A 113,774-nucleotide genomic window follows, 5' to 3' on the forward strand; every position below is an offset into this window, starting at 1 on the left:
CGTGGCCCCGGGCGGGCCCGTGTCACATGTTGATCATGTGCCCGGCCAGACCGTGGACGGCCTCCTTGACCGCCTCGCCGAGCGTCGGGTGGGCGAGCGGGCGGCGCGCCCGCCCGCCCGCCCGGCACCAGGCCAATCACCTCCGATTGGCCATGGCGACCCGCCGGGGCCACCGCTATCGTCCCCGCCATGCGCATTCACGTGGTCGACGCCTTCACCGATCGTCCGTTCGCCGGCAATCCGGCCGGCGTGTGCCTGCTGCCCGCCGGGGAGTGGCCGGACGACACCTGGATGCGGCAGGTGGCCGCCGAGCTGAACCACTCCGAGACGGCGTTCGCCCTGCCGCTGCCCGGCGGCGCCGAAGCCGACTGGGCGATCCGGTGGTTCACCCCCACCGTCGAGGCCACCCTGTGCGGGCACGCCACCCTGGCCACGGCGCACACGCTCCGCACCGAGCGGGGGATCCTCGGCACGGTGCGGTTCCGCAGCCGCTACCACGGGGTCCTCGTCACCCGCACCGACGAGGCCGGCGGCGTCACCCTGGACTTCCCGGCCGCACCCGGCACCGAGGTCCCCGTCCCCGAGGGGCTGGCCGAGGCGCTGACCGTCGAGCCCGAGTCGGCCCGGCACACCGGCAGGCTCGGCGACCTGCTGGCCGTCCTGCCGGACGAGGCCGCCGTGCGCGACCTGACGCCCCGGCTGGACGCGCTGGCCGCCCTGACGCTCCGCGACGACCTGCGCGGCGTCATCGTCACCGCGCCCGCGGCCCGCGCCGACGCCGGGTACGACTTCGTCTCCCGCTTCTTCGCCCCGGCCCGAGGGATCCCGGAGGACCCGGTCACCGGCAGCGCCCACACCGCGCTCGCCCCGTACTGGACGGCCCGGCTGGGCCGTGACCAGCTCGCCGGCCTCCAGGTCTCCGCCCGCACCGGCCTGGTCCGGACGGCCCTCCACGGCGACCGCGTCCACCTCTCCGGCACCGCCGTCACCGTCCTCGACGGGACCCTCCACCTCCCGGGCGCGTAGCGGCCCCGGGCTTCGCCGGGGCGTCGCACCGGCGGAGAATGCCCGGGTGACAGACCTGACCCTCAACCTCTGGCGGCAGCCGCTCGGTGCGGTGCCGGAATCCGTCTGGGACCGCACCGACCTGACCGTCCTCATCCTGGCCGAGACCGGCCTGACCGAACTGCCGCCCGCCATCGGACGGTTGCGCCGACTCCGGACCCTCGACCTCGGGCACAACGCGCTCACCGCCGTGCCGGAGGAACTCGGTGAACTCACCGCACTGCGCGACTTCCTCTACCTGCACGACAACGCGCTCACCCGGCTGCCGGACGCCCTCGGCCGGCTCGGCGCCCTGCGCTACCTCAACGTCGGCGAGAACCGGATCGGCGAACTGCCGGACGCCCTCGGTGGGATGACCGCCCTCGTGGAGCTGCGGGCCCAGCACAACCGGCTCACCCGGCTGCCGGACACCCTCGGCCGCCTCGGCGCCCTGCGCGAACTGTGGCTGCGCGGCAACGCGTTGACCGCTCTGCCGCCGTCCGCCGCCGGACTCGCCGCGCTGCGCGAGCTCGACCTGCGGGACAACGCCCTCACCGAGATCCCTCCGGTGCTCGCCGGGCTCCCGCTGCTGCGCCGGGTGGACCTGCGGAGCAACCGCATCACCGAACTGCCGGACTGGCTGGCCGGATTGCCGGCCCTGGAGAAGCTCGACCTGCGGTGGAACGACGTCACACCGCCGCCCCGCCTGCTCGCCGCCCTCGGCGAGCGGGGCTGCGCGGTGCTGTACTGAGGACGCCCGCTCCCGATCGGCTCCGGGGCGCGGGCGAGCACCGGAAACGGATCGCCGGGAGCGCCGCCGCCCTGTTACCGTGGGAGGCGTGAAGCGCGCTGCAGCCGTCCTGACGACGACGCCGGAGAGAGTCCCGGTGCGCTGACTGCTGACCTAGTCCGAAGCCCCGGGGCCGAGTGCCCCGGGGCTTCGTCGTTCCCGCCCACTCGGCCCAGGAGCGCCGCCTGCGGAGAGCCCCCGCAGGTGCCACCCCGCAGACCCGAGTGGAGACCGCCACCATGCACGACCACCGCCGCCTCGGCCGTGAACTCGACCTCTTCGACACCGACCCGCTGATGGGCGCCGGCCTGCCGTACTGGCTGCCCGACGGCGCCGCCGTCCGGCACACCCTGGAGGAGTTCGTCCGGGGGTGCGAACAGCGGGCCGGTTACCGCCACGTGTACTCGCCGGTGCTCGGCAAACGCGAGCTGTACGAGATCTCCGGCCACTGGTCGCACTACCGCGACGACATGTTCCCGCCGATGGACCTGGGCGCCGAACAGGTCGTGCTGCGCCCCAGCCTCTGCCCGCACCACGCCCTCATCTACCGCTCCCGGGCACGCAGTTACCGCGAGCTCCCGCTGCGGATGGCCGAACTGGGCGGGATGTACCGGTCCGAACCGTCCGGCGTGCTGGGCGGCCTCACCCGGGTCCGGGCGATCCAGCTGAACGACGCCCACATCTTCTGCACCCCCGAGCAGGCGGCCGACGAGGCGGTGGCCGCGCTGGAGCTGATCCGCGAGGCGCACCGCGCGCTCGGGATCCGCCCCGTCCGCTACCGGCTCTCGCTGCCCGGTGAGGGCGGTAAGTACGTGGCCGACCCGGCGCTCTGGGGGCGGGCCACCGCGCTGCTGACCGAGGTGCTGGAGCGGTCCGGCGTGCCCTTCGAGGCGGCCGAGGGGGAGGCGGCGTTCTACGGACCGAAGGTCGACGTCCAGATCGCCGACGGCGCCGGTCGCGAATCCACCCTCTCCACCGTGCAGATCGACTTCCACCAGCCGGAGCGGTTCGGCCTGCACTACATCGGCGCCGACGGGGCCAGGCACCGCCCGGTGATGGTGCACCGCAGTGTCATCGGCAGCGTCGAGCGGGTCGTCGCCCATCTGATCGAGCTGTACGGCGGCGCGTTCCCGGCCTGGCTGGCGCCCACCCAGCTGGTCCTGCTGCCGGTCTCCGAGGGGGAGGCCGACCAGGCCGGGCGACTGCGGCAGCGCTGCCTCGACCAGGGGCTGCGGGCCGAGGTCGCCGGGCCCGAGCACGGGACCCTGGGCGCCCGGATCCGGGAGGCCCGGCTGGTGCCGTACCAGGCGGTGATCGGGCCGAGGGAGGCGGCCGACGGCCAGGTGGCCCTGCGCCTGCGCGACGGCCGCCGGCTCGCCCCGATCCCGGCCGACGAGGCCCTGGCCCGGATCCGGTCCCTGGTCGGGGCGGGCAGCCCCGACCTGTGGGAGTCCGCCCCGGCCGGGGAGTAGCCGGCCCGCCGGGGGCGGCGGTCAGGAGGACTGCAGCTCGATCAGGTGGCCGTCCGGGGCGCGGAGATGGGCGGTGCGCAGGGTCGGGCCCCACGCGGGGCGGTCGGTGGCTTCGGCCGCCACGCGGGCGCCGTGGCGGAGGCAGAGGGCGAGCGCCTCGTCCACGTCGGTGACGCGGACGGCCAGCATCGCGGAGTCCTGGGCGGCCGGCGGGCTTCCGGCCGCTTCCGCTCGCTCAGCCGAGCGGCAGCGGGCGCCGGGCGTCGGCGAACTCGGCCGCCCAGCGCGGGTCTTCGAAGACACCGGGCAGACGGGTGACCAGGGTGCCGGTGCGTTCGGCGTGGATCATCGCGCCGTCGCCCGCGTGGACGCCGACGTGGTGCAGCGGCGCGTCCGCGCGCGAGAAGAACAGCAGGTCGCCGGGGAGCAGGTCGGCCCGGGCGACCGGCTCGGAGCGGTGGTACTGCGCGACGGTGTAGTGCGCGAGGTCGACGGCGCCCCCGCTGGCCCGGTACCAGCTGTAGAGGGACAGCCCGCTGCAGTCGAAGCCGACGGTGTGCTCGCCGAGGCACTGGCCGTCGAGGTAGCCGTTCTCCTCGTCGCAGAACCCGATGCCCGCGCCCAGCCGGTCGCCGCCGCCCCAGGCGTACGGCACGCCGATCTGCGCGGCCGCCACCTCGGCGACCCGGCGGCCCAGGGCGGCCGGTGGCAGCGGCGCCGCGGCCGGTGCCGCCCGGGCCGCGACGGTCGCGAGGACGGGTACGGCGCTCGCGCCCAGGGCGAGCCCCAGGATCCGGCGGCGGCCGACACCGCGGCCGGGCAGTCGAAGCACCATCGCGGAACCCCTTCGTTCGGTGGGGCACCAGGATCGCCGTCCGGCGGGGCGACCCGCCATCACCCGCACCGGTGAACCGGGAGTGCGGGGGCGCGGCGGGAGGAGCGGGCGGCGGTTAATGGTTTGACCGGCGATCAGGAGGCTGCCGAGGATGGGGAGCAGACATCCGTTCGACCTTCGGAGCCCCCATGAGCGGTACGGTCCGGCTGATCCGCAACCACCGGCTCACCCAGGCGGTGGACTACGCCTACGCCGCCTCCGTGGACGCGCCGGTGCGCTCGCTCTGGCTGGCGGGCGCCTGCCCGCTCGACGCGGAGGGGCGGACGGTCGCGGTGGGCGACTTCGCGGCCCAGGCCCACCAGGTCATGCGCAACCTGATCACCGTGCTGGAGGACGAGGGCGCCGCCCTGACCGACCTCGTCCGGACCACCGTGTACGTGGCCTCCTCCCGGCAGGAGGACCTGGTGACGGCGTGGGAGGTCTACCGCTCCTACCTGGGGAGCCACGACGTGCCCAGCACCCTGCTCGGCGTCACCGTCCTGGGCTACACCGACCAGCTCGTCGAGGTCGAGGCCGTCGCCGTGCTGTCCTGAGCGACCGCCCCCGTGGCGGCGGCGAGCCGGGGTCAGCCGGCGGCGAGGAGCTCGTCGAGCTGGTCGTACCCCTCGATCACGCCGCGGTCCATCCCGCTCGCCATGATCGCGTCGCGGGTGGCCAGGCTGTCGACGAGGGAGAGTGAGCTGACCCGCGTGCGGCCTTCGCCGACCGGCTCGAAGAGCACGGTCTCCAGCGAGACGCCGTCCGGTACGCCCTCGAAGGTGAAGGTCTGGACGAGCCGGCTGTCCCGGCGGACTTCGTGGAACGACCCGTAGAAGGAGGCGATCACCTCACTCGCCGGCCCGTCCCCGGCCAGTGCGGAGTAGCGGTAGCTGCCGCCGGTGCGGGCGTCCCAGGTGTCGATCTTCATGACCCGATCCCTGGGGCCGAGCCACCGCGCCACCAGCTCGGGCTCGGTCCAGGCGCGGAACACCCGGGCCGGTGGGGCGTCGAACTCGCGGACGATGCGGATGACGGGGAGTGCCGGGTCCGCCTCGATCGTGGTCCGGCGGTCGTTGCTGGAGGTCATGACGCTGCTCCTTCGTGCTCTCCGTGCTCTTCGTGCTCTTCGGGGGATTCCGGGGCCGGGACGGCCGCTCCGGGCTCGTCGCCGTCCTCCATGGCGGCGAGAACGGCGTCCAGTCGACCGAACCGCTCCTCGGCCTGCCGGCGGTACCGCTCGATCCAGACCGTCATCAGATCGAGCACCTGGGGCTCCAGGTGGCACGGCCGGCGCTGGGCGTCGCGACTGCGGCTCACCAGCCCCGCCTCCTCCAGCACCTTGAGGTGCTTGGAGACGGCCTGCATCGACATGGCGTAGGACTCCGCGAGTTCGCCGACCCCGGCGTCGCGGACGGAGAGCCGGGCGACGATGTCGCGCCGGGTCGGGTCGGCCAGGGCGACGAACGCCCTGGACAGCGGATCGGTGGCCATCAGCGCACCTCTGCTTCTCTTTGCAACCGTTTGGTTGAGTACGAGGCTACTCCTCGCCGCGCGCGTGTTCAACCAATGGGTTGAGTACCGCGGCTCGCCCCGGAACGCGCCGAGGGCCTGTGGCGGTCTCCGCCACAGGCCCTCGGGTACACCGGGCCGGGTCACTCCTGCTTGATCGCCGAGATGTCGAACTCCAGCACCACCTTGTCGCCGACCAGGACGCCGCCGCCTTCGAGGGCGGCGTTCCAGGTGATGCCGTAGTCCTTGCGGCTGATGGCGACCGATCCCTCCAGGCCGACCCGGAGGTTGCCGTACGGATCCCGGGCGTTGCCGGTGTACTCGAAGTCGATGGTGATCGGGCGGGTGGTCTCCTTGATGGTCAGATCACCGCTGACCCGGTACTCGGCGCTGTTCAGCTGCTCGACGCCCGTCGAGGTGAAGGTGATCCTCGGGTGGTTCGGGGCGTCGAGGAAGTCGTTGGTGCGCAGGTGCCCGTCGCGCTGCTCGTTGCCGGTGTCGATGCTCTCGGCGCTGATCGACACCCGGGCGGTGGAGCGGCTCGGGTCGGTGCCGTCGAGGTGGGCGCTGCCTTCGAAGGTCTGGAACGCGCCGCGCACCTTCGTCACCATGGCGTGGCGTGCCACGAAGCCGATCCGGGTGTGCGCCGGGTCGAGGACGTAGTCGCCGGTGAGATCGGCCAGCGGGGTCGTCGTGGTCACGGGGATCTCCTGAGGGGAACGGGGGCGGAGCCGGAGGGTGGGAGCCCCGCGGCGCCGGTCGCGCCCGTCCGGGGAGGGCGGCGGGCCGGGCGGGGTGCCCCGGGCCACGCTAGGCGTTCCGCCCCGGTGCCGCATGCGCTGTTCACCCGGACGGGCGGACCGGCCCGGAGGGCCCGGCGGTGCCCGACGCCGAACTCCGGGCCCGTGCGGCGGCTCCCTACGGGTGGGCCCGGCGGTTCACTCCGAATCGGTCCGGCGGCTCCCGGAGGTCGCGCGGGGGAGCAGGGCGCCGTGCCCTGCCGTGCGCCGTCAGATTGGCCAGAACGCGTGTCCCGCACTGTGGTTGACGCGGGTAGCATCCCTGCACCGGCGCTGTCGACCGGTCCGTCCGGCCCCGTCGCCGGCCGGTGGCACCGGCGACGCCGTCCGGACGCGCAGCGAGTGGGGTGACCTCTTGGACGAGGCCGCGGAGCACCGCGCGGACCGCGCCGCGCCGTCCGTGCCGGGCGCCGCCGGGGCGGGTGCGTCGGACGGGCCGGATGCGCCGGACGTGCCGGACGCTGCCACGCCGGACATGCCGGGCGTGGTCCGCAACGAACTCTCCGTCGGGACGGCGGTGTCGATGGCGGTGGTCCAGGCCGGCCTCGTCACGGGCGGGGTCCACTACCACGTCACGTTCCCGGGCGGCCCCTCCACCGCGCCGCGACTGCCGCCGCCGCCCGACCCGTTCGCCCTGCCGGAAGGGCTGCTCACCGAGGAGCAGGCCCGGGAGGCCTACGAAGCCGCCTGCCTCCTGGAGTTGGAGTGGAGCGGCGGGGACGGGACGCAGAACCTGCCGAGGATCGAGCAGCTCCACCGGCTGGCCGCCGGGGCCGGGAACGCCGACGCGATGGCCCGGTTGGGGCTGATCGTCGAGGGCCGGATGCGGGCCAGGCTGCGCGGGGAGCTGCCGGAGGAGCCGTCGGCCGCCGACGCCGAGCTGGCCATGCACTGGTACCGGAGGTCAGCGCAGCTCGGCAGCGCGTTCGGCGCGCTCTTCCTGGGGACCCTCTACGAGGAGCGGCTCGGCAACCCGAGCGAAGCGCTGCGCTGGTACGAGAAGGCGGCCGACGCCGGTCACCAGATCGCCCGGTCCCGGTACGACGGCCTGCAGAAGCGACTCACGCTCGGGCTCGGCGCGCTGGCCGGCCGCAGGCGTTTCGACGACGGGGAGCGGCGGAGCACCGATCGACAGGACCGAGAGGGAGGGCAGCCGGTGAACAACGGGTCGGCTTTCGAGCAGTGGCTGGAGCGGGAGTGGCGGGGCAGCGAGGCGATGGCCGTCGCGGCCTGCCTGTCCGCGCTCGCGGACGCGTGCGGCGGCCCGCACGGTGAGTGGGGAACGCTGGACGAGCAGGAACACGGCGTCGTGCTGGCGCACTTCAGCACCCTGCAGCCCACCCGGGTCACCCTCCCGGCCGTCGCCCGTGAGTACCAGGGGAACATCGGGGACGGGAACCTGCGGGCACTGGCCACCCGCCTGCGCAGGAATCCGCGCTCGGCCCCGTCCGCCCGGGAGCTAGCCCCGGTCTGGTGTCAAAAGGTGCGTGAGAACCGGGTGGAGACAAGGGAGTTCACCTATCTCGTCGAGCTGGACTACCACGACTACGACCGGATGAAGGCGCTGCTCGACGGGCTCGCCGAGCGGCTGCGGGCGGCCCCGCCCGAGGGGGACCGGCTCGCCGAGTACCTGCTCGACCTCCGGATGATCTCGGACGAACTGGCCCAGGCTCGCAACCGTGCCGTCCCGGCCTACAGCGGGCCCGACCGATGGGAGTTCTCGGTCATCCTCACCCCGGAGTACCTGGAGGTGCTGAAGGCGCACTCCGCCCAGTACGCCGCCGACCGGGCGGCTTCCGCGGACTTCCGGGCCTTCTGGAAGCGGATCGACGACGCCCTGAACGCGGCTCCCGCCACGCCGTTCCCGTAACTCCGGCGGGATCCCGACGCCTCGCGGTGGGCCGGGAGCGCGCCGCCGTCCGATATACCGCACGGTCGGTTTTCTGTTCTCCGAAGCGACCGCCGGGCCGGAGAAAACCGCAGGTTCGGTACGGGAATTCCTGCCGGTTAAGATACGGGCTGTCTGGTTTTGTTCGATCGGTGCGGTGGGCGGGGTGGTCGTGTGGTGCGGCAGGAGCGGGCGGTGCGGACGCGCCGGCTGATTCTGGAGGCGGCGGCATCGGTCTTCGACGAGTGCGGGTACGAGGCGGCGACGATCGGTGAGGTGGTGGCTCGCGCCGGCGTCACCCGGGGAGCGGTCTACTTCCACTTCGCGTCCAAGCGGGACCTCGCCCAGGGGGTGGTGGAGGAGCAGTTCGCCCACGACTCCGTGCCCGAACGCGCTTGCAGACTGCAGGAGTTCGTCGACACCGGCATGGTGGTGGCCTATCTGCTGCCGCGTGACACGGTGCTGAGCGCGGGCGCTCGGCTGTCGCTGGGCCAGGACGGCCTCGGGGACCTGGGCGGGGGCGCCGTCCCCGGGTGGATCTCCCGGTTCGAGGCGCTGCTGACGGCGGCGGGGGAGCGCGGCGAACTGCTCCCGCACGTGGTGCCGGCCGACACCGCCTGGCTGGTGACGGCGGCCTGGGCGGGTGTGCAGGTCCAGTCGCAGAAGCTCGCCGGCCGCGCGGACCTGGAGCGACGCGTCGCGGGCCTCTTCCAGCACCTGCTGCCGAGCGTGGCCGTGCCCGGGGTGCTGGCCTCCCTGGAGATGGATGCCGACCGGGGCGCCAGGGTGGTCGCCGAGGTCGCCGCCGCCCGCGCGGCCGCGGCCTGCTGAAGACCCGTCCGCCGGGGCCCTGTCCGTGTCACGCCGAACCGTACAGCGCGTCCGGTTTGGCAGCTCACAAACCGCTCGTCCCGTTTCTTGCGGTCCGATGCGGGGTCGACGCCGGTCCGGCGCGGGGCCGGACGCGGGGCCGCCACGGCCGTGCCCACCCTCCGGCCGGTCGGCAGCCCGGCCGCCCGGGCAAACCAATGTGCCAAGGATGCGTCGACAGATCACCGGAGGGGTTACCCGGTGACCATCAGTCACGGCATCGTCGACGCGCGGGAGTTCGGGCGACCGGTGGCGGTCGGCCGGGGTGTCGCGGTGGGGCGGGGACGTCCCACCGGCGGCGCGACGACGGTCCGGCGCGGACCTGGCCGGCTCCCGCGGAACGGGTGACGGACGGCGGCGGTCGCCGGGTCGGTCCCGGCGTGGTGCGGGCGGGCGGAATGGAGGGCCGGTTGGTGCAGGAGAGATCGGAGCGGACGCGCGGGCGTCTGGTCGCGGCGGGAGCGGAGCTGTTCGACCGGTCCGGCTACGCGGGCGCGACGCTCGCGGACATCGCCTCGGCGGCGGGGGTGACGAAGGGCGCGCTCTACTTCCACTTCAGCTCGAAGGAGGAGCTGGCGCGGGCCGTGGTGGAGCACGCCGAGCGGGCGCTACGGGAGGCCTGCTGCGCGCTGCGGACGGAATCCACGTCCGTCCAGGCTCTGATCGACGCGGGCTACTGGCTGGTGGCCTCGCTGGAGTCGGATCCGGTGGTCCGGGCGGCGTTCCGGCTGGGCCGCGAGGACGGGGCCTGGCAGGGCGAGCACGGACCGGTCGCCGGGGTCCGCGGCTTCCAGGGTGTCTGGGCGGGCGCCGTCCGGGAGCTGCTGGCGGGCGCGCGCCGGGCGGGTGAGCTGCGCGAACGCGCGGGCGGGGTCGGTCCGGAGTCCCTGCTGGTGGCCGCCGCGTGCGGACTGGAGGTGCTGGGCGGCGCGGCGCGCGGCCGGGAGGAGCTGGCCGGCCGGCTGCAGGCGTTCTGGGACTGGCTGCTGCCCTGCCTCGTCCTCCCGGAGGCGGTCGACTCCTACCGGACCGCGGCGCCGCCGGCCGGCTGACCCCGGTCGCGGCGGACGCCGTCCCGGCCCCGGTCGCCGGGGCGGACCGGCCGAGGGTCCGTGGGCCGGTGGGGCGACCTGCCACCCCCGGCCGTCCGGAGACACCCGCGCCCGGCGGTCGAACGGCCCTGCGGTCGAATGTCAGTGCCGGGAGCCATGATGGCGGTATGAAGGACGCAGCCACCATGGCCTCTCCCGCTGCCCTGGCCTCCCCGGACGCCTACGCCGACGCCGTCTCCACGGCGGTGCGGGCCGCCGCGGCGTACTACGCCGACGGCGCCACCCCGCTCGGCGACGACGAGTACGACGCCCTGGTGCGCGCCATCGAGGCGTACGAGCGCGAGCACCCGCAGGAGGTGCTCCCCGACTCCCCGACCGGCAAGGTGGCCGGCGGCGCGGTCGTCGGGGACGTCCCGCACTCGGTGCCGATGCTCTCGCTCGACAACGTGTTCTCCGCCGAGGAGCTGGCGTCCTGGGCCGAGGGTCTGGAGCGCAGGCTGGGCCGGCCGGTGGCCGGCTGGTGCGTCGAGCCGAAGCTGGACGGCCTGGCGATCGCGGCCCGCTACCAGGCAGGCCGCCTCACCCAGGTGCTGACTCGCGGCGACGGCCTCGCGGGCGAGGACATCACCCACGCCGCCGACGCGGTGCTCGGCCTGCCCGCCCGGCTCGGCGAACCCCTGGACATCGAGCTGCGCGGCGAAGTCCTGCTCACCCAGGAGCAGTTCGACCACGCCAACGCCGTCCGCACCGAGCACGGCGCCACCCCGTTCGCGCACCCCCGCAGCGGCGCGGCCGGCACCCTGCGGGCCAAGGACCGCGCCTACCGCGTCGAACTCACCTTCTTCGCCTACGGCGCCATCGGGCTGCCCGACCTCGGGCACGGCGAGCTGCTGGAGCGCCTCGCCGCTCTCGGCGCCAACACCGCCGCCAGCACGGCGGCCCACCCGCAGCGCTGCGCCACGATCGAGGAGGTCGGGCAGCGCGTGGACGAGATCGCCGCGCTGCGCGCCGCCCTGCCGTTCGGCATCGACGGCGTCGTGGTCAAGGCGGACTCCGCCGCCGACCAGGAGCAGGCCGGCTCCGGCTCGCGCGCCCCGCGCTGGGCGGTGGCCCGCAAGCTGCAGGCCCAGCACAAGGTCACCCGGCTGCTGGGGGTGGAGTGGAACGTCGGCCGGACGGGCATCATCGCGCCGCGCGCCGTCCTGGAGCCGGTGGTCATCGACGGTGTCACCGTCACCTACGCCACCCTGCACAATCCGGCCGACATCGAGCGCCGGGGCCTGATGATCGGCGACCAGGTGTTCGTCTACCGGGCGGGCGACGTCATCCCGCGCGTCGAGGCCCCCCTGGTGGACCAGCGCACCGGAGCCGAGCAGCCGATCGCCTTCCCCGAGACCTGCCCGCGCTGCGGTGACGCCATCGACACCACCGAGCAGCGCTGGCGCTGCGTGCGCGGCCGGGCCTGCCAGGCCGTCGCCTCGATCATCTACGCCGCCGGGCGCGACCAGCTCGACGTGGAGGGCCTCGGCGGCACCCGCGCCGTCCAGCTCGTCGAGGCGGGGCTGGTCGCCGACCTCGCCGACCTCTTCACGCTCACCAAGGAGCAACTGCTCACCCTGGAGCGGATGGGCGACACCAGCGCCGACAACCTGCTCGCCGCCATCGAGGCCGCCCGTACCCAGCCGCTCAACCGGGTGTTCTGCGCGCTCGGGATCCGCGGCACGGGCCGGACGATGTCGCGCCGGATCGCCGCACACTTCGGCAGTATGGCGGCGATCCGCGCAGCCGACGCCGAGGCGCTGGCCGGGGTGGACGGCATCGGCGCCGAGAAGGCCGCCGTCATCGTCACCGAACTCGCCGGGGTGGCGCCGCTGTTGGACCGGCTGGCCGCCCTGGGGGTGGGTACCGCAGTCACCACCCCGACCGCGCCCGTCGCGTCCGCCGACGGCGCGGAGGGGGAGGCGGCGGTCGGTGCGGTGGCCGGTGGTGCGGTGGCCGGCCCGCTGACCGGTGAGAGCGTCGTCGTCACCGGAGCCATGACCGGTCCGCTGGCCGAGCTCTCGCGCAACGCGGTCAACGAGCTGATCGAGCGGGCCGGCGGCAAGGCCTCCTCGTCCGTCTCCAAGCGGACCACCCTGCTGGTCGCGGGGGAGAAGGCCGGTTCCAAGCGGGCGAAGGCGGAGGAGCTCGGCATCCGGATCCTCACCCCGGAGGAGTTCGCCACCCTGGTCGCCGACCACCTCGCCTGAGGCCCGGTCACCCCGCCGGACGCCCGAGGCCCGGGGCCCGAGGCCCGCGCCCCGGCCGACGGTCTACCGGCCAGGGGCGCGCGGGCCGTCGAACAGCGGGGCGAGCGCCCGGCGCAGGTCCTCGGGCTCGCGGTGGAGCAGCCCCGTCATCCCCAGCCCGGCGGCGCGTTCGAGGCGGGTCACCTCGTGCTGGTCGAAGAAGCGGAGCACGCCGTCGATGTCGCACAGCACGGCGTCGAACGGCGGCCTGTCGGGTGCGGCGGAGGACCGCATCGGACCTGGATGCCACCGGGTGAGGGCCCCTCGCCACGATGCCTTCCGGGTGCGGAGCGTGCGGTAGGGTGGCGGCGCCGAACAGAACCACGACCTCGGGAGGTGAGACCCATTACCGGTACGACGGAGCGGGTGCTCCCCGGGAACAGCCGTGAAGACGTGGCACCGAGCGCGTAGTGGCGCTCTGCCGGTTCGGCGGCGGTCCCTCTCGGGGAGTCCTGGCGGATTGATCTTTCGCCTGTGTCTTTGATGGGGTTCTTCTGTTGTCTGTCTTCTCTTCCGCACTGTTGCGTTCCTCGGTGACCTCCCGCCTCCGGGCGGCCGGCTGTGTCTTCGCCGAGGACGAGGCGCGCATCCTGCTCGACGCCGCCGCCACTCCCGCCGAACTCGCGGCGATGGTCCGCTCCCGCGCCCAGGGCCGCCCGCTGGAGCACGTGGTCGGCTGGGCGGAGTTCGGGGGTCTGCGGATCTCCGTCGACGCGGGCGTCTTCGTGCCCCGGCGCCGCAGCGAGTTCCTGGTCGAGACGGCGCTCGGGCTGACGCCCGCGCACACCCTGGTGGTGGACCTCTGCTGCGGGAGCGGCGCGCTGGCCGCCGCCCTCGCGGCGGCGGCCGCCCACCCGGTCGAGGTGTACGCGGCGGACGTCGACGCGGCCGCCGTCCGGTGCGCCCGCCGCAACCTGGCGGGCGCCGGCGGCCGGGTGTTCGAGGGCGACCTGTTCGATCCGCTGCCCGTCGAACTACGCGGCCGGGTCGACGTGTTGCTGGCGAACGTGCCCTACGTACCGACCGCCGACATCGCGCTGCTCCCCGCCGAGGCCCGGGTGCACGAGGCGCGCCCGGCCCTGGACGGCGGCGCGGACGGGCTGGACGTGCTGCGCCGGGTGGTGGGGGAGGCGCCGCACTGGCTGGCCCCGGGCGGGGCGCTGTTCTTCGAGACCAGTGAGCGCCAGGTGCCCGCGGCCCTCGCCGTGGTCGGCGCGGCCGGGCTGGACGGGGCGGTCGCCTCGTGCGAGGACCGCGACGCGACCGTGGTGACCGCGACCCGGCGCTGACCGAGGGCGGCCGGGGCACCCGGGGCGAGGAGGGCCGACCCCGGCCGTCCACCGTCCACCGGCCACCCGCCGGAATTCCGATTGCCCCGCAGCTCACCGGGATGATGGAGTGCCCGGATGACTACCGATCACGACACCTTGCTGGCCCTCGTCGACTCCCGGATGCGCCGAGGCATCTCGCGCGAGACCTCGGCCGCGCGCATCGTGCAGTCCCCGGGGATCGTGCGCCAGAGCGGTCCCGAGAGCGTCTGGAACGGCATCGTCTGGTCCGACCTCGACCCCACCGGCGCCGACGCCGTGATCGCCGAGCAGGTCCGTCACTACGCCGGTCTCGGCCAGGACTTCGAGTGGACCGTGTACGGCCACGACCGCCCGGCCGACCTCGGCGAGCGCCTCACCGCCGCCGGCTTCACCCCGGAGGAGCCGGAGACCCTGATGGTCGCCGAGCTCGGCGACCTCACCCGCCGGATGGCGGACACGGCGGAGCCGGCCGGCATCGAGCTGCGCGAGGTCACCGACGAGGCGGGCGTGGCCCAGGTGGTCGCCGTCCACGAGGAGGCCTTCGGCACCGACGGCACCCGGCTCGGCCGCCGCATCCTGGCCCAGCTCACCGAGAGCCCGGACACCTTGAAGGTGCACCTCGCGATCGCCCACCACGAGGGCCGGGAGGTTCCGGTGTGCGCGTCCCGGATGGAGCTGTACCCCGGAACGGGCTTCGCGGGGCTCTGGGGCGGCGGGACGCTGGCGGCCTGGCGCGGCCGCGGCGTCTACCGCGCGCTGGTGGCGCACCGGGCCCGGATCGCCGCCGGTCTCGGCTACGAGTACCTGCGGGTCGACGCCTCCGACCAGAGCCGCCCGATCCTGGAGCGGCTCGGCTTCGCCGTCCTGACCACCATGACGCCCTACCAGTACGAGCACCGGGCCCGGGGCTGACCGCCTCGGGGCCGGGCCACGGTGACGGGGCTGACCGCGCGCCTCGGGGCAGGGCCACGCCGACGGGGCCGTTCAGGGGACGCGCGGCGTGTGCCACCGGCCCGGTGCCGGGCGGGCCCGGATAGTGGGCAGGTCCGTTCGGCACGGGGCCGGGCGCAGGAGGGAGCGGACCCATGGCCGGAACGTCCGGGGAGCCGGACGGCGGGTACTCCCCGCAGCGGTGGACCGCGATGACCGGGATGTGCGTCGCGGCCGGCATGGTCTGGCTGTCGTTCGCCGACTTCGGGGTCGCCGTGCCGACGATCTCGGACGAACTGTCGGTCTCGCTGCCCGCCCTGCAGTGGGCCAACAACGCCTTCAGCCTCTCCACCGGTGCGCTGGTGCTCGCGGCCGGGAAGCTGGGCGACGTGTTCGGGCGCAAGCGCATGCTGGAGACCGGCCTGGTGCTGCTGGGCGTGATCTCCTTGCTGACGGCGTTCACGCCGGGGGTGACCGGGATGATCGCCGGGCGGGCCGCGATGGGCTTCGGCGCCGCGCTGATCCTGCCCGCGACGCTGGCGCTGATCCCGCCGATGTTCCCGGCGAGCGAGCAGCCCCGGGCGTTCGGGGCCTGGATGGCGGTGGCCTGGGTCGGCCAGGCCGCCGGGCCGGCCGTCGGCGGCGTGCTGACCGGCCTGGCCGGCTGGCGGTCGACCTTCTGGATCAACGCCCCGCTGGCGGTGATCGCCTGGTGGCTGGTGCGCCGGTCGGCCGTGGAGTCCACCGACCCGAACGCCACCCGGCACATCGACCTCACCGGCCTGGTGATCAGCGCCGCGGCCGCGTTCTGCCTGCTCTACGGGTGCACGGCCGGTCAGGAGGACGGCTTCACCGACCCGGTGATCATCGCTCTGCTGGTCGCGTCGGTACTGCTCGCGGCGCTGTTCGTGCTGGTGGAACGGCGGGTCCGGGATCCGCTGCTCGACCTGCGGCTGTTCGCCTCCCGGCCGTTCGACGGGGCGCTCGCGGCGAACTCCGTGATGAACATCGTCTTCGCCGGGGTGAGCTTCCTGCTCACGCTCTACCTCCAGGAGGTCCGCGGCTACGGTCCGGTCGCGGCCGGGCTGCTGTTGCTGCCGTCCACCGTGACCATCCTGCTGTTCAACCCGTTCGGCGGCCGGGTGGCGGCCCGGCGGGGGGCACGGCTCCCGGTGGTCGTCGGCCTGTTCCTGCTGGGCATCGGCACCCTGGTGACCGCCGTGATCGGCGACACCTACCACTACGCCGTCCTGGCCACCGGGCTGCTGGTGCTCGGCGCCGGTCTCGGCCTGATGTCCGTCCCGCTGTCCGACACCGCGGTCGCCGGGCCGCCGGAGGAGCTGGCCGGGACGGCCTCCGGGATGTTCAAGGTCACCAGCATGCTGGGCGGCGCCTTCGGGGTGGCCGTGACGGTCGCGGTCCAGCAGGCGGTGGAGACCGACCAGGCGATCAGCCGGGCGCGGGCGGCCGGGCTCTCGGAGGACGACGCCCAGCAACTGGGGAACGCGGTCACGGACTCCAAGCTCGCCGACCAGATCCTCTCCTCGGTCGACCAGGCCACGGCGGACGCCATCACCGCGGCCTTCCGCGACGTCCAGGCGATCGGCGCCGGCCGCGCGATCGGCCTGGCCGGCCTGCTCGCGGTGGTGGCGGCGCCGGCCCTGCCGCTGCTGTGGCGGCAGCGGGCGGGACGCCGGGAGCCCGCGACGGCGCGGAAGGAGCACGAGACGCGGTAGCCGGCGGACCGCACCGCGCAGGCGGCTCGCCGCCCCTCCGCCGTGGTGCGCCCCTGCGCCCCCTCGTGCTGTCTGGCCAAGTCCGTTGTGATGCCGGTGACTTGGACTCCAAGGACGGTTCTAGAATCATGTCGGCAACGGCAGGAGTCCAGCGAACACCGGGGAAGAGGCGACAGCCAGCGTGGATCCCGTACTGCGACCGTTCCGTGTCGAGGGGAAGGCCGTCCAGCTCGCCAAGTACCTCGCGGAGGAGGAGATCGGCGATCTGGTCGGCTGTTCCTGCATCGGCAACGACGTCACCATCGACCTGTCCGACATCCACTTCCTGATCAGCCTGGTCGATCTGGGCGGCGGGCTGCGGCTGAACTTCCACATGGCGCACGACGGCCCGGCCCGGGCCCGTTCCTGGAGCCGTCGGCTGCCGGCCGAGGCGGGTCCGCGCGACATCGCCCGGCGGATAGCGATGGATGTCGCCACGCTGGACCGCGAGATCGCTCCGCTGCGCAACAACCCGCCGAGGCCGCCGGCCGCGCGCTGAGCCCCGCCCGGCGCCGGCGGGGCTCAGCCGCTCGCGTTGCCGTGCAGCACCAGCGCCCAGCAGAGGCATCCGAGGGCCGCCGTGCAGAGCAGCGCCCGGGCTATGTTCCAGTGCACCCAGCGCGCCTCGAACCGCTCGCGCACCGCGGCGGGCTCCGGGATCCGCCCGGGCTCCCCGGCGGCGGCCAGCGCGTCGTTCAGCGGGACGTTGATCTTACGGGTCACCGCGAGCGCCGCCGTGTAGCAGACCAGGGCCGCGACGGCGGCCGGCAGGACGTCGTGACCGTCCGACGGCAGGTGCAGTGCCACCGCCACCGCCGTGCAGACCAGCGCACCGACGAACCCGACCAGGAACCAGCCGTTGAGGATGGCCACGTTGATGCGCTGCATCACGTCGATGAACGTACGGTCCTCCGTCGTGCGCAGCCCCGGCATCACCGAGCAGGCGTAGGCGTAGAACAGCCCCGCGCTCAGTCCGGTGGTGATCGTCGCGGCCACGAGGGCGATCACGCGTGCAGCTTCCATCGGGTTCGTCCCTCGTTCCGTCCGCCGGTGTCGCCGCCTCGGCCGACCGGCTGTCGGCCCGGGCCGGCCGCGGCGCTCCGTCCGCTCACGACTCGCTCGGGTGACGCACCGTCAGGCCGCTTCCACGCGCTCGCACTCCTTCCCCGTCGACACTCTCACGGGCGCACGCCGATCCGAACCGATTTTCACCGTGCCTCCCCGCAGGCCCGCCCCGCCCGCCGCGGGGGCGGGGCGGGCCTGCGGCGGATCAGGTGTGGATGCCCTGGCCGGGGGTGAGGATGCCGGCCGGGTCGTAGCGGCGCTTCGCCGCGACGGCGGCCGCCCAGCGGGAGCCGTAGTGACGGCGCCAGTCCGTCGGCGTCATGCCGGGGACGGCGCCGATCAGGTAGCGCTTGCCGCCCAGGGCGACGGCCCGGTCGTAGAGGCGACGGTTGCGGCGGAGCATGGCGGTGGTGTCGGCGCCGGGGGCGGGGAAGGAGAGCAGGTCGAAGTGCCAGCCGACCGGTGCGTCCGGCATCACGGCCATCGGGCGGGTCAGGGCGGCGGTGCGGTAGGGGTAGAGCAGGAGGAGCCCGGCGCCGAGGTCCGCGGGGGTGAGCGACGCGGTGGCCTCGCGGACGAAGGCGGCCGCGGTGGAGGCGGGCAGGAAGACGCTGAGCCAGGCCTTGGGCTGGGTCCAGAGGCCGGCGGCCTTGAGGTAGCCGGCGAAGCCGTCGACCCGGAAGGCGTAGTCGCGGGCGCTCTGGTCGACGACGGTGGTCTCGCCCGGGAGGCAGCGCAGCCCGCGCAGCAGGGCGTCCCGGTCCGGTGGCGTGGCGCCGTCGTAGTGGGCGACCGTCTCGATCTTGTACCGCCAGGTGCCGGCCGCGGCGTCGAGTACCGCCTCACCCGCCTGGAGGTCGAAGCGGCGCTCGGCCATCAGCCGCTCCTGGTCACCGAGGTAGGCGGCGAGGTCGTCGTAGAACAGGCTGAACACCAGGGCGCGCCGGCGGGCCGGGACGAGCCGCAGCGTGGCGCGGACGATGATCCCGGCCTGTCCGCCGCCGGCCAGGACGGCCTCGAACAGCTGACGGTTGGTGGTGGCGGAGGCGGTCAGCAGCCGGCCGGTACCGGTGACCACGTCGACCGACTCGACGGTGTCCACCTGTAGGCCGTGGCGCTGCACGGCGGAGCCGATCCCGCCCACGCTGAGCGTGCCGCCGACGGAGAGGTGCAGGTAGTCCGTCAGACAGGGCGGCATCCAGCCCTGGGCGAGGGCGGCGTCGGTGAGCTGCGCCCAGGTGACGCCGGCCTCCACCACGGCCCGGCCGGGGGTGAGGGAGAGGATCCGGTCCAGGCCCCGCGCGTCGACGGCGATGCCGCCGGGTGCGGTCGCCTGGCCGTAGCTGGAGTGCGACTCCAGCTCCGCGGGGTCGCCGCCGCCGCTCTGGCCGTTCATGGCGACCGGGATCCGGTGGCGGTGGGCGAAGCCGACGACCTCGGTGATGTCGCGCACCGAGCCCGGCCGAAGTACGGCCCGGGGCGCGGCGGTCACCAGGTGCCCGAAGTCACCGGTGAACCGGGTGAGCGTGGCGGGGTCGGTGACCAGGCTGCCGTCCAGCCGGGGCAGTGCGGCCACCGCGTCCGCCGTGGCCGGGCCGTCGGTGGGGGCGCCCTGGCCGGCGGCGACGGCCCAGCTGCGGCCGGCGGTGTTCCAGCCGATGACCGTGGCCGCCGCGCCGACGAGCAGACCGCGGCGGGGCAGAGCTGACTTGCTCATGGCAGATATCTCCGATCAATCGTCATATCAGCGCAGTTGTACCGCAGTCGCCCCGTCTCCGGGCAGTCCCCTGCGCCGTTGACGGCGTGAACGGGGCGCGGGCTGTCCGGACGGCGGGCTCAGGCCGGTCCGGCGCCGTCCTCGTCCACCTCGACGATCACCAGCGTGCCCCGGCTGCCCGGGGCCACGGCGTGCGGGACCCCGGCCGCCACCACGTACAGCTCTCCGGGGCCGAGCGGGACGGCCGTGCCGGCGACCAGCAGGTCCAGCCGGCCGTCCAGGACGAGCAGCGCCTCGGCGTGCGGGTGCCGCTCCTCGGCCAGCGGCAGCTCGTCCATCCGCAGCACCTTGACGGCGGCCGTGCCGATTCGGCCGAGGACGCGCGAGCGCCAGGCCCCGGGCAGTGCGGCGGCGGTCGCGGGGACGTCGATCCGGTTCATGGCACACCTCTTCCGGCGCGGTCCGGCCGCGCCCGTGATCACGGGGATGCCCGCACGCTATCCGGGACGCGGGGCGCGTTGGTCGACCGTTCGGCAAAATCTCCGGACCGCCGCCCCGCTGACACCCCGTCGGGAGGGAGGACTAGCCTGGACGCATGTTCGTTCTGGAGTTGACCTACACCGCGCCCCTGGACCGTATCGACGCCGTGCTCCCGCGGCACGTGGAGTGGCTGAAGGAGCACTACGAGGCCGGGACCTTCCTCGCCTCGGGCCGCAAGGAGCCCCGCGACGGCGGCGTGATCATCGCCGTGGCCCCGGACCGGTCGGTCGTCGAGGAGATCGTCCGGACCGACCCGTTCAGCCTGGCCGGTCTGGCGGAGTACACCGTCACGGAGTTCCTCGCCACCACCACCGCGCCCGCACTGGACGCCTACCGCCAGCAGCTGCCCGCCTGAGGACCCGCGGGGGCCGGGCGCCCCGGCTCCCGCGGTGGGCGCCGTGGCGTCGGTGGCCGGTGGGGTTGGTGACCGGCGGGCCGGGGGAGGAGAGCGGCAGACCATCGCGAACGGGAGCGCCGCCATGACGATCAGTCACCGCACCATCGGTACCGGCGAGCACAAGGTGCTCGTCCTGCACGACTGGTTCGGCACCAGCGCGGGTTGGGGCGCGTTCCTCGACCACCTGGACCCGGACGCCTTCGGCTACGCCTTCCTCGACTACCGGGGCTATGGCGAACGGCGCGACGTGGAGGGCGAGTTCACCCTGGCGGAGATCGCCTCGGACGCGCTGGCCCTGACCGACCAGCTGGGCTGGGACACCTTCTCCGTGGTCGGGCACTCGATGGGCGGCAAGGCGGCGCAGCGCGTCCTGGCCGAGGCGCCGGACCGGGTGCGCAAGCTGGTGGGGCTGGCCCCGGTGCCCGCGAGCGCCTATCCGCTGGAGGGTGACGCGTACGACCTGTTCCACCACGCCCCGCGGCAGCCCGCCAACCGGCGGGCCATCCTGGACCTGGTGACCGGGCACCGCGCCTGCGGCCGCTGGCTGGACGCGATGACGGCCCGCTCGGTGGCCGGCTCCAGCCCGGAGGCCGTCGCCGGCTACCTCGACGACTGGACCACCCAGGACTTCGCGGCGCGGATCGCCGGCAGCACCCTGCCGGTCAAGGTGTTCGTCGGTGAGCACGACCTCGCGCTGTCCGCGGAGTTGATGCGCGGCACCTGGCTGGCGCACTACCCGAACGCGGACCTGGAGGTCCTGGCCAACTCCGGGCACTACCCGATGCACGAGGTGCCGGTGGCGCTGGCGACCGCCCTGGAGGCCTTCCTGCGCGCCTGACGGGCGCTTGGGGGTCGGCTCCGGGGTCACGCCCAGGCACCGGGCCCCGGGGGCCCGACCCGGGGGGAAGGTCACGCCAGCGGCGGCACCTGCTCGGCCAGCCGCCGCACCAGCCGGTCCAGCCAGCCCCGGACGGTGGCCTCGTCGAAGAGGTCGGCGTCGTACTCGGCCAGGCCCGCCAGGCCGCTCCCCTCGGGGGTGAGCATCAGCAGCAGGTCCGAGCGGGCGCCGCTGCCCGGGACGTCCTCGACCACGACGTCCAGGCCGGTCAGCTCCAGGACCGGCGCCGGGGTGGTCTGCACGGCCAGCAGTACCTGGGGGAAGGACGGCGGGAGCGCCAGCCCGCGCGCCCGCAGCTCCTCCGTGACCAGGCCGAACGGGACGTCCGCCTGGTCGAGCGTGGTGGCCAGGGCCTCGCCGGCCCGGTCGACCAGCCCGGCGAACCCGCCCGGCGCGCGGCTCGGCAGCCGGACCGGCAGGTTGGTGGTGAGCAGCCCGACCAGCCGCTCGTGCTCGCGGCGCCGCCGGTTGGCGGTCGAGAGCATCACCAAGGTCTCGTCGGCGCCGGTGAGTTCGCCCAGCAGATCGCCCACGGCGGCCAGCACCACGGCCGCCGGGGTGGTGGAGCGGCGGGCCGCGCACCGGTTCAGCGCCGCGGTGAGCTCGGGGGTGAGCGTGAAGGGCAGCACGCCGCCGTGCCCGGACCGCCGTTCGGGCCGGGGCCGGTCGGTGGGCAGCGGCACCGTGAGCGGCAGCCCGGCCAGCCGCTCGGCGTACCGGGCGGTGGCCCGGCGCACCGCCTCCCGGGTCACCACCGTCCGTTCCCAGCAGGCGTGTCCGATCATCGATCCCGGCTCGGGCAGGTCGGCCCGGTGGTCCCCGTACAGCGTGCCGAGATCGGCCAGCAGGGTGGCCAGGGACCAGCCGTCCAGCACGATGTGATGGATCGTCAGCAGCAGGATGTGGTGCTCGGGGCCCAGCCGGAGCAACCGGGCCCGGAGCAGGGGCGGGGCGGCGAGGTCGAACGGGGTGGCGGCCTCCTCGCGGGTGGCGGCGGCCACCGCCTCCGCGCCGCCGCCCACCGCGGCGACCGGCAGCGGCAGGCTGTCGGGCGCGGGCAGGACCTGCTGGAGCAGCCCGAGGTCGGAGGGCGCGTACCGGGTGCGCACGCTGCGGTGGCGGGCGGTCAGCGCGGTCAGGGCCCGTTGCAGGCGGGCGGGGTCGAGCGGCCCGCGCAGGGTGATCCGCTGGGTGATGTTCCACAGGCTCGGGTCGGCCACCCGGCCGTGGCTGCGGTGCATCCGGGCCTGGGCGATGCCGGCCGGTGCGGCGGCCTCGGCGGCGCCGCCGCCGGTCAGGGTGGCGAGCAGCCGGGGCCGTTCGGCCTTCACGAGGGCGACGAGCGGGGCGTCCATCGCTCCGGGCGGGGCGAGGTAGTCGAGCCGGTCCCCCTCGGTGGAGAGGACGACCTCCCGCTCGTCCAACAGCCGGACGAGCCGCTGCCAGTCCTCGGTCGGCGCGGGCACGGCGGGCGCGGTCGGTCCGGTGGGCACGGCGGTCACAGCGTCCCTCGCTCGAAGGTCTCGGCCGGTGCGGCGGCGCGGGCGCGGTCGGCCATGCCGCGGATGGTGGGCCGGCGGAAGAAGTCGAGGATGCCGATCTCCAGGCCGGTCTCCTCGCGGACCAGGTTGAGCAGCCGGGTGGCGGCCAGCGAGTGCCCGCCCAGATCGAAGAACGAGGTCTCCACGCCCGGGGCGGGGACGTCCAGCTCCTTCGCCCAGAGCTGTTGGAGGCGCTGCTCCAGCTCGGTGGCGGGGGCGGTGTCCGCGTCGGCACCGATCGGCACGGCCGGGGGCAGTGCGGCGCGGTCCAGCTTGCCGTTGCGGGTCAGCGGCACGTGGGTGACGCGCGCCCAGAGCCGGGGCACCATGTGCTCGGGCAGCCGGTCGGCGAGCTCGTCGCGCACCCGGGCGAGGGCGGCGGCCGCGTCGGGAGCTGCCGGAGCTGCCGGAGCTGGCAGAGCGGCCGGAGCCTCGGGGTCTTCGGGGTCTTCGGGGTCTTCGGAGGCTTCGGCGGCGCCGGGGGCTTCGGGTGCGAGCACGACGTACGCGGCGAGCGCGGAGCCCTGCGGGCCGTGGTGCGCGGCGACGGCGGCCTGCCGCACCCCGGGGACGGCGCGCAGCACGTTCTCCACCTCCCCTGGTTCGATCCGGTAGCCGCGGATCTTCACCTGCTCGTCGATCCGGCCGAGGAGCTCCAGCGTGCCGTCGGGCCGCAGCCGGCCCAGGTCGCCGGTGCGGTAGCGCAGGCCCTGCGGGGTGCGGACGAAGGCGGCGGCGGTCTCCTCGGGGCGGTTCAGGTAGCCGAGGCCGACCTGGTCGCCGAGCACGTGGATCTCGCCGACCGCGCCCTCCGGCACCGGCCGGCCGTGCGGGTCGAGCAGCTGGACGCGGCTGCCGGGGACGGGGCGGCCGACCGGGGCGTGGTCGGGGCCGTCAGCGGAGAGTTCGACGCTGGTCATCGCATGGGTCTCGGTCGGCCCGTAGTGGTTGAACAGCCGGCACCGCGGGTTCTCCCGCAGGAAGGCGCGCAGCGCCGGGGTGAGCAGCAACTGCTCGCCGCCGGAGACGATTTCGCGCAGGTCGGGCACCGGGGCCTCGGCCAGGGCGCCGAGCAGGCCGGTCAGGGTGGTGTGCGGGAGGTGGATGCGTTCGGTGCGGGTGCGCCGGAGGTGGTCGGCCAGCGCCCGGGCGTCGTAGCGGGTCGCCTCGTCGACGAGGACGAGGGTGCCGCCGCCGGCGAGGGCGGTGAGGGTCTCCTGGACGCAGACGTCGAACCCGCAGGAGGCGTACTGCAGGGTGCGCAGCGGGCCGTGCTGGTCGGTGTTCCAGTCGACCAGGGACCGCAGGCCGCGGTAGGGCATCACGACGCCCTTGGGCCGGCCGGTGGTGCCGGAGGTGTAGAGGCAGTAGGCGGGTGACTCGGGATCGGGGTCGACGGCGGCGGGTGCCGGCGGCACCGCGCTCTCGTCGTCGGCCAGGACGGCGGGCAGGGCGATGCCGAGCCGGTCGGTGCCGGTGCGGGTGAGCAGGACGGGCGCGCCGCTGTCGGCGGCGATCAGCCGGCAGCGCTCGGCGCCGTGCACCGGGTCGACCGGTACGTGGACGGCGCCCAGGCGGACGACCGCGAGCAGCGCGGCGACCTGGTCGGCGGAGCGCGGCAGCAGGGTGGCGACGGGGGTGCCGGCGGTGACCCCGGCGGCGGCCAGCAGCGCCGCCAGCCGCTCGGCCCGGTCGGTGATCTCGCGGTAGGTGACCGGGGTGCCGTCCGGGGTGAGGACGGCGGTGCGGTCGGCGTGCGCGGCCGCCGTGCGGGCCAGCCGTTCGCGCAGCGACGGGGTGCCGGGCAGGGCCGGGGTGGCCACCTCGCGGCCGCCGGGCAGCAGCTCGGCCACCGGGCGGGCGGGGTCGGCGACGGCGGCGGCCAGCAGCTGCTCGAAGGCGGTCAGCAGGCGCTCGACGCTCTCCCGGTCGAAGAGCGCGGTGGCGTACTCGACGTGGCAGCGGATGCCCTCCGGCAGGTTGGTGAGGAACAGGGTGAGGTCGAAGCCGGACTTGTCGACGACGTCGTCCAGCGGCCGGGCCTCGATGCCGGGCAGGTCGAGCTCGAACAGCGCGTGGTTCTCGAACTCCACCATCACCTGGAAGAGCGGGTTGCGGCTGGTGTCGCGGGCCGGGTTCAGCTCCTGCACCAGGACTTCGAACGGGAGCCGCTGGTGCTCGTAGGCGTCCAGTGCGGTGGTCCGCACCCGGGCGAGCAGCCGTTCGAAGTCGGGCTCCCCGGACAGGTCGAGGCGCAGGGCGAGCGTGTTGACGAAGAAGCCGACCAGGTCTTCGGTGCCCTCCTCGCGGTTGGCGACGGGGGTGCCGAGCACGAGCTCGTCCTGGCCACTGAAGCGGTGCAGCACGCCGGCGAACGCGGTGAGCAGCACCATGAACAGGGTGGAGCGCCGGGAACGGGCCAGCTCCCTTACCCGGGCGGAGAGTTCGCCGTCGAGCAGGCGGACGAAGGCGCGGCCCCGGCCGTCCGGCAGGGCCGGGCGCGGCCGGTCGGTGGGCAGCGCCAGCACCGGCAGCTCGCCGCCGAGGACCTCGCGCCAGTGCGCCAGGCTCGCGGCGTGCGCGCCCTCGGCCACCAGGGCCCGCTCCTGGGCCGCGAACGCGGCGTAGTCGGTGGGCAGGTGCGGCAGTTCGGGGCGGCGGTCCGACCGCGCGGCCCGGTAGAGCTCGCCCAGCTCGCGGGTGATCACCACGGCGGAGAGGGTGTCGATGACGATGTGGTGCATGGCGAGGACGAGCACATGGCGTTCCTCGGCCAGCCGCAGCAGCCGGGTGCGCAGCAGCGGGCCGGTGGCCAGGTCGAAGCGGTGGGCGCCCTCCTCGGCGACCAGCGCGCGGACGGCCTCCTCCCGGTCCCGCCCCGGCGGGGCGTCCTCGACCGGGAGCGGCGCACCGGAGGCGGGCAGCACCACCTGGTACGGCTCGCCGTCCTGCTCGCGGAAGACGGTGCGCAGTGCCGGGTGCCGTTCGGCCAGGGCGTGCAGGGCGCCGGCCAGCGCGCGGTGGTCGAGCGGCCCGTCCAGCGCGATGGCCTTGACCTCGTTGTACCGGGAGCTGTCGGGCAGCATCCGGTGCAGGAACCACATCCGCTGCTGGGCGTACGACAGCGGCGCGCGCCGTTCGCGGGGCCGCTGGGCGGTGCGGCGCAGCTCGTCCAGGTACGGCAGGCCGGCGGCGACCAGCTCGGGCGAGAGGCCGAAGTCGACGAAGGCGGCGATCTCGTCGGCGCCGGCGGCGCGCAGCGAGTCCAGGACGGTCCGCACGCTCTCCGGGGTGCCGATCAGCGCGCGCGAGGCGCAGTACCGCTCGTAGGCGCGCTCCAGGACGAACTCCAGGTCCTCCTCCGGGGTGTTCTCGTAGTCCAGGGTGAGGCCGAGGCTGTTGGCGACCTGCCCGAAGAGCGAGAGCGAGGAGCGCAGGTAGCCGCAGAACGGGCGGTAGGCCTGCTCGCGGGCGGTGGCGAGGTCGGCGCCGAGGTAGCTGTGCACCAGCACCACCACGCGCCCGGCCTCGGGGTCCAGGCCGTGCTCCGCCCGGGTGCGCCGGTAGAGGGCGACGTTGGCGGCCAGCTCCTCGACGCTCTGGGTCATCAGGTTGGTGATCACGCCGAGGTCGTGGCGGGCGGCCTCGCGGAAGCTGTCCGGGTTGCCGACGATCGCCGTGTACATCGGCGGCAGCTCCTGGAGCGGGCGCGGGTGCAGGTGCACCTCGATCTCCTCGCCGTTGCCGTTGCGGCCCCGGTAGGGCTCGCCGCGCCACAGCGCCCGGATGGTGTCGACCTGTCGGTGCATCAGCTCCTTGTGGGTGCCGTAGCGGTCGGGGAAGAACAGGAAGTCGTTGGGGTGCCAGCCGCTGGCGCAGCCCAGGCCGACCCGCCCGCCGGACAGGTTGTCGACCACCGACCACTCCTCGGCGACCCGGACCGGGTGGTGCAGCGGCAGCACGGCGCAGCCCGCGTTCAGCCGGACGCGCTCGGTCTCCCGGGCCAGCGCGGCGGCCAGCACCGAGGGGTTGGGGAAGATGCCGCCGAAGGAGTGGAAGTGCCGCTCGGGCAGCCAGACGGCGTGGAAGCCGTTGCGGTCGGCGAACCGGGCGCTCTCCAGGACGATCCGGTAGCGGTCCTCGGGCCGGGTGTCGAGCGGGTAGTCGCCGAAGAAGGAGAGGCTGAAGTCGACCTCGCGGTCCGGGTCACCGGCCGGCGCGGGGGCTGGCGCGCGGACGGGGGTGGGGACGGGCGCGGGCGCGGGCAGTTCGAGGCGCGGGGCGGGTACGGACGGCACGGCCACCCCGCGCGTCGAGGGGAAGAAGCCGCCGCGCCGCATGTCCCGCAGGGAGGAGCGGACGGCGTCGGCCACGAACTCCACGTCGCCGTCGGAGTGCGCGGTGGAGAGGAAGAAGTTGCGCCACTCCCAGACGTAGACCCCCTTCACCAGCAGGTGGTGGAAGAGCAGCTCCATGTCGGCACGCGGCTCGAAGCGGAAGAGCGAGCCGAAGTGCGCCAGCCGGAGCGGGAACTCCTCCTCCTCGAAGAAGCCGTTGAGGGTGGTTGCCAGCTCCCCGGTCCGGGCGTTCAGCCGCTCCTGAAGGCCCGGCCCCTGCTCCTTGAAGTGCCGCAGCACGGCGCGGCAGGCGGCCATCGACAGCGGGTGCTGGATGTAGGTGCCGCCGAAGAAGGTGGTGTCGTTCGGCGGGTGACTGGCGTCCCCGTACTGCCAGAAGCCGCCGTCGATGCCGTCCATCACGGCCGCCCGCCCGGCGATGGCGCCGATCGGGAAGCCGCCGCCGAGGACCTTGCCGTACGTCGAGAGGTCGGGTTCCACGCCCCAGAACCCGCGGGCGCCGCGCAGGTGCGGCCGGAAGCCGGTGAGCATCTCGTCGAAGATCAGCACGATGCCGCGGCGGGCGGTCAGTTCGCGCAGCCCCCGGACGAACTCGGCGGGCTGGCGGGAGGGGTGGCGGCTCTGCACCGGTTCGACGAGCACGGCGGCGATCCGGTCGCCCAGCTCGTCGATGACCCGCAGGCTCTCCGGCTCCCCGTACGGCAGCACGACCAGGTCGGCGACCGCGCTGCCGGGGATGCCGATCGACACCGGGACCGTCTCGCGCTCGGCCCCGTGGCCCACCGGGCGGCCCAGCGTGTGGTCGAAGTGCCCGTGGTACGAGCCCTCGAACATCACGATGGTGTCCCGCCCGGTGTACGCCCGGGCCAGCCGGATCGCCCCCGCGTTGGCCTCCGTCCCGGAGTTGGCGAACGCGACCCGCTCGGTGCCGGTCAGCTCCGCGAGCAGTTCGGCGGCCTCGCCGGTCTCCGCGCCGCGCGGACCCAGCCGCAGACCGCCGGCCAGGTGCTCGCGGACGGCCTCCTGGACGAAGGCGGGCTCGTGGCCGAAGAGCAGCACGCCGAAACCCATCGTGATGTCGACGTAGGAGTTGCCGTCGACGTCCTCCAGCCGGGAGCCCTGCGCCCGGCGGGCGGCGAGCGGGTAGAGCATCTCCTTGGTGGCCGAACGGAAACCGACCACGGCCCGGCTGTCCGCGAGCACCCGCCGGTGGCGTTGGGTGAGCGCCTTGGAGGCGGCGGTGCGGGCGGTGAAGCGTTCGACCAACTCGTCGAGGTGGCGGCGCTGTTCGCCGGTCAGGCCGCCGCCGGCCATCCCGGAGTCCCGGGCGACCGTGACGCGCGGGCCGTGCACCTGTGCTTGCGATTGGGTGGCCGGCCGGGCCGGTGTGGCGGGGAGTTCCGGTGCGACCGTGACGGCGGCGGCTGCGGCGGTGGGCAAAGCGGGCGCGGTCGGCGTGGCGGACGTGGCGGACGTGGCGGGCGTGGCGGGCGTGGCGGGGGTGCCGGCGAGCAGGGCGAGCTGGTCGGCCATCAGCTGGGAGAACTGGCCCATCAGGGCGAGCTGGCGTTCGATCACCGCGCCGGCCCCGTCGGGAGTGGCGGCCGCCAGCGGGGTGACGGGAGCCGCAGCGACGGGGGCCGGGGTGGCGGGGGCCGGGGTGGGCGCCGGCTGTCCGGGCGTCGGCGCGGGCGCGGCCGGTGCCACCGCCAGGGGCTCCCGTACCGGCGCGGGCACCGCTTCCGGAGCCGCCGCCGTCGGCGCGGGCACCAGGCCGGCCAGCGCCTCGGCGCTCATCCGCCCGGCGATCAGCCCGGCCAGCCGCGCCGGGGTGTCCGCGTCCTCGAACAGCTCGCGCATCGGGACCCGCACCCCGAAGGCGCGCTCCAGGTCCCGGATCATGTTGATCATCGACAGCGAGTCGGCCCCGAGGTCGAAGAAGGGGTCCTCGGCGCCCACCGCCTCCTCCGCCACGCCGAGCTGACGCGCGGTCTGCGCGACGACCCGGCCCAGGACCAGGGCGGCCGCCTGCTCCAGCGGGTCCGGCGCGGGGGTGTCGGTCATGACGGGCTCCTCCAGGACGGTGCGTTCGGCTACGGGCGGGGCCGCCGGCCCGGGACGGGCCCCGGCCACGGTCAGCGGTACGGAACCCGACAGCGGCGCGGGCCCCGGCGGCGGTACGGGCCGGGTCGCGGTCGCGGGCGGCGATGCGGTCGAGGCGTCGGCCGTGTCTTCGGCGCCGGGCGCGGTGAACCAGTGGTAGGTACGGTGGAACGGCCGGCCCGGCAGCGGGACGCGCCGCGCGGGCCCGTCCGGCCACCGCCGGGCGGCGGCGGCCGCCGCCCAGTCCACCGGCACCCCGTGGGTCCACAGCGTGCCCAGTGCGGCGAGCAGTTGGCGCTCCGGGCGGCGACCGCGGCGTCCGCTCGGCACGAACACCGCCCCCGCGAGTTCGCGCCGGCCCAGCCCGCTCAGGGTGTGGTGCGGACCGACCTCCAGGAAGAGCCCGTGGCCGAGCCCGTCGAGCGTCGCGAGCACCCGGTCGAAGCGCGCGGTCTCCCGGGTCTGGCGGACGAAGTGGTCGGGGCCGGGCACCGTGCCCGGTGCCAGCGGCACGCCGTCCAGATTGCTCACCAGCGGGACCCGCAGCGGCCGGAGGGTGATCTGCTCCAGCCGGCGCCGGAACGCCTCCAGCATCGGCTCCATCAGCCGGGAGTGGAACGCCCGGTCGGCGGCGAGCCGTTCCGTCCCGACACCCTCCAGGGCGAGCACCGCCTCCGCTCCCGCGATGTCCCCGGGCCGCCCGGCCAGGACGCACTGCCCGGCGCCGTTCACCACGGCCAGGTCCACCCCGGGCAGCCACTCGGCGAGCGCGCCGAGCCGTTCGGCGGACGCGGTGGCCACCGTCATCGCCCCCGGCTCCGTCGAACGGTGCATCAGCCGCCCGCGCACCCCGGCCAGGAAGAGGCCGTCGGCCAGCGAGAAGGCCCCGGCCGCGTAGGCCGCCGCGTACTCGCCCGCGCTGTGCCCCGCCACCGCCGCCGGCCGCAGCCCGAACTCCTCCCAGAGCGCGGTGTACGCGGCCTGCACCGCGAACAGCGCGGGCTGCGCGGCCTCCGTGGTCCACGGCTGCTCCCCGCCGTCGGGGCCGGGCTCCAGGAGCGGGGGTAGCAGGGACTCCCCCCAGGTCTCGCGGTGCAGCCGGTCACAGGTGTCCAGCACCTCCCGGAACACCGGGTACGCCCGGTACAGCCCGGCGGCCATGCCCCGGTACTGCGCGCCCTGTCCGGTGTAGAGCAGGACGGGGGCCGGTGTGCCGCGCCCGGCGTCCCGCGCCGAGTGCGCCGGGCCGGAGGTCCGCCCGGCGACGAACCCGGCGAGCGCGTCGGCGAGTTCGGCGGGCCCGGTGCCGGTGACGGCGAGCCGGTGGCGCAGCGGGCGCCGGCCCGCGCCGAGGGTGAGCAGCAGGTCGGCCGGGCGGGGCGGGTGTTCGCCGCGCAGCCGGTCGAGCACGGTGGCCGCGAGGTCGGTGAGCGCCTGCGGGCTGCGGGCCGACAGCGGCAGCAGGGCGACCGGCGGTTCGCCGTCGGGGGCGGCGGGGGCGTCCGCGGGGGCGCCGGCCGGCGCCTCCTCCAGGATCAGGTGGGCGTTGGTGCCGCCGACGCCCAGCGCGCTGACCCCGGCCCGGCGCGGGGCATCCCCGGTGGGCCAGTGCGATGCCTCGGTCGGGAGCGTGAAGGGGCTGCCGGCCAGGCCGAGGGCCGGATTGGGCCTGGTCAGGTGGGTCACCGGCGGGATCTCCCGGTGGCGCAGCGCGAGGACGGCCTTGATCAGACCCGCCATCCCGGCGCAGGTGTCCAGGTGGCCGATGTTCGGCTTGACCGAGCCGAGGGCGCAGAAGCCGACCGCCGCGGTACGGGCCCGGTAGGCACGGGTGAGCGCCTGGACCTCGATCGGGTCGCCGAGCGGCGTGCCGGTGCCGTGCGCCTCGACGTAGCCGATGCTGTCGGCCGGCACACCCGCCACGTCCAGTGCCCGGCCGACCACGGCGGCCTGGCCGTCCAGGCCGGGCGCGGTGTAACCGACCTTGCCCGCACCGTCGTTGTTGACGGCGGAGCCGAGGATCACCGCGTGCACGGTGTCGCCGTCGGCCAGCGCCCGGTCGAGGCGCTTGAGCAGGACGGCGGCGACGCCGTTGCCGCCCACCGTTCCGGCGGCCCGCTCGTCGAAGGCCCGGCAGACGCCGTCGGGCGCCAGGATCGAGCCCTCCTGGTAGCGGTAGCCGGCGGCCTGCGGGACGTGCAGGGCGGCGGCGCCCGCGAGGGCGAGGTCGCTGTCACCGGTCAGCAGCGACTGGACGGCCAGGTGGACGGCGACCAGCGAGGTGGAGCAGGCGGTCTGCACGCCGACGGCGGGCCCGGTGAGGCCGAGCCGGTAGGCGACCCGGGTGGCGGCGAAGTCGGCCTGGTTGCCGATCGCGACCTGCAGCGCCTCGACCGGCCGGGCCGGGTCGGCGGCCGTGCCGATGGCGTGCTGGAGGTAGCCGCGCAGCGAGTACAGCGTCATGCCGGTGCCGGCGAAGACCCCGACCCGGGTGTCCGGCGCGGTGTCGCCGTAGCCGCCGTCGTCCAGGGCCCGGGCACAGGTCTCCAGCAGCAGCCGCTGCTGGGGGTCCATCAGGGCGGCCTCGGCGGCGCTGATGCCGAAGGCCTCGGCGTCGAAGTGGCCGATGTCGGCGATCGGCGCGGTGACCGGGACGAAGTCGGGGTGGCTGTACTCCTCGGCCCGGATGCCGGCGGCGGCGAGCTGCTCGGGGGTGTACCGGGTGGTGCTGACCACGCCGTCGACGATGTTGCGCCAGTACTCCTCGGGGGTGTCCGCGCCGGGCAGCCGCAGTGCCAGGCCGATCACCGCCACCCGCCGGTCGGCGGGCACCTCCGGCGCGGGCGCGGTGGAGGTCGGTGCCGGCTCCGGCGCACCGCCGGCCAGCCGGGCCGCCAGCGCGTCCACGGTGGGGTGCCGGAACAGCGCGGTCGGCTCCAGCCCGGGCGCCGGGCCCGCCGCCAGTGCGGCCTGGACCCGCATCAACTGCACCGACTCGAGGCCGAGTTCGTGGAAGGGCCGGCCGGGGTCGACCGGTTCGCCGAGGACGGCCTCGAAGGTGTCCAGCACGGCGCGGCGCAGCTCGGCCGGGGCGGGCGCCGCCACCACCGGGCGCGCCGGTCCGGCGGCGGGCGGCTGCGGGGCGTCGGCGACCAGCCGCGGCTCGCCCGCCAGCAGCCGGCGCCGGGCGGCGGGGCGGGTGCCGTCGGGACCGGCGTAGTAGTGACCGGGCGGGGCCGCGAGCAGCGCGGTGGCCAGCCGCCGGCCCTCGGCGGCGTCGAGCACGGCGATCCCGCGCTCGGCGGCGGCCGCGTGGTGGGAGGCCTCCCGGTTCATCCCGACACCCCGCCACAGGCCCCAGGAGACCGTCCAGGCCGCGACCCGGTGCTCCCGGCGCAGCCGCTCGACCGCCGCCTCCAGGGAGCGGTTGGCCGCCGCGTACCCCGCCGAGCCGACCGCCTCCTGGAACCCGATCATCGAGGAGTAGCCGACGAACTGGGCACCGGGGCGGGCCGCCACCAGCTCGGCCAGCGCGTCGGTGCCCGCGGCCTTGGCCCGGAGGGCCTCCTGCCACCGCTCGGGTCCGAGCTCCTCCAGCAGGCCGATCCGGTACTCGCCGGCGAGGTGCAGGACACCCTCCAGCGGCGCGCCCCAGGCCTGTTCGGCCTCGGCGACGGCCGCCGCCAGGGCCCGGCGGTCCGTCACGTCGGCCGTCCGGTACTCGACCCGGCCGCCGGCCCGCTCCAGGCGCTCCAGCGCGGCGCGTCGCGCGGCCGCCGCCGGGCCGCCCGCGGCCGGGTCGGTGCGCCCGACCAGCAGCAGGTGCGGGCCGTACCGGCGGAGCAGTTCCGGGAGCAGTTCCCCGGCGAGGCCGCCCAGCCCGCCGGTCACCAGCCAGCGGGCCCCGGGGGAGAGCAGCGTGCAGGCCGGTGCGGCGGCGGCCTCCGGCGCGGTGAGCGGGGCGAGCGGGCCGAGCCGGGGCACGTAGGGGCGCCCGTCGCGCCAGGCGGCCTCGGGCTCGCGCCGCGGGTCGGCGAGGAAGGCCAGCACGGCCCGCGGGTCCGCCGGGGCGTCGGCGGGCAGGTCGAGGTGGCGGGCCCCGGCGAGCAACCGCTCGGCCCGGGCCCCGGCGGTCAGGGCCGCGGTCGGCGCGGCGACCGGCCGCGGCAGCTCGCCGTCGGCGAGCGCGTGCAACCCGGCGCTGACAGTGACGAGTTCGACCCCGTCCGGACCGCCGCCGTACCGGTGGGCCAGCGCCCGGGTCAGTCCGAGCAGGGCCTCGCCGCACAGCACCTCGTCCGGCTCGGCAACCTGCGCCCACAGGTGCAGCACCCGGTGCGGGCGCCGGCCGGCCGCCTCCAGCTCGTCCAGCAGTCGCGGCCAGCTCCCGGCCCGCCGCTGGTCGAGCGCGTAGCCGTCGCCCAGCCGGGCGAAGGACTCGGCCTGGGACGCCTGGACGGTGTCCGGCAGCACGGCGGCGAGTGCGTCCGACAGGGTGCCCGGTCCGACCGGCCCGAGCAGCAGGACGGTCCCCGGCGGTGGCACCGGCGCGGCGTCCGGCGCGGGCCGGGGCTCCCAGGCCGCACGGCGGACGACGTCCGGCACGGTGCGGGCGTTGCCCTCGGCGAGGTCGAGGCGGGTGATCAGCGCGTCCAGGCCGCCGTCCAGCAGCCGGGCACGGATCGCGGTGCGCTGGATCTTGCCGCTGGTGGTGCGGGGGAAGTCGGCGGCCGGGACGGGGAGCACCAGCGCGGCCGACAGCCCGAACCGCTCGGCCAGCGCGGCCCGTACGGCGCCCGCCGTCCGGTGCGGCTCGCCCGCCTCCGGGGAGGCCACGAAGAAGACCGCCAACCGCTCGCTGCCGCTGCGCTCGTCGGGCACCCCGCACGCGGCGACGTGACCGGAGAGCACCCCGTCGACGGCGGACACCACGTCCTCCAGGTCGTGGCAGAAGTGGTGGACGCCGTTGATGATGATGATCTCCTTGCGCCGACCGGTGAGGATCACCTCCCCGTCGCGCAGGTAGGCGAGGTCGCCGGTGTCGAACCAGCCGTCGGCGGTGGCGGATTCGCGGTCCGCCCGCGGGTTGTTCAGGTAGCCGGGAGTGACCCGGCCGGAGGAGACCTGGAGCCGTCCGATCCGCAGCTCGGGCAGGACGGCGCCCCGGTCGTCGGCGACCCGCAGCCGCGCGCCGGCGGCCGGGCGGCCCATCGAGAGGAAACGGGTGGCCGCCTCGTCCGAGCCCTCCGGCAGTGGCCGCAGCGCTCCGGTCAGCGAGTCGGTGGCCAGGACCTGGACGGCGCCGGGCTCGCCGTAGCGCTTGTAGGTGATGACGGTGCAGGTCTCGGCCATGCCCCAGGCGAGCAGCAGGTGCTCGGGCCGCAGCCCGGAGGGGGCCAGCCGGGCCAGGAACTCCTCGGCGACGCCCTCGGTGCACTGCTCGCCCGCGTTGATCAGGGACTTGACGGCCGAGAGGTCCCAGCGCCGCTCGGGGGCGGCCCGCAGCGCCTCGGCGACCAGGCGGTAGCCGAAGTTCGGTGACCAGGAGTGCGCGGCGCGCCGGCGCTCCAGCGTGTCCAGCCACAACAGCGGGTCGGCGAGGACGAGTTCGGTGGGGATGTGGGTCTGGTCGCAGGCCGCCACGACGTCCCGCAGGTGGAACATCAGCAGGCCCGCGACATGGTCGAGCGGCAGCCAGTTGACGGTCGGGTCGCCGGGCGCGAAGCCCTGCTCGCAGGCGCCCGCCACGTACTCCAGGATGCCGCGGTGGCTGATCCGGATCGCCTTGGAGCGCCCGGTGGAGCCGGAGGACAGCTGGAGGATCGCGACGTCGCCGCCGGCGCCGTGCGGCGCGGCGGGCGGCTGCGCGGCGGAGCGGTCGACCGGGATCACCCGCAGACCGGCGGCCCGCGGGTCGAGCCGGCCGATGCCCGCGAGCCCGGCGACGGCCTCACCGGCGGCCAGCACCGGCGGGTGCTCCAGCGTCTCCCAGGCGTTGACCAGCTTCTCCAGGACGGGGCCCGGGCGGTCGTAGCCCGGCGGGCGGGCCACCGTGACGGGCAGGACGCCGCCCAGCAGGCAGGCCCAGAGCGCGGGGAAGTAGTGCTCCAGGTCGGGGACTTGGAGGATCGCGCGGTCGCCCGGGCCGAGGCCCGCGGCGGTGAGGGTGCCGAGCACGCGCAGCGCCCGGTTCAGCAGCTCGGGGTAGCGCAGGGTGGTGGCGCCGCCGTCGGCGCGCACCAGGTGCAGGCCGCGTTCGGGGTGCAGCCGGGCGGCGCGCAGCAGCGCGTCGGGCAGGTCGGCGGGGCCGTCGGGCAGCGCCGGCAGGGCGGGTCCGACGGCGACGGCGGGCTCGCCGGCCGCGGGCTCTGGCTCCGCCGACGGCTCCGGTGCGGCCGGCGCGGCGGCGCCGAACGGGCGCCAGCGGCCGGTGAGTTCGCTCAGGTGCCGGCGGGCGGGGCGGGGGTGCTCGCGCGGGTCGCGGGCGGCCGCCAGGGCGGCGGTGTCGGCCGCCCCTTCGGCGGTCCGGGGGATGCCGTCCACCAGGCGGATCTCCGCGTCGGGCGCGTCCTCCAGCAGGTGGGCGGCGGCCCAGCGGCGCAGTCCGGCGTGGTCCCGGTCGTCGGCCGGCACCAGGTAGACGATCAACCCGGCGCCGCCCGGGGAACCGCCGGCGACGAGGGCGCAGTCGGCCAGGCCGGCGTGGCGCAGCAGCCGGCCCTCCACCACGTCGGCTCTGGGGCGGTCGGGGCCGGGGACGCTCATGCGGGTCGTACCTTCCTGGGCTCTGCGACAAGGGCGGGCGGGGCGCGGTACGGCGGGGTGACGGCGGGCGGCGGCCGGGGCGGCCGGTACGGCGGTCGGGCGGGTACGGCGGGCGGTCGCCCGGGGCTCGGCCGCCCGGTGGGGGAGGGCCGGTACGCGGCTAGTGGTCGGCGGGGACGGGCCGCGCGGCGGGCGCGCGCCGCCGACGGGCGCCGACCCCGACCATCAGCAGGAACCCAGCGGCCAGCGCGATCGGCACGGCGTGCGAGAAGCCGACCACCGTGAGCGGGCTGAACCGCTCCATCAGCCCGGCGCTGAGCAGCATCCCGACGCCCATGCCGAGGCTCTCGGCGCTCGCCACCAGCCCGAACGCCTGGCCGCGCCGGTCGTCGTCGACGGCCTGGATCCGGGTGGTGTAGGAGATCTCGGTGAAGCCGTCGGCGAGCCCGGCGCCGAGCGCGACGACGAGGAAGAGCGGGGTCGGCAGCCCGGTGAAGGCGAGGATGAAGCAGGTGGACATCAGCGCGGTGCCGACCGCGAAGGCCCGCTCGCCCGGCTCCCGGCCGCGTTTGACGAGCAGTCGGGAGACCAGCTGGTGGGCGCCCAGGCTGCCGACCGCCCAGGTGGCCCAGAACAGGCCCAGCACGGCAGCCGGGTTCTCCGGGGACGTCCGGGTCGCGAACACCGGCAGGCCGATGTTGTGCGCGGCCGAGCCGAAGGCGTCGACCAGCCGGATGGCGACCATCGCGCCGATCACCGGCAGGGTGCGCAGCAGCACCAGCCCGGCGAACCGCCCGCCCGGCTCGGCCGCCGGGCGGGCCGTCGCTCCGTCGCGCTCGGCCCGGGTGCGCAGCGGCAGTCGCAGCACGACCGTGCCGAACACGACGAAGCTGGCGGCGTCGGTGAGCAGCGCGGCCTGGAACCCGGCCCAGGCCACCAGCACGCCGGCCGAGGCGAACCCGAGCACCATCGCCGTCGAACGCCCGGTCACCAGCACCCCGTTGGCGCGGGCCCGGTGCTCCGGGCCGACCATCTCGGGCACGCTGCTGCGCAACGCGACGGCGCTGAGCGTGCCGGCCGCGCCGAAGAGCAGGGCCAGCGGGTAGAGCACCGGGATCCGCAGGTGGTCGGGGACGATCGCGAGCGCCACCAGGCCGGTGGCCTGGGTGAAGGCGCAGCCGACCATCAGCAGCCGGCGGTCGAGGCGTGCGACGACGCGCCCGGCGAGCACGCCGGCGCCGAAGCCGCCGAGCAGGCGCAGCGTCAGGTACCCCGCGGTGCCGAGGGCGTTGCCCGCGGCCTCGTAGGCGAAGAGGCTGAGCGCGACCATGTTGAGCTGGCTGCCGTAGCTGGAGACGGCGTCTCCGACGGCGAGCCGGTAGAACGGCCTGGGCAGGGCGCTCGTGGCGGTACCCCGGCTCGGAACGGTGTGATCCCCCACGACGGCTCCATTGCCATGTGACATTTCATCCGGATCCTAGGGTGGAGCCGTCAGCTGGATCAAGGGGTTCGACCGCTCACGGCGCTAAGACCATACGACGGTACGCCGTCAATTCGGACCGGAACATTCACTTCCGGCCACCCGGCGCCCGAGCATGGCCGACCGAGGCGCCCTGGCGACGGCCGGCCGCTGTCGCCGGGCGGTTCGCAGGCGTACGGTGGCCACACGGTGGTGCGCAGTGCGGTCGCGCGCCCGTCGGGGCGCGGGACGGCGGCGCCACCGCCCCGCGATGGCACGCCCCGCCGGAGGCCGCGATGGCTGATCCCCTGGCCGACCGCATGGCCTTCTTCACCACGCCCCGGCACCCCCGTGAGCGCCGGGACCCGCAGGAGCGGCTGGGGGACTGGCGCGAGGTCTACCGGGAGGGCGCGACGCTGCCGGTCGCCGGTGACCAGGCCGCCCGCTGCATGGACTGCGGTCTGCCCTTCTGCCACCACGCCTGCCCGCTCGGCAACCTCGTCCCCGACTGGAACACCCTGGTCGCGCACGACGACTGGCGCGCGGCCGCCGCGCGTCTGCTGGCCACCAACAACTTCCCCGAGTTCACCGGCCGGCTCTGCCCCGCCCCGTGCGAGAGCGCCTGCGTACTGGCGATCGACGCGGAGGCCGTGACGATCAAGAACATCGAGCTGGCGATCGCCGACCGGGCGCTGGAGAGCGGCTACGACCTGCCGCAGCCGCCCGAGCGGCTGACCGGCCTGCGGGTGGCCGTGGTCGGGTCGGGCCCCGCCGGGCTGGCCGCCGCCCAACAGCTGACCCGGGCCGGCCACACCACGACCGTCTACGAACGCGCCGACCGGATCGGCGGCCTGCTGCGCTACGGCATTCCGGCGTTCCGGCTGGAGAAGCACCGGTTGGACCGGCGGATCGACCAGATGCGGGCCGAGGGCACGGTCTTCCGCACCGGCGTCGCGGTCGGCCACGACCTGCCCGCCGACGAACTGCGCGCCCGCAGCGACGCCCTGGTGGTCGCGGTCGGCGCGACCCGCTGCCGCGACCTCCCGGTTCCCGGCCGCGAGCTGGCCGGTGTGCACCAGGCCATCAGCTACCTGACCCTCGCCAACCGGGTCGACGAGGGCGACTACCCCGTCTCGCCGGTCTCCGCCGAGGGCCGCCACGTGGTGATCGTCGGCGGCGGCGACACCGCCGCCGACTGCCTGGGCACCGCGCTGCGCCAGCGGGCCGCGACGGTCACCCAGTTCGACATCAACCCCCGCCCGCCCGGACGCCGGGCCTCCGGCCAGCCCTGGCCCGTGCACCCCAAGGTCTACCGGGTGACCACCTCGCACGAGGAGGCCGGCGGCCCGGCGGCCGAGCCCCGGGTGTTCGCGGCGGCCACGGTGGGGTTCGAGGCGGGCCCGGACGGCCGGCTGGCGGCCGTCCGCTTCGCCGAGGCGCGGCGGGGCGACCGCAGCCCCCGGCCCGGGACCGAACGCACCCTCCCGGCGGACCTCGCCCTGCTGGCCCTCGGCTTCGCCGGCCCGGGCTTCCCCGGCGCCGGCTTCTCCGGGCCCGGCCGGGACGGCGGGCTGGTCGGCCAACTCGGCCTCGCCGTCGGCCCGCGGGGCACCCTCGTCCGCGACGAGGAGTTCGCCGGCGGGGCGGACGGCGTGTTCGTCGCGGGCGACGCCGGGCGCGGCCAGTCGCTGATCGTCTGGGCGATCGCCGAGGGCCGGGCGGTGGCGGCCGCCGTCGACCGCCACCTGCGCGGGCGCACCGAACTGCCCGCACCGGTCTCGCCGTCCGACGGCCCGCTCACCGTCTGAGCGCCCGCCGCGCCGCCCGCCGCGCCGCCCGCCGCGCCGCCGCCCGCCGCGCCGCGGTCCGAGGCTCTCACCGCCGCCGAGCAGCCGCGCCGGCCCTCCCCGCCGTCGCGCCGCCCAGGCCGGTCAGACGAGTTCGAGCACCAGCTTGCCGGTGTTCTCGCCCCGGAAGAGCATCTGCAGGGTCTGCGGGAAGTCGTCCACCGTGCCCCGGACCACGTGCTCCAGCACCTTGATCCGCCCCTCGGCGATCCAGCCGCCGAGTTCCCGCGCGGCCTCCTTGTAGCGCGGCGCGTAGTCGAACACCACGAAGCCCTCCATCCGGGCCCGGCGCACCAGCAGCGACAGGTAGTTCGACGGCCCCTGGACGTCGGTGGCGTTGTATTGGCTGATCGCGCCGCAGACCACCACCCGGGCGCGCATCGCCAGGCAGGCCAGGGCGGCGTCCAGGATCTCCCCGCCGACGTTGTCGAAGTACACGTCGATGCCGTCCGGCACCAGGGTGCGCAGCGCCTTCCGCACGTTCCCGGCGCGGTAGTCGACCGCCGCGTCGAAGCCGAGCTCGTCCGTCAGCACGGCGCACTTCTCGGCGCCGCCGGCGATGCCGACGACCCGGCAGCCCTTCGCCTTGGCGATCTGGCCGACCATGCTGCCCACGGCGCCCGCGGCGCCGGAGACCACCACCGTCTCGCCCTCCTTCAGCGCGCCGACGTCCAGCAGGCCGAAGTACGCCGTCATGCCCGGGCTGCCGAGCGCGCCGAGGAAGGTCGACGGCGAGGCGAGCGCGGGGTCGATCCGCACGGCGCCCTTCCCGTCGGAGACCACGTGCTCCTGGACGCCGAAGAGGCCCGCGACCAGGTCGCCGATGGCGAAGCCGGGGTGGTTGGACTCGGTGACCTCGACGACCGACCCGGCCCGCATCACCTCGCCGATCCCGACCGGCGGCAGGTAGGAGGGGCGGTCGTCCAGCCAGCCGCGCATCGCCGGGTCCAGCGAGAGGTAGCGGGTGCGGCCGGCGAACCGGCCCTCGCCCGGCGCCGCGGCCGGCTCGGTGACGTGTTCCCAGTCCTCGGGGCCGATCTCGCCCACCGGCCGGCGGGCGAGGCGGATCTGACGGTTCTCTGCGGACAACATGGCGGCTCCCGGTGGCTGGACTGAGCTGGACCGCGGTACGGCGGACCTCGCGCGACGAGGGAGAGTCTAAGCAAGCGCTTAGTCAGTGCGCCAGGCCGGGACCGGAGGTCCCGCCTCGGACCCGGTCCGGACGCTGCCGACCGGGTCGGCCTGCGGGCTGTTCGGGCGAGGCGCGCCGGTCGGACGGAGGTCGGCCGCTACCTTCTGGCGGGGGCGGGACGACCGGACGACGCGCACGGGAGAGCCATGACTTCGAAGCGGCCCGAGGGCGGGGTGGCGGTGGTACGGGTACGGGCCTGGCAGGTGCTCCGCAACCCCAAGGTCTGGATGGTCCCGACCGTCATCGTCGGCACGGTGGCCTTCCTGCTGTCGCTGCTCTACCTGGGCGGCATCATCAACCCCCGGGCGGACCTGCACCGGCTGCCGATCGGCCTGGTCAACGCCGACCAGGGGGCCGTCGTGGCGGGCCAGCCGCAGAACCTCGGCGCGCAGATCACGGCCGGCATCGCGGCCGCGCCGGACCCGCAGGGGCAGGTCTCCTGGCGGCTGCTCGACCAGGCCGCCGCCGACGACCAGCTGGCCTCGGGCAAGCTCGCGGGCGCGCTGGAGGTCCCGGCCGGCTTCACCGCCGCCGTGGCCGCGCTGGGCGCGCCCGCGCAGCCGATGCCGCCGCGGCCCACGCTGACGGTGCTGACCAACCCCGGGGTGGGCAGTCTCGCGTCCTCGCTGGCCTCCTCGATCACCCAGGCGGCCGCGCAACAGGCCTCGACGCAGCTCGGCAAGACCCTCACGGCACAGGCACAGGCACAGGCGCAGGCCCAGCCGGCGGCCGGCGGGGGTGCGGCGATCAACGCGACGCTGCTCCAGCTGGCCGACCCGGCGGCCGTCGAGGTCAAGGTCGGCCACCCCATCGGCCCGCACAGCGGGCTGGGCCTGACGGCGTTCTACTACACGCTGCTCCTCGTGCTGGCCGGCTTCCTGGGCGCCAACGTGATCAGCAACGGTGTGGACGTGGCGCTCGGCTACGCGGCCAGCGAGCTGGGGCCGCTGCGGATGCAGCACCCGCTGGTGCCGATCAGCCGCACCCAGACGCTGACCGTCACCTGCGTGATGTCCGTCTGCCTCTCGGTACTGACCTCCAGTCTGGTGATGCTGGCGACCGTGGTGGTGCTCGGCATGGACGCCTCGCACCTGCCGCTGCTCTGGGTCTTCTCGGTCTGCGCCAGCGCGGCGGTCGGGCTCGGCGCGCAGGCCCTGATCGCCGCGTTCGGCGGGATCGGGCAGCTGATCAGCATGTTCGTCTTCATCGCCCTGTCGCTGCCGTCCTCCGGGGCGACCATCCCGCTCCAGGCGCTGCCGACCTTCTACCGGGGGCTGGCGGTGTTCGAGCCGATGCGCCAGCTCAGCGACGGCGTCCGGGCCATCCTCTACTTCGACGCGCAGGCCGACGCCGGGCTGGCGCGGGCCTGGGTGATGATCGCGATCGGCACGGTCGCGGCCCTGGTCTTCGGCTTCGCGATGACCACCTACTACGACCGCAAGGGCCTGCACCGGTTCCATCCCGAACCGAGCTGACCTGCCGGGTGTCCCGACGGGACTCATGTCCCAATGGGACATTTCCGGGTGTACGGTGGACGACGTGAGCATCGAAGAGGCAGCGGGAGCGGCCCCCGAGGGCCGGCGCGAACGCAAGGCACGCCGAACCCGGGAGTCGCTGGCCGCCGCGGCCCTGCGGCTGGTCCTGGAGCGGGGCCTGGCCGCCGTCTCCGTGGAGGACGTCACCGACCTGGCCGACGTCTCCCGGCGCACCTTCAGCCGGTACTTCCCCTCCCGGGAGGACGCCGTACTGGACTGCCTGCGGGCCGACTTCGCCCGGATCAACGCGGCCCTGGCCGAGCGCCCCGCCGCCGAGACCCCGCTGACCGCGTACCGCGCGGCCCTGCGGGTCTGGCTGCGGGACGACCTCGACCCGGCCTGGCACCGGCGCCCCGGCGTCCGCGAGCTGTTCGGCCTGATCGCCGCGGAACCCGCGCTGACCGCCGCCTACCGGCGGATCTGCGTCGACGAGGAGGAGGCGTCCATCCGGATCGCCGCCGCCCGGCTCGGCCTGGACGCCGAGCACGACCTGCGCCCGGCCGTCGCCATCGGCCTCGGGGTCGCGGCCCTCCAGGCCGCCTCCCGCGCCTGGGTCCGGCACCCCGCGACCGGCGCGGCCCCCGACCTGCCCGACCTGCTGGAGCAGGCCTTCGAGCTGCTCACCGCCGAACCGCCACCCGACGGCACGGCGGTGTGAACGAGCGCGCCCACCCGGCGCGCACCGGTACGAAAGGAACGACCGCCATGACCGGCATCGACTACACCCAGGAGTTCACCGGCCGGACCGCGCTGGTCACCGGAGGCGCCTCCGGCATCGGCCTCGCGGTGGCCCGGCGACTGGCGGCCGGCGGCGCCGCCGTCGCGATTGCCGACTTCGACCCGGCGGGCGCCCGCGAGGCCGCCGCCGAGCTGACGGCCGCCGGAGCCCGCGCCCTGGCCGTCGACGTGGACGTCACCGACCCGGAGTCGGTGCGCGCCGCCGTCCGGGCCACCGTCGACGGGCTCGGCGCCCTCCACCTGGCCGTCAACAACGCCGGCATCGCCGGGCCTGCCGCCCCCACCGGCGCCTACGAGCCCGAGGACTGGCGGCGGGTGCTGGCCACCAACCTGGACGGCGTCTTCTACTCGCTGCGCTACGAGATCCCCGCCATCCTCGCGGCCGGCGGCGGCGCCGTCGTCAACATGGCCTCGATCCTCGGGACCAACGGCTTCGCCGGCTCGCCCGCCTACGCCGCCGCGAAGCACGGCGTGGTCGGCCTCACCAAGACGGCCGCCCTGGAGTACGCCGCCCAGGGCGTGCGGATCAACGCCGTCGGCCCGGGCTTCATCGACACGCCGCTGCTGCGCGACGCCGACGCCGCCGCCCGCGACGCGCTGGTCGCGCTGCACCCGGCCGGCCGGCTCGGTCGCGCGGAGGAGGTCGCCGAGCTGACCGCCTTCCTGCTGTCCGACCGGGCCTCCTTCGTCCACGGCAGCTACCACCTGGTCGACGGCGCCTACGCGGCCCGCTGACCCGGCCGATTCCGGGGGGCGCACGCCGCGCGCACCGGACGCCCGTCCCGAACGCGCCCGCACCGAAGGAGAGTCACCACGATGAAGGCAGTCCAGTACCGCACGGCCGGCGCCGCCCCCGAGGTGGTCACCGTCCCCGATCCGGAGCCCGGCCCCGGGCAGGTCCTGCTGAAGGTCACCGCCGCGGGCGTGTGCCACTCCGACATCGCCGTGATGAGCCTGCCCGCCGAGCAGCTGTCCTTCCCGCTGCCGCTGACCCTCGGCCACGAGGGCGTCGGCACCGTCGCGGAGCTCGGCGCCGGAGTGACCGGCTTCACCGAGGGCGACGCGGTCGCCGTGTACGGGCCCTGGGGCTGCGGCAGCTGCGCCAAATGCGCGGAGGGCAAGGAGAACTACTGCCTTCGCGCCGCCGAGCTCGGCATCCGCCCACCGGGCCTGGGCGCCCCGGGCGCGATGGCGGAGTACATGATCGTCGACGACCCGCGGCACCTGGTACCGCTCGGCGGTCTCGACCCGGTGCGGGCCGTCCCGCTGACCGACGCCGGCCTGACGCCCTATCACGCGATCAAGCGCTCGCTGGGCAAGCTGGTGCCGGGCAGCACCGCCGTGGTGATCGGCACCGGCGGCCTCGGCCATGTCGCGATCCAGCTGCTGCGCGCGATGACGGCGGCCCGGGTGGTCGCCCTGGACGTGACCGAGGAGAAGCTGGCCCTGGCCCGGGCCGTGGGCGCGCACGAGACGGTGCTCTCGGACGCCTCGGCACCGGCGGCGGTCCGCGCCCTCACCGGCGGCGTCGGCGCCCAGGTGGTGCTGGACTTCGTCGGCGCCCCGCCGACGGTGGCCTCGGCCGGCGCGATGGCGGCGGTGGAGGGCGACGTGACGATCGTCGGCCTCGGCGGCGGCTCCCTGCCGGTCGGCTTCGGCACCCTCCCGTACGAGGTGTCGGTGGCCTCCCCGTACTGGGGCACCCGATCCGAGCTGATCGAGGTGCTGGACCTCGCCCGGGCCGGCGCGGTCGAGGTGCACGTCGAGACCTACGGCATCGACGACGCCCCGCTGGCGTACGAGCGCCTGCACGCCGGGCTGGTCGACGGCCGCGCGGTGATCCTGCCGAACGGCTGAGCGCGGGAGCGGCCCGGACCGCCCCGGACCGTCCGGCCCGGCGCCGCGGTGCCCAGGAGGCCGGCCGTCGCCAGGGCGGCGATCGCGGCCCCGACGGCCGAGCGGCGGAGCCTTGACGGTGGCGTGCTGACGGTCATGACGGTGTCCCTCCCGAGAAGCGCCGGACTCCCCTCCGGCTGATGCCAGCCTGCCCCCGGCCCGCCGGGGCGGGCGTCCGCCCGAGGTCGCGACGGCCTCCCCCGGGGGTGTCGTGCGGGCTCCGCCGGAAGGAGGAGGAACCCGCCTATCGACCGGGGCCGTCCGTCCCGTCGCCGCGGTTCGGCTCGGCGGGTTCGGCTCGACGGGTTCGGCTCGACGGGGTTCGACGAGCCCCAGCAGCCAGAAGTCGGCGCAGGGGCCGGCGCTGGTGACGGTCGGGTCCACGGGCCGGCCGTTGCGGCCCAGCCGGACGGTGACGCCCGGCGCCCCGACGGTCAGCCGAAGCCGACCCGGTCCAGCCAGAAGGTGAGCAGGTCGGCGTCCCCCTGGACGCCGACGCCGTGGCTCCCGGGCGGCCGGCGCCGGTAGACCAGCAGGAGCAGCTCGGTCAGCGGCCCGCTGACGGTCACGGCGGCCGGTTCGTCCGCGTGGCGCCAGGCGAGGGTGTCACCGGTGAGGTCGACCAGCCAGTCCGTGGCTCCCTCGGCACCGGCCGGATCGGTGGCGTGGAAGCGCAGGGTGCGGCCGGGGCCGGGCAGCTCCCTGGTCCGGGGGTGGACCTCGAAGTGCATCGGCAGCGAGCCGAGCTCCATCCACTCGTCGAGGCCGTCGCGGGCGACGTCCGGCTGGAGGGCGAAGGGCGCACCGAGGGCCAGCGTCGCGTCGGCGCGGTGCACCGCCGTCTCGTGCGTGAAGCGGCGGGCGTAGAACGCCGTCGTGCCACCGGGGACGGGCGTCCACAGCGGTGCGTCGGGGCCGGCCTCGCGCAGCGCGTCGCTCAGCCGCCGGGCGCCCTCGGTGAGCCACGGCCCGACCACGGCCGGGTCCTCGTCCGCGTAGGCGGCGAGATCGCGGAAGTGCCGGTCCGGGAGCGGCCCGGCGGCCCGGGTGCGCACGGTCTCCTCGGCCCAGCGCTGGCCGCCGCCGAGGTGGCGCAGGAGCTGGCCGACGTTCCACCCGGGGCAGGACGGCACCGGGCGGGTCAGGTCGGCCCCGGCGACGGTGCCGCGCAGTAGGTCGGTCTGCGTGACGATCTCGGCGCAGTACCGGTCGTGGTCCAGAGGCGTCATGGCGCCACGCTATGCCGGGCCACCGACACCGGCCCCCGCAGGCCGTCTCCCCGGTCGGTGCGGCCGGTGCGGCCGGTTCGTCGGTGCGGCCAGTGCGGCCAGTGCGGCCGGGGCCGGGCAGCTCCCTGGTCCGGGTGCGGGGCGCGGGGTACGCCGCAGGTGGGAGGCCGATGCCCTCCTGCGGGCGGATGGCGGCCGGGGCGGTGCGCCGTATCGTCGGCGGTATGAGCCGACCGCTGCACCTGGCCACCTACCTGATGGCCTACGACACCCGGGCCCAGGCCCTCCAGGACCGCACCCGGGCCGGGTTCCTGCTGCGCGCCGCCGCGCTGGCCGAGCTGGCCCACCGCGGTGACCTCGTCGAGGACGGCCGGGGCCGGGTGCTGGTGGCGCCCGGCGCCGGCCCCGCCGGGGACCCGGTGCTGGACGCCGTCCTGGCCGAGGTCGCCGCACGGCGGCGCGGCTGGAAGTCGTGGATCAAACGCGGCCGCGAGGAGACGCTGGACGCCGTCGAGCAGCGGCTGGCCGTCCTCGGCGTGCTGACGGTCCGGGACCGTGACCCCTACGGCCCCGTCGTGCCGCGGCGGCCGGTGGCGATGCCCGACCCCCGGGAGGCGCTGGACCGGCAGCTCCGGGTGGCCCAACTGGTCCGTGGCGATGAGCCGGTGGGCTCGGTGGCGTTCGCGGACGCGGTGCTGGCGGCGCTGGCCGCGCACGGGCAGGTGCGGCTGGTGCTGTCGCGGCAGGAGCAGCGCGCGCACGCCGGGCGCATCGCGGCCCTCACCGCGCGGCTGGGGGAGCGGGCGCCCGGGCTGGCCAAGGCGGTCGACGGGCTGGGGACGACCATGGTGGCCGCGCAGGGCGGGATGGGCGGCGGCTGAGCACGGGGCGCCGGCCGGACCGGTGGGGGAGCGGCGGAGCAGGGCGCCGCGGAGCCGGTTCGTCGACGCAGCGAGTGGGCAGGAGTGGTGAAGCGCTTGCTTTGACGTCGGCGTCAATGTCTACCGTCGACATCGCGTACCGGCGCCGAACGGGCGGCGGAGACGCGTCCGGGGGGCCTGGCCGAGTGTCCGGCCATGACCACCCGTGGTTCGACGGCACCGGAGACCGCGTCACACCGCTGACGCGGCCGACCGGTGGCGATGCTTTGATTCGCCCCTGATACAACCCGAGGTCGCCTTCATGCCTTCCCTGCTGCACATCGACGCGAGCATTCGTCACGACGGCTCCGTGTCCCGCGAGTTGTCCGCCTACTTCGCCACCCAGTGGCGCGAGAACCACCCCGACGGCGGTTACGTCTACCGCGACCTGGGTGCCGAGCCCGTCCCGCACATCACGCACGCCGTCCGCGAGGCCCTGCTTGACCCGAGCGGCGAGCACGGCGAGACCCCGGAGGAGCGGGCGCTCAGCGAGGCGGTCACCGCCGAGGTGCGCGAGGCGACCACGCTGATCATCGGCGCCCCGATGTACAACTACACCATCCCGTCGACGCTCAAGGCGTGGGTGGACCGGCTCGTCACCCCGGCCCACATGGTGGCTCCCGGCGGCGACCCGGGCCTGCTCAGCGGCAAGTCCGTCGTGGTGGTCACCGCCCGGGGCGGCTCCTACGCCCCCGGCACCCCCCGTGAGGGCTGGGACTACCAGGAGCCGTACCTGCGCGCCGTCCTGGGCGCGATCGGCCTGGCGGACGACCTGACCTTCGTCCACGCCGAGCTGACGCTGGCCGCGATCGTGCCGCAGATGGCCGCGCTCAAGCCGCTGGCGGAGAAGTCCCGGGACACCGCGTTCGAGACGCTCAAGACGCTGGCCGCCTGAGGGTCCGTCACGCGGTAGTCCTGTCGGTGGGTCGCGGGGCCGCGGCCGGGTGGTTCCCGGCGGCGGCCCCGCTCACGTCGGCCGTGGCCCCGGCCGGGGAGATCAGCCGAGCCCGGCGGGCCGGGTGATCCCGGCCCGCTCGGCGACGTCCAGCGCCGGCTTCAGCAGGAGCGGACGGCGGTCCTCGTGCTCCGGACCGGCCGCTGCCAGCAGATCCGCCACCACCGCGGCGTCCACGGTGCGCGCCTCGGCGTGCCGGACGAACCGGGCGAGCGCATCGGTGAACGCCGCCGCGTCCGCGGGCCGGACGGCGGCGAGCTCGGCCGCCTCGTCGGCGAACTCCGCCTCCGAGCCCAACCACCCGGCGGCGCCGGACAGTCCGTCGTCGTCGAGCGACTCCGGGTAGGGGATGCGGTGCCAGGCCCCGGCCTGCCACCAGTAGACGAAGCCGAACAGGTTCCCCTCGGCGTCCTCGCGCAGCGCCTCCCAGGGCAGCCACGACGGACCGCCGGCGAGGAAGTCGATCTGCCGGCCGTCGACGTGGGTCCGGCTGCCGTCGGAGTCCTGCCCGCAGAAGACGACGCCGCCGCCCTCGCACCGCGTGACGCGCCACCAGTAGGAGCCGCCCGTCGCGTCGCACCACACCCCGTGCTCGTCCAGCCAGTAGCCCTCGGGGTTGCCGTGGGCGGCCTCCAGGAGGGCGAAGGCGACGGCCCTCGCCCAGACCCGGTCACCGTGGTCCAGATCCTCGGGCCGGCTCGGCCTGTGCATGATGCTGCTCCTCCTCAGGTGGGTCGGGCCCAGCCTGGCACACGCCGCCGACAACGCGGGGAGCGGGCTCGCGCCCTTGCCGGAGGCGCCGCGCGGCGAGGACATGGTGCGGGGGCGTGTGGGGATGCCGGCAGGCGGTCACACACCCTCCAGGAACGCCCCCGCCCTGCGCCACGAGTCCTCGGCGGACTCCTTGTCGTACGGCGGGTGGCCCGGGAAGAAGAAGGCGTGCTGCGCCTCGGGGTAGACGACCACCTCGTGCGGAACGCCCGCCGAGGCGAGACCCGCGACGACCTCCTCGCGCTCGGCGGCGCCGATCACATGGTCCCGGCCCGCGAAGAACAGCAGCACGCGCGTGCCCACCCGGGCGATGGCCGGGGTGTCCTCGGCGAGCGGGGCCGGGCGGCTCAGCGCCGTGCCCGAGGTCGTCAGCCAGCCGGGGAAGTAGGCCACCACGGCGTCCAGTTCGAGGCGGGTCGCCGCGAAGTACGCGATGTGCCCGCCGAGGCTGAAGCCGATCATGGCGGTACGCGTCGAAGCCCCCGCGTACTGCCGGGCGTGCGCGACGGCGGCCCGCAGATCCGCCTCCGCCTCGTCCCGGGCGAACCCGTCGAGCAATGCGAAGGCCCGGGTACGGTTCTCAGGGCTCTGCGCCATGCCGGCGGCCGTCCCCTCCTCGCCCGCACGGTAGTAGAGGTCGGGCGCGACAGCGACGAAGCCGAGCGCGGCGACGTCCCGCACCGTCTTCCGGACGGCCTCCGTCACCCCCCACAGCTCGGCCCCGACGAGTACGACGGGGTGGTCCCCCGGCTCGGCGGGCCGTGCGAGGTAGGCCCCCATCGGCGGCGCCCCCGCGGCCGCCTCGATCCGGATCTGCTCAGCAACGACCTCGTACGCCATCGTCCGTCCTTCGCTCCACGTCGCACCCGCGCGTCCTGAACTCCACGCGGACTCTCCCCTGTTGACGATCATGAGTGAACTCGCCGGAGAGGCATGCTAGTCCTGTGCCCGCAGAGGTTCACCGGGTTAGCGCCAGCAGGCCCTGGGCCGGTTGGACGTCGTGAGACGTTCAGCTCGGAAGGGGTCCGGTGGCGGAGCCGGTCAGGGTTCGCAGACTCACGGACCAGGAAGGCCAGCAGCTACAGCGGATCGTGTGGCGGTCGTCGGGGAGGCCGCAGGACCGGGACCGTGTGGCCGTCAGGGCCCCGGTTCCGGATGAGCGCCAGTGCAGGCCAGGAGCCGCCCTCTCACTCGATGGAGTGAGCACGAACCGCAGGCCGCGCGGAAGCCCGCCGCCCCGCAGACGATGGATACCGGGCGCAGCCGCACGGCTGCGCCCGCACTCTCCACCCTGATGGAAGGAAAGCGGAAGTGACTCGTACGAGAGCTCCCCGCATCAGGACCGGGCGCCTGGCCCTGGTAGTCGGAGCGGCCTTCATGGCCGCCCTGGTCCCCGTGACGACGGCCCAGGCGGCCCTGCCGTCGAATTCCGACCTGGAAGTGGTTCGGCTCGACCCGGACCCGGCTACGCCGGGCGGTTCGACGACGGTGCACGGTTTCGTCGCCAACAGAGGCCCCCAGAAGACCGCGAACAGCTTCACCGTCAGCGTCCGCCTGCCGCGCCAAGTGACACCCGAGGAGCCCTACTTCCCTGAGGACTGCCAGGCGACGCAGGGCCTGCTCGGCGTCTGGACCGTCCGGTGCGTCTTCCCGGCTGGCCTCAACGTGGACGACAGTGCCAGCGCACTCATCCCGGTCAGGGTCTCCGAGGATGCTCCTCTCGGGAATCTGACCGGCGGACGGGTCAGCGTCAGCAGCACCGACGACATCCTCCACCTCGGCAACAACTCCACGCCGTTCGTCATGAAGATCGTCGAAACAGGCCGGCAGGGCTGAACGCCCGGGCCCGGCGGCGAACCCCGCGGGCGTCCCGGCTTCCGGTGCCGGGACTTGGCCATCGGCATCAGCTCGGACGCGCCCTGCCCACCGAGGTGGGACAAGGAGGAGTGCCGTTACCCGTACAGGTCCCAGCCGCTGCCCGGCCCCGCCGGCGCGGTGTGCTGGTCAAGTAGCGCGCGGGCCCGGCCTCAGGAGAGCCGGGCCAGGCCTGCTCCCGCAGGGGCCGCAGCCCCGCCGCGTCACGGCCGGGGCCGGGCGGCGTCCTGGGGTGGGGCGGTCGGGGTGGTGCGGGGGAGGCGGGTGGCGGTGGCGAGGCCGAGGAGGGCGGCGAGGGCGAGGGTGGCCATCGCGGCGGCGTAGGCGTTCTTGGTGAGGTTCGCGATCAGGATGGTGCCGGCGATGGCGGTGCCGAAGGTGGAGCCGAGGTTGGAGACGCTCCGGGACAGGCCGGAGATCTCGCCCTGCTGGTCCTCCGGGAAGGCGGACTGGACCACGTTCACGGAGGGGGTGAGCATGACGCCGAGGCCCAGGCCGATCAGCAGCAGGCCGGGGGCGAACGCCCAGGCGCTGGGGCTGCCGGCGACCAGGGCGAGCAGGACGGCGATGCCGCAGACGGCGAGGGCGAACCCGGTGATGATGAGGGTCCGCTGCGCGAAGCGCTCGGCGAGGCGTTCGGCGGCGAGCGAGGTGGCGAGCACCCCGACGGTGGCGGCGGTGAAGATGACGCCGGTCTCGATGGCGTCGTAGCCGCGGACCACCTGGAGGTAGGTGGCGACGGTGAACGAGGTGCCCATGAGCAGCAGCCACTGGGCGTTCTGCGTGACGAGGCCGAGGTTCGAGGTGCGGTCGCGGAAGAGCGCGGTCGACAGCAGCGGTTCCACTCCGGCGCGTTCCTCGCTGCGGATCCAGTGCAGGAACCAGGCCAGGACGAGGGCTCCGGCGGCGATCAGGCCGCCGGCGAGCCACAGGTTGTTGTCGGCGGCCAGGATGCCCATGACGATCAGGACCAGCCCGCCCGCGGACAGCACGGCGCCCCGGACATCGAAGTGGCGGTCGGGGTCGGGGGGCAGCGGGTCGACGAGGGTGCGGCTCAGCAGGATGATCAGCGCGATCACCACGGCCTGGAAGACGAACGCCGCGCGCCAGCTGATCGCGGAGGTGATCAGGCCGCCGATCAGCGGGCCCGCTGCCGCCCCGACGCCGCCGGCGGCCATGATGACCCCGAACGCGCGGGCCCGGGAGGTCAGATCGGGGTACAGCAGGGTGGTCAGGATGTAGACCGGGGGGATGAGCAGGGCCGTGCCGACGCCTTCGAGGAGGGAGTTGCCGAGGATCAGCACGCCCAGCCCCGGGGACACCGCGCTGAGGATCGCGCCGACCCCGTAGACGGCGAGGCCGGCGAGGAAGCAGCGCTTGCGGCCGAACCGGTCGGTCGCCTTGCCGCCCGGGATCATCAGGGCGGCCATGACGAGCAGGAACACGGTGATCGCGACCTGCACGCCCTGGACGGTGGTGTCCAGGTCGCGGCTGATGTCGTTGATCATCACGTTCATGTTGGAGCCGGCGAAGCTGCAGATGAACTGCGCCAGCGCGAGCGGCGCCAGCATGCGGAACCCGGCGCCCGGCCGGCCCGGACGGCGCTGCTCGCCGGCTGCGGGATCCTCGGTCACGATCGGCCTCTTCTCACGGCGGTCGGCCTCTTCTCACGGCGGGAGGATCAGGCGCCCGGCTGCTGTTCGGCGCGGTCGAGCTCCTTGTCGAGGGCGATGGCCGCTGCCACCAGCGCGAGATGGGTGAACGCCTGCGGGAAGTTGCCGAGTTGCTCGCCGGACGGGCCGATCTCCTCGGCGAACAGGCCGACGTGGTTGGCGTAGGTGAGCATCTTGTCGAAGGCGTAGCGGGCCTGGTGGACGCGGCCGGAGCGGGCGAGGGCCTCGACGTACAGGAAGCTGCACAGGCTGAATGTGCCCTCCGACCCCTGGAGGCCGTCGGGCGAGGCCGCCGGGTCGTAGCGGTAGACCAGGCTGTCGCTGACGAGTTCGTCGGTCATCGCGTCCAGCGTGCTGAGCCAGTCCGGGTCGGTGGGCGACAGGAATCCGACGCGGGGCATGAGGAGCAGGGAGGCGTCGAGCACCTCGCTGTCGTAGTGCTGGACGAAGGCCCGGCGGTTCTCGCTCCAGCCGCGCTCGGTGATCTGCCGGAAGACGGTGTCGCGGGCTTCGCGCCAGCGGGCGAGGTCGGCGGGGCGGGAGTGCGTGGTGGCCAGTCGGATCGCCCGGTCGAAGGCGACCCAGGTCATCAGCCGGCTGTAGGTGAAGTTCTTCTGTCCGCCGCGGGTCTCCCAGATGCCCTCGTCCGGGCGGTCCCAGTGGTCGCACAGCCAGTCGATGAGATCGGCGAACACCCGCCAGCCGCGGATGCCGCCGATGTCCTCGCTCTGGGCCAGGGCGTAGGCCGCCTCGCCGTAGATGTCGAGCTGGATCTGGTCGGCCGCGGCGTTGCCGGCCCGCACGGGGGCGGAGCGCCGGTAGCCCTCCAGGTGGTCGAGGGCCTCCTCGGTCAGGTGGGGCTCCCCGTCGACGCGGTACATGATCTGCAGCGGCTCGCCGGAGGCGGTGCCGCCGGCCTCCAGCCGCTCGCGCATCCACCGCCGGAAGGCGTCGGCCTCGTCGGTGAAGCCGAGGTCGATCAGCGCGCGCACCGACAGCGACGCGTCCCGGACCCAGGTGTAGCGGTAGTCCCAGTTGCGCTCGCCGCCGATCTGCTCGGGAAGGCCCATGGTGGGCGCCGCGATCGGGGCGCCCGTCGGGGCGTAGGTGAGCAGCTTGAGGGTGATCGCGGAGCGGACGACCATCTCGTGCCAGCGGCCCTTGTAACGGCAGGAGCGCAGCCAGCCGAGCCAGAAGTCCCGGCAGGCGTCGAACGCCGCGGTCACCTCCTCGACGGTCGGCGGTGGCCCGCCCGGGTGCCCGCCACGGGCGCCCGGCTCGCCGGACTCGCTGGTGAGGACGACCGCGGCGCTCTCGCCGGCGTTCAGGGTGAAGCGCGCGGAGACGTCGTGGCCGTCGGCGTGCAGCGTGATCTGCTCGGTCGCCTGGATGTGCAGGTCGCCGTCGGGACCGTGGAAGACGGCGCTTCCGTCGTCGAGGCGGTCGAGGGTGTGCGCAGCGCGGCCGTAGTCGAAGCGGGGCCGGCAGATCAGCTCGAAGGGCAGGCTGCCGCGGACCACTCGGGCGACCCGGATCAGCCGGTGCCGTGCGGCCGGCGCGTCGGAGGCGATGGGTTCCATGAAGTCGATGACCTCGCCGACGCCCTCCTCGGCCAGGAACCGGGTGATCAGGATAGGCGTGTCCGGCAGGTAGAGCTGGCGCACCGTGGCGCCCTCCCCGAGGTCGGCGGCGAGGCGGCAGTGGCCGCCGCGGTCGCTGTCGAGCAGCGACGCGAACAGGCTGGGCGAGTCGAACCGGGGCGTGCACCACCAGTCCACGGTCCCGTCAGAGGCGATCAGCGCCGCGGTCTGCAGGTCTCCCACCAAGCCGTGGTTCGCGATCGGGGGGTAGTCGTTCATGGGCCACTCCTGCGGGGAGACGGCTTTTCGGGACGTCGAGCCGCCGGGCACTGCCGACCCGGCGGCCAGCCTGGGCCAGGGCCGTTCCTCCATGCTGACCCCCACCTCCAGGTCATCGCATCCCGGACCGGGCGGCCCCTCGAAAGTCGGGGTCCGCTCCCGCCCCCCGGGTCAGTGGGTGGCCTGGACGGCGATGCCGACGAGCTGGAGGATCGCCTGCCCCCAGGCCGTGGTGGCGATCAGGACACCGAACACGACGGCGGTGAAGACGGTGAAGCCCTCGTCGACGCGGCTGCGGGAATGGGTGGGGCGCCGGAGCCGGACGAAGATGGTGATCGCGAGGAACGCCGTCGCACTGATCGTGTACTGCACTGCCCACTCCGACCTGTGTTGACCCTGCGTGAGACACCGGTTACCCGGAGTCCGATGATGTCGGGCCGAGCATGGCAGAGCGGCTCGGCCGGGCGGGTGGATTCCGGGAAATCCACCGCACTCGAACGATCGGCGGAGAAATCTTGACGGCCTGAGCGGGCCGGGCATCCGCGACGGCCCGGAATGGGCCCCGCCGGTAGGGCGGGTCAGGGCATCGGGACGGCTTCCAGGCACGGGTGGGCGGTGCCGTAGCCGGTGGGCAGGGCGAGGACTTCGGCGGTCGAGCCGTTGATCTGGAAGCGGAATCCGCCGGTGGTGTCCTCGTAGACGGGTTCGTGGGCCGGTCCGAGGCGGTCGGTGCGGTGCACGATGACGGTGCGTGTCGTGCCGTTCGGGCCGCGGACGGCGATGGCGTAGCGGGTGACGTCCCTCACGGCGCACTGCCTCGCCGGTCGAAGCTGTTGTGCTGGTCGGCCAGGTCGGCCAGGTCGGCCAGGCCGGCGAGGCCGGGCCGTTCGGCGACGGCCGGGAGCCGGCGTGCGGCTCCGGCGCGGATCGGTGCGGGGGCGGGCGCGGTGAGCCGGCGGACCACGCCGCGGGCGCGGCCGGTGGCCGGGGCGGGGGTGGTCATGGCAGGTGCTTCCCCTCGAGGGTGGGGCCGGGGGTCTCGGCCGGGGTGTCGTTGAGGAGGCCGGTGGTGTGGACGGGTTTGGTGTGGAGGCCGGTTTTGGCGTCGGCCGGGCGGGTGCCGCCGGGCGGTGTGGCCCCGTCGGGGTGGCCGTCGAGGGTGAACAGGGCGGTGGTCTCGGTGAGGGCCAGGAGCCGCTCCAGACGGGGGCCCGGGTCGGTGATCGTGAGGCGGCGTTTGGCACGCAGGGCGGTCAGGCGCAGGCGCAGGAGCATGTTGAGCCCGTAGCTGTCGCAGAACGTGACGGCGGAGGTGTCGAGGTCGAGGCCGGTGCCGCTCTGGTGGAGCAGTTGTTCCAGGGTCTCGCGCATGCCGTCCGCGCTGTCCATGTCGATCTCCCCGGCCACCTGGACCAGGGTGCGGTGTGCTCCGGCGGTGACCGCGAGGTCCGGGCCGCCGGTCAGGCGCCGCGGTACGGACGGCGGCTGCACGGCGGAGCACCCTGCGGCGCCGGTAGCGGACGGATCTTCGGTCATGGCCGGGTCCTTGGGAGGGAAGGGGCGGGCTGAGACCCTTCCAGCGTGGCCCGCAGCCACATTCACGTCAAGAGATACCCGAAGTTCGATTCATGTGTAGCGAAATCTGAATCTTTCGTCTTACGGTAGGGGGTATGGCACACGAGGAACCCACGGCGAGAACAAGCTGGACGTTCGTGACCAACCACGCCCGCGTGCTGGCCGCGATCGCCCGCGACCCCGGCATCCGGCTGCGGGACATCGCCGTGGAGGTCCAGCTGACCGAGCGCGCCGTCCAGGCGATCGTGACCGACCTCGACCAGGCCGGCTACCTGACCCGCGACCGCGCCGGGCGACGCACCCACTACAGCATCGCCTCCGGCACTCTGCTCAGACACCCCGCCGAGGCCGGGCTCAGCATCAGCGCACTGCTCGACCTGCTCGCCCCCACCCGCAAGGACCGCGACCACGACGCCCCCACCGGCGACGGCGGTGTCCGCCGGGTGAACGGCACGTCGGCCGGTCGGCCCCACCCCTGACCGCGCCACGCTTCGTCGACGGGACCGGGCGGTCGCCACCGGCCCGAACGGGGGCGCCCGCCGCAGCCCGCGCGCCCCGGTACCTGCCGCTGCTCAGCGCCTGGTCTCGTACCTGGTCATGACCACGCCGCCGGGGAACGTCCGCGTCTCCACCAGGTTCAGGTCCACCCAGCTGTCCAGCGCGGTGAAGAACGGTGTCCCGCCGCCCACCAGGACCGGATAGGTGGCGATCGCGTACTCGTCGATCAGCCCGGCGCGCATGGCCGCCCCGGCGAGCGTCGCGCCGCCGATGGTCATCGGGCCGCCGTCCTCGGCCTTGAGCCGGGTGATCTCGGCGATCGCGTCGCCGGTGACCAGGCGGGTGTTCCAGTCGACCTCCTCGGCCGTCATCGTCGAGGAGAACACCACCTTCGGTGTGTCCCGCCAGTTCCGCGCGAACGCGATCTCCCCCGGGGTGGCGTCGGGCTGCTCGTCGCCGGTCGGCCAGTAGGAGCTCATCGTCTCCCACAGCTTGCGCCCGTACAGGGTCAGGCCACTCGCCCGCTCCTGGTCGAGCCACCACTGGAACAGCTCGTCGCTCGGCGGTCCGCTCCAGCCGATGTCGTCCCCGGCGGCGGTGACGTAGCCGTCCAGGGTCAGGTTCATGCCGTAGATCAGCTTCCGCATGGCCAGCCTTCCGTCGTGGGTGTCCGGCGTGGAGACCAGCGTGACGCGGGAAGCGCACCGGTGCGCGGTCCGACCCGCCGGTGCGGGCCGAGTCCGCTCTAGCGTGGCCGGAGTCGCTCGGGCGGGCAGAGGTAGAACAGTTCGGGGTCCGCCTCGTCGAGGCCGTGGACCAGGCCGGCCGGGTGCCAGCCGAGCTGCCGCAACAGCAGCTGCATGGGATGGTTCGAGACGTTCGTCGAGGTGAACAGCTTCGGCGTGGAGCAGCTTGCTTCGACGGCCCGGAGGAGGCGGGCGCCGACGCCCCGTCGGCGTGCGCCCGGCGAGACCGTCACCATGGTCACGAAGCCCTGTTCGAAGAACGTGTACTCCAGAACGCCGTAGCCCAGGATGCCTGACGGATCTTCGGCGACGCTGACGGATCCCTGGTCCAACCAGCGACGAATGCTCCGGGCCCGCGCTTCGTCGCCGGCGGCCGCGATCGCGTCGACGGCGACGAGGGCCGGCAAGTCCGTGGCGTCCGCGGCTCGCACCCGGATCCGGCTGGACAGCTCGACGTTCATGCGGACCATCCTGGCAGTGCGACGAGGCCCCGGCGGCCGAGGATCGCCGGGGCCTGGGGCTGGGTGAGGGGCGGCCGGTGTCCTGGATCCGCACGGCGAACCTAGCGGAACTCCTCCGCGTGCTCCTCCGCCCAGGTGCGGAACGTGCGCGCGGGAACTCCGGTGATCTCCTCCACGGTGGAGGTGATCACGTTCGATGCGGGCCGGGTCTCTGCGCCGGCCAACAGCGCCTCGACGAGTGCGGGTGGCCTGCCGTCAGCGAGCATCTGCCGTCGCGCGACCTCTACGGGGACTTCCTCGAACGCCACCGGGCGGCCGATGGCCTCCCCGATCGCATGGACCTGTTCGGCCCTGCTCAGTACCTGCGGACCCGTCAGGACAAGCCTCGCGCCCACGTGCCCGTCACCGGTCAGGACAGGAACCGCCACAGCCGCGATGTCGTCCTCGTGGATCACCGCGGTAGCGGCGATACCCGGACCGCGAACGGTGCGCGTGGCGCGGACCTGCTCGCCCCACCCTCGCGCGTTGGACGCGATGGTGTTCGACCGCAGGAACGTCCACTCCAGGCCGGATTCCCCGATCATGCGCTCCATGTCGGCGTGGAGCTGGTTGATCGGATCGGTCTGCCGCTCGGCCGCCTCGTTGACGCCCGACGACGAGAGATAGACGATGCGCCCGGTGCGTCGTGCAAGTGCCTCCAGTACGGCGGGCGCGCCCTCGGTCGTCAGGAAGGGCCAGACCAGGAACACTGCGCTGGTCCCCTCCAGCGCCACATCGAGCGTGGCCGGCGCGGACAGGTCCCCGCTGACGACCTGCACTCCCTCCGGCAGCCCGGCCGTTTCGGGATCACGCGCCAGCGCCCGCACCCCGGCGCCCGCGGCCAGGAGCCGAGCAACAACGTGTCGGCCGACGTTGCCGGTCGCGCCCGTCACAAGAATCTCACTCATGATCAGCCCAGCCTCGGCCCTGCTCGGACTATTCCGGCTGCCGGGCCCCGGCGCTCGGGACCCCCCGCCGCTGAACGTCCTCCTCGCATCAGCCGCAGTGCTTGGAGCTGTAGCCGGATGCCCCTTGACCTGCGAACTCGTTGTACATCAGCCCGCCGACGAAGTCGACGCAGGCCCCCTTGGCATACGTGTAGACCGGGCCCGCGTAGCTGGAGTAGTTGCTCCCGGCGCCGTCCTGGATCCAGTCGCTCGTTCCGGAACGTCGTATCGCGACCCGGATGTCGTGGTGACCGGTGACGGCCCCGTCCTTCCCGCGGGCGATCGCACAGTTGAACCCGTTCCCGCTGTTGTAGTAGATGTCGATGAAGCCGACCACCACACTCCCTTGGGCGTTGTCGGTGATGTCCCAGCTCTGCTTGAAGTCGTACGCGCTCCCGCACTTGTTGACCCGGGGGTAGGCGTGGGCCGCGCCGGCGGAGAGGCCGACGAAGCCTCCGGCGAGGACCGTGGCCGCGAGTACCGCCGCGAGGTGCTTCTTGAGCATGGCGAGCTCCTTCGAGTGCCGCGGGTGTCTGGGGTCGGGACTGCCGGGGGACCGTCTCCGTGCCGGAGGCCCCGGGGTGTCCCGTCGCGGGCCTCGACACGTTGTCCGATGGCCTGGTGAAGCCCACAGTGCAGGCATGTCCGATTGTCCATCCACCGGATTCGGCTGCGGCCCAGGTGACCAGCGGACAACCCGGGTTGGCCGCGGACACGGCACGGCTCGGCACAAGGTGGGCCGTCCACCCAGGGCATCGTCGTCCCCGGCCGCTGAAGTACCGCGCGCACCCGGCCCCGAGGCCCGCGGGGCTGTCCCGGATCCGGTCCCTCCCGTCGCGCGGAAGGCTCCCGTGTGGCCGGCCCCGGGACGTTCGCAGCGAAAGGCACTGGTACCGGCGCAGCGGTTTGGACAAGCTGGGGCCCATGGACTGGACGCCTCTGCTCTCCACACTGACCGGTGCCGTCATCGGCATCGCCGCCACGCTGATCGCCGACCGCAACCGGTGGCGGCGGGAGGAGGCCAGGCATGCGCTGGACGTGCGGCGCGAGGTCTACACGGAGTACGTCTCCGCGCTCAAGGCCGCGGGCGAGGAGATCCGGGCCGTCGCCCTGGGCGACCACATGTCAGATTCGGCCCGCGACGCGGCCGTGCGGGAGGCGGTGCGGCGCACCGGCATCTACACGGCGAGCGAACGCCTGTGGCTCGTGGGCCCGTCGCCGGTCGTGGAAGCCGGGAACGAAGCGTTCCACAGCCTGCGGGCGATCAGCGACGCCTACGCCCGGGGAGCGGCGGTCGGCTCGGCCGACGACGCGCCCCTGATAGCGCGGCGACGCGAGGCCATGGCGCGGATGCGTCGCCTCATGCGTGAGGACCTGGGCGTCGGACCCCTCGGAATCGAGTGATATCGAGTGAGGTGGCAGAGCCCCGCAGGCCGACCCGGGCCGGCCCGTACCGACCTGCGAGTGCCACCGGTCAGTGGCGCCAGGCCCGGCGTTCTGCGGCGCGGGGGTCGTGGGTGAGGGTCCACTCCCGGGCGATGCGCATGGTGGCGCGCCGCTCGGTGTCGTACGGGGCCCAGCCCGGGTCGCCGGTGCGGGCGAAAGGAGGTCCAGGCCGCGTGCATCCCGCCGCGCCAGGTGGGCGGGCGGGCTGCCGGTGCCCAGCAGTGCGCGCGGCCCGTGGAGTTGTGGCAGGTGGGCGGCGTGGAAGACGAAGGGCAGCTCCACGGTGTGGGTGGCGCCCAGTCGGCCGTGCAGGGCGTTCGAGCGCCAGGCGAACTCGTAGGCGTAGGTGCGCCCACCGCCCGGGGCGGAAACCGTGGCGCGGGCGTCCGCGAGGCGGCGGGTGCCGTTGCCGAACAACGCGTCGCCCAGGACGGCGGAGCGCAGTTCGCCGTCGGTGGCCCGTGGGTACCGGGCGCGGTAGACGGCGACGAGTTCGACGGGGGCGCGGCGCGGGACCGTCGTCCAGCAGTCCTGGCAACTCCTGCGCCTAGAACCGGTACTGGGCGGCACCCGCGGCGACCTCGTCGCGCTGCGCGACCGCATGGCGGACAGCACCGAGGCCACCCTGGCCGCCCTCGCCCAGTGGATCGCCGAGGAAGGCCACCGGCATCGGCCACGGTGATCGCCGGAGCTCCCGCTGATCGGCCGGTCGCGACGGGAAGCTCAGCCATCGCGTTCCGGAGTCCCGTTGTCCGTGCCGGGTGAGAGGCTGCCGGCGAGGTCGAGACAGGGATGGGGAACCGGCGCAGTGGGATTCGTGGGGGAGGTCTGGCGTCTGATGCGCCAGGAGGAACTGCTCGGCGAGATCGTGATCGACGAGAGCGAGTTCCCCTGGTTGCACGGGCGCTTCGCGCCGGCGCCGACGTTCGGGGCGGTGAAGCCGTGGTTCGACGAGTCGCTGGCTCTGGTGGAGGCGGAGGAGTTCGAGCGGTTCGACGACTCCTACGACCGGATCGCGGCCGCCCTGACGCTGCTGGCCCCGTCAGGTCCGGTCGCGGAGTTCCTCCTGCACATCAGCGACGGCCGCGCCTGGTTCAGGTGGAGCGACGAACCGTTCGACGCTGTCTGAGCCCCCCGGACCCACCGGGCCCCGGGGCATCGGCCGACCGGAGGAGCGGGGGGACGGCACCGCCCGAGGCCGGCCCGGGAGGCCTGGCCGCGCTCAGCGCAACGCCGTGATCCTCCCGGTCGGCCGGGTGACCGTGGAACCCTGGCAGCGCCCGGCCTGGTGGTGACACCGCCGCCCGGTGGTGGCACCGCTGCCGGAGGACGGGTGTCCGCCACGACCGGCCGCCCCACCCCGGAGCCGCGGCGGCCCTACTGCTCCGGCCCCGTGGAGCCCGTCGTGGAGCCCGTCGGCTCCGCCGCTCCCGGCGGCAGCCGGACCGGCCGCAGCCTCGCCCAGCCGGCGAAGAGCGCCGCCCCGACCAGCATGCCGACGCCCACCCAGAGGTTCACGTTCGCGCCGCCCGCCCGGTCGAGGTCGGCCTGCGAGGTGGCGGTGGCGCCCAGCACGGTCAGCACGGTGCCGTAGATGCAGAAGAGCAGCGCGAGGATCAGGCGCAGGTCGAAGATCCCGGCCTTCACGGCCGCCGGCCCGGCCGCCCCCGTCGTCGGATCCGTCATGTCCTCGCTCCTCTCACCAGAAGATCACGTTGAGTACGGTGGCGAGCAGCAGGGCCCCGGCCCCGAGCAGCGCCGGGCTGCGGTACCAGCCCGCGTCCTCGGCGGTGTCGCCCTCCTTGATCCGGTCCCTGGGCGTCAGCGACCAGACCAGGCCGACCAGTTCGCTGTCCGGCTTGGGCCGGGTGGCCAGCGAGACCGCGACGCTGACCGCGATGTCCAGGACGAAGGCGGCGCTCGCCGCGACGAAGCTGGGCCCCTGACCCGCCAGGTGCAGCACGTCGCGGCGGACGAGCTGGTCCACCGTCACGGCGGCCGCCGTTCCGACGATCAGCCCGATCCCGCCCGCGAGCGGCGTCGTCCGCTTCCAGAACATCCCCAGGATGAAGGTGGCGAACAGCGGGGCGTTGAAGAACGAGAACAGCGTCTGGAGGTAGTCCATGATGTTGTTGTAGCCACTGGCGATGAACGCGGTGCCGACCGCGATCGCGCAGCCGAGCACGGTGACCGTCCGGCCCACCCGCAGGTAGTACGCGTCCGACCGGCCCCTGACCACGTACGCCTGCCAGAGGTCGTAGGTGAACACCGTGTTGAACGAGCTCACGTTGGCCGCCATGCCCGCCATGAAGGCCGCCAGCAGCCCGGTGATCGCCACCCCCAGCATGCCGTTGGGCAGCAGGTCGCGGATGAGCAGTTCGATCGCGTTGTTGTACGTGACGCCCTCGGTCGACGTGCCGCCCGCCGCCTTGTACCGCGCCAGCTCCGGCGAGAGGACCGCGGCCAGCATCCCCGGGATCACGATGACCAGCGCGATCAGCGCCTTCGGGTACGCGCCGATCAGCGGCGTGCGCCGGGCCGCCGACATGTTCCTCGCCGCCAGCGCGCGCTGCACCTCGGCGAAGTTCGTCGTCCAGTAGCCGAACGACAGCACGAACCCGAGGCCGAACACGATGCCCAGCACGGACAGGGTGGCGTTGGCGATCCCGGTCAGGTTGCTGGCCGGCCAGGCGTTCAACTGCTCCGCCGCGTCGGCGTTCACCGCCCGGATCCGGTCGCTCAGCCCGTCCCAGCCGCCCACCCGGTGCAGCCCGACCAGGGTGATCGGCACCAGCATGGCGACGATCAGGAAGAACTGCATCACCTCGTTGTACACCGCGGCCGAGAGCCCGCCCAGCGTCGTGTACGCCAGCACGATCAGCGCCGCCACCAGGACGGAGGACCACAGCGGCCAGCCCAGCAGGGCGTTGACCACCGTGCTGAGCGCGTACAGGTTGACCCCGGCGATCAGCACCTGGGCGAGCGCGAAGCTGAGCGCGTTCACCAGGTGCGCGAAGCGGCCGAACCGCAACCGCAGGAACTCCGGGACGCTGCGCACCTTGGACCCGTAGTAGAACGGCATCATGACCAGGCCGAGGAAGACCATGGCCGGGATCGCGCCGATCCAGTAGTAGTGCACGGTCGGGATGCCGAACTGCGCGCCGTTGGCGGTCATCCCGAAGATCTCCACCGCCCCGAGGTTGGCCGAGATGAACGCCAGGCCGGTGATCCAGGCGGGCAGCGACCGGCCGGCCAGGAAGAAGTCCAGACTGGAGGAGACCGACCTGCGGGCGAGCGAGCCGATGCCCAGCACCAAGGCGAAGTAGACGGCGAGCAGGACGTAGTCGACCGGCTCGGCATCCAGCCGGAGGCTTGCCTCGGCAAGGGAGTTCACTGCTGCCTCGATCCGTCACGTGGAGCTTCTCCGCTTCCGGACTTCTAGCAGCGGCGCGCCCGTCCGCCACCCCGCGTCACCCGCCCGTGGGCGAGTCGCTCGACCGACCGGCCGACACCGCCCGGCCGACGCCGGCCGTTCGACGCCGGCCGTCCGGAAAACCAGGTGCCAGGGCCCCGGGCAGGCCGGTAGCCTGCGCCGATATGACACCCGAACTGGAACGCCCCCCGCTTCAGGCCGACGAACGTACCGCGCTCATCGGCTGGTTGGACCTGCAGCGGCAGATCCTTCGCTGGAAGTGCGAGGGGCTGACGGAGGAGGACGCTCGTCGCTCCGTCCTCCCGAGTTCACCGGCCATGACGATGGCCGGCCTCATCACCCATATGCGCTGGACCGAGCACACCTGGCTGGAGGTCCTGTTCCTCGGCGGCGACGAGAAGCAGAACCCGTCGTTCGCCGAGTCGGGCGAGGACGCCGACTGGCAGCCCGGCGACCGCTCCCTGGCCGAGCTGCTCGCGGAGTACGAGGCCCAGTGCGCCCGGAGCAACGAGATCGTCGCCGCGGCCTCCCTGGACGACGTCGGCCGTCACCCCGGCTTCCGCTCCGGTGGCGCCAACCTCCGCTGGATGCTGATCCACCTCGTCGAGGAGACCGGGCGCCACGCCGGCCACGCCGACATCGTCCGGGAGCTCCTCGACGGCACCAAGGGCTATTACTGACCGGGGCGATGCCCCGCGATGGACCAGCCGTCCAACCGTCCGATCCGGCCGATCTCGTCCACCGGAACCGGGTGAACGCGAGGACCGCCGGTCGGGGCCGGCCCCCAACGCGGCCGCCGCCCCGTCACTCAGGTCGCCCCCGTCACTCAGGCCGCTCAGGCCGCTCGGGCCACTCAGGCCGGCAGGGGAGTGAGGGCGTCCACCCGTGCGTGCTTCCTCCCCGGCACGAGGTCGCCGCCGTCCTCGGCGACCCGTACGACGGTGTCGCGCAGCGCGTCCGCGTAGGCGCGCAGGGACTGGGCGGCGACGGTGGTGTCGGGGTGGCGGCAGGCGAGGTGCAGACCCTCGTGGAGTCGGGTGATCCAGACGCAGGCCTGGTCGCCGTGGGAGACCCGGACCGTCGCGCAGGCGTTCTGCTCGGTCCAGCGCTCGGCTCCGGGGACGGCCCTGGCGTCGACGAACGACATGAGCGAGTGCAGGTCGGGCGAGGTCGGACGGAAGTCCGAGCCGAGCAGGTGCAGGATCCGGGCCAGCGGGGTGCGGGCGAGCCGGCGGTTCGCGTGCAGCTCGGAGCGTGCCATCGCCAGCGCGCTCCGGAAGTCGGGGGCGTCGGCCGCGGGGATCTCGATGGGTACGACGCCGACGTACCAGCCCAGCGAGTCCTGCCACTGGGAGGCCGCCCTGGTGTGGAACGGCACCACCGTCCGGTACACGTCGTGCCCGCCGAGGTCCCGGGCGATCAGCGCGCTGGCGGCCAGGATGCCGGCCAGCGTGCCCCCGAAGGGGCGGCAGTACCGCTCGAACCCGGCGGCGTGCTCCTCGCCCACCAGCATCTCGGTCATCAGCCGTTGGGCGGGCATCGGCTCCTCCGGCTCCAGACCGAGGTCGAGCGGGAACCTCGGCAGCCGGTCGTCGCAGCCGGCGATGAACTCCCGCCAGCGGGCGACCGCCGAGTGGATCTCGTCGACCTGCTCCGCGTGCGCGCATTCGAGTTCGCAGAAGTCGAGGTAGCTTCCGACCTCGACCGCTCGCGGTTCGCCGCCGCCCCGGCGGGTGTCGTAGAGCTCGTGGACCTCGGCGGGGATGCGGAACAGCGAGTACGCGTCCACATTGCTGTGGTCGAAGGCGAGGTAGACGTCCGTGCCGTCCTCGCGCAGGACGGCCGCGTAGATGTAGTTCGGCCATTCGAGCGCGTTCGTCGCGGCGTCGAAACGGTTCTGCAGGTAGGTGACCAGCTCCTCCGCCCGGTCGAACACCCCTGCCTCGTGCCGGTGCAGGGCCACCGAACCGGCGCCGATCGTGAACCGGCGGACGCCCTCGGTCCGGCGGCGGAATCCGCTGCGCAGCGTCTCGTGGCGCAGGGTCCAGTCGAGCAGGGTGGCCTCCAGCACGGCCGGGTCCGCCGGGCCGGGCAGGCTGAACCGGGTGCCGATCCAGGTCGGCATGGTCAGGCCGTTGTCGCGTACGGTCCGCGCGGTGCGCAGGTGCGACTGCTGGAGGTGGGAGAGCGGGCGGAGGTCGTCCGCCAGGGCCGTGGCGGCGTCGATGGTGGACGGGTGGAGGGTCCATTCCATGACACGCCCCGGACGGGCCTCGCAGCGGGCCAGGTCGGTGATACGCACAGGTGCTCCCTCTCTCGACTCGCGGTGCGCCGGCGGTCCCGGCGCACCGCCGCCACCCGTCGGCCCGTCCTCGCCACGGGCGTTCCGGCGTCACGTCCCGTACGCGTCTCGGCCGACGGGGTGTTGGTGACGGACCAATCAAGCAACGATCAACAGGCCGTCAGGGCACGCCCCGATGCCCGCCGGCCCGGGTCACCGCGGCCGAGCCGGCAGGCTTGGTCCCCCGGGGAAGCGGCGACCACGGCCACAAGAGCCCGGCGGCAGAGCGTCGCACAGGCCTATCGTTGGCTGATGCGCGCTCACCCCAGCGACCGACCGTCCGATCTCGACGTGGTCCGCGAGTCCTATGACCGCGTGGCCGACAACTACGCCCACATGGTGGCGACCACGGGGATCGGCGACATCCGGACCCACCCGTGGCTCAAGGCGTCGATCGACGCCTTCGCCGACACCGTGAGCGGCCTCGGGCCCGTGCTCGACGTCGGCTGCGGGCCCGGAACGGTGACCGCCTACCTCGCCGAGCGCGGCCTCGACGTGTCCGGCGTCGATCTCTCCCCTCGCATGATCGAGAACGCGCGCCGCCTCCACCCACAGTGCCGGTTCGGCGTCAGCTCTGCCACCGACCTGGACCTCGCCGACGCCTCCTACGGCGGCCTGCTCGGCTGGTGGTCACTGTTCAACCTCCCGCGTGACGTCCTTCCCCAGGTCCTCGCCATGTTCGCGCGCGCCCTGGTGCCGGGCGGACACTTCATCACCGCGACCCATGTCGGCGACGAGGACGCGCTGCGCACCGAGGCCTACGGAGGCGTCCCCGTCCGCTGGACGACCCACAAGTGGCGGCCCGAGCCGCTCACTCACCTGATCGAGCAGGCCGGACTGCGCCCGGTCGCCGAACTCCGGCTCCCCGCGGACGAGCACGTCGGACCGGGCGTGGTCATCATGGCCAAGCGGCCGGGCTGAGGATCGGGCACCGGACCAGGGCGTACCTGCGACCGGTCGACGCGGTGCGGCCCGGGGCGTGGCGGTACGGGCCGGGGCCGGGGTGACGGAAGGGTCGACCGCCGCCCGAGTCCCAGGCCCGACGCCCCCGCCCCCCTGGTCGCATCCAGATCCAGCCTGCCCGGCCGGACCTGGTCAGACCATGGTCACGGCCCGCGCCCCGGTGCCCGGCCGGATGATGCAGATGCCCGACCCGGGCAGCGTCTCCCGCGAGTCCTCCCGCAGGCGGTCGACGCCGGGAGGGCAGCAAGGAGGTCGGTTCGAGGGCGAGTTCGTCGATGCTCCGGGCCCCGTCGATTAGGCTCGGGCGGAGGGCGAGGGAGGGTGGGGCGGATGCAGTCGGGGCTGAGTTTCTCCGCGGCGGACCTGGCGCAGACGCGGTTCGCGGTGTCGCCGATGTGGGAGGTCGTCACCAGCTTCCGGCTGCTGCGGCGGGCGGACGGGCAGCCGTTGTACCGGCGGTGGGCCGATCAGGTCCGGCCGCGGCTGGTGCGGGCGGGGCTCGACCGGGGGTGGTTGGCGGAGCTCGTGCCCGTCGACGGCTACCTCGCGGACTTCCTCAATCCGACTCCGGCCGGCCCGTTCCCCACGCTCGCCACCGAGCTGGAGGCGATCCGGCGGACCGCGCCCGAGCGGGTGCGGGTCGAGCTCGGGATGCTGGCCGCCGAGCGCGACGAGGGGGCGCCTGCCCGGTTCCGGATCCTGTCCGAGGATCCGGAGGAGGCGTTGGCGAAGGTCGCCGCGGAGGTCGAGGCCTACTGGGAGCTCGCCCTCGCGCCCTACTGGGAGCGGATCCGGCGGTTGCTCGAAGCCGATGTGTTCCACCGGGCGCGGCAGGTGGCGGAGCACGGCTCGGCCCACGTGCTCAACGAGCTGCACGACTCCGTCCGGTGGGACGACGGCACCCTGCGGCTGGTCCGCCGGCACTGCGCGCTGACCCGTGACCAGGTCGGTTCCGGGCTGCTCCTGGTGCCCTCCGCCTTCGCCTGGCCGAAGGTGCTGACCCGGTCGGTGGCGCCTGAGCCACCGCAGCTCGCCTATCCGGCGCGCGGGATCGGCAACCTCTGGGAGCCCCGGGCCACCACCTCCCCGGACGCGGTGGCCGCCGTACTGGGCCGCTCCCGCACGATGCTGCTGACCGAGCTGGACACGCCCGCGTCGACCACCCGGCTCGCCCAGCGGTCCGGCCTGTCCGCGGCCGGCGTCTCCCAGCACCTGACGGCCCTGCGCAACGCCGGCCTGGTGACCGCGCACCGCAGCGGCCGCTCCGTCCTCTACGCCCGCACCGCGCTCGCGGACGCCCTGCTGGCCCCGGCCGGGCACTGACCCGGCGGCCGTCCGAAGGCCGTCCGGAGCCGGGCCGGGCGGCGGTTCAGCGGCCGGTGGCGATGTCGGCGACGAGGTTGATGGTGGTGGCCAGGATGCTGGCGCCGAAGACGTAGGACAGCAGGCAGTGCCGCAGCACGACCGCCCGCAGTCCGGTACTGGAGACGCTGGTGTCGGAGACCTGGTACGTCATGCCGAGGTTGTAGCTGAAGTACAGGAAGTCGCTGTACCGGGGCGGGACATCGGTGTTGAAGTCGATCCCGCCGCCGGGGCTCCCGTAGTAGATGTACGCGTAGCGGGTGGCGTACATCAGGTGGAGCGCCGCCCAGGCCGTGAACACGCCGCAGAGGGCCGTCGCGGCCGCGGCCCGGCTCAGGTCGGAGCGGCTGGCCAGGAACAGCAGCACGATGCCGACCAGTCCGCACAGCGCGGCGGTGACGACGGCGAACTCCTCCAGGGCGGGCCGGAACTCCTCGCGCCGGACGTTGCGGCGGGTGGCGGCGGCGTCCATCGGCCACAGGACGATCCACCCCGCCACGACGAAGGCCGTCTCCGCTCCGGCGATGCCGGTGAGGACGCCCAGCGGCACGCCCGTCAGGACGGCGACGACCGTTCCGAGGACCGCTCCGAGGATGGCCGAGCCGGCGAGCCGCGGGACGGCGGAGCGGACCAACGAGTGGTTCATGGGAGCCTCAGGCGCTGACGGCGGGGGTCGGCGTCAGCGTATCCGCGGCTGGGCCCGGGCGCAGCCGGGCGCGGGAGCCCGCAGAACGGGCCCCGACCGGCGAAGGGGGAGGGGCGGGACGGAGCCGGGGAGGTCGGGGCTATGGTTCCTTGGCGGTCCACGGACACCGGGGTACGAGGGAGAGTGCTGTGAAGTTGGTCGGTCGCACGATGACGGTGGCTACGGCCGGGGTGCTGCTGGGGGTCCTGACGGCCTGCGGCTCCAGCGGTTCGAAGGCCTCGGGCGACGGCGCCGCGGCGGCCGGCCGGGGCACGGCGACGGCCGGTGCCGGTGCGAGCGCGGAGGCGAGCGCGGGAGCGGGCACCGCGTCGCCGCAGGCCTCCACCGGCGGCGCGGGCGCCTCGCCCGGTGCGGCCGCCGGCGGTGCCCCGGCGCCCGGCGCGGCGCCGTCCGGCGGTACCGCCGCGCCCGGTGGCGGCCCGGCGGCCGGCACCGTCCCGATGCCCGTCTGGAGCGACGCCGCGACGCCGCTGCTCGACTACCGGGCCGTCCTGCAGCTGATGCCGGACCAGGCCGCGATGACCGGCTGGGAGCAGGAGAAGCGGCGGGTCGACCTCACCGACCACTCCGCGGACTGCCAGAACCCCGCGGCCTGCAACGGCAAGCCGCTCAGCGGCGAGGCGAGGTTCAGCTCCGGCGACGTGGTCGCGCGCTTCCTCGTCGACACCCTGCCGACCAAGGCGGCCGCCCAGGACAAGCTCAAGGCGGCGTACGCGGCCTACGGCGACGCCGCCCGCTACCACGCCGTGGAACTGCCCGCCATCGGCACCGAGAGCCGGGCCTGGCAGGGCGAGCCCGGCGGCCGGGACGGCATCGCGGTCGTGATGCGGGCCGGCACCGTGGTCGCCACCGTGACCACCGAGGACGGCCCGGTGGACACCGCGACGGCGCAGCGCCTCGCCGTCCTGTTGGCCAAGCGCATCGAGCAGGCCCAGGCGGGCCAGGCCGCGGACGCCGTGCTCGGCCGCTGACCGCACCGGCGGGGCGGGTGCCCGAGGTCCGCCGCCCCGCCCCGGGCGGCCCCGGCAACGCGGATCGCGGGAACCGGCCCGGAAGCCTCGAAGATCCACTCGGGGTGTCCACTCCTTCGCCGCTCGCCGCTCGCCGCTCGCCGCTCGCAGCGCGCCGCTCGCCGCTCGCCGCTCGCCGCTCGCAGCGCGCCGCTCGCCTCCGGGGAGGGGACCTGCTGCTCGTCGCCGAGCTGCTGGCCTTCGTCCCGCCGTTCGGGCGGCCGGCTCCCCCCGCTGCGGGGCCGGCCGGTGGCGGTGGGATGATCATGCGCATGAAGCACATCATCAGGGCGGTGGACGCCGAGGACTGGCCGAAGATCAAGCAGCTCCGGCTGGACGCCCTGCTCGATCCGGCGGCGCCCATCGCCTTCCACGACAGCTACGAGAAGGCGGCCGCCCAGCCGGACGAGTTCTGGCAGGAGCGCGCCGCCGGTGCGGCCGAGGGCGTCGCCGCGCGGCAGTTCGTCGCGGAGGCGGCCGACGGGCGCTGGCTCGGCACCGTCTCGGTGCTGGTCGAGCACGCCGGTACGGCGACCTTCTTCGGTGATGTCCCGGAGCAGGCGCAGACCCATGTCGTCGGCGTCTTCGTGCGGTCCGAGGCGCGCGGCAGCGGCGTCGCGCAGGGGCTCTTCGAGGCCGCCCTGGACTGGTCCTGGTCGCTCGCCGAGCCGCGCGTCGAGCGGGTGCGGCTCTTCGTCCACGAGGCCAACGGCCGGGCCGGGGCGATGTACCGGAAGACCGGCTTCGAGCCCACCGGCCACCACCTCCCCGCGCCGGGGGACGGGACCGCCCGCGAGATCGAGCTGGCCGTCCGGCGCGGCTGACCGCCGCCCGCGTGTGCGGGGCTGCCGGTGCCCGGCCGGCCGCGGCATGGCCTCGGCCGGCCGGGCTGGGGGATCGGTCCCGGCTCCAGGGCTGCGGAGCCGTCCGGCGGTGCGACCGACCCCGGGAGGTCAGGAAGCCCGGGACGTCAGGCGGCCGGGCGGACGACCGTCCGGTCGTGGACGAAGAGGGCGTGGCGTTCCTCCGCGCCCAGCCCGCCCCAGACGCCGAACGGCTCACGCGCGGCGAGGGCGTGGCGGCGGCACTCGATCCGCACCGGGCAGTCACCGCAGAGGGCCTTGGCCGCTTCCTCGGCCTCGCCGTGGCCCGCGTCGGCGGCGCCCACGCGCTGGAAGAGGCGCCTGCCGTCGGCGCTCCGGCACGCGGCGTGCTGCGGCCGGTTCCAACGGTGCTCCGGTGTGCCGGGCAGGTGGGAGATGTCGCTCACGCTACGGCTCCTTGTCGACGACGAACGGGCGCGGTGCGTGCCTCGTCTGACCCGGATCGGTCGTTTCATGCCTGCCGTCCCGGGCCGGGTTCGCCGCCGGTGCCCCGTCGCACCAGGAACCGGACAGGCCGGAGCGGCCCGGGCGGCCACCGCGGCCCGCACCGGACGGAGCAGGCCGCCGCCCGGCTGCGGCGCGGCGAGGTCGCCGAGCCCCGTCCGGATCGTGTCGTCCGGGTCCGGGGCCCCGGGAGCCCGAGCAGAGCGGGAGGGCGGCGTCCCGCAGCCGCAGCAGGGCGGGCAGCGGGCCCCGTGCCCGGACGGCGGGTTCGACAGGGCGTGCGGAGCGCCGACCAGCAGGGCGACCGGCTCGCGCGGTCGGACGAGCCCGGGCGGTGTCAGGCGCCGTGCCGCGGCTCCAGCCGGAAGTCGAAGGCCGTGGTGCCCGGGTCGAGGGCGGTGACCCCGCCGTCCACGGTGAGGACCGCGCCGTTGACGTAGCTCGCCGCCGCGGACAGCAGCCAGCCGATCGCCGCGGCCACCTCCTCGGGCTCGCCCGGCCGGCCGGTCGGCGTCAGCCGGGTCGCCTCCCGGTACGCCGCGTCGGCGTCGGCCAGCCCCTCCTCGTCCGCGAAGCGGGCCATCCGGCGGTCGGCCATCTCCGTGCGCACCCAGCTGGGGCAGACGGTGTTGGCCCGCAGCCCGCGGTGGCCGTAGTCGACGGCGAGCGAGCGGCAGAGCTGCAGCAGCGCGGCCTTCGAGGTGGCGTAGGCCGCGTTCCCGACCCCGTTGCGCAGCGCGGAGACCGAGGAGACCGCCACCACGGATCCCCGCGACCGCAGCAGGTGGGGCAGGGCGGCCCGCAGTACGAGGAAGGGACCGGTGAGGTTGGTGCGCATCACCAGCTCCCAGTCGTCCAGGGTGACGTCGCCGACCGAACCGCCCCGGCCGACACCGGCGTTGAGCACCACCCCGTCCAGCCGGCCGAAGGCGGAGACGGTCTCCTCCACCAGGACGTGCACGTCGTCCGGGTCGGTGGTGTCCGACACCCGGGCGAGCGCGCCGGTCTCCCGGGCCACCCGCTCCAGCGGTTCGGACCGCCGCCCGGAGACCACCACGCGGCAGCCCTCGGCCCGCAGCAGCCGGGCGGTGGCCGCCCCGATGCCGGTACCGCCGCCGGTCACGATGACAACGCGCTGATCGGACATGGGTGGGCGCCTCCGCCGGGATCGATGCTCCGTGAACCATCGGATCCTATGCTCACGCCGTGTCAGCTCCCCTCGTGCCGGTAGCCGGTAGCCGGTAGCCGGTAGCCGTGACCGCGGACCGTGATCGAAGGCCGGCGACCGCGACCGGAGGCGCCCGCGCGGCCGCCGGGCGGGCACCCGGACCGATCAGGATCCGAGAAGCCGCGACCGCCCGCTCGCGCCTAGCCTGGTTCCGCGACCCCGCGGGCGACACGGCCGGATCGGCGAGGTCCGCCGGCCCGGCCGGGGACACGAGAGTGTCGGTGGGACCTGGTTGGATCGAGCCGGTGCCGCCGACACAGCCCGCGAGGGCGGCCCGCACGACGGATGGAGAGACGACAGGCATGGCCAAGAGGACGGACGCGCAGCCGACTGCGCCGCACGCTGCCGACAGCCACGACGTGATCCGCGTGCACGGCGCGCGGGTGAACAACCTCAAGGACGTCAGCGTCGAGATCCCGAAGCGCCGGCTGACGGTGCTCACCGGTGTCTCCGGCTCGGGCAAGAGCTCCCTGGTGTTCGGCACGATCGCGGCGGAGTCGCAGCGGCTGATCAACGAGACCTACAGCGCCTTCGTCCAGGGCTTCATGCCGACGCTGGCACGGCCCGAGGTCGACGTCCTCGAAGGGCTGACCACCGCGATCATCGTCGACCAGCAGCGGATGGGCAGCGACCCCCGCTCCACGGTCGGCACCGCCACCGACGCCAACGCGATGCTGCGCATCCTCTTCAGCCGGCTGGGCGAGCCGCACATCGGCCCGCCGAGCGCCTACGCCTTCAACGTGCCCTCCGTCCGGGCCAGCGGGGCCATCACCGTCGAGCGCGGCGACAAGAAGACGGTGAAGGCGACCTTCCAGCGCACCGGCGGCATGTGCCCGCGCTGCGAGGGCCGGGGCAGCGTCTCCGACATCGACCTCACCCAGCTCTACGACGACTCCAAGTCGCTCGCCGAGGGAGCGTTCACCATCCCGGGGTGGAAGTCGGACAGCTTCTGGACGGTGCGGGTCTACGCCGAGTCCGGTTTCCTCGACCCGAACAAGCCGATCCGGAAGTTCACCAAGAAGGAGATGCAGGACTTCCTCTACCGGGAGCCGACCAAGGTGAAGGTCGAGGGGGTGAACCTCACCTACGAGGGCCTGATCCCCAAGATCCAGAAGTCCTTCCTGTCCAAGGACAAGGAATCCCTGCAGCCGCACATCCGGGCGTTCGTGGAGCGGGCGGTCACCTTCACCACCTGCCCCGCGTGCGAGGGCACCCGGCTCAGCGAGGGCGCCCGGTCGTCGAAGATCGGGCGGATCAGCATCGCCGACGCCTGTGCGATGCAGATCAGCGACCTGGCCGTCTGGGTCGGCGGCCTCACGGAGCCGTCGGTGGCGCCCCTGCTCACCGCGCTGAAGCAGACCCTCGACTCGTTCGTGGAGATCGGTCTGGGTTACCTCGCGCTGGACCGGGCGTCCGGCACGCTGTCCGGCGGCGAGGCCCAGCGGGTCAAGATGATCCGCCACCTCGGCTCCTCGCTCACCGACACCACCTACGTCTTCGACGAGCCCACCGCGGGGCTGCACCCGCACGACATCCAGCGGATGAACGACCTGCTGCTGCGGCTGCGGGACAAGGGCAACACGGTGCTCGTGGTGGAGCACAAGCCGGAGACGATCGTGATCGCCGACCACATCGTCGACCTCGGCCCGGGCGCCGGCACGGCGGGCGGCACCGTCTGCTTCGAGGGCACCGTCGAGGGGCTGCGGGCCAGCGGCACCGTCACCGGCCGCCACTTCGACGACCGGGCCGCCGTCAAGGAGGAGGTGCGCAAGCCCACCGGCGTGCTGGAGGTCCGGGGCGCGACGGCCAACAACCTGCGCGACGTCGACGTCGACATCCCGCTCGGGGTGCTGGCCGTGGTCACCGGTGTCGCCGGCTCCGGCAAGAGCTCGCTCGTGCACGGCTCGCTGGTCAAGGGCCCGCTGGGCGCCGAGCAGGGCGTGGTCTCGGTCGACCAGAGCCCGATCCGCGGCTCGCGGCGCAGCAACCCCGCGACGTACACCGGGCTGCTCGACCCGATCCGCAAGGCGTTCGCCAAGGCCAACGGGGTGAAGCCGGCCCTGTTCAGCGCCAACTCCGAGGGCGCCTGCCCGACCTGCAACGGCGCCGGGGTCGTCTTCACCGACCTCGCGATGATGGCCGGCGTCGCCAGCACCTGCGAGGAGTGCGAGGGCAAGCGGTTCCAGGCGGCGGTGCTGGAGTACCGGCTCGGCGGCCGCGACATCAGCGAGGTGCTCGCGATGTCGGTGACGGAGGCGGAGGAGTTCTTCGGCGCCGGTGAGGCGCGCACCCCGGCGGCGCACGCCGTCCTCGGCCGGCTGGCCGACGTCGGGCTCGGCTACCTCAGCCTCGGCCAGCCGCTCACCACCCTCTCCGGCGGCGAGCGGCAGCGGCTCAAGCTGGCCACCCACATGGCCGACAAGGGCGGCGTCTACGTCCTCGACGAGCCGACCGCCGGTCTTCACCTCGCCGACGTCGAACAGCTGCTCGGCCTGCTCGACCGGCTCGTCGACGCCGGCAAGTCGGTCATCGTCGTCGAGCACCACCAGGCGGTCATGGCCCACGCCGACTGGATCATCGACCTCGGCCCCGGCGCCGGCCACAACGGCGGCCGGATCGTCTTCGAGGGCACCCCGGCCGAGCTGGTGGCCGCCCGCTCGACGCTGACCGGCGAGCACCTCGCCGCCTACGTCGGAGCCTGACCCCCCCGCCCCCGCCCGCGCGGACCCCGGCGTCCGCGCGGGCGGGCGGTGGGGTCCGCGCCCGGCCCCGGTCCGGGGCGCTGTGGGAGACTGGCCGGGTGAAGCGGCAAGAGCTCGACGACCTCGTCCGGCTGCGGCGGGCCCGGGACCGGATGGACCGCGACTACGCCGAGCCACTGGACGTCGCCGCCCTGGCCCGGGATGCCCTGATGTCCTCGGGCCACTTCTCCCGCAGCTTCCGCGCCGCCTTCGGCGAGACGCCCTACAGCTACCTGATGACCCGCCGCATCGAGCGGGCCAAAGCGCTGCTGCGCCGCGGCGACCTCACGGTGACCGAGGTGTGCTTCGCGGTCGGCTGTACGTCGCTCGGCTCGTTCAGCACCCGCTTCACCGAGCTGGTCGGCGAGAACCCGAGCAGCTACCGGGCCCGTGACCACGAGGACGGCGCCGCCGTCCCGGCCTGCATCGCCAAGATCCACACGCGGCCGGTCAGGAACGGAGAAGCGGGCGCAGCCCCCCGGTCGTAGCCTGGGCGGCATGGACATCAGGCTCTCGCAGTGCTTCATCGCCGTCGACGACCACGACAAGGCGATCGCCTTCTACCGCGACGTGCTCGGCCTGGAGGTGCGCAACGACGTCGGGTTCGAGGGGATGCGCTGGGTGACCGTCGGCGCGCCCTCGCAGCCGGACGTGAACATCGTGCTCGAACCGCCGCTCGCCGACCCGAACGCCTCGTCGGCGGACCGGCAGGCCATGGCGGAGCTGATGGCCAAGGGGCTGCTGCGCGGTGTCATCTTCGCGACGGACGACTGCGACGCCGCCTTCGAGCGGGTCAGCGCGGCCGGCGGGGAGGTGTTGCAGGAGCCGATGGACCAGCCCTACGGCGTCCGCGACTGCGGGTTCCGCGATCCGGCCGGCAACCTGGTGCGGTTCACCCAGGCCCTCGCGAGGTGACTCCCGGCGGGCGCGCCCGGCGGGCGCCGGCCCCGTCCCGGACGGGAGGTCACCGGCCGCACCCGGCCGGTCCGTTCGGCTCGGAGCGCCGCGTGCGGGCGGGCGGTGGGCCGGATGTCCGATGAGGCGGGCACGGGCCCGCAGCGGGCGCCGATGGTGTGGGCGCTGGCGATCCGCGAGACGGCCGACGGGCCGCCGCTCGCCGAGGTGATCGTGGAGGTCGGCGCCGCGCTGCACGGCGAACTCGTCGAGAACCTGGTGGACAGCGGGTTCACGCTGGCGGCGGGGGACCCACCGGACACCACCGGGGTGCTGGAGGTGCGCGGCCCGCTGCTGGCCAGGCTGGTCCTGGTCGGCGGGCGGCAGGTGTGGGAGCCCGCCTCCCCGGTCGAGGTCTCGCCCGGCTGGGAGTCGGCGGCCGAGGAGCGCGGCCGGGCCGTCGTGCTCGTGGTGCCGCCGGGAACGTGGCCGCCCGGACTGATGTCCCTGGAGCCGCGGGAGCGCATCGAGGTCTTCACCCGGAGCCTGGAGGAGGCACGGGTGGCCGGGCGGGTGCTGCACGGCACGGCCGCCGTCGACCTGGACGAGGCCTGAGCCGGACCGGGGAGCGGGGCCGGACCGAGGCCTGAGCCGGACCGGGGAGCGGGGCCGGACCGAGGCCTGTGCCGGACCGGGGAGCGGGGCCGGACCGAGGCCTGTGCCGGACCGGGGCCCGGCTCAGAGCCGGAAGCCCGGAGCCGGGACCCGCTCAGGGACCGGAGCGGCTCAGGGCCGGAACCACCGGGTCAGCGCGTCCCACCAGGAGCGCCGCGGCCGGGGCACGGTGACGGCGGCGGCGAGCGCGTCCTCGGCGACGGCCGGACCGGCCGGCTCGACCCCGACGGCCTGCGACGCGGTGGCCTGTGCCCCGACGGCCTGCGCCGTGGCGGGCGGCGGCGTGGAGGGAACGCTGCGCGGCGGCGGAAGCGTGCCGGTCGGGGCCCGCCGCTCGCCCTCGGGCGTCCTCGGGGTGAACTCGACGGGGAGGGCGGACAGGTGGCGCGAGATCCAGGCCGACGTCCAGCTCAGCTCCTCCTCCTCGACCGCGAGGCGGAGGTCCGGCAGGCGGGTGAGCAGGATGTCGATCCCCGTCTCGGCGATGGCCCGGCCGATGTCCTGGCCGGGGCACTCGTGCGGACCGGCGCCGAAGGCCAGGTGGGAGCGGTTCCCGTGGAGGGGCGTGGCCAGGTCGGGACGGATGGCCGGGTCGGAGTTGCCGGCCGCGAGGCCGAGCAGGAGCATGTCGCCGGCCTTGATCTGCTGCCCGCCGAGTTCGGTGTCGCCGGTCGCCCAGCGGCCCGCGACCAGCGACATCGGCGCCGCGTCCCAGAGCACCTGGTCCAGGGCGTCGGCCAGGGTCATGTGGCCGCCGGAGAGGTGGGTGCGGAACCGCTGGTCGGTGAGGACCATCTTGAGGGTGTCCGCGATCAGGTTGACGGTCGTCTCGTTCGCGGCGAGCAGGACGACCCGCAGGTGTTCGAGGACTTCGTCGTCGGTGAGCCCGGCCTCGTGCTGCATCAGCCGGGACACCAGGTCGGGGCCGGGGGAGACCCGCTTGCGCTCCATCATCCGGCGCAGCGTCGCGACGACGTAGTCGTTGCTCGCGATGGCCGTCTCGGTGCCCTTCATCAGGTCGCGGGCGGCGGAGACCAGGTGCGGGCCGTACTCCTCCGGCATGCCGACCAGTTGGGTCATCACGAGCATCGGCAGGTGCTCGGCGAACTGGGTGACCAGTTCGGCCCGGCCGGTGGGGCCGAACTCCTGGACGAGCTGGTCGGTGAAGCGGGTGACGTGGCGCCGCACCCCGCGCCGGTCGAAGCTGTTCAGCCCGTCGGTCACGGCGCCGCGCAGGCGCTTGTGCTCCTCGCCGTCGGCGAACACGCAGAGCGGCTGCCAGGCGATCACCGGCATCAGCGGCGAGTCCGGGGAGACCAGCCCGTTCTGGAAGGCCGACCAGCGCCGGGAGTCCCGGGAGAACCGGGAGGGCGTGCGCATCGCGATGAGGTTCGCGGAGTGGCCGACGATCAGCCAGGCCGGGAGGTCGCCGTGCAGCAGGACCGGTGCCACCTCGCCGTGTTCGGCGCGCAGCTTCTCGTACAGGCCCGCCGGGTCGGCCTCGGCCTCGGGCCCGTAGAGCCGCCGGAGGCCGCCGGCGCCCAGGCCGCCGGTACCGGAACCGCCGGTGGCGAGGCCGTGCGCGGGGCAGCCGGGCGGCGGGGTGGGCAGGGCGTCCTCAGGGAACGGGGGGGTCACGGTGTCTCCGGGGTCGGGGCGGGGCGGCCACTCGGAGGCGGCCGTCGCGGGCGGGGGGAGTGTGAAGGGCGGCGGGGGCACGGCCCGGGCACCGGCCGGGGAGCGCGGTGGCCGGGCCGTTCCCCCTAGGGCGCCGGGCGGTCGTACAGGTAGCGCATCAGGGCGAGGAGCACGTCACGGCTGGACTCGCGGGTGCGGGCGTCGCAGTCCACGATCGGCACCTCGGGCGGCAGGTCGAGCGCCGCCCGCAGCTCCTCGACGGGGTAACTCGGCGACTCGGGGAAGGTGTTGGCCGCGACGACGAACGGCACGCCGCGGTCCTCCAGCCGTCCGATGACCTCGAAGCTGACTTCGAGCCGACGGGTGTCGACGAGCACGACCGCGCCGAGCGCACCCTCGAACAGGCCGTTCCAGAGGAACCAGAACCGCTCCTGCCCGGGGGTGCCGAACACGTACAGCACCAGTTCCTCGTTGATGCTGATCCGGCCGAAGTCCATCGCGACCGTGGTCGACGTCTTGCGCTCGATCCCGGCCGTGTCGTCGACGTCGGCTCCGGCCTGCGTCATCGTCTCCTCGGTCGTCAGCGGACGGATCTCGCTCACGGAGCCGACCAGGGTCGTCTTGCCGACCCCGAAGCCCCCCACGATCACCACCTTGACCGCCGTGGTGGCCGAGGCCGGCAGGAGGTCGGCGCGCTGCGGGCCCAGGGCCGTCTCAGAGTCTCTGAAGTCCATGTATCACCGCCTCCAGCAGGGCGCGTTCGGGAAGGATGGCCTGGGGGACCCGCATCCGGGCCTCGATCAGCTCCTCGGCGAGGAGGTCCGCCAGGAGGACGGTGACCGCGCTCATCGGCAGTCGCAGATAGGCGGAGATCTCGGCCACCGACAGGGGCGAGCCGCAGATCCGCAGGATCGCCGCGTGCTCCGGCTGCATCGAGGGAATCGGCTGCGCCCGGGAGACGATCAGGGTGACCAGGTCGAACGTGGTCTGCTCGGCCGGTCCGCCGCGGCCGCGCGTGATCACGTAGAGGCGTTCGGCTTCTCCGTCGTCCCAGTCCTGGTCGGTCGCACTCACGCGACCTGCCCGCCGTTGCGCGCCGGTGTGGTGAGGTGCTCGCCGATCCGGGCGACCAGGTCGCGCATCCGCTGGCCCATCAGTCCGGCGTCCACGCCCTCGTCGGCGAGCACGGCGAGGTAGGCGCGGGCGCCGGCCGCCATCAGGTAGAAGAAGCCGCCGCCCATCTCGATCACGACCAGCCGCATCCGGCCGTCGCTGTGCGGGAACTCGTGCCCGACCGCTGCGGCGAGGCTCTGCAGGCCGGCGCAGGCCGCGGCGAGCCGGTCGGCGGTGTCGTTGTCGGTGCCGTGCTGGGCCATCCGCAGACCGTCGGCGGAGAGGACGACGACGTGCCGGGTGTACGGGACGCTCTCCGCCAGATCCTTGAGCATCCAGTCCATGTTGCTCCGCTGCTGAATCACTGCTCGCTCTTCCCTGACGACTCTTCGCTGGTGGGGCCGGCCGTGTCGGTGGACGGCGTGTGGCCGTTCACCCCCTCGGTGAACGCGGCCAGCCACATACCGGGCTGGGCCGGCGCCTGGGCCGGCGCGGGCTCCGGGGCCCGGGGGGCCGGGGCGATCCGGGGGGATTCGGCCGCGCCCCGTCGGTAGGGCGCGGCGTGGCGGCGGCGCTGGGGCAGGCCGTTCGCGGTCCGCTCGGTCACCACCGGCACGTCGTCGCCGACCGGGAACGGCTGCGAGGCGGTGGCGACGGTCCGCGAACCCCAGGGCCGCGAGACGGACACCGGACGCGTCCGCTCCGAGGGCCGGGGCGCGGTGTCCGGCGCCGGCAGGGGGTTCGCGGCGGCACCGATGCCGTGGGCCCGGCCGGTGGCGGGGGCCGTGGTGATCAGCTCCTGCGGCACGATCAGCACCGCGCGCACCCCGCCGTAGGCGGAGGGCCGCAGCGAGATCTGGAACCCGTAGGCCTGCGCGAGCCGTCCGACCACGGCCAGGCCGAGCCGGGGGGTCTCCCCGAGGTCGTTGAGGTCGATGCCGGCCTGCGCCTCCAGGAGCATCCGCTCGGCGCGGGCCCGGCCCTCCTCGCTCAGGCTGAGGCCGCCGTCCTCGATCTCGATCGCTATGCCGGTCTGCACCTCGACGGCGGTCAGGTGCACGCTGGTCTGCGGCGGGGAGTAGCGGGTGGCGTTGTCGAGCAGCTCGGCGACCGCGTGGATGAGCGGCTCGACGGCCGGTCCGACCACGGCGACCTGGGAGACCGGGTGCAGTTCCACCCGGCGGTAGTCGAGGATGCGCGACATGCCACCGCGCAGCACGCTGTACAGCGGGACCGCCCTGCGCCACTGGCGGCCGGGGCGGGCGCCGCCGAGGACGGCGATGCTGTCGGCGAGGCGGCCGATCAGGGCGTTGCCGTGGTCCAGGCGCAGCAGGTCCTCGAAGACCGCCGGGTCGTTGCCGTGCCGGTCCTCCATCTGGCGCAGTTCCTGGGCCTGCCGGTGCACGATCGCCTGAACGCGGCGGGCGATGTTGACGAAGGCCCGCTGGGTGGCCTCGCGCATGCCCTCCTCGGTGTCGACGATCTCCAGGATGCTGCGCAGCACCGCCAGCCGGGCGGCGTGGAACTGCGGGCCGGTGCCGGTGTCCTGGGGCTCGTACGACCGCACGATCTCGTCGGTCGAGGTGCCGCGCCGGAGCCGGGCGATCGCCTCGGGCATGGTCGTCTGGGCGAGCCGGAGGGTCTCGGCCTCCTGCCGGGCCAGCCGGCGGCGCAGCTCGTTCTCCTGGAGGGCGAACCGTTCGCGCAGGGCGGCGAGGGCGCGGCCCCGGCGGGCCGTCTCGGCCGCCACCACCGCCACCGCCGCGGTGCCCACCGCTCCGGACCAGAGGACCCCCGCGCGGGCGCCGGTGGAGACCACCAGCGCGGCGACGACAGCGGCGCCCGCCGTCACGACCGTGGGCACCAGCCACACGAGAACGGGAGCCGGGCGTCGGCCTCCGGGTGACGATCCAGCACGAAGCATCAGCATCCTCAAGCGCTCGAAGGAGTGGGGAGAGTGGGCGGGGCCGGCTCCGGCGGCGCCGGACCGTGGGCGGACCGGCGCCCGCACCCGGCCGGGCGGCCCCGGCGCGAAGGGTGCGCGCCGGGACCCGGCCCGGGGTCGGGACAACCGGAACTCCGGGACATTCCTGACGAAAGATCAGTAACAGTGTTTTATAGCCGATTCGGTGTGGCTCTGTCGCACGTTCCGCGGAACCCGGACGCCGGCCGGACCGGGCCGGCCGGCTGAGCACAGGCACCAGACTTGCCCTGTCCCGGGCCCGTCGTACCGTGGCCGGGGCGGGGTTCGCTCATGTGAGGGGTATCCTCGGGAAATCCCCCCGCAGCGTGGCGAGTTCGTGCTAAGCCGAGGTCTGCGACGGGCCTTCGACGGGCCTTCGACGGGCCGTGCGGAGGACTTCGGCAGGTGATGTGCGGTGGACGCCGGCCCCGGTGAACCGTCAAGGCCGTTCCCCCGAAGCGGTGTTCCCCGGACGGTCCGGGCGGACCGGCGTACGCTGCCGGTGCTCGACGGCGCGCCGGTCCGGTGGGCCCGGCGCGACCGGAACCCGCGCAGGGCGGTCGAAGTCCGCGACCGGCGCGCGGGCGCTCCGACGCGCCCCACCGCCGCGGGCGCTCCGACGCGCCCCACCGCCGCGGGCCCCCGTCTCCAGGCGCCCCGTCACTCCGACCGGGGCCGGCGGCCCAGGGCGAGGGCCGCGACCTCGCGCCAGTCCATGGCGGGCCGGGCCGGCGGGGCCCCCGGGCGGTCGCGCGGCACCAGCACCCGCAGCGCACCGGGCCGGACGGCGCAGGTGACCGGGGTCGGGAGCCGCAGCGCCTCCCCGTCCACGGCGACCGAGATCCGCCCGGCATCGGCGTCGACCACCACCCGGGGCGCGGTCAGGACGCGCAGGCCCGCCGCCCGGCTGCCCCGCAGCGCCACGGCGGCGGCCTGCGACGCGTTGCCCACCCGGATCCCCACCACCCCCAGCGTCGCCCGGTCCAGCCGCGGCCGGCGGTTGCCCACCACGGTCGGTTCGGGAGCCGCGTACGGGTTGTTGCTGACCAGCAGCGCCTGCTGTCCCGTCAGCCGGGTGCCGTCCGCCAGCACCGCCTCCAGGGCGTGCCCGGAGTGGCCGAGGAGGAGGTCGGGGAGGGCGCTGAGGGCCGAGCCGGCCTTGGCGTCGCGGTACTGCGGGGTCTGCACGATCTCGGCGTAGGCGCCGAACGAGGCCGTGTTGACGAAGGCCCGGCCGCCCACGGTGCCCAGGTCGACCCGCAGCTCCACCCCGTCGGTCAGCGCGTCCAGGCAGCGGGCCGGGTCGTCGCGGTCCAGGCCGAGGTCCATGGCGAAGTGGTTGCGCGTCCCCGCCGAGATCACCAGGAACGGCAGGTCGTGCTCGGCGGCGACCTCGGCCACCGTGGCCTGGGTGCCGTCGCCGCCGGCCACGCCGAGCAGGTCCGCGCCCTCCGCGACGGCCCGGCGGGCGAGTTCGGCGACGTCCACGTGGGTCTTGGTGTCCAGCAGGACGACCCGGGCGCCCAGGGCCTCGGCCCGCTCCACCAGGGCGAACCGGTCGACCTTGCCGCCGCCGGACCTCGGGTTCATGATCAGCACGGGGTGACGGGGGAGTGCGCGGGCCACCGCCCGCATGCCGTGGAAGGGCCGGGCCGCGCGCAGCGCCGACCGCGCGAACGCCGCGGCGACCGCCCACAGGGCGAGCGCGGCCAGCGCCACCGGCCAGAGCCCGGCCCGGGCATAGCCCACCACGACGGCCGCGGGCGCCGCGACCACGAGCAGGGCGCCCGCCAGCCGGACGACCCCGTGGTGGGAGACCACCCACCACGTCCCGGCCGCCGTGAGCGCCAGCCCGGCCAGCCCGCCGGCGAGCACCAGGATGCCGCCGGCGCCGACCGTGCCCACCAGCACGGCCACCGCGCCCAGCACACAGGCCAGGGCCGCCCGGGCGGACCAGCGGGCACTCAGGAGGGAACGGGACGCCATGCTGCGCGTCTCCTCGGTCTTCGCCCGGCGCCGGGCACGACGCTCCCGGCGCGCCCGGGCGCGGGGCGTCCGGTCACCGGGTGCCCGGACGGTGTCGACCGGCCACCCGGTTCGGGTGGCCGCGGCGGCCGCCGGCCTCGCGGCACGCCGCCCGGCGGTGGAGGGAAGGGTGTCAGCCGCCCGCCGCGATGTCGGTCTCGGCCACCGCGATGGCCATGCCGAGGGCCTCCGCGATGTGCCCGGCCGCCGACATCACGCGGGCGGTGCCCACGATCGGCGCGATGGCGACCAGCACGTCCTGGAGCTGTGCGGCCGTCAGCTCGGCTCCGTCGGCGGCGCCGATGTGGGCCAGGTAGGACATCGGTGGTGCGTCCATCGCGACGAGCGCCGCGATCCGGGTGAGGAGGAAGGTGTCCACCGGCAGGCCGCACCGCTCGACCGAGTCGAGCGTCATGGCGGCCAGGGTGTCGAGCACGGGGGTTTCGGACGCGCTGGTCATACCGGTCCATCTCCTTCGCCGGGAGGGGCCGGCACGTCGTCTCCGGGAGCGGCGGACCGCTCGCCCTGCCGTGCCCCCGTACACCGACCATAGGCCGGATGGGTGGCGGTCGCACTCCGCGACGGGCGGGGCGTCCGGGGCCGGGCGCGCCGGCCCGCCGTACGGGCCCCGCCCACCCCGCCGGGCCGGGTTCCGGACACCGCCGCGGCGCCGGTGGCGCGGTACGGCTGGGGCGGCCGACCGGCCGTGAGGTCCCGGGTGCCGGTGGCCACCGGCCGGTGGGGGCGCAGCGTCCGGCGGGCGCCGCCGGGGCGGGTGGGGCGGTCCGGCGAACGGCCGACAACCGCCCTCCGGGACATGCCAGAGGCCTGGGCCTGCGGCCGGTGCGCTCCTACGATGTGAGGCGCCGTCGGCCTGACCCCGACAGCGTCGGCCGACGTCGGACACCACCGGGCTCTCCGGGCACCGGTGCGTCCCACTCGGCCACGGCCCGCCCCGGGGACCGGGAGCGGGCTCGTAGCGCAGGCTGCACCGACGCAGGCCGCACACCCCTCCTCACCACCCAGGGAGTACGCCCATGCATGCCCGCACTGTCGCGCCGTCGTTCAGACCCGTCCGCGCCGTCCTGCTCGTTCTGACCATGCTGGCCGCCGTGGTGGCGGTCGCCCTGCCGGCGGCCGGCCCCGCCCGGGCCGCCGTGCCGGACCGCTGGGGCTTCGCGTTCCTCGACAACCCGACCCCGCCCGCCGGGTACGTTCCCGACCCCACCCGGCAGTGGGGCAGCTGGCCCTCCCCGGCGAGCAACCCCGTCAAGGTCGACCAGCTCGCGGTCGGCTCGTACCTCGTGCACTTCCCGTTCATCGCCGGCCCGGGCGGCATCGCCCACGCCACCGCCGTCGGCCGTACCGGCAACTGGTGCCAGATCAAGGGCTGGTCCACGGCGGGCACCGGGCAGGACGTCGCGGTGAACTGCTACCGGCCGGGCGGCGCCCCCGACAACACGCTGTTCACCGTGCTCTACACCACCAGCAGCGGGACCCCGTCGCCGGCCGGCGGCTCCTACGGCTACACCTTCTCGGACATCTCCGGGGCGGTGCTCGCGCAGTACAACTCCGCCGGCGCGGTCAACACGGTGAGTCACGGCTCGACCGGGATCTGGAAGGCCTGGCTGCCCGGTCTGGGCCTGTCCACCGCTGCCGGGAACATCGAGGTCACCGCGGTCGACGCGGTCCAGGGCGCGCGCTGCAAGGTGGCCGACTGGGCGCCGGCGGCGTCCGGTCAGACCGTGGTGGTCAGCTGCTTCGACGCGGCGGGCGCGCCGTACGACACCCGGTGGACGCTGAGCTACTCCCTCAAGCGCGCCCTGCACGGGCCGGCGTTCCCGCCGAAGTCGTTCGGCTACCTCTGGTTCAACGGCGGGGTCCCCGCGGCGACGAACTTCAACTCCAGCGGCGCGACCAACACGCTGGCCGGTTCGGTCCCGTTCACCATCACCCTGCCCGGAGTGGCCGTCCCCTCGGACACCGCGCACGCCACGGCGTACGGCCCCGGCCCGGGCTGGTGCGGGCTGGCCCTGCCGTGGGCCCGCAGCGCCGGCACGGTGAAGCTCTACACGATCTGCTTCAACGCCGCCGGATCGCCGGTGTCGGCGCCGTTCCTCACCGCCTACACCTCGGCGTTCTGACCGCCGGGGGCCGGCCCCGGTCGTCGGGGCCGGCCCCCGGCAGTGCCGGACCACTCCCCGCCCGCGCGGTTCCGCCCGCTCGCCCGGGTCGAGCGCGGCCGTATCCGCGATGCCGCGGCGTGCCCCGGGGGGCGTGAGCAACGGATCTGATGGGCAGTCAAAAATACTCTGAGCAGCGGAGGTTCGACTCGGGCCGTCGACCGCTCCGGTGTGCGGGTCGACGCGCGGAGACCGCGCCGGGCCCGGGCGGCCGGCGCGGCCGCCGCGCTCACCGATCCCCCTCCCGTACGCGCTCCGGAGGCCCGTCGCGGCCCGATGTGCCACGGTGGAATCCGGGGTCAGCGCACCCCGTCGGGAGAGGAGTGGCCATGTCGTCGAAGCGACGTCGCAAGAAGAAGGCACGAGCCAAGCGCGGGGCCAATCACGGCCGTCGGCCCCAGTGCTGAGCACTTCCTGAGCGGCCACCGGTGGCCCGGCGAGGGGCCGCCGGTGGTCTCGCGCCGTCTCCGCCACCGAGCCGCGGGTACGCGGCCACCGCGGGGAACGCCGTGCGGGACCGGTCGTAGGGGTGTCGACCGTGGGATCGGTCCTCGCCGCCCGCCGGGCGCCGAGCCCGGAGGGCCCGAAGAGCTCACCGGAGGACCACCGGAGGACCCATCGGAGGACCCACCGGAGGCCCCGGAGGCCCCGGAGGAACGGAAGGACGCGACGGATGGGTACACCGCGGCCCGACCGCACCCCGAAGGAGTCCGCGCCGGTCGCGGCGAGCCAGTCGCTGACGCTCGCGGCCATGCTCTTCGCGGTCTCGATGACCTTCATCGACCAGACGATCGTCTCGATCGCCGCGCCCGACATCATTCGCGAACTGGGCCTGTCGGCCGTCGGGATGCAGTGGGTGGTCAACGCCTATCTGCTCTCCCTCGCGGCCTTCTTCGCCCTCGGCGGCCGGCTGGCGGACGTCCTCGGCCACAAGCGGATGATGCTGATCGGGACGCTCACCTTCGTGATCGCCTCGGCGCTCTGCGGCGCGGTGCCCTCCGGCGGTGCCGCCGAGACCTGGCTGATCTGCTTCCGGGCGGTGCAGGGCCTCGGCGCGGCGCTGATGTTCCCGGCGGCGCTGGCCGTGGTGGTGGAGGTGTTCCCGGTCGAGCGGCGCGGCCGGGCGCTGGCGCTGTTCTTCGGGGTCGCGGGCGGCCTGACCGCGATCGGCCCGATCCTCGGCGGCTGGCTGACCAGCTGGACCTGGCGGGCGATCTTCTGGGTCAACGTGCCGGTCGCGGTCGTCGCGGTGGTCCTGACCGTACTCGCCGGCATCCGCAACCACCCCCGCCGCGAGCCGGTCGACTGGCCGGGCGCCGCCCTGGTTGCCGTCGGGATGGGTCTGAGCGTGCTGGGCCTCCAGCAGGCGGCGGCCTGGGGCTGGGGCAGCTGGGCGACCTGGCTGTGCATCGTCGGCGGGCTGGTCGTCCTGGTGGTGTTCGTCGCGCTGGAGCTGCGCACCGAGCACCCGCTGATCAAGATGCGGGTCTTCGCCGACCGGGCCTTCGCGGCGGACAACGCCGTGCTCTTCTTCGCGATGATCGCCTTCGTCCCGGTGTTCTTCTTCGCCTCCGTCTACGCGCAGGTGGCGCTGGACCAGACGCCCAACGAGGCGGGTCTCTACCTGCTGGTCTTCTTCGCCGGGTTCGCCCCCGGCTCGCAGATCGGCGGGCGGATGCTGGACCGGCGCGGCGCGCGCCCGCCGATGCTGCTGGGCACGGCGGTGTCCGCGGTCGGCTTCGCGCTCTGGGCCTCGAAGATCACCGACCTGTCGCTCGGCGCGCAGTGGCCGTACATCGTCCTGGCGGGCGCGGGGATCGGGCTGCTGCTGACCCCCGCCTCGACGGACGCCGTCAACCGCTCGATCAACGCCTCGTACGGCGAGGTCACCGGGATCACCCAGACGGTGCGCAACTACTCCGCGAGCCTGGGCCTGGCGGTGCTGGGCACCGTCCTGCTGCACAGCACCACCAGGAACGTGCGGAGCACGCTGGTCGCCAACGGCGTCCCGGTGGACGCCGCGCCCGGCGTCGCCGACACCGTCACCAAGAGCATCACCGGCCACGGCTCGGGCTCGCAGGCGCCGAACGGCGTCGGCGCCACGCTGCTGGACGCGATCCGGCAGGACTTCGCCGAGGCGAACGGGCCCGTGCTCTACGGCATGGCGGCCGCGCTCGCGGTCGCCTTCGTCTGCGCGCTGCTGCACCCCGGCACCCGGGTCACCGCGGACCCCGCGCCGGTCGTGGACACCGCCGCCGTCTCCGAGGGCGGCACCGGCCCGGCTACGGGTTGAGCGGCGACCAGAGCCAGGCGCAGGACGGGTGACGGCCGGTCAAGCCCCCTCGGCCGGCGCCCTCAGGGCCGGGGCGCCGCCAGCACGGCTTCGGCGACGGAGGTACGGGCGTAGAGCACCGAGCGGCCGGCCCGGTGGGCGCTGACCAGGCCGGCGTCGCGCAGCGCGGTGAGGTACTGCGACACCCCGGCCGGGGAGAGCCCGGTGCGGCGGGCCAGTTCGGTGGTGGACGCCGGGGAGTCCAGTTCGGTCAGCAGCCTGGTCCGGGAGCGGCCGAGGACGGCGGCCAGGGCGTTCGCCGCCGGGGCCGGCCGCGACTCCCACAGGGCGCCGATGCCGCGGGCCGGATAGGCGAGTTGGGGCGGCTCCGGCGGCATCAGCCGGGTGAGCAGGTGCGGCCCGGTGAACGCCGAGGGGATCAGCAGCAGCCCGTCGCCGGCGCCCTGCCGGGACAGCGTCCGCCGCCGGCGGGCGATCCGCAGCGCGTTGTCGTCCCAACTCGCCGAGGGGTGGAGTTCGTTGAGGAGCCGCCCGGTGCCGTGCTCGGCGACCTGGCGGGCCCGGTGGAAGACATCGGCGTCGAGCGCCGCCCGGATCCGCGCCCAGTAGGGGGCCAGGGCGAGCTCCCAGTACGTCTCGATCTCCTCCGCCAGCCGCTCCAGCTGGGCCGGCGGGGAGGCCTGGAGGGCCCGCAGCCGGGGGCCGGGGGGCCCTGTTCGCCCCGCAGGCGTTCGAGGTCCTGGTGCACCCGGGACGGGGGCGTGGCGCGGATCCCGGCCAGCTCCTGCGCCAGGGTGGGCGCGGGCCCGGCGGGCGCCGGGTTGAGGAAGTCGGCGACGTAGCCGGCGCGCGGCACCAGCTCGGCGAGCAGCCCCCGGTCCAGGCCCGCGGCGGTGACCCGCGGCCGGACCTGCTGGATCCACGGCTGGTGGACGGGGTGCGCGGCGCCGGAGGCCAGCAGCCGGTAGCTGGTGCCCACCTCCCACATCGGCGAGACGGCGAACCGCACCAGGGCCAGGTCGGCGGCCGAGAACGCCAGTTCCGCGTGCACGCGGCCTCCTCAGGATTCGGACATCCCTTAATCGTTGGCGGCCCAGTGTACGGCCCGGAGATCATCCGGGCATGACCTCAGAGACGACCGCCCCGGCCGCGGCGGGCAGTTGGAAGATCGGTGGGCTGGCCCTCACCCGGCTCGGCTACGGCGCGATGCAGCTGGCGGGCCCGAAGGTGTGGGGGCCGCCCCGGGACCGGGACGCCGCCCTCGCCGTCCTGCGCGCCGCCGTCGAGGCCGGGATCACCCACCTCGACACCAGCGACTACTACGGCCCGCACGTGGTCAACGACCTGATCCGGGAGGCCCTCCACCCGTACCCGGAGCACCTGTGCGTCGCCACCAAGGTCGGCGCCCGCCGCACCCCGGACCGGGCCTGGCCCGCCGCCCTGTCCCGCGACGAGCTGGTCCGGGCCGTCCACGACAACCTCCGGCGGCTGGACGTACCGGCGCTGCACCTGGTCAATCTGCGGATGACCGACACCCGGGCCGCCGCCGACGTCGCCGGGCCGTTCGCCGTCCTCGCCGGACTGCGCGAGCAGGGCCTGATCCGCCACCTCGGGGTCAGCAACGTCAGCGCCGAGCAGGTCCGGGCGGCTCGCGACATCGCCCCGGTGGCCTGTGTGCAGAACCACTACAACGTCGCCCTGCGCGGGGACGACGACCTGGTCGACCGGTGCGCCGACCAGGGCATCGCCTACGTGCGAACATCCTGCTCATCCCCGGGACCTCCTCGGTGGCGCACCTGCGCGAGAACATCGCGGCGGCCTCGGTCGAGCTGCCCGACCGGGCGCTGCGCGTCCTGGACGCCGTCGGCACCCGCTGAGCGGCCCCCGGTCGCCGGGCGGGCTCACCGGCCGGGCGCGATGTCCGCCAGGGCGGCGAGCAGGCGGCTGTGGACGGCGGCGGCGACCTCGCGGGTGACCGGATCCGGGTCGTCCAGGCGGTCGGCGATCAGTTCGGCGGCGGCCGCGACCACCGGCACCGGCAGCGAGGTCTCGCGCAGGTGCAGGAGCTGGGCGGCGGCCCGTTCACTGGCCGTGGTGGCCCGTGACTGCGGGATCAGTGAGGTGAGGCCACGGGGTTGCTGGTGTGCGCTGCTCATCCCGTCATTGTCCGGGTTCCGGCGCGCTCCCGGTGCCACCCCCGCGCGGGCCGAGCGCGCGGCCGGTTCCACCATCTGGCCCCGCGTACCCCGTACGGCTGTCCGTTTTCGCCCTCCAGGCGCCAGGATGGAGGCAGTGAACGAACTAGGAGGCGGTATGAACGACCGACCCGATTCGATTCAGTGGCCCGGCGAGGTCACGCCGGACGCCCTGCTGCACACCGGCGCCGGCGGTGAGGTCACCCCCGAGGACCTGGTGCTGGCCTCCGGGCGCGACATCACCCCGGAGACCCTCGCGTGGGCGGAGCGGAAGCTGGCGGCGGAGGGCCCCGCCGCCCTGGACAAGCTGCTTCCCTGAGCGCCTCCGCTCCGCGGACCCGCTGCCGGGGCCGTTCGGACCGGTGCCACCGCGGCGCCGGTCCGAACGGCCGCTTCGGTGCGACCGGGGGTGTGCGGAGCGCCGTCAGAGGCGGTGGACGGCGCACGGGGAGTACGCGAACGGCGTGCTGAAGCCCGGCACCTGCCGGAGCTCCGCCGTCCACCGGTTGTCGAGCACGCCGCGCCGCAGCAGGAAGAGCCGGTTGGCGCGGCGCTTCAGCAGGCCGCGGTAGCGGTCCACCGCGTCCGTGCCGTTGACGGCGAGCTCGCGGACGAACTCCTCCAGGTAGCAGGTGGCGCAGCCGGGGCCCGGCCGGTGCCGGTGGCGCGGCACTCCGGCCGCCTCCAGTCCCCGGACCACGACCGTGCCGTCCGGGCCCACGCCGACCAGGAAGGCTTCCGGTCCGGTCTCCGTCCCGCAGATCTCCAGCAGCCTCTCCCGGAAGCGTGCCGGGTCGACCCGGACCAGCGGTTTCTCGAACAGCAGCCTCAGCAGTGAGATCACGTGCGACAGCAGGGTGGCGCCCGCGGTGGTCCAGCAGACGGCCGGCAGCCACCACGGACCGGCCGTCCGGCCGAGCGCGATGCCGACGGCCGACCAGCAGTACGCGGCGAGTGAGTCCGCGACCACGGCGTCGCCGCGGAACCACACGCGCAGGACGGACCACATCGCGAGGAGCGGAACGGCCACCGTGCAGGCGGTGTGCAAGAGGCCCATGGCGCTGTTCCCTCCGCCGGAAGTCCCTTGGGGGGTGTTCCACCCGCGGCGGCGGCCGAACCCGCGCGCACGAGCCGGGATCGCCGGGCACCAAGCTCTGCCCACGGACGAGTTGACGCCGCGTCAGCCCGGTCGGTTCACGCCACGAGCCGGGCGAGCAGGGCGGCTCCGGTGGCGTCGGCCGGGTGCTGGGTGAGCAGCAGCACCCCGGTGTCGGCCGCCGGCCGCAGCAGCGAGAAGGTCAGCCGCAGCACCCGGTCCGGGCGCCCGGTGTCCACCACCTCGACCGTGCTCGGCCGGAAGTCCGCGACGGCGCGGCACTGCCACCAGTGCGCGGCGTCCGGCCGCAGCGCGTGCAGCCGGCGGACGATCTCCGCGGACCGGGGGTCGTCGGGGACGTGGGCGGTGGCGGCCCGGAACTGCTCGTAGAGGCCGCGCAGCAGCGCCTGTCCGCCGGGGGCGCTCCCGTCGGCGGGGCCGGCCGTGATCCGGTGGCGTCCGGGTGGGCCCGCGGCGAGGTGCAGCAGCAGATTGCGCTCCTCGGCCGGGGCCTCCTCCGGGGCTCCCCACAGGCGCCGGTGGGCCGCGTTGGCGGCGAGGACGTCGAAGCGCTCGTCCAGTACCAGCGCCGGGGTGGCGTGCCAGCTGTCGACGAGCGCCAGCGTGTCCGGGCCGGGGACGGCCGCCGCCCACTGCCCGGCGCGCGGGGGAGGGGGGAGGAACCCGGCCAGCGCCAGGGCGTGCCGGTGGGCGACCGGATCCATCCGCAGCGCCCGGCAGACGGCGTCGACCACCTGTCGCGAGGTGCTCACCCGGCCCTGTTCCAGCCAGGTGTACCAGGCCACGCTGACCCCGGCGAGGGTGGCGACCTCCTCGCGGCGCAGCCCGGGGGAGCGGCGCCGGCCGCCGGCGCCGAGGCCGACGTCCTGCGGGGCGATCGACGCCCGGGCCGCGCGCAGATGGGCACCGAGCTCTCGGCGTAGCGACTCGTCCATGGGCTGATCCTATGAGTGCGACTCACCCCATGAACGGTGGGCTGCCACCACCGCCCGGGACGGGCGAGGCTGACGGTATGACAGCTGAGCAGCGGACGCCCCGGGTGTGGCGCCGGCAGAACGACTCCTCCCACCTCGCCGAGCCCCGTGTCCTGATCCGGGTCTTCCTCGAACCGGACGGCCTGGACGGCGCCGTCGCCTTCTACGAGCGGCTGCAGGCGGTGACGGCCGACTCCGGCTTCGACTTCGGCGCCCTGCGGCTGGCGACCGTCGGCGCGTTCCTGCTGATCGCGGGCGAGGAGGGCGAGTTGGCGCCGTACCGGGACACCACCGGCACGCTGCTGGTGGACGACGTCCGCCCCTACTACGAGCGGCTGCTCGCCGAGGGGGCGGAGATCGTCGTCCCGCTCCGGGACGTCCCCACCGGTGCCGGGTTCAACGTCCGCCACCCCGACGGCACGGTGGTCGAGTACGTCCACCACCGCCCCACCACGGCCGGCGACTGACCGGCCCCGGGGGGTGACCGGCCGGACACGGGGCCGGTCGGTCGCCCTGCCGGGAGCGCCGCCGGGGCGACCGGCCCGAACGGTCCTTGCTATGCTCGGAAATACCCGCTTCAGGGCGATTTGTTCTGTCCCGCCACACCACGGGAGCAGGAATGACCGGTGTCCCCGAGCCCATCAGCCCCGAGGCCCGTGAGGCCCTCGAACAGGAGCTCGCGCAGTTGCGGATGGAACGCGACGCCGTCGCGGCGACCCTGAAAGGCACCGGCACCGATACCGCCGGCGATCTGGCCGACCAGGCCGACGAGTTGCAGCGCGTCACCGAGACCGCCCGGCTGGACGCCCGGATCGCCGGGATCACCGCGCGACTGAGCGAGGCGGCGACGGCCCCCGCCGCTCCGCCCGGTGTCATCGGGGTGGGCAGCACCGTGACCCTCCGGTTCGCCGACGGCGGCGAGGAGACGTTCCAGATCGGCGAGCTCGCCAACGAGTTCGAGCAGACCCTCGTGACCTACGACAGCCCGCTCGGCCACGCGCTGCTCGGCCGCCGCACCGGGGAAGCCGTGTCCTACGACACGCCTGCGGGCCCGGCCACCGCCGAGGTGCTGGCGATCGACGCGCCGCCCGGCCCGGCCTGAGCCGGTCCCCCAGGGGCGCCGGGCGGCCAACTCCGGGCCCCGGAGCGCGGACCGACGGCGAAAGGACACCGTGCGGTCGCGCTAGTGTGCGTGGGTGAGCCTTCATGTCGTCATGGGATTCGGGCCCGCCGGGGCGGCCACCGCCAGGCTGCTGGCCGAGCAGGGGCATACCGTACGGGTCGTCACCAGGTCGGGCCGCGGCCCGGAACCGGGGATCGAGCACGTCGCGGCGGACGCGGCCGACAGCGCCCGGCTGACCGGGCTGTCGAAGGGCGCGGCCGCGATCCACAGTTGCGCCGCGCCGCCGTACCACCACTGGGTGCGGGACTGGCCGTCGCTGGCCTCCTCGGCCTGCGCGGCGGCCGAGGCGAGCGGCGCCGTGCTGGTCATGCTCGGGAACCTCTACGGCTACGGCCCGGTGGCGGGCCCGCTGACCGAGCGGCTGCCGCTCGCGGCCACCGGGCCCAAGGGCCGGGTGCGCGCCGCGCTGTGGGAGCAGGCGCGCCGGCTGCACGAGCAGGGCCGGATCCGGGCGGTCGAGGTGCGGGCCTCGGACTTCTTCGGGCCCGGCGTGACCGACGGCGGGCACCTGGCCGGGCGGGTCGTGCCGCGCGTGCTGCGCGGCAAGCCGGTCTCCACGCTGGGGGATCCGGACGCCCCGCACAGCTGGAGCTACCTGCCCGACGTGGCCCGGGCGCTGGTCGAGGTCGCGGGCGAGGAGCGCGCCTGGGGGCGGGCCTGGCACGTCCCGACGGCGCCCGCGCGGTCCGCCCGGGAGATGGTCGACCGCCTCGCCGCCGGGGCGGGAACGGGGCCGGTCGCGGTGCGCAGGCTGGCGCCGGCCGTGCTGGGGGTGGCGGCACTCTTCTCCCCGCTGGTCCGGGAGCTGAAGGAGACCCGCTACCAGTTCGACCGGCCGTTCGTCGTCGACGCGAGCGCCTACGAGGCCGAGTTCGCGGTGCGGGCCACCCCCGTCGACGAGCAGGTCGCGGCGACGCTGCGGTGGTGGCGGGACCGGGTCGCCACCTCGGGCTGAGCCGCCTCGGGCTGGGCCACCTCGGGCTGGGCCACCTCGGCCCGGGCCGCCACGGGTCGGGTGCTGCCCGGGGCGGCCCGGACCCCTCCCACGGCCCAACGCCGCCGGCCGCGCGCGCGGCCCGCCGCCCCCCGTACCGGCCGGGGAACGGACACCCGGTCCCGGTGGGCCGGACCGCGCCGCCGGGCGTCCTCGGCGGGCGACCGGGCGCCGCCGGACGTAGGTTGCGGTCATGACCAGTGACGAGACGACGATCCCGGCCGTGGGGGTGCGGGGGCTGGACGAGGTGTTCGAGGCGATCGAGGAAGCCAACCAATCGCCGCAACCGTGGACCGGTTTCGAACACGGAGTACTCGGCGCCTACCGCTGGGCCGCCGGCGCCCAGCCCGGCGCCCCGGTGACCGCGGCGGCCCCGCTCGGCGCCGCCGGAGGGCCGTGCCGGGCACAGCTCCTGGCCGAGTGCCAGGCCGCGGCCGTCCGGGTGAGCGAGCCGCTGCGGGACGACGCCGACTACGCCCTCGGCGCCTACCAGGCGCTCGCCTGGCTCTGCGGCCACCAGGAACAGCGCCCCCGGCCGGCCTAGGCGGTCGGGGCGGCGCCGGTCAGGCCTCCTGCTTGAGCTGTCCGGCCGCGGCGCCCCGTTCGCGGTCGGTGGACGCGCGGGCCCGGTCCCGGAGCGCGGGCAGACCGATCCCGGCCTCGTCCTGGTGGGTGGCGTCGGCCCAGAGGCCCAGGAGACCGTTGGCCTGGTCGTCGAGGCGGGCGAACCGCTCCCGCGCGGTGGGCGCGGGCTCCGCGAGCCGACCCAGCCAGGTCCGGGCGAGGTACTCGGCAGGGGCGTCGCCGAACGCGGGTGGTGCCCCGGCGGGGGCCAGGCCCTGGAGCACCCCCTCCTGCCAGGCGGTCCGGGCGGCGCGGGAGCGCCTGCGCAGGACGTCGTCGGCGATCCCGTCGAAGACCCCGGCGGGTGCGGCGGCGCGGGCCAGCGGGTCCTCGATCGCGGCCGGCGACGGGTCGGCCGGGACGGCGGCCAGGCCCGCCGCGCCCTGCCGCAGGTCCGCCCCGCGCAGGCCGGCGTAGGCCGCCGGGCTCTCGGCGAGGCCGCGCAGGACCTCGATCAGCTGGTCCTCGCGGACGGCGAAGTGCACCCCCCGGTCGTCCTGCCAGGCGTCGTCGTCCGGGCCGTCGTGCGCCATCGCGGTGTTGCTGACGCCGGTGAGCACCGTGTGCGTGTCGGCCGCGTAGTCGGCGAGGGCTTCGGCGAGCGGGCCGCGCACGTCCGGGTGCACCCGGTGGCCGGCGGAGTCGGCGACCGCCAGCACGACCGTGCGCATCGCGTGGGCCTGCCCGAGGGTGTGGGCGCCGGGCCGCGTCCCGACGGTGGCGCGGCGGAGCCCGGCGGCGAGTTCGCCGCACGGCAGGTCGGACCGCCAGGTGTCACCGAGGACGGTCCGGACGCGGGCGTCCGTGCGCAGGCCCGCGCAGTCCCGGTCGGGGTCGTCGCGCCTGAGCGTCCACCAGAGCCCGGTGCCGACCGCGGCCGCCACCACCAGGGCGGTGGCGGCGGCCGCGGTGCGGCGGGCCCAGGGCGTGGCTGCCATCAGGCGTTGCCCCGGCCGAGGTAGCGGCCGGCGACGTCGTTGCTGCGGTTGCGGCTGTTGAGCATGTCGTCCTGGAGGGAGTTGACGGTCGGGCCGTCCGGGTCCATGCCGCGGTCCCTGGCCCAGATGCCGACCATGTCGGACATCTGGCGGTTGGCACCGAGGCAGGTGTCCGACACCTTCGCGTTGGCCTCGGAGTTGTTGCGGTCCTTCTCCTCCAGGCTGACCTCGTACGTCCAGGTGTCGACCAGGCGCTGGGCGGCGTCGCCGAGCGGTGCGATCGGGGTGATCGGGGCGCCGATGGTGTGGTAGAGGACCTTGGCCTTCCAGTCCGCCTGGGCGTTCTTGTCGTCGCGCATGTCCAGGTCCGCGTCGGCGCGGATCGCGTCGAAGACCCCGAGCGCCGCCGCGCCCTTGCCCATCGGGTCCTTCATCTGGGCCTCGGTGGGGTTGGGCCCGATGGCGGCGAGCTCCTGGTCGATCCGGCCCGTCTCGGCGCGGTGCAGGGTGCCGTAGGCGGCCGGATCGTCGGAGAGGCCGCGCATGAACCGGACCAGGCTGTCCTGTCCGACGGCCATCCGGGTGGTGTCGCCGTCCTTCCACACCGAGTCGTGGCCGGTGTGGCCGTTGTAGACGTCGTTGCGGCCGTTGAGCAGCTCGTGGGTGTCGCCGACGTAGTCGGCGAGGGCGTTGGCGAGCGGCCGGCGCAGGGTGTCCTTGATCTTGTCGCCGCCGTGGCCCTCGTCCACGGTGACGATGGTGTCGTGCATGACGCGGGCCTGGGCCTCGGTGTGCTTGCCGTCGTGCGCGGTACCGGCCCGCTCGCCGGTGGCGGCGGCCTCGACGGCGGCGGCCAGGCCGCTCTGGGAGAGCGGGTCGGGCATCTTCATCTCGCCGGTGTAGCCGGTGAGGTAGCCCTGCGGCCAGTCCCGGTCCTTCAGCAGGTAGTGCAGCCGCTGGTTGGAGCCGTCCGCGCCCGGGTCCAGGAAGGAGGTCGCGGCCTCGGGCTGACGGCCCATGACGCCGAGCAGCTCGTCCAGCGGGTCGGCGCCGAGCGAGGTGCCGTCGTGCGACGCCCGGTAGCTCCACAGGCCCGGCTGCTTCTTCTCGGCGGCGATGATGTCGTCGCCGAGGTCGGTGAGGAAGGGCGTGGAGTACTTCGCGTCGCCCTTGCCCATCAGGGTGCCGAGGATCTGGTACCCGTAGACCGGCTCGGTGTTGGAGCCGAAGTTCCTGGTGCCGTTCTCCCGCAGGCCGGCCCGCCACTTCCGGTAGAACTCGGTGTTCGGGTCCTGGGTGGCGGAGGCGATGGCCCGGGTGAGGTCGGTCTGCAGACCGGGGTAGCTGCCCTTCTTCCCGTCGTCCTTGCCCGGGTCGTTGAGCTTCTCCGCGAGCTTCAGGGTGCCGTCGGGGCCGAGCGTGTCCAGCAGTGTCCGGGAGAACTCGGGGCTGTCCGCGTTGGCCTTCATCAGGTTCGCCAGCTGGGCCCGCTCGTCGCCGTTCAGACTGTCGATCCGGGTGGCGAGGTCGGCGGCGCGCTGCGCGTCGGCCTGGTCGCCGCCGCCCAGCGCCGAGCCGTTGAAGGAGTTGTCGAAGCTGCCGGCCTTCGAGGCGCTGCGCAGGGCGCGGGCGGCGCGCTGGTCGGCGTCGGTGGCCCGCTGGAGGCCGGCCTCGATGGCCTGCGTCCACTTGCCCGCGGCCTCCTGGTAGGCCCGCTGGGTGTCGGCGTCGTGGTGGAGGTCGTTGAGCGTGCCCGGGTCGAGCGTGCCGGGATCGAGCACGGCGACGCCGGTGCCGGTGACCTTGAAGCCGGCCTTGACCGCGCCGTCCGCGGCGTCGCGGACCTGCCTCTGCGCGGCCTCGAAGTCCGCCCGCGCGTCGTCGAGCAGTGAGGCCATCGCCTTCGCCTCGACCTGGGCGGCCACGATCTGCCCCTTGGTCGCCATCAGTTGGAAGTCGGCCAGACCGGCCGTGCCGCCCGTCCACAGGCCGTCGCGGGTCACCGAGAGCACGTCGCGGTCGAAGCTGCCCTCCATGGTGTGGAACCGGTCGGCCATCGCCCGCCACTGCGTCGCGGCGGTGGACAGCGTGCCGGGGTTCGCGTGCAGGACGTCCTCGTATCCGAGCATGGTCACTTCACCTTGAGCAGGTCGGCGATGGACTGGTTGGTGGTGTGGTAGTTGAGCGTCGTCTGCTCCATCGCGGAGCTGTTCCGGTGCAGCCGCGCGGTCAACTGCTCGACCTGCTCGTGCCATTCGGCCAGGGCCGCGCGCAGCGCACCGGCGGTGTCCCAGCCCTGGTGCGCGGCGGCCGCCGCGTTGGTCGACTCGTCCGCCAGCGCGCCGATGGTGGGGCAGTCCAGGGCCATGCCGTTCAAGGCCGACTGCGAACCCTTCATCGCCTGACTGTTCACGCTGAACTGACCACTACCCGCCGGTGTGCTCATGCCGACCGCCCCCGTTCGACTCGTCGCCTCACGCGCCCGGTGGGGGGACGGCGAGCGGTTCCGCGGCTCCCGGCGGCCTGGCCGCCGGGTGCGCTGAGCGTCACCGGGCTTGCGGTCGACCCCACTTGGCGCTTCGTCGGCGCGATCGTACTCCCCTCGGCGAGTCCGCTCCCGGAGCGGAGGGAGCGGACCGGGGGCGCCGGGGCGGGGCCGGGGCGCGGCCGGTGGCCCGCCCGGTGGGCGGACGGTCGTCGCGGCAGGTCAGGGGGGTGGTGTCCGGCCCGGAGGTGCTCGCGTAAGGATTTCGTCAGGATTTCCGGCGGCGGTGTGCGGCGCCGCCGGGCCGGGCCCGCCCGGTGGGCCCCGGGCTCCGGGCAGGCCCGGCCCGGCGAGCTGAGGGGACCGAGCACGGCGGTGGTCCGTACGGATGGACTCGCCGGGGGGTGGGCGTCGGGCGCGCGGGGCGGGGCCACGGGGGGTGGTGACCTTGGCCTCGCAGTGTCCGCCCACTTCCGGAGGAGACCCCCACCCATGCGCCGTGTGCCCGCACGCAGACTGGCCACCGCCCTGCTCGCCCTCTCCACCCTCGCGCCCGTCACCCTCTCGGTGTCCCCGGTCCAGGCCGCCCCGGTGGCGGTGGCCGCCACCGCCGCCGACCGGTCCGCCGACGGCCGGCCGCCGCACGGGCTGGACCCCGCGCTCGCGGCCCGCCTCGACGAGGCGATCGAGTGCACGCGCCTGGAGGCGGGCATCCCCGGGGTGATCGTCGGGCTCTGGCTGCCCGGCCGGGGCACCTACGTCCGCTCGTCCGGGGTCGCCGACACCGTGACCGGCGCGCCGATGCGGACCGACTTCAACATGCGGATCGGCAGCGAGACCAAGACCTTCACCGCCACCGCCGTCCTGGAACTGGTCGACGACGGCCTGGTCGGGCTGGACACCCCGATCGCCTCCTACCTGGACGGCGTCCCGGACGGCGAGCACATCACCGTCCGGCAGATGCTGGAGATGCGCAGCGGCCTGTTCTCCTACACGGCCGACCCGGCCTTCCAGCAGGCGCTGCTCAGCGACCCGACCCGGTCGTTCACCCAGCAGGAGGTGCTGGCCTACGCCTTCACCCACCAGAACGTCTTCGCCCCGGGCGCGGCGTTCCAGTACTCCAACACCAACTACGTCCTGCTCGGCCTGCTGGTGGAGAAGCTCGGCGGGATGCCGCTCAAGGACTTCGTCCACCAGCGGGTCACCGGGCCGGCCCACCTGGACCACACCTTCCTGCCGACCGGCGCGGAGTTCCCGCAGCCGCACGCGCACGGCTACACGGACCAGACGCTGAGCGGCGACGTCGCCGACACCACGGACTGGAACCCGAGCTGGGGCTGGGCGGCCGGTGCGATGATCTCCGACCTGCACGACCTGCGCCGCTGGGCCAAGGTGGTCGCCACCGGCACCCTGCTGTCCCCGGCCACCCAGGCGCAGCGGGAGAAGTTCATCACCGTCCCCGGCTTCGACGGCGCCGGGTACGGCCTGGGGCTCTTCCGGACGCACGGCTGGGTCGGGCACAACGGCTCGCTGCCGGGCTACGAGAGCGTGACGATGTACCTGCCGGAGCAGGAGGCCACCATGGTGCTCCTGATCAACACCGACATCCTGCACGACGGCTTCGAGCCGAGCACCCTGCTGGCCAGGGCGATCACCTCGATCATCACCCCGGACCACGTCTACGAGCTGCCGGCCGAGGGCTGACGGTCCCCGCCGCGCCGCGGGCCGGCCGGGCCTCCGGGCCCGCCGGCTCCGGCCGGCCGGCCTCCAGGCCGAGGAAAAGGGCGATCGACGCGCTCAGGGCCACCTGGGTGGGCGGCGGGAGCGGATGCTCGCGCACATCCCGGCGGACTGACCGACCCCCACCCTGTCAAGACACCTGGCGGCCGGCGTGCCGGTCGGACCGCTGCGGGGCGTGTCGGCGCCCGTCGCCGTCCCGCTCCCCGGCCCCCGGGGGGTTCCGCCGCCCCCTGCCCCGGGGCGCCGTCGTGGTGGGCCCGGGCCAGCAGGTCGAGGAGTTCGGCCACGCTCAGCCCGGACTCCGCCGGGTGCCGGAGCCAGGTGCCGGCGGCGATCCGGTAGAGGTCGCGGCGCCCGGTCCGGGGCCGGGTGAGACAGCCGGCCTGCTCCAGGTCGGTCACGATGGCCTGGACGGCGCGTTCGGTCAGCTGCACCTCCAGCGCGCTGTCGCGCAGCCGCACGCCGGGGTCGCGGGCGATCGCCGCGAGCACCCGGGCGTGGTCGGTCACGGACGTCCGGCCCGTTCGCGCTGATCCTTCCAGGGCCATACCCCCTCCTAGGAGTGCCGATTCCCTTCTTGCCCCAGGCGAATCGGCGTCCGGGCATCGGTTGACGAGCGAAGCGATGGGACCCACCCTTGAAGGGCCCACTTAAGAAGGGGTCCGCCTGCGTCGCCCGGAGGAGGAGGCCATGGTCGAAGACCCGTACCGAAGGAGCACCGACGCCGAGCCGGCCTCGCCGCCGGCGGCGGTGAACGGCGGCCGCCCGGTCGGGCAGCGGCTCGCCCGCGGCCTGTGGGTGCACTGGGAGACCGCGCGGAACGGGGACCGGGTCCAGGTGCGGGTGACCGGGGAGATCGACCTCGACGCCGCCGGGCCGCTCGACGAGGCGCTCGAACGGGCCCTGGACGCCAGCCGCAGCGGCCTGGACGTCGACCTGTCCGGCGTCTCGTTCTGCAACAGCACCGGCCTCAACACCCTGCTGCGCCTGCGGGCGACCGCCCACCACGGGGGGCGCGACGTGGTCCTCACCGCGGCCAGCGAGGTGGTGCGGCGGCTCCTCGTGCTGACCGACACCCTCGACCTCTTCGCGCCCGCACCGGCCCCCGACGGCGGAGCCGGCCGCCCGGAGGGAGACCTCGCACCGCCGTGACCACCGGCGGACCGGTAACCACCGGCGTGCCCGCCGGGGCGGTGTACGGCGAAGCGGTTGTCGAGCGGGTCGGGGGGTGTCCGGCGGGGCCCCGCGTGGAATGCGTGGGCCATGGATGCCACCGACACCCTCGCGACGAGCAGCGGGATCGCCCTGACCGTCAACGACCGGCCGCACACCCTCACGGTCGACCACCGCGCCACCCTCCTCGACGTGCTGCGCGACCGGCTCGGTCTGACCGGTGCGAAACAGGGCTGCGACCACGGCCAGTGCGGTGCCTGCACCGTGCTGCTGGACGGACGGCGGGTCAACAGCTGCCTGCTGCCGGCCGTCGCCCAGGACGGCCGCGCGGTCACCACCGTCGAGGGCCTGGCCGGCCCGGACGGCCCGCACCCGCTCCAGCGGGCGTTCCTCGAACAGGACGCCTTCCAGTGCGGCTTCTGCACGCCGGGCCAGCTCTGCTCGGCGGCCGGCGTCCTCGCGGAGACCGCCGGTGACCCCGCTCCGACCGACGAGGCGACGCTGCGCGAACTGCTGAGCGGCAACATCTGCCGCTGCGGCGCCTACCCGGCCATCGTCAGGGCCGTCCGGCAGGCCCAGGCCGAGGGCCGGGGCGCGTCGGCCACCGGGGCCGGGGCGGGGAACGGGGAGGGTCCGGCATGAAGCCCCACGGCTACACCCGGCCCACCGAGGTGGCCGCCGCCGTCGCCCTGCTGGCCGGGCGTCCGGACGCGAAGGCCCTGGCCGGCGGCACCAATCTGGTCGATCTGATGAAGCTCGGCGTCGAACGGCCCGGGCTGCTCGTCGACATCGCCCGCCTGCCGCTCGACCGCGTCGAGGAGACACCGCAGGGCGGCCTGCTGATCGGCGCCAACGTGCGCAACAGCGACCTCGCCGACCACCCGCTGGTCCGCGAGCGCCACCCGGTGGTGTCCCGGGCCGTCCTGGCCGGGGCCAGCGGTCAGCTCCGCAACGCCGCCACCACCGGCGGCAACCTGCTCCAGCGCACCCGCTGCCTCTACTTCCAGGACGTCTCCAAGCCGTGCAACAAGCGGCTGCCCGGCTCCGGCTGCCCGGCCCGCACCGGCGTCCACCGCGACCTCGGCGTCCTCGGCACCTCCGACCACTGCGTGGCGACCCATCCCTCCGACCTCGCGGTGGCGCTCGTCGCCGTCGACGCCGTCCTGCACCTGACCGGCCCCGCCGGGGACCGGACCATGCCGCTGACCGCCTTCCACCGCCTGCCGGGCACGACCCCGGACCGCGAGACCGAACTCGGGCCCGCCGAACTCGTCACCGCCGTCGAGCTGCCGCCGCCCCCGGCCGGGGCGCGCTCGGTCTACCGCAAGGTCCGCGAACGGGCCTCCTTCGCCTTCGCGACGTGCTCGCTCGCCGCCCTCCTGAACCTGCGCGACGGCCGGGTCGAGACCGTAAGGCTCGCCTTCGGCGCCCTCGCCCCCCGGCCGTGGCGGGCCCTCACCGCGGAGGCCGCGCTGCTCGGCGAGCCGTTCACGGCGGCCGCCGTCGGAGCCGCCATGGACGCCGAACTGGCCGCCGCCCGCCCGCTGCCCGACAACGGGTTCAAGGTGGCGCTGGCCCGTCGGCTCGCCATCCGCGAACTCGGCCTGCTCGCCACCGGTCAGGAGCAGCGATGACCAGCGACCTCGCCCGACCGGAGGGCCTGGACAAGGTCACCGGAGCCGCCCGCTACGCCGGCGACCACCACCCCGACGGGCTGCTCCACGCCTGGCCGGTCCCCACCACCGTCGCCCGCGGCGACATCACCGCCGTCGACACCGCCGCCGCCCTGGCGATCCCCGGGGTCCTCGCGGTGCTCACCCACCGCGACGCACCCGTGCTCACCCTGCCCGCGGACGGCGACCCGACGCTGGCCGTGCTGCAGTCCCCCCGGGTCGCGCACCGCGGCGAGGTGGCCGCCCTGGTCGTCGCCGAAACCCCGCAGGACGCCCGGGCGGGGGCCGAGGCCGTCCGGATCGGCTACGCCGCCGAACCGCACGACGTCGTGCTCACCGACGACCACCCCGGCCTCTACACGCCCGAGAAGGCCAACGGCGGCCACCCCGCCGTCCGCACCCACGGCGACTTCGACCACGCCTACCAGCAGGCCGACGTCCGGATCGACCGCACCTACCGCATCGGCCCGCTGCACAACCACCCGATGGAGCCGCACACCGCCACCGCACAGTGGGCGGACGGCCGGCTCACCGTGCACGACTCCAGCCAGGGCGGCAACAACGTCCAGGAGACCCTGGCCGCACTGTTCGGGGTGGCGCCGCAGGACGTCCTGGTGATCAGCGAGCACGTCGGCGGCGGCTTCGGCAGCAAGGGCACCACCAGGCCGCACGTCGTCCTGGCGGCGATGGCCGCCCGGCACGTCGGCCGTCCCGTCCGGCTCGCCCTGCCCCGGGCCCAGCTGCCCGCCCTCACCGGCCACCGCTCGCCGACGGTGCACCGGCTGCGCCTGGGAGCCGACGACGGCGGCCGGCTCGCGGCCCTGGCGCACGAGGTGGTCACCCGTTCCTCGACGCTGCGCGAGTTCGTCGAGCAGGCCGCCGTGCCGGCCCGCGTGATGTACGCGGCGCCGCACAGCAGGACGTCGCACCGGGTGGTCCGCCAGGACGTGCCCACCCCCTCCTGGATGCGGGCCCCGGGCGAGACGCCGGGCATGTTCGCCCTGGAATGCGCGATGGACGAGCTCGCCGAGGCCTGCGGGCTGGACCCGGTCGACCTGCGCCTGCGCAACGAACCGGCCGTGGAGCCGGACTCCGGCCGCCCGTTCAGCAGCCGCCACCTGGTGGAGTGCCTGCGGGAGGGTGCGCGCCGGTTCGACTGGGCGGGCGAGCGCGCCCGGGGGCCCCGCCGCGAGGGGGCCTGGCTGCTCGGCTGCGGCGTCGCCGCCTCGACGTACCCCGTGCTGGTGTCGCCCTCCACCGCCGAGGCCGTCGCCCTCCCGGACGGCACCTTCCTGGTGCGCACCAACGCCACCGACATCGGCACCGGCGCCCGGGCGGCCCTCACCGGGATCGCGGCCGAGGCGCTCGGTGTGCCGGCGGACCGGGTCGGCGTCGCGATCGGCCGGACCGACCTGCCCCGGGCGCCGCTCGCCGGAGGGTCCTCGGGCACCGCGTCCTGGGGCTGGGCGGTCCACGAGGCGTGCACCGGGCTGCGCCGCACGCTGGCCGAACGGGGCACCGCGCCGCTGCCCGCCGAGGGGCTGCGCCACCTGGCGGACACCACGGGGGCGGTCAAGGCCGGCCGCGAGTACGCCCGGCACGCCTTCGGCGCCCAGTTCGTCCAGGTCGCGGTCGACGCCGACACCGGAGAGGTGCGGCTGCGCCGGCTGCTCGGGGTCTTCGCGGCCGGGCGGATCCTGAACGAGCGGACCGCCCGGTCGCAGCTGGTGGGCGGGATGATCATGGGTGTCTCGATGGCGCTCCTCGAACACAGCACGATGGACCGGGAGTTCGGCGACCACGCCGAACGCGACCTGGCCGCGTACCACGTGGCCGCGAACGCCGACATCCCGTCCGTGGAGGCCCACTGGATCGACGAGGAGGACGCGCACCTGAACCCCATGGGCTCCAAGGGGATCGGCGAGATCGGCACCGTCGGCACCGCCGCGGCCGTCGTCAACGCCGTCCACCACGCCACCGGGGTCCGGGTGCGGGACCTCCCGGTGCGCCCGGAGCTCCTGCTGGACGCGCTGCCGGGCTGATCGGCGCCGGCACAGCGCCGCGCCCGCACTCCGACGGACCGGAGGGCGGGCGCGGTGGTACCGGCGGCGGCCTCAGTGGCCGGCGAGTTCGCCGCTCAGGCTGCGGTGGATCTCGGCGCTGGGCCGGTTGCGCCTCGCGCAGGCCGTGGGACGGCGCCCCGTGCCGGTGGCTCTACCCGAACGCGGCCGCCCGCCCGGTGGCCGGGCCGAGCCCTCGGCGGTGCTCTCGGCGGCGCCGCTCAGGCCGGTCGCCGGATCTCCTGCCGGGTGGCGCCGAAGCCGGTCTCGTGGTCCCAGACGTGGGTGCAGGTGGGGCACTGGAGGTGGAGCACGCTACCGGTGTTGGAGAGCAGGTAGCGCCAGTGCTCGCGGCAGTTGCGCCGCTCCGCGCAGCCGGCGCACCCGCGGGCGTCGTCGCAGCCCGGACAAGCCGCCCAGGCCCGCCGCCCGACATCGGCCTGCGGGTCGATCGGCAGCGGTCCCGGACGCAGGCGTCGCAGCAGGGCGGCCGGGTGGGTGGTGTCGGGGCGGTTGCGGAACATGGACGTTGAACTTAGGTAAGGCTTGCCTACCTGTCAAGCGCGGCGCTCTGCCGGGGCCGGCGTGCCGCCCGGGGCGGCCCGGGCGGAGTCGTGGACCCGGCCGAGGTCGTCCAGCAGCCCGGTGAGCCAGAGCGTGACGTCCACGGTGTGCAGTGAGACCGGGTCCTCGGGCGTTCGGGTGGCCGTGACGCGGTCCTCGTGCAGGGCCGCGAGGGCCTCGGCCAGCGCCCGGTCCGCCGCGGCGGACCCGGCCGGGTCGAGCAGCGCCGCGCCCTCGCGGCGGAATGCCGCGGCGACCTGCTCGGCGCGGCCGACCAGGGCCGCCCCGCCGTGCGGGCCGGAGGCCGCGGTGCCCGGCGGGATCCGGGCGAGCAGCGGCTCGGCCCCGCGCACCGTGTGCTGCCCGGTCAGCACGGCGGCCTGCCAGTTCGGGCCCTCCCCGGCCGGCTGGTGGCGCTCGCTGCGGTACTGGGCGTACAGCGCCTCGGTGAGCAGCGTGCTGTGCCGGGCCCGCTGCAGCGCGCCCCGGGCCGGGCCCGACCCGGTGACCACGGCGACGGTCTCGGAGAGCGCGGCGGCGCTGCGGTCCAGCAGCTCGGCGGTACGCCGCCGCAGGTCGTGACCGCCGCCGCGCGGCCAGGCGCAGAGCCCGGCGAGGATGCCGACCGTGGCACCGGTCGCCACGTCGACCAGCCGGGCCTCGGCCAGCCGCCAGCCGGCCGGGGCGAGCTGGGTGAAGACCATGGCGACCACGACGGTGAACGTCCCCTGCGCCCAGGCCAGCCCGAGCCCCGGGCTGAAGGCGAACGCGAACAGCATCGCGGGCGGCAGCGCGGCGGCGTAGAAGACGGGGTGCTCGCCGACCGCGAGCAGCAGCAGCGCCGTCACGGCGGCGCCGCCTGCGGTGGCGGCCAGGGCCGGACGCAGCGTGATCCGGGTGTCGGCCGCGCTGGTGCGCATCAGGGTGAGGGTCGCCAGCAGGACCCAGAACCCGTGGGTGAGATCGAGGGCGCCGACCACCAGCCGGGCCGCGCCGAGGGCGCCGGCGGTGCGCAGGGCGTTGCGGAAGTACACCGAGCGAGGGGTCAGGTTGCCGCGGATCCGGCGCCACCAGAGCATCGGCGTCGGCTCGTAGGCGTACCAGAACGGGCCGGGGCGCTGGTCGGGCGGGGTGCTGTCGGGCGGCGGCGGTGCCCGGCGGCTGGTGCGGGTGGCGAGGGTGAGGAAGCGGGCGCCCTCGGCGGCGCTCAGGGCGAGGGTGCCGAGCGCCAGCCGGGCGACGGTGGGGCCGGTGGGGCCGTCCGACGCGTCGGCACCGCCGGCCGGTGAGGTGCGGTCGGCGTCGAAGGCGGCGATCCGCCTCTCGACCGGCGCGGCGGACGGGACCGGACCGTCCGGCCGAACCCCCGCCGCGGCCGCGCGCAGCGCACCGGCGGTGGTCGCCACCAGGGCGGCCGCCTCCGGGTAGGGCCCGCCGGCGGCGCCCAGCCGGCGGATCCGCAGCAGTTCGGCTCCGATGAACTGCAGCGTGGTCGCGCAGTGGGTGAGCGCGCGGTCGGCGGCGCCCGGGCCGGCGGGCCGCTCCATCAGCGGGATCCGGGAGAACCGCAGGTCGTCGAGGAGGGCCCGGGCGCGGTCCGCCGCGGTGGCGTCGTCCGGCACGGCGCCGGTGGCGGTCGGCGGCGGCCCGCCGCAGTGCGCGGCGGCACGGTCGGCCAGCCCGGCCAGCGCCAGGGCGGCGCTCCCCACGCGGTCGCGGTAGTCCCTCGGCGGCGGCTCCGGCCACAGCAGCCGCTCCGCGGCGGCGAGCAGCAGCAGGCCCGCGGTCACGCCGGCCAGCCGCTGCGGCAGGGTGTCCGGGGCGTAGGGCGGGAAGCACGGCAGGATGTAGAAGAGCTGGAGCCCGTTGGTGAGCCCGACCAGCCGCGGTCCGCCCACCGAGGCGAAGGACACCGCGAAGCCCACGCCGACCATGCCCAGCGCCGCCGTCCAGGCGTGCACGGCCAGCGCGGAGCCCAGGCAGACCAGCGCCCAGGCGAACGGCAGGGTCAGCAGCAGCGTCCGACCCCGGGCGCGCGCGCCGCCCTCCACCCGGGCCAGCACGCCGACCGCGACCGCCCCGAACAGGGCGTAGGTGGCCGTCACCGGCTGGTCGAAGCCGTAGCGGAAGACGTAGAAGCCCGTGCACGCGGCGGCGGTGACCCGAACCGCGCGGTGCGCCACCGGGGGATCGGGGCGGGGCGGGAGCGGGGACGCCGGCCGGTGGGGCAACCGCATCGCACCTCGCTCCGCCGGTGGGTCGGGACCGGGCCGCCCTCCCCCGGGGCACCTCCTGCGGGAGCGGGCCCGACGGCAGGTCCACCGGCCGCCCGGCGGCGCCGTCACCCCTCCACCCTAGGGCGACCGGCCCGGGCACGCAGGGCCGGGAACGCAGGGGCGCCGCGCCGCCTCGCGGAGCCCTCGTCGCGGGCCGCGCCCCGGATCGTGCCGGGCGTGGCGTGATCGACGGCTTGGCGGGAGGCATGGCAGTGCGCCGTGGTGCTCACGTCCACCGGGAGGCGCCCGTGCGGTCCGGTTAACCTCGCGAAACAGGCGCTGTGACGAGGCGGTAATGCGCTCTTCCTAGGGTCACGATCGTGGGACCTTCCCACCGCGTGATCCCTGGGGAGGGAGTCTCGGTGACGATGCCGGCTTCGAAGGCGGACAGCGTACGGACGGTCTGCTCGTACTGCGGCGTCGGCTGCGGCGTCGTGCTCGACATCGGCCGGGACGCCGCCACCGGCAGGCGCACCGTCGCCAAGGTGTCGGGGGACAAGAGCCACCCGACGAACGCCGGGCGGCTCTGCACCAAGGGCGCGACCAGTGCCGAGATGATGGCCGCCTCCGGGCGGGCCGCCACCGCGCTGATCCGCGCCGGGCGCGGCGCCGAACCCGTCCCGGTGGACGTCGACGAGGCGATCACGGCGGTGGCCGGGCGGCTGCGGGCGATCCTGGACGAGCACGGCCCCGACGCGCTCGCCCTCTACGTCTCCGGGCAGATGTCCCTGGAGGCGCAGTACCTGGCGAACAAGCTCGCCAAGGGGTTCGTGCGGACCAGCCGGATCGAGTCCAACTCCCGCCTGTGCATGGCCTCCGCGGGCTCCGGCTACAAGCTCTCGCTGGGCGCGGACGGGCCGCCCGGCTCCTACCGGGACTTCGACCACGCGGACGCGTTCCTCGTCATCGGCGCCAACATGGCCGACTGCCACCCGATCCTGTTCCTGCGGATGATGGACCGGGTCAAGGCGGCCGGGGCGAAGCTGATCGTCGTCGACCCGCGGCGCACCGCCACCGCCGCGAAGGCCGACCTCTTCCTGCAGATCAGGCCGGGCACCGACCTCGCCCTGCTGAACGGACTGCTGCACCTGCTGGTCGAGAACGGGCACACCGACGAGGCGTTCGTCGCGGAGTTCACCGAGGGCTGGGAGGAGATGCCCGACTTCCTGGCGGACTACCCGCCCGCGAAGGTCGCCGAGATCACCGGGATACCCGAGGCGGACATCCGGCAGGCCGCGCGGTGGGTCGGCGAGGCGGGGGAGTGGATGAGCTGCTGGACGATGGGCCTCAACCAGTCCACCCACGGCACCTGGAACACCAACGCCCTGATCAACCTGCACCTGGCCACCGGCGCGATCTGCCGCCCGGGCTCCGGTCCGTTCTCGCTCACCGGCCAGCCCAACGCGATGGGCGGCCGCGAGATGGGGTACCTGGGCCCAGGCCTGCCCGGCCAGCGCTCCGTCCTGGTGGCGCAGGAGCGGGCCTTCGTCGAGGAGCTCTGGGGCGTCGAGGCCGGCACGCTGCGGACCGAGGCCGGGCGCGGCACGGTGGAGATGTTCGAGCGGATGGCCGCCGGCGAGATCAAGGCCTGCTGGATCATCTGCACCAACCCGGTCGCCTCGGTCGCCAACCGCAAGACCGTCATCGCCGCCCTGGAGGCCGCCGAACTGGTCATCACCCAGGACGTGTTCACGGAGACCGAGACCAACGCCTACGCCGACGTGCTGCTGCCCGCCACGCTCTGGGCCGAGTCCGACGGCGTCATGATCAACTCGGAGCGGAACCTCACCCTGGTCGAGGGCGTGGTCGACCCGCCCGGGCAGGCCCTGCCCGACTGGCAGCTGATCGCCCGGGTCGCCTGCGAGCTGGGCTACGCCGACGCCTTCGGCTACACGAGCGCCGAGGAGGTCTTCGAGGAGCTCAAGCGCGCCTGGAACCCGGCGACCGGCTGGGACCTGCGCGGCGTCAGCTACCCGCGGCTGCGCGGGACGCCCGTCCAGTGGCCGGCGCCCGCCGCGGACGGCCCCGACCGCAACCCGATCCGGTACCTCAACGACGGCGTCAGCCAGACCCTGCTGGAGCGCGCCGACGGGAGCAGACCCCGACTCGCGTTCCCCACCCCCACCGGCCGCGCCCGGTTCTTCGGCCGCCCGCACCTGCCCGCTGCCGAACTCCCGGACGACGACTACCCGTTCGTCCTCAGCACCGGCCGCCTCCAGCACCAGTGGCACACCCTCACCAAGACCGGCAAGGTGGCCAAGCTCAACAAGCTCGACCCCGGCCCGTTCGTCGAGCTCCACCCCGACGACGCCGCCGCGATGGGCGCCGGGCAGGGCGACCGCATCGAGGTCGCCTCCCGCCGCGGCCGCGCGGTGCTGCCCGCCGCCGTCACCGACCGGGTCCGCCCCGGGAACTGCTTCGTGCCGTTCCACTGGAACGACCTCTTCGGCGAGTACCTCGGCATCAACGCCGTCACCAACGACGCCGTCGACCCGGTCTCCTTCCAACCCGGGTTCAAGGCCTGCGCCGTGGCGCTGCGCGTGGTGCCCGCCTCGACCCCCGAGGAGACCGCGCCCGTGCCGGTGACCGCAGACCCGAGTGCGGGGACGGGGCAGCCGCCCCTCGCCGTGCTGCCCGTGCCGGCCGTGCCCGGGGGCGCGTCCGACGCCGTCTCCGCCCTGACCGCGCTCTTCGGCCTCGCCGACCTCGCCCCGCCGGTGCTCGCCGAACCGGAGCGCCGCTACCTGTCCGGATACCTCTCCGGGTACGTCGCGGCCGCCGCCACGGCGCCGTCCGGGGCCGTTCCGGTGCTCCCGGCGGGAGCACCGTTCGCCCCGGCGACGGCGCTCTGGGTGGACGGGGTGCTGGCGGGCATGTTCTCCCGGGGCGCCCCCGGTGCGGCCGGGCCGGCTGTCCCGGCCGCACCGGGGGCGGCCGGCGCCGAGCCCGCCGCGCCGACCCGGGAACTGCTCGTCCTGTGGGCCTCGCAGACCGGCAACGCCGAGGAGTTCGCCGCCGCCGCCGCGGCCCGCCTGGCCGGGGCGGGCCGCGCCCCGACCCTGCTCGCGATGGCCGACACCACCCCCCGGCGGCTCACCGCCGGTACCGACGTGCTCGTCGTCACCAGCACCTTCGGCGACGGGGAGGCGCCCGACAACGGCGCCGACTTCTGGCAGGGCCTCACCGCCCCGGACGCCCCGCGCCTGGAGGGCGTGCGCTACGCCGTCCTGGCGTTCGGCGACTCCAGCTACGACGACTTCTGCGGTCACGGCCGCCGGCTGGACGAGCGCTTCGCCGAGCTGGGCGCGACCCGCCTGCACGCGCGCACCGACTGCGAGGCCGACGACGACGGGCCCGCCGGGCAGTGGCTCGACCAGGTGACCGGCACGCTCGTGGCGCCGGTGGAGCGGGCGCCGGCGCCCGCTGTTCCCGCCGTGCCCGTGCCCGCGTCCGCCACCCCGGCCGCCACCCCGGCCGCCACACCGGGCGGCTTCACCAGAGCGGCCCCCTTCCCGACCCTGCTGGTCGGCAACCGTCTGCTCAGCCTGCCCGGATCGCAGAAGGAGGTACGGCAGTTCGCCTTCGACACCCGCGGCGGCGAACTCGCCTACGAGGCCGGCGACGCACTCGGCGTGTGGCCGGCCAACGGCGCCGGACTGGTCGCCGAATGGCTCGCCCTGACGGGCCTGGACCCCGAGGAGCACGTCCGGCTGGCCGACGGCGACGACCTCCCGCTGGGGGAGGCCCTGCGGACCCGCCTCGACATCGCCCGCCTCACCCCGGACCTGCTCGGGTTCGTCGCCGACCGCACCGGCGACCGCGTCCTGAAGCGGCTGCTGCGCCCCGACAACAAGGGCGAGCTGGCCAAGTGGAGCTGGGGCCGGCAGGCCGCCGACGTGGTCGGCGCCTTCCCGCTGCGCGCCACCGCCGCCGAGTGGGTCGGAGTGCTCAAGCGGCTCCAGCCCCGCCTGTACTCGATCTCCTCCAGCCCCCTGGCCCACCCCGGTGAGGTCCGGCTCACGGTGTCCGTCGTCCGCTACACCAACGACCTCGGCCGCGACCGCGGCGGCGTCTGCTCCACCTACCTCGCCGACTGCGCCGACGACGGCCCGGTGCCGGTGTTCGTGCAGCGCTCCCCGCACTTCCGCCCGCCCGCCGGCCCGGCCACGCCGATGATCATGGTGGGCCCCGGGACCGGGGTCGCGCCGTTCATCGGATTCCTGGAGGACCGGCAGGCCCGCGGCCACACCGGCCCCAACTGGCTCTTCTTCGGCGAGCAGCGCGAAGCCACCGACTTCTACTACCGGGAGGACCTGGCGGCCTTCCGCGCCGCCGGCCACCTGGATCGCCTGGACGTGGCCTTCTCGCGCGACCAGCGCAACAAGGTCTACGTCCAGGACCGGATGCGCGAGCACGGCCCGCGCCTGTGGCGCTGGCTCCAGGACGGCGCGCACTTCTACGTGTGCGGCGACGCGGGCCGGATGGCCAAGGACGTCGACCTGGCCCTGCGCGAGATCGTCGCCGCCCACGGCGGCCTGGACGAGGAGGCCGCCGCCGCGTACGTCCGGCAGCTGGCGAGCGACAAGCGCTACGTCCGGGACGTCTACTGAGCCGGTGGCCGAGGCCGCCCGGGGCGGGGACGGTGTGCCCGGGGCAGCGACGGCCCGGTCGGGCCGCATGGCTTGCTCTTGCGACGCCACGATGAGTTGAGCGGACGCCCGCCGTCGCGGGGTGTGGCAGCCGGGGGATGCCTTCCTCGGCGGCGGCACCTAGCATCCAACCCCGTGCCGCCGGCCTTCCCCCAACGCGCTGCGCGACGCCACCGGCATCCGCCTCACCGAGGCACCGTTCCTGCGGGGCAAGGTGTGGCAGGCCCTCGCGGAGCACCGGGCCGGGAGCCGCCGTCCGCCGCACGGGTGAGCGGTGGGGGTGGGCCGTCGCCCGCTGTCGGGGCCCCCGCCGCCCGGGCCGTCCCCCACGCGGCGCCGTCCGGCGTGCGGGGCGGCCGCCGACCCCCGAGAGTCGGCAGGAAGGCGACCCGACCGGCGGACCGGCCCGGGGCGCGGCGGCGCGACGGGAGGAGCGGGATGGGCGCGAGCAGGCCGGCGCCCGGAGCGCCCACCCGGCAGGCCCCGGCCGCCCTCCTCACCACCACCTGCCTGGTGCTCGCCCTCGCCGCGGCCGCGGTCGTCACCTGGACGTCCTTCGGCGACGAGGCCGACGACCGGCCCCTCCTCCCGCTGCTGCTCGGCAGCTGGCCCGCCACCGCGACCCGGGTCGGCCTGGTGCTCACCGCCGTCGCCGCGGTGGCCGTGATCGGCACCCTGGTCGCCCGCCACCCGCCCCCGGACCTGCCCGCCCCGGCCGCCGTCGCCCCGGTCGCGGCCGCCACCCTGCTGATCAGCGCCGAACAGCGGGGCCACCCCGTGGACGCCGTGGTCGGCCTCGCCGGCACCGCCCTGGTGCTGCTCGACGTGCTGCCGCGCGGCCCGAACCGCCGGGCCGGGTTCGCGCTCGGCCTGGCGATCGCGTTCCACCCCGTCCTGGCCCTCTTCGCCGTCGCCCTCCCGCGCCGGCGCGGCGTCCCCGCGTCCGCCGCCCTGACGGCCCTCGCGGTGGCCGCCCTGGTGCAGGGCACCGTCCTGATCGCCGACCCGGACCGCGCCGCCCGCTTCTGGCGCCGCTTCGACGCCCCGGCCGTCACCGGCGACCCGTCCGACCAGACCGCCCTCGGCGTGCTGCTCCGGCTCGGCCTGCACGGCCCGGCGCTGCTGGTCGGCTGGCTGGCGGTCACCGTCACCGCCGTGCTGCTCGCCGTCCGCCGCTCCGGCGGCTACGCGCGGGACGGCCAGCCGCTGCTGGCGGTCGGCGTGCTCGGCTGCGCCACCCTGGTCGCCGCACCGGTGGCCGGGCCGGGCCACCTCGGGTGGCTGCTGCTCGCCGCCACCGGCCGGCTCGGCCGCCGGCCCGAGTCCCGCGCGCTCTGGCCGGCCATCGCGGTCACCGTCGCGCTGCTGCCCAGCACGCTGCTCGACCCGGAGATCGAACCGGTCAGCGGCCTGCTGCTGCGCAAGGCCCCCACCCTGGTCGCCCTCGCCGCGGCCGCCGCCCTGCCGTTCCTGGCGCGCGACGACCCGCTCTGGCACCTGCGCCGCGCCCCCGGCCCGCCCCTGCGGCGGCGTCCCGCGCTGCCCTGGATCCCCCTGCTGCCGGCTCCGCTGCGGCCGGTCTCCCG

At 74.9% G+C, this 113,774-nt stretch carries 97 protein-coding genes and 2 pseudogenes (1 of these 99 running past the window's edge); 50 read left to right on the top strand and 49 right to left on the bottom strand.

Annotation, left to right across the window (positions count from 1 at the left end; genetic code table 11):
• Positions 1-189: 189 nt before the first annotated feature.
• The 3 genes from ABT263_RS05065 (at position 190) to thrS (ending at position 3,306) form a co-directional block, all read left to right on the top strand.
• Positions 190-1,026 (top strand): PhzF family phenazine biosynthesis protein, encoded by an 837-nt coding sequence (locus ABT263_RS05065; protein ID WP_352287679.1) that lies wholly within the window; start codon positions 190-192, stop codon positions 1,024-1,026.
• A gap of 46 nt (positions 1,027-1,072) precedes the next feature.
• Entirely contained in the window at positions 1,073-1,795 is a 723-nt protein-coding gene (locus ABT263_RS05070; protein WP_352287682.1) for a leucine-rich repeat domain-containing protein, read from the top strand.
• A gap of 224 nt (positions 1,796-2,019) precedes the next feature.
• Positions 2,020-3,306 carry a threonine--tRNA ligase gene (thrS, locus tag ABT263_RS05075; RefSeq protein WP_502885760.1) on the top strand — a complete coding sequence of 429 codons (1,287 nt, stop codon included), beginning with the start codon at positions 2,020-2,022 and terminating at the stop codon, positions 3,304-3,306.
• 21 nt (positions 3,307-3,327) lie between these two features.
• On the opposite strand, the gene ABT263_RS05080 is transcribed toward thrS, so the two are convergent.
• Complete coding sequence (locus ABT263_RS05080) at positions 3,328-3,495, bottom strand: VOC family protein (protein ID WP_352287687.1); 168 nt, start codon at positions 3,493-3,495, stop codon at positions 3,328-3,330.
• Positions 3,496-3,541: 46 nt separating this feature from the next.
• A complete protein-coding gene (locus ABT263_RS05085; protein ID WP_352287690.1) occupies positions 3,542-4,141 on the bottom strand; it encodes a C40 family peptidase in 600 nt (199 codons plus the stop codon).
• A 188-nt stretch (positions 4,142-4,329) separates the two neighbouring features.
• Here ABT263_RS05085 and ABT263_RS05090 point away from each other — a divergent pair, with 188 nt between their 5' ends.
• The gene (locus tag ABT263_RS05090; RefSeq protein WP_352287693.1) at positions 4,330-4,734 is read left to right on the top strand and encodes a RidA family protein; all 405 of its coding nucleotides are present in this window, start codon (positions 4,330-4,332) and stop codon (positions 4,732-4,734) included.
• 32 nt (positions 4,735-4,766) lie between these two features.
• On the opposite strand, the gene ABT263_RS05095 is transcribed toward ABT263_RS05090, so the two are convergent.
• From ABT263_RS05095 to ABT263_RS05105, 3 genes are all read right to left on the bottom strand, one after another.
• Positions 4,767-5,267 carry an SRPBCC family protein gene (locus tag ABT263_RS05095; RefSeq protein ID WP_352287696.1) on the bottom strand — a complete coding sequence of 167 codons (501 nt, stop codon included), beginning with the start codon at positions 5,265-5,267 and terminating at the stop codon, positions 4,767-4,769.
• Positions 5,264-5,671, bottom strand: a complete 408-nt coding sequence (locus ABT263_RS05100; RefSeq protein ID WP_352287699.1) for an ArsR/SmtB family transcription factor — start codon at positions 5,669-5,671, stop codon at positions 5,264-5,266. Before ABT263_RS05100 ends, ABT263_RS05095 begins: the two co-directional genes overlap by 4 nt.
• A gap of 161 nt (positions 5,672-5,832) precedes the next feature.
• Complete coding sequence (locus tag ABT263_RS05105; RefSeq protein ID WP_352287701.1) at positions 5,833-6,390, bottom strand: YceI family protein; 558 nt, start codon at positions 6,388-6,390, stop codon at positions 5,833-5,835.
• A 454-nt stretch (positions 6,391-6,844) separates the two neighbouring features.
• Between ABT263_RS05105 and ABT263_RS05110 the strand changes: the two genes are divergently transcribed.
• From ABT263_RS05110 to ligA, 4 genes are all read left to right on the top strand, one after another.
• On the top strand, positions 6,845-8,359 hold the full coding sequence (locus ABT263_RS05110; protein WP_352287703.1) for a tetratricopeptide repeat protein: 1,515 nt from the start codon (positions 6,845-6,847) through the stop codon (positions 8,357-8,359).
• A gap of 213 nt (positions 8,360-8,572) precedes the next feature.
• Positions 8,573-9,208 (top strand): ScbR family autoregulator-binding transcription factor, encoded by a 636-nt coding sequence (locus ABT263_RS05115; RefSeq protein WP_352287706.1) that lies wholly within the window; start codon positions 8,573-8,575, stop codon positions 9,206-9,208.
• Positions 9,209-9,660: 452 nt separating this feature from the next.
• Entirely contained in the window at positions 9,661-10,299 is a 639-nt protein-coding gene (locus ABT263_RS05120; protein WP_352287708.1) for a ScbR family autoregulator-binding transcription factor, read from the top strand.
• A gap of 167 nt (positions 10,300-10,466) precedes the next feature.
• Positions 10,467-12,548 (top strand): NAD-dependent DNA ligase LigA, encoded by a 2,082-nt coding sequence (gene ligA / locus ABT263_RS05125; protein ID WP_352287711.1) that lies wholly within the window; start codon positions 10,467-10,469, stop codon positions 12,546-12,548.
• Positions 12,549-12,611: 63 nt separating this feature from the next.
• Here ligA and ABT263_RS05130 read toward each other — a convergent pair whose 3' ends face one another.
• The gene (locus tag ABT263_RS05130; RefSeq protein WP_352287714.1) at positions 12,612-12,821 is read right to left on the bottom strand and encodes a hypothetical protein; all 210 of its coding nucleotides are present in this window, start codon (positions 12,819-12,821) and stop codon (positions 12,612-12,614) included.
• A gap of 299 nt (positions 12,822-13,120) precedes the next feature.
• Here ABT263_RS05130 and ABT263_RS05135 point away from each other — a divergent pair, with 299 nt between their 5' ends.
• From ABT263_RS05135 to ABT263_RS05150, 4 genes are all read left to right on the top strand, one after another.
• The gene (locus tag ABT263_RS05135) at positions 13,121-13,876 is read left to right on the top strand and encodes a putative protein N(5)-glutamine methyltransferase (protein ID WP_352287716.1); all 756 of its coding nucleotides are present in this window, start codon (positions 13,121-13,123) and stop codon (positions 13,874-13,876) included.
• Positions 13,877-13,993: 117 nt separating this feature from the next.
• A complete protein-coding gene (locus ABT263_RS05140; protein WP_352287718.1) occupies positions 13,994-14,809 on the top strand; it encodes a GNAT family N-acetyltransferase in 816 nt (271 codons plus the stop codon).
• A gap of 173 nt (positions 14,810-14,982) precedes the next feature.
• Positions 14,983-16,563 (top strand): MFS transporter, encoded by a 1,581-nt coding sequence (locus tag ABT263_RS05145; RefSeq protein WP_352287721.1) that lies wholly within the window; start codon positions 14,983-14,985, stop codon positions 16,561-16,563.
• Between the two features lie 181 nt (positions 16,564-16,744).
• On the top strand, positions 16,745-17,101 hold the full coding sequence (locus ABT263_RS05150; protein ID WP_329485788.1) for a hypothetical protein: 357 nt from the start codon (positions 16,745-16,747) through the stop codon (positions 17,099-17,101).
• A 23-nt stretch (positions 17,102-17,124) separates the two neighbouring features.
• Here ABT263_RS05150 and ABT263_RS05155 read toward each other — a convergent pair whose 3' ends face one another.
• From ABT263_RS05155 to ABT263_RS05165, 3 genes are all read right to left on the bottom strand, one after another.
• Positions 17,125-17,625, bottom strand: coding sequence for an anthrone oxygenase family protein (locus ABT263_RS05155; protein ID WP_352287724.1), 501 nt, complete (start codon positions 17,623-17,625; stop codon positions 17,125-17,127).
• Between the two features lie 247 nt (positions 17,626-17,872).
• The gene (locus ABT263_RS05160; protein WP_352287726.1) at positions 17,873-19,384 is read right to left on the bottom strand and encodes an FAD-binding protein; all 1,512 of its coding nucleotides are present in this window, start codon (positions 19,382-19,384) and stop codon (positions 17,873-17,875) included.
• Positions 19,385-19,503: 119 nt separating this feature from the next.
• Positions 19,504-19,824 (bottom strand): cupin domain-containing protein, encoded by a 321-nt coding sequence (locus ABT263_RS05165; protein ID WP_352287728.1) that lies wholly within the window; start codon positions 19,822-19,824, stop codon positions 19,504-19,506.
• Positions 19,825-19,979: 155 nt separating this feature from the next.
• On the opposite strand from ABT263_RS05165, the gene ABT263_RS05170 reads away from it, so the two are divergent.
• Both ABT263_RS05170 and ABT263_RS05175 read left to right on the top strand, forming a co-directional pair.
• On the top strand, positions 19,980-20,279 hold the full coding sequence (locus tag ABT263_RS05170) for a YciI family protein (RefSeq protein WP_352287731.1): 300 nt from the start codon (positions 19,980-19,982) through the stop codon (positions 20,277-20,279).
• Positions 20,280-20,403: 124 nt separating this feature from the next.
• Positions 20,404-21,159 (top strand): alpha/beta fold hydrolase, encoded by a 756-nt coding sequence (locus ABT263_RS05175; RefSeq protein ID WP_352287734.1) that lies wholly within the window; start codon positions 20,404-20,406, stop codon positions 21,157-21,159.
• 71 nt (positions 21,160-21,230) lie between these two features.
• Here ABT263_RS05175 and ABT263_RS05180 read toward each other — a convergent pair whose 3' ends face one another.
• The 3 genes from ABT263_RS05180 to ABT263_RS05190 all read right to left on the bottom strand — a co-directional run bounded on the left by ABT263_RS05180 (position 21,231) and on the right by ABT263_RS05190 (position 37,427).
• Positions 21,231-22,712, bottom strand: coding sequence for a condensation domain-containing protein (locus tag ABT263_RS05180; protein ID WP_352287736.1), 1,482 nt, complete (start codon positions 22,710-22,712; stop codon positions 21,231-21,233).
• Between the two features lie 5 nt (positions 22,713-22,717).
• On the bottom strand, positions 22,718-35,986 hold the full coding sequence (locus ABT263_RS05185) for a non-ribosomal peptide synthetase/type I polyketide synthase (protein WP_352287739.1): 13,269 nt from the start codon (positions 35,984-35,986) through the stop codon (positions 22,718-22,720).
• A 160-nt stretch (positions 35,987-36,146) separates the two neighbouring features.
• Positions 36,147-37,427, bottom strand: a complete 1,281-nt coding sequence (locus ABT263_RS05190; RefSeq protein ID WP_352287741.1) for an MFS transporter — start codon at positions 37,425-37,427, stop codon at positions 36,147-36,149.
• Positions 37,428-37,753: 326 nt separating this feature from the next.
• Between ABT263_RS05190 and ABT263_RS05195 the strand changes: the two genes are divergently transcribed.
• Positions 37,754-39,253, top strand: coding sequence for a glutamate synthase subunit beta (locus ABT263_RS05195; protein WP_352288064.1), 1,500 nt, complete (start codon positions 37,754-37,756; stop codon positions 39,251-39,253).
• A gap of 123 nt (positions 39,254-39,376) precedes the next feature.
• Here ABT263_RS05195 and ABT263_RS05200 read toward each other — a convergent pair whose 3' ends face one another.
• Complete coding sequence (locus ABT263_RS05200) at positions 39,377-40,384, bottom strand: NADP-dependent oxidoreductase (protein WP_329485779.1); 1,008 nt, start codon at positions 40,382-40,384, stop codon at positions 39,377-39,379.
• Between the two features lie 246 nt (positions 40,385-40,630).
• Between ABT263_RS05200 and ABT263_RS05205 the strand changes: the two genes are divergently transcribed.
• The 4 genes from ABT263_RS05205 to ABT263_RS05220 all read left to right on the top strand — a co-directional run bounded on the left by ABT263_RS05205 (position 40,631) and on the right by ABT263_RS05220 (position 44,614).
• Entirely contained in the window at positions 40,631-41,959 is a 1,329-nt protein-coding gene (locus tag ABT263_RS05205) for a YhgE/Pip domain-containing protein (protein ID WP_352287743.1), read from the top strand.
• Positions 41,960-42,023: 64 nt separating this feature from the next.
• Positions 42,024-42,677 carry a TetR family transcriptional regulator gene (locus ABT263_RS05210; RefSeq protein ID WP_329485777.1) on the top strand — a complete coding sequence of 218 codons (654 nt, stop codon included), beginning with the start codon at positions 42,024-42,026 and terminating at the stop codon, positions 42,675-42,677.
• Between the two features lie 47 nt (positions 42,678-42,724).
• Positions 42,725-43,492, top strand: coding sequence for an SDR family NAD(P)-dependent oxidoreductase (locus ABT263_RS05215; RefSeq protein ID WP_352287745.1), 768 nt, complete (start codon positions 42,725-42,727; stop codon positions 43,490-43,492).
• Positions 43,493-43,573: 81 nt separating this feature from the next.
• Complete coding sequence (locus ABT263_RS05220) at positions 43,574-44,614, top strand: NAD(P)-dependent alcohol dehydrogenase (protein ID WP_352287747.1); 1,041 nt, start codon at positions 43,574-43,576, stop codon at positions 44,612-44,614.
• Positions 44,615-45,087: 473 nt separating this feature from the next.
• On the opposite strand, the gene ABT263_RS05225 is transcribed toward ABT263_RS05220, so the two are convergent.
• Positions 45,088-45,882, bottom strand: a complete 795-nt coding sequence (locus tag ABT263_RS05225) for a maleylpyruvate isomerase family mycothiol-dependent enzyme (RefSeq protein WP_352287750.1) — start codon at positions 45,880-45,882, stop codon at positions 45,088-45,090.
• Between the two features lie 224 nt (positions 45,883-46,106).
• On the opposite strand from ABT263_RS05225, the gene ABT263_RS05230 reads away from it, so the two are divergent.
• Positions 46,107-46,763: a GPP34 family phosphoprotein gene (locus tag ABT263_RS05230; RefSeq protein WP_352287752.1), complete on the top strand. Its 657-nt coding sequence runs from the start codon at positions 46,107-46,109 to the stop codon at positions 46,761-46,763.
• Between the two features lie 301 nt (positions 46,764-47,064).
• Positions 47,065-47,697 (top strand): FMN-dependent NADH-azoreductase, encoded by a 633-nt coding sequence (locus ABT263_RS05235; protein ID WP_329485772.1) that lies wholly within the window; start codon positions 47,065-47,067, stop codon positions 47,695-47,697.
• Between the two features lie 102 nt (positions 47,698-47,799).
• On the opposite strand, the gene ABT263_RS05240 is transcribed toward ABT263_RS05235, so the two are convergent.
• Both ABT263_RS05240 and ABT263_RS05245 read right to left on the bottom strand, forming a co-directional pair.
• Entirely contained in the window at positions 47,800-48,468 is a 669-nt protein-coding gene (locus ABT263_RS05240) for a hypothetical protein (protein WP_329485771.1), read from the bottom strand.
• A gap of 138 nt (positions 48,469-48,606) precedes the next feature.
• Positions 48,607-49,368 carry a dienelactone hydrolase family protein gene (locus ABT263_RS05245; protein ID WP_352287753.1) on the bottom strand — a complete coding sequence of 254 codons (762 nt, stop codon included), beginning with the start codon at positions 49,366-49,368 and terminating at the stop codon, positions 48,607-48,609.
• Positions 49,369-49,905: 537 nt separating this feature from the next.
• Here ABT263_RS05245 and ABT263_RS05250 point away from each other — a divergent pair.
• Entirely contained in the window at positions 49,906-50,364 is a 459-nt protein-coding gene (locus ABT263_RS05250) for a hypothetical protein (protein ID WP_352287755.1), read from the top strand.
• Between the two features lie 242 nt (positions 50,365-50,606).
• Here the strand turns inward: ABT263_RS05250 and ABT263_RS05260 are convergent, their stop codons facing one another.
• The 6 genes from ABT263_RS05260 to ABT263_RS05285 all read right to left on the bottom strand — a co-directional run bounded on the left by ABT263_RS05260 (position 50,607) and on the right by ABT263_RS05285 (position 55,471).
• A complete protein-coding gene (locus ABT263_RS05260) occupies positions 50,607-51,974 on the bottom strand; it encodes an MFS transporter (RefSeq protein ID WP_502885761.1) in 1,368 nt (455 codons plus the stop codon).
• 110 nt (positions 51,975-52,084) lie between these two features.
• The gene (locus ABT263_RS05265; RefSeq protein WP_352287758.1) at positions 52,085-53,935 is read right to left on the bottom strand and encodes a glycoside hydrolase family 15 protein; all 1,851 of its coding nucleotides are present in this window, start codon (positions 53,933-53,935) and stop codon (positions 52,085-52,087) included.
• Between the two features lie 171 nt (positions 53,936-54,106).
• Positions 54,107-54,307, bottom strand: a complete 201-nt coding sequence (locus tag ABT263_RS05270) for a hypothetical protein (protein WP_352287760.1) — start codon at positions 54,305-54,307, stop codon at positions 54,107-54,109.
• 206 nt (positions 54,308-54,513) lie between these two features.
• The gene (locus tag ABT263_RS05275; RefSeq protein ID WP_352287763.1) at positions 54,514-54,741 is read right to left on the bottom strand and encodes a DUF6296 family protein; all 228 of its coding nucleotides are present in this window, start codon (positions 54,739-54,741) and stop codon (positions 54,514-54,516) included.
• Positions 54,738-54,938, bottom strand: coding sequence for a hypothetical protein (locus tag ABT263_RS05280; protein ID WP_352287765.1), 201 nt, complete (start codon positions 54,936-54,938; stop codon positions 54,738-54,740). The genes ABT263_RS05275 and ABT263_RS05280 overlap by 4 nt, the downstream gene beginning before the upstream one ends.
• On the bottom strand, positions 54,935-55,471 hold the full coding sequence (locus ABT263_RS05285; RefSeq protein WP_352287768.1) for an STAS domain-containing protein: 537 nt from the start codon (positions 55,469-55,471) through the stop codon (positions 54,935-54,937). Before ABT263_RS05285 ends, ABT263_RS05280 begins: the two co-directional genes overlap by 4 nt.
• A 134-nt stretch (positions 55,472-55,605) precedes the next feature.
• On the opposite strand from ABT263_RS05285, the gene ABT263_RS05290 reads away from it, so the two are divergent.
• Positions 55,606-55,989 carry a MarR family transcriptional regulator gene (locus ABT263_RS05290; protein ID WP_352287769.1) on the top strand — a complete coding sequence of 128 codons (384 nt, stop codon included), beginning with the start codon at positions 55,606-55,608 and terminating at the stop codon, positions 55,987-55,989.
• Positions 55,990-56,082: 93 nt separating this feature from the next.
• Here ABT263_RS05290 and ABT263_RS05295 read toward each other — a convergent pair whose 3' ends face one another.
• The 4 genes from ABT263_RS05295 to ABT263_RS05310 form a co-directional block, all read right to left on the bottom strand.
• Complete coding sequence (locus ABT263_RS05295) at positions 56,083-56,655, bottom strand: dihydrofolate reductase family protein (protein ID WP_329485761.1); 573 nt, start codon at positions 56,653-56,655, stop codon at positions 56,083-56,085.
• A 98-nt stretch (positions 56,656-56,753) separates the two neighbouring features.
• Positions 56,754-57,215, bottom strand: coding sequence for a GNAT family N-acetyltransferase (locus tag ABT263_RS05300; protein ID WP_352287771.1), 462 nt, complete (start codon positions 57,213-57,215; stop codon positions 56,754-56,756).
• A 101-nt stretch (positions 57,216-57,316) separates the two neighbouring features.
• Positions 57,317-58,162, bottom strand: coding sequence for an NAD(P)H-binding protein (locus ABT263_RS05305; RefSeq protein ID WP_352287773.1), 846 nt, complete (start codon positions 58,160-58,162; stop codon positions 57,317-57,319).
• A gap of 88 nt (positions 58,163-58,250) precedes the next feature.
• A complete protein-coding gene (locus tag ABT263_RS05310) occupies positions 58,251-58,706 on the bottom strand; it encodes a hypothetical protein (protein WP_352287776.1) in 456 nt (151 codons plus the stop codon).
• A 419-nt stretch (positions 58,707-59,125) separates the two neighbouring features.
• Between ABT263_RS05310 and ABT263_RS05315 the strand changes: the two genes are divergently transcribed.
• Entirely contained in the window at positions 59,126-59,605 is a 480-nt protein-coding gene (locus ABT263_RS05315) for a hypothetical protein (RefSeq protein ID WP_352287779.1), read from the top strand.
• A 70-nt stretch (positions 59,606-59,675) separates the two neighbouring features.
• On the opposite strand, the pseudogene ABT263_RS38865 reads toward ABT263_RS05315, so the two are convergent.
• Positions 59,676-60,148: pseudogene (locus ABT263_RS38865) on the bottom strand (carboxylesterase family protein); the annotation flags it as partial.
• A 307-nt stretch (positions 60,149-60,455) separates the two neighbouring features.
• On the opposite strand from ABT263_RS38865, the gene ABT263_RS05320 reads away from it, so the two are divergent.
• Positions 60,456-60,776 carry a hypothetical protein gene (locus ABT263_RS05320; RefSeq protein ID WP_352287781.1) on the top strand — a complete coding sequence of 107 codons (321 nt, stop codon included), beginning with the start codon at positions 60,456-60,458 and terminating at the stop codon, positions 60,774-60,776.
• A 248-nt stretch (positions 60,777-61,024) separates the two neighbouring features.
• Here ABT263_RS05320 and ABT263_RS05325 read toward each other — a convergent pair whose 3' ends face one another.
• Positions 61,025-61,333 carry a hypothetical protein gene (locus tag ABT263_RS05325; RefSeq protein WP_352287783.1) on the bottom strand — a complete coding sequence of 103 codons (309 nt, stop codon included), beginning with the start codon at positions 61,331-61,333 and terminating at the stop codon, positions 61,025-61,027.
• Between the two features lie 13 nt (positions 61,334-61,346).
• A complete protein-coding gene (locus ABT263_RS05330; RefSeq protein ID WP_352287786.1) occupies positions 61,347-63,041 on the bottom strand; it encodes a sodium:solute symporter family protein in 1,695 nt (564 codons plus the stop codon).
• Positions 63,042-63,244: 203 nt separating this feature from the next.
• On the opposite strand from ABT263_RS05330, the gene ABT263_RS05335 reads away from it, so the two are divergent.
• The gene (locus ABT263_RS05335) at positions 63,245-63,760 is read left to right on the top strand and encodes a DinB family protein (RefSeq protein ID WP_352287788.1); all 516 of its coding nucleotides are present in this window, start codon (positions 63,245-63,247) and stop codon (positions 63,758-63,760) included.
• Positions 63,761-63,933: 173 nt separating this feature from the next.
• Here ABT263_RS05335 and ABT263_RS05340 read toward each other — a convergent pair whose 3' ends face one another.
• The gene (locus tag ABT263_RS05340; protein WP_352287791.1) at positions 63,934-65,382 is read right to left on the bottom strand and encodes a condensation domain-containing protein; all 1,449 of its coding nucleotides are present in this window, start codon (positions 65,380-65,382) and stop codon (positions 63,934-63,936) included.
• Positions 65,383-65,673: 291 nt separating this feature from the next.
• Between ABT263_RS05340 and ABT263_RS05345 the strand changes: the two genes are divergently transcribed.
• Complete coding sequence (locus ABT263_RS05345) at positions 65,674-66,342, top strand: class I SAM-dependent methyltransferase (protein WP_352287794.1); 669 nt, start codon at positions 65,674-65,676, stop codon at positions 66,340-66,342.
• Positions 66,343-66,714: 372 nt separating this feature from the next.
• Entirely contained in the window at positions 66,715-67,707 is a 993-nt protein-coding gene (locus ABT263_RS05350) for an ArsR/SmtB family transcription factor (RefSeq protein ID WP_352287796.1), read from the top strand.
• 46 nt (positions 67,708-67,753) lie between these two features.
• Here ABT263_RS05350 and ABT263_RS05355 read toward each other — a convergent pair whose 3' ends face one another.
• Complete coding sequence (locus ABT263_RS05355) at positions 67,754-68,392, bottom strand: DUF1345 domain-containing protein (protein ID WP_352287799.1); 639 nt, start codon at positions 68,390-68,392, stop codon at positions 67,754-67,756.
• A 188-nt stretch (positions 68,393-68,580) separates the two neighbouring features.
• Between ABT263_RS05355 and ABT263_RS05360 the strand changes: the two genes are divergently transcribed.
• Positions 68,581-69,423: a hypothetical protein gene (locus ABT263_RS05360; RefSeq protein WP_352287801.1), complete on the top strand. Its 843-nt coding sequence runs from the start codon at positions 68,581-68,583 to the stop codon at positions 69,421-69,423.
• Positions 69,424-69,527: 104 nt separating this feature from the next.
• Positions 69,528-70,286 (top strand): GNAT family N-acetyltransferase, encoded by a 759-nt coding sequence (locus tag ABT263_RS05365; protein ID WP_352287803.1) that lies wholly within the window; start codon positions 69,528-69,530, stop codon positions 70,284-70,286.
• Between the two features lie 146 nt (positions 70,287-70,432).
• Here ABT263_RS05365 and ABT263_RS05370 read toward each other — a convergent pair whose 3' ends face one another.
• Together ABT263_RS05370 and ABT263_RS05375 are read right to left on the bottom strand one after the other, a co-directional pair.
• Positions 70,433-70,732, bottom strand: a complete 300-nt coding sequence (locus tag ABT263_RS05370) for a WhiB family transcriptional regulator (RefSeq protein ID WP_352287806.1) — start codon at positions 70,730-70,732, stop codon at positions 70,433-70,435.
• A 395-nt stretch (positions 70,733-71,127) separates the two neighbouring features.
• Positions 71,128-71,937: an SDR family NAD(P)-dependent oxidoreductase gene (locus tag ABT263_RS05375; RefSeq protein WP_352287808.1), complete on the bottom strand. Its 810-nt coding sequence runs from the start codon at positions 71,935-71,937 to the stop codon at positions 71,128-71,130.
• Between the two features lie 383 nt (positions 71,938-72,320).
• Here ABT263_RS05375 and ABT263_RS05380 point away from each other — a divergent pair, with 383 nt between their 5' ends.
• From ABT263_RS05380 to ABT263_RS05395, 4 genes are all read left to right on the top strand, one after another.
• On the top strand, positions 72,321-74,720 hold the full coding sequence (locus tag ABT263_RS05380; RefSeq protein ID WP_352287811.1) for an ATP-binding cassette domain-containing protein: 2,400 nt from the start codon (positions 72,321-72,323) through the stop codon (positions 74,718-74,720).
• A gap of 152 nt (positions 74,721-74,872) precedes the next feature.
• Positions 74,873-75,247 carry a helix-turn-helix transcriptional regulator gene (locus ABT263_RS05385; RefSeq protein ID WP_329491999.1) on the top strand — a complete coding sequence of 125 codons (375 nt, stop codon included), beginning with the start codon at positions 74,873-74,875 and terminating at the stop codon, positions 75,245-75,247.
• A gap of 10 nt (positions 75,248-75,257) precedes the next feature.
• Positions 75,258-75,674: a VOC family protein gene (locus ABT263_RS05390; RefSeq protein WP_329485738.1), complete on the top strand. Its 417-nt coding sequence runs from the start codon at positions 75,258-75,260 to the stop codon at positions 75,672-75,674.
• Between the two features lie 114 nt (positions 75,675-75,788).
• Positions 75,789-76,268, top strand: a complete 480-nt coding sequence (locus ABT263_RS05395; protein WP_352287814.1) for a hypothetical protein — start codon at positions 75,789-75,791, stop codon at positions 76,266-76,268.
• Positions 76,269-76,439: 171 nt separating this feature from the next.
• Here the strand turns inward: ABT263_RS05395 and ABT263_RS05400 are convergent, their stop codons facing one another.
• From ABT263_RS05400 to ABT263_RS05430, 7 genes are all read right to left on the bottom strand, one after another.
• Positions 76,440-77,966 carry a cytochrome P450 gene (locus ABT263_RS05400; protein ID WP_352287817.1) on the bottom strand — a complete coding sequence of 509 codons (1,527 nt, stop codon included), beginning with the start codon at positions 77,964-77,966 and terminating at the stop codon, positions 76,440-76,442.
• Positions 77,967-78,091: 125 nt separating this feature from the next.
• Positions 78,092-78,700 carry a GTP-binding protein gene (locus tag ABT263_RS05405; protein WP_329485733.1) on the bottom strand — a complete coding sequence of 203 codons (609 nt, stop codon included), beginning with the start codon at positions 78,698-78,700 and terminating at the stop codon, positions 78,092-78,094.
• Complete coding sequence (locus ABT263_RS05410) at positions 78,681-79,040, bottom strand: DUF742 domain-containing protein (RefSeq protein ID WP_352287819.1); 360 nt, start codon at positions 79,038-79,040, stop codon at positions 78,681-78,683. The genes ABT263_RS05405 and ABT263_RS05410 overlap by 20 nt, the downstream gene beginning before the upstream one ends.
• A complete protein-coding gene (locus ABT263_RS05415; protein ID WP_329485730.1) occupies positions 79,037-79,444 on the bottom strand; it encodes a roadblock/LC7 domain-containing protein in 408 nt (135 codons plus the stop codon). Before ABT263_RS05415 ends, ABT263_RS05410 begins: the two co-directional genes overlap by 4 nt.
• Entirely contained in the window at positions 79,441-81,003 is a 1,563-nt protein-coding gene (locus ABT263_RS05420; protein WP_352287822.1) for a sensor histidine kinase, read from the bottom strand. Before ABT263_RS05420 ends, ABT263_RS05415 begins: the two co-directional genes overlap by 4 nt.
• A 699-nt stretch (positions 81,004-81,702) precedes the next feature.
• A complete protein-coding gene (locus ABT263_RS05425) occupies positions 81,703-83,028 on the bottom strand; it encodes a diacylglycerol/lipid kinase family protein (RefSeq protein WP_352287825.1) in 1,326 nt (441 codons plus the stop codon).
• 172 nt (positions 83,029-83,200) lie between these two features.
• Positions 83,201-83,527: a carboxymuconolactone decarboxylase family protein gene (locus ABT263_RS05430; RefSeq protein ID WP_352287828.1), complete on the bottom strand. Its 327-nt coding sequence runs from the start codon at positions 83,525-83,527 to the stop codon at positions 83,201-83,203.
• Positions 83,528-84,104: 577 nt separating this feature from the next.
• On the opposite strand from ABT263_RS05430, the gene ABT263_RS05435 reads away from it, so the two are divergent.
• The 3 genes from ABT263_RS05435 (at position 84,105) to ABT263_RS05440 (ending at position 87,543) form a co-directional block, all read left to right on the top strand.
• On the top strand, positions 84,105-85,211 hold the full coding sequence (locus tag ABT263_RS05435) for a hypothetical protein (protein ID WP_352287831.1): 1,107 nt from the start codon (positions 84,105-84,107) through the stop codon (positions 85,209-85,211).
• 368 nt (positions 85,212-85,579) lie between these two features.
• Positions 85,580-85,657 (top strand): 50S ribosomal protein bL37, encoded by a 78-nt coding sequence (locus ABT263_RS38870; RefSeq protein ID WP_465606175.1) that lies wholly within the window; start codon positions 85,580-85,582, stop codon positions 85,655-85,657.
• 266 nt (positions 85,658-85,923) lie between these two features.
• Entirely contained in the window at positions 85,924-87,543 is a 1,620-nt protein-coding gene (locus ABT263_RS05440; protein ID WP_352287834.1) for an MFS transporter, read from the top strand.
• Between the two features lie 62 nt (positions 87,544-87,605).
• Here ABT263_RS05440 and ABT263_RS05445 read toward each other — a convergent pair whose 3' ends face one another.
• A complete protein-coding gene (locus tag ABT263_RS05445) occupies positions 87,606-88,466 on the bottom strand; it encodes a DUF5937 family protein (protein WP_352287837.1) in 861 nt (286 codons plus the stop codon).
• Positions 88,467-88,749: 283 nt separating this feature from the next.
• Between ABT263_RS05445 and ABT263_RS05450 the strand changes: the two are divergent.
• Positions 88,750-89,241: pseudogene (locus tag ABT263_RS05450) on the top strand (aldo/keto reductase); the annotation flags it as partial.
• A gap of 203 nt (positions 89,242-89,444) precedes the next feature.
• Here the strand turns inward: ABT263_RS05450 and ABT263_RS05455 are convergent.
• Positions 89,445-89,699, bottom strand: a complete 255-nt coding sequence (locus tag ABT263_RS05455) for a hypothetical protein (RefSeq protein ID WP_329485719.1) — start codon at positions 89,697-89,699, stop codon at positions 89,445-89,447.
• A 157-nt stretch (positions 89,700-89,856) separates the two neighbouring features.
• On the opposite strand from ABT263_RS05455, the gene ABT263_RS05460 reads away from it, so the two are divergent.
• Complete coding sequence (locus ABT263_RS05460; protein WP_329485718.1) at positions 89,857-90,057, top strand: hypothetical protein; 201 nt, start codon at positions 89,857-89,859, stop codon at positions 90,055-90,057.
• 105 nt (positions 90,058-90,162) lie between these two features.
• On the opposite strand, the gene ABT263_RS05465 is transcribed toward ABT263_RS05460, so the two are convergent.
• On the bottom strand, positions 90,163-90,795 hold the full coding sequence (locus ABT263_RS05465; RefSeq protein WP_352287840.1) for a hypothetical protein: 633 nt from the start codon (positions 90,793-90,795) through the stop codon (positions 90,163-90,165).
• Between the two features lie 137 nt (positions 90,796-90,932).
• Positions 90,933-91,790, bottom strand: a complete 858-nt coding sequence (locus tag ABT263_RS05470; protein ID WP_352287842.1) for a helix-turn-helix domain-containing protein — start codon at positions 91,788-91,790, stop codon at positions 90,933-90,935.
• A gap of 77 nt (positions 91,791-91,867) precedes the next feature.
• On the opposite strand from ABT263_RS05470, the gene ABT263_RS05475 reads away from it, so the two are divergent.
• From ABT263_RS05475 to ABT263_RS05490, 4 genes are all read left to right on the top strand, one after another.
• Positions 91,868-92,296: a VOC family protein gene (locus ABT263_RS05475; protein WP_352287845.1), complete on the top strand. Its 429-nt coding sequence runs from the start codon at positions 91,868-91,870 to the stop codon at positions 92,294-92,296.
• 152 nt (positions 92,297-92,448) lie between these two features.
• Positions 92,449-92,931 carry a GreA/GreB family elongation factor gene (locus ABT263_RS05480; RefSeq protein ID WP_352287848.1) on the top strand — a complete coding sequence of 161 codons (483 nt, stop codon included), beginning with the start codon at positions 92,449-92,451 and terminating at the stop codon, positions 92,929-92,931.
• Positions 92,932-93,025: 94 nt separating this feature from the next.
• Entirely contained in the window at positions 93,026-93,967 is a 942-nt protein-coding gene (locus ABT263_RS05485; RefSeq protein WP_352287851.1) for an NAD-dependent epimerase/dehydratase family protein, read from the top strand.
• A 232-nt stretch (positions 93,968-94,199) separates the two neighbouring features.
• A complete protein-coding gene (locus ABT263_RS05490) occupies positions 94,200-94,550 on the top strand; it encodes a hypothetical protein (protein ID WP_352287854.1) in 351 nt (116 codons plus the stop codon).
• A gap of 19 nt (positions 94,551-94,569) precedes the next feature.
• On the opposite strand, the gene ABT263_RS05495 is transcribed toward ABT263_RS05490, so the two are convergent.
• The 3 genes from ABT263_RS05495 to ABT263_RS05505 are packed head-to-tail and all read right to left on the bottom strand — an operon-like array spanning position 94,570 to position 97,966.
• Positions 94,570-95,568, bottom strand: coding sequence for a hypothetical protein (locus ABT263_RS05495; RefSeq protein WP_352287857.1), 999 nt, complete (start codon positions 95,566-95,568; stop codon positions 94,570-94,572).
• A complete protein-coding gene (locus ABT263_RS05500; protein WP_352287859.1) occupies positions 95,568-97,697 on the bottom strand; it encodes a DUF6571 family protein in 2,130 nt (709 codons plus the stop codon). Before ABT263_RS05500 ends, ABT263_RS05495 begins: the two co-directional genes overlap by 1 nt.
• Before the next feature lie 2 nt (positions 97,698-97,699).
• Positions 97,700-97,966, bottom strand: a complete 267-nt coding sequence (locus ABT263_RS05505) for a hypothetical protein (protein WP_329485709.1) — start codon at positions 97,964-97,966, stop codon at positions 97,700-97,702.
• 579 nt (positions 97,967-98,545) lie between these two features.
• On the opposite strand from ABT263_RS05505, the gene ABT263_RS05510 reads away from it, so the two are divergent.
• From ABT263_RS05510 to ABT263_RS05530, 5 genes are all read left to right on the top strand, one after another.
• Positions 98,546-99,757: a serine hydrolase domain-containing protein gene (locus tag ABT263_RS05510; protein ID WP_352287862.1), complete on the top strand. Its 1,212-nt coding sequence runs from the start codon at positions 98,546-98,548 to the stop codon at positions 99,755-99,757.
• Between the two features lie 726 nt (positions 99,758-100,483).
• The gene (locus ABT263_RS05515; protein ID WP_352287865.1) at positions 100,484-100,945 is read left to right on the top strand and encodes an STAS domain-containing protein; all 462 of its coding nucleotides are present in this window, start codon (positions 100,484-100,486) and stop codon (positions 100,943-100,945) included.
• Positions 100,946-101,056: 111 nt separating this feature from the next.
• Complete coding sequence (locus tag ABT263_RS05520; protein WP_352287869.1) at positions 101,057-101,608, top strand: (2Fe-2S)-binding protein; 552 nt, start codon at positions 101,057-101,059, stop codon at positions 101,606-101,608.
• A complete protein-coding gene (locus tag ABT263_RS05525; RefSeq protein WP_352287872.1) occupies positions 101,605-102,600 on the top strand; it encodes an FAD binding domain-containing protein in 996 nt (331 codons plus the stop codon). The genes ABT263_RS05520 and ABT263_RS05525 overlap by 4 nt, the downstream gene beginning before the upstream one ends.
• Complete coding sequence (locus tag ABT263_RS05530) at positions 102,597-104,681, top strand: xanthine dehydrogenase family protein molybdopterin-binding subunit (RefSeq protein ID WP_352287875.1); 2,085 nt, start codon at positions 102,597-102,599, stop codon at positions 104,679-104,681. Before ABT263_RS05525 ends, ABT263_RS05530 begins: the two co-directional genes overlap by 4 nt.
• 239 nt (positions 104,682-104,920) lie before the next feature.
• On the opposite strand, the gene ABT263_RS05535 is transcribed toward ABT263_RS05530, so the two are convergent.
• Both ABT263_RS05535 and ABT263_RS05540 read right to left on the bottom strand, forming a co-directional pair.
• Positions 104,921-105,223, bottom strand: coding sequence for a hypothetical protein (locus ABT263_RS05535; protein WP_352287878.1), 303 nt, complete (start codon positions 105,221-105,223; stop codon positions 104,921-104,923).
• 33 nt (positions 105,224-105,256) lie between these two features.
• Entirely contained in the window at positions 105,257-107,446 is a 2,190-nt protein-coding gene (locus tag ABT263_RS05540) for an FUSC family protein (protein ID WP_352287880.1), read from the bottom strand.
• Positions 107,447-107,907: 461 nt separating this feature from the next.
• Between ABT263_RS05540 and ABT263_RS05545 the strand changes: the two genes are divergently transcribed.
• Both ABT263_RS05545 and ABT263_RS05550 read left to right on the top strand, forming a co-directional pair.
• Complete coding sequence (locus ABT263_RS05545; RefSeq protein WP_352288068.1) at positions 107,908-112,149, top strand: bifunctional nitrate reductase/sulfite reductase flavoprotein subunit alpha; 4,242 nt, start codon at positions 107,908-107,910, stop codon at positions 112,147-112,149.
• 477 nt (positions 112,150-112,626) lie between these two features.
• Positions 112,627-113,774 carry the 5' portion of a phosphatase PAP2 family protein gene (locus ABT263_RS05550; RefSeq protein WP_352287882.1) on the top strand. The gene runs 736 nt beyond the window's last position, so only the first 1,148 of its 1,884 coding nucleotides appear in the window; its start codon is at positions 112,627-112,629; its stop codon lies beyond the right edge, outside the window.

Origin of the sequence: Kitasatospora sp. NPDC001603, from assembly GCF_040298365.1 — a bacterium.
Classification (GTDB): domain Bacteria; phylum Actinomycetota; class Actinomycetes; order Streptomycetales; family Streptomycetaceae; genus Kitasatospora.

Coding starts and splice junctions, on each gene's coding strand:
- ABT263_RS05065 (WP_352287679.1), top strand. CDS start 190: ATGCGCATTCACGTGGTCGACGCCTTCACCGATCGTCCGTTCGCCGGC.
- ABT263_RS05080 (WP_352287687.1), bottom strand. CDS start 3,495: ATGCTGGCCGTCCGCGTCACCGACGTGGACGAGGCGCTCGCCCTCTGC.
- ABT263_RS05085 (WP_352287690.1), bottom strand. CDS start 4,141: ATGGTGCTTCGACTGCCCGGCCGCGGTGTCGGCCGCCGCCGGATCCTG.
- ABT263_RS05090 (WP_352287693.1), top strand. CDS start 4,330: ATGAGCGGTACGGTCCGGCTGATCCGCAACCACCGGCTCACCCAGGCG.
- ABT263_RS05095 (WP_352287696.1), bottom strand. CDS start 5,267: ATGACCTCCAGCAACGACCGCCGGACCACGATCGAGGCGGACCCGGCA.
- ABT263_RS05100 (WP_352287699.1), bottom strand. CDS start 5,671: ATGGCCACCGATCCGCTGTCCAGGGCGTTCGTCGCCCTGGCCGACCCG.
- ligA (WP_352287711.1), top strand. CDS start 10,467: ATGAAGGACGCAGCCACCATGGCCTCTCCCGCTGCCCTGGCCTCCCCG.
- ABT263_RS05130 (WP_352287714.1), bottom strand. CDS start 12,821: ATGCGGTCCTCCGCCGCACCCGACAGGCCGCCGTTCGACGCCGTGCTG.
- ABT263_RS05140 (WP_352287718.1), top strand. CDS start 13,994: ATGACTACCGATCACGACACCTTGCTGGCCCTCGTCGACTCCCGGATG.
- ABT263_RS05145 (WP_352287721.1), top strand. CDS start 14,983: ATGGCCGGAACGTCCGGGGAGCCGGACGGCGGGTACTCCCCGCAGCGG.
- ABT263_RS05155 (WP_352287724.1), bottom strand. CDS start 17,625: ATGGAAGCTGCACGCGTGATCGCCCTCGTGGCCGCGACGATCACCACC.
- ABT263_RS05160 (WP_352287726.1), bottom strand. CDS start 19,384: ATGAGCAAGTCAGCTCTGCCCCGCCGCGGTCTGCTCGTCGGCGCGGCG.
- ABT263_RS05165 (WP_352287728.1), bottom strand. CDS start 19,824: ATGAACCGGATCGACGTCCCCGCGACCGCCGCCGCACTGCCCGGGGCC.
- ABT263_RS05170 (WP_352287731.1), top strand. CDS start 19,980: ATGTTCGTTCTGGAGTTGACCTACACCGCGCCCCTGGACCGTATCGAC.
- ABT263_RS05175 (WP_352287734.1), top strand. CDS start 20,404: ATGACGATCAGTCACCGCACCATCGGTACCGGCGAGCACAAGGTGCTC.
- ABT263_RS05185 (WP_352287739.1), bottom strand. CDS start 35,986: ATGAGCGTCCCCGGCCCCGACCGCCCCAGAGCCGACGTGGTGGAGGGC.
- ABT263_RS05200 (WP_329485779.1), bottom strand. CDS start 40,384: ATGTTGTCCGCAGAGAACCGTCAGATCCGCCTCGCCCGCCGGCCGGTG.
- ABT263_RS05205 (WP_352287743.1), top strand. CDS start 40,631: ATGACTTCGAAGCGGCCCGAGGGCGGGGTGGCGGTGGTACGGGTACGG.
- ABT263_RS05215 (WP_352287745.1), top strand. CDS start 42,725: ATGACCGGCATCGACTACACCCAGGAGTTCACCGGCCGGACCGCGCTG.
- ABT263_RS05220 (WP_352287747.1), top strand. CDS start 43,574: ATGAAGGCAGTCCAGTACCGCACGGCCGGCGCCGCCCCCGAGGTGGTC.
- ABT263_RS05225 (WP_352287750.1), bottom strand. CDS start 45,882: ATGACGCCTCTGGACCACGACCGGTACTGCGCCGAGATCGTCACGCAG.
- ABT263_RS05230 (WP_352287752.1), top strand. CDS start 46,107: ATGAGCCGACCGCTGCACCTGGCCACCTACCTGATGGCCTACGACACC.
- ABT263_RS05235 (WP_329485772.1), top strand. CDS start 47,065: ATGCCTTCCCTGCTGCACATCGACGCGAGCATTCGTCACGACGGCTCC.
- ABT263_RS05240 (WP_329485771.1), bottom strand. CDS start 48,468: ATGCACAGGCCGAGCCGGCCCGAGGATCTGGACCACGGTGACCGGGTC.
- ABT263_RS05245 (WP_352287753.1), bottom strand. CDS start 49,368: ATGGCGTACGAGGTCGTTGCTGAGCAGATCCGGATCGAGGCGGCCGCG.
- ABT263_RS05250 (WP_352287755.1), top strand. CDS start 49,906: ATGGCCGCCCTGGTCCCCGTGACGACGGCCCAGGCGGCCCTGCCGTCG.
- ABT263_RS05260 (WP_502885761.1), bottom strand. CDS start 51,974: ATGCTGGCGCCGCTCGCGCTGGCGCAGTTCATCTGCAGCTTCGCCGGC.
- ABT263_RS05265 (WP_352287758.1), bottom strand. CDS start 53,935: ATGAACGACTACCCCCCGATCGCGAACCACGGCTTGGTGGGAGACCTG.
- ABT263_RS05280 (WP_352287765.1), bottom strand. CDS start 54,938: ATGACCACCCCCGCCCCGGCCACCGGCCGCGCCCGCGGCGTGGTCCGC.
- ABT263_RS05285 (WP_352287768.1), bottom strand. CDS start 55,471: ATGACCGAAGATCCGTCCGCTACCGGCGCCGCAGGGTGCTCCGCCGTG.
- ABT263_RS05290 (WP_352287769.1), top strand. CDS start 55,606: ATGGCACACGAGGAACCCACGGCGAGAACAAGCTGGACGTTCGTGACC.
- ABT263_RS05295 (WP_329485761.1), bottom strand. CDS start 56,655: ATGCGGAAGCTGATCTACGGCATGAACCTGACCCTGGACGGCTACGTC.
- ABT263_RS05300 (WP_352287771.1), bottom strand. CDS start 57,215: ATGAACGTCGAGCTGTCCAGCCGGATCCGGGTGCGAGCCGCGGACGCC.
- ABT263_RS05305 (WP_352287773.1), bottom strand. CDS start 58,162: ATGAGTGAGATTCTTGTGACGGGCGCGACCGGCAACGTCGGCCGACAC.
- ABT263_RS05310 (WP_352287776.1), bottom strand. CDS start 58,706: ATGCTCAAGAAGCACCTCGCGGCGGTACTCGCGGCCACGGTCCTCGCC.
- ABT263_RS05315 (WP_352287779.1), top strand. CDS start 59,126: ATGGACTGGACGCCTCTGCTCTCCACACTGACCGGTGCCGTCATCGGC.
- ABT263_RS05325 (WP_352287783.1), bottom strand. CDS start 61,333: ATGACGGATCCGACGACGGGGGCGGCCGGGCCGGCGGCCGTGAAGGCC.
- ABT263_RS05335 (WP_352287788.1), top strand. CDS start 63,245: ATGACACCCGAACTGGAACGCCCCCCGCTTCAGGCCGACGAACGTACC.
- ABT263_RS05345 (WP_352287794.1), top strand. CDS start 65,674: ATGCGCGCTCACCCCAGCGACCGACCGTCCGATCTCGACGTGGTCCGC.
- ABT263_RS05350 (WP_352287796.1), top strand. CDS start 66,715: ATGCAGTCGGGGCTGAGTTTCTCCGCGGCGGACCTGGCGCAGACGCGG.
- ABT263_RS05355 (WP_352287799.1), bottom strand. CDS start 68,392: ATGAACCACTCGTTGGTCCGCTCCGCCGTCCCGCGGCTCGCCGGCTCG.
- ABT263_RS05375 (WP_352287808.1), bottom strand. CDS start 71,937: ATGTCCGATCAGCGCGTTGTCATCGTGACCGGCGGCGGTACCGGCATC.
- ABT263_RS05380 (WP_352287811.1), top strand. CDS start 72,321: ATGGCCAAGAGGACGGACGCGCAGCCGACTGCGCCGCACGCTGCCGAC.
- ABT263_RS05385 (WP_329491999.1), top strand. CDS start 74,873: ATGGACCGCGACTACGCCGAGCCACTGGACGTCGCCGCCCTGGCCCGG.
- ABT263_RS05390 (WP_329485738.1), top strand. CDS start 75,258: ATGGACATCAGGCTCTCGCAGTGCTTCATCGCCGTCGACGACCACGAC.
- ABT263_RS05395 (WP_352287814.1), top strand. CDS start 75,789: ATGTCCGATGAGGCGGGCACGGGCCCGCAGCGGGCGCCGATGGTGTGG.
- ABT263_RS05405 (WP_329485733.1), bottom strand. CDS start 78,700: ATGGACTTCAGAGACTCTGAGACGGCCCTGGGCCCGCAGCGCGCCGAC.
- ABT263_RS05420 (WP_352287822.1), bottom strand. CDS start 81,003: ATGCTTCGTGCTGGATCGTCACCCGGAGGCCGACGCCCGGCTCCCGTT.
- ABT263_RS05425 (WP_352287825.1), bottom strand. CDS start 83,028: ATGGCGTCCCGTTCCCTCCTGAGTGCCCGCTGGTCCGCCCGGGCGGCC.
- ABT263_RS05430 (WP_352287828.1), bottom strand. CDS start 83,527: ATGACCAGCGCGTCCGAAACCCCCGTGCTCGACACCCTGGCCGCCATG.
- ABT263_RS05435 (WP_352287831.1), top strand. CDS start 84,105: ATGCATGCCCGCACTGTCGCGCCGTCGTTCAGACCCGTCCGCGCCGTC.
- ABT263_RS38870 (WP_465606175.1), top strand. CDS start 85,580: ATGTCGTCGAAGCGACGTCGCAAGAAGAAGGCACGAGCCAAGCGCGGG.
- ABT263_RS05440 (WP_352287834.1), top strand. CDS start 85,924: ATGGGTACACCGCGGCCCGACCGCACCCCGAAGGAGTCCGCGCCGGTC.
- ABT263_RS05455 (WP_329485719.1), bottom strand. CDS start 89,699: ATGAGCAGCGCACACCAGCAACCCCGTGGCCTCACCTCACTGATCCCG.
- ABT263_RS05460 (WP_329485718.1), top strand. CDS start 89,857: ATGAACGACCGACCCGATTCGATTCAGTGGCCCGGCGAGGTCACGCCG.
- ABT263_RS05465 (WP_352287840.1), bottom strand. CDS start 90,795: ATGGGCCTCTTGCACACCGCCTGCACGGTGGCCGTTCCGCTCCTCGCG.
- ABT263_RS05470 (WP_352287842.1), bottom strand. CDS start 91,790: ATGGACGAGTCGCTACGCCGAGAGCTCGGTGCCCATCTGCGCGCGGCC.
- ABT263_RS05475 (WP_352287845.1), top strand. CDS start 91,868: ATGACAGCTGAGCAGCGGACGCCCCGGGTGTGGCGCCGGCAGAACGAC.
- ABT263_RS05480 (WP_352287848.1), top strand. CDS start 92,449: ATGACCGGTGTCCCCGAGCCCATCAGCCCCGAGGCCCGTGAGGCCCTC.
- ABT263_RS05490 (WP_352287854.1), top strand. CDS start 94,200: ATGACCAGTGACGAGACGACGATCCCGGCCGTGGGGGTGCGGGGGCTG.
- ABT263_RS05495 (WP_352287857.1), bottom strand. CDS start 95,568: ATGGCAGCCACGCCCTGGGCCCGCCGCACCGCGGCCGCCGCCACCGCC.
- ABT263_RS05500 (WP_352287859.1), bottom strand. CDS start 97,697: ATGCTCGGATACGAGGACGTCCTGCACGCGAACCCCGGCACGCTGTCC.
- ABT263_RS05505 (WP_329485709.1), bottom strand. CDS start 97,966: ATGAAGGGTTCGCAGTCGGCCTTGAACGGCATGGCCCTGGACTGCCCC.
- ABT263_RS05510 (WP_352287862.1), top strand. CDS start 98,546: ATGCGCCGTGTGCCCGCACGCAGACTGGCCACCGCCCTGCTCGCCCTC.
- ABT263_RS05515 (WP_352287865.1), top strand. CDS start 100,484: ATGGTCGAAGACCCGTACCGAAGGAGCACCGACGCCGAGCCGGCCTCG.
- ABT263_RS05520 (WP_352287869.1), top strand. CDS start 101,057: ATGGATGCCACCGACACCCTCGCGACGAGCAGCGGGATCGCCCTGACC.
- ABT263_RS05525 (WP_352287872.1), top strand. CDS start 101,605: ATGAAGCCCCACGGCTACACCCGGCCCACCGAGGTGGCCGCCGCCGTC.
- ABT263_RS05530 (WP_352287875.1), top strand. CDS start 102,597: ATGACCAGCGACCTCGCCCGACCGGAGGGCCTGGACAAGGTCACCGGA.
- ABT263_RS05535 (WP_352287878.1), bottom strand. CDS start 105,223: ATGTTCCGCAACCGCCCCGACACCACCCACCCGGCCGCCCTGCTGCGA.
- ABT263_RS05545 (WP_352288068.1), top strand. CDS start 107,908: ATGCCGGCTTCGAAGGCGGACAGCGTACGGACGGTCTGCTCGTACTGC.